Below are 114,813 nucleotides of genomic sequence, written 5' to 3' on the forward strand. Positions count from 1 at the left end.
CCATGCCGACCATCTGACGGCGCAGCAGGCTGGGTCGTTCGTAGCCGAGCACGTCGACCGAGGTCAGCACCGCCTCGCGCGTCCCGCGCGCGACGCCGGGCTTGTCGTTGAGCACGCGGCTCACCGTCGCCTCGCTCACGCCGGCGTGCTTGGCGACCTCGGACAGGCGTATGGCCATCACGGCACCTCTCTCGACCAGACCCAGACCCCGACACCGGCTCGGTCACTGCTCAGCGTGACGTCGCCGTCGACCTGGAGGGCAGCGCCCCCGACGACAACCCGGCGCTCGTCGACACCGGGCAGGTCGCGTGCGGGCACCCCCAGTCTGTACGCCGCCCGCGACACCGCGACCATCGCCACCTGCTCGGCGGTCTCGCGCAGGAACACGAGCACGTCGTCGTCGGTGTGCACCCAGCGCATGCCACCCCGCCGGAGCGGCTCGAGGTCGCGGCGCGCGCGGATCAGCTCCTGGTAGGCCGCGAAAATCCTGTTGTCCCAACGGGACTCGTCCCACGGCATCGGGCGCCGGCCGTCCTCGCCGAAGCTGCCGAGCATCCCGATCTCGTCGCCGTAGGTGATCATCGGGACTCCCGGCAGGGTCAGCAGCAGCCCCGCCGCAGCGATCACCTCGTCGGGGCTCTCGACCAGGGTGCGGATGCGCGTCGTGTCGTGCGAGCCGACGAGCGTGAAGCTGTGCGCGCGGCTGCGCCAGGGCACCAGCGCGGTGAACTCGTCCATCGTGTCGGCCACGGCGGCGCCGCCGAGCCGCGGCACCATCAGCGGCGAGCCGAGGAAGCTCGGGGCCGTGCCGGGGTGGCGCAGCCAGGTCCACAACGGGCGGGTGAACCCGCTGTAGTTCATCACCCCGTGCCACCCGTCGCCGTCGACGTCGCGGGAGTGGTCGTGACAGTGCTCGGCGATGAGCAGACCGTCGGCGCGAGTCTCCTGCACCGCGCGGCGCATCCGGCGCGCGACCTCGTGGTTGACGTCCTGGGCGCCCCACCGGCCGGTCATGTTCGCGACGTCGACGCGCCAGCCGTCGAGCCCGTCGGGCCCGGCCAGCCACCGGCGTACGGTCGCGTCGGGGGCGTCGAAGAGCCGCTCGGCGACGCTCGTGCTCTCGTGGTCGATCTTGGGCAGCGAGGGCACCCCGAGCCAGGAGACGTAGTCGCCGGTCTCGTCGTAGAGGTAGCGGTCGCGCTCGGGCGCGGCCGGGTCGGTCTGCGCGGCGACGAACCACTCGTGCCGGTCGCCGGTGTGGTTGGTCGTGAGGTCGCCCAGCACCCGCAGGCCGCGCTCGTGCGCCGCGCGCACCAGGCGGCGCAGCGCCTCGTCCCCGCCGAGCACCGGGTCGACCGCGTCGAACGTGGCGGCGTCGTAGCGGTGGCTCGAGCCGGCCGGGAAGAACGGCGTGAGGTAGAGCGTGGTCACCCCGAGTCGCTCGAGGTGGTCGAGGTGCTCGGCGATGCCGTCGAGGTCGCCGCCGAACAGCTGCCGCCCGGCGAGGTGCGGCTCGGCGGTGACCGGGTCGTCCCAGCCGGCCGGGATCGCCCAGTCGGGAGCGACCTGCGTCACGGGCGGGGCGGCGGCGGAGCGGGCGAAGCGGTCGGGATAGACCTGGTAGACCACGGCGTCCAGCGCCCAGTCGGGCGGCGGGTCGTGGGTCACGAGCCGGAAGTCGGCGGCGTCGGGCACGTCGCGGTCGTGCACGCCGGTGCCGTTGAGCCACTGGTAGCCGCTGGTCTCGCCGCTCAGCACGAACCGGTAGCCGGTGACCGGGTTGTGGCAGACGACCTCGGCCTCCCACCAGCTCTCCAGGTCGTCGCTCGCGACGCGGGTGGCCGGCCGGAACTCCGGCTCGCCGTCGGTCACCTGGCGCAGGTGCACCTCGGTCACGCCGGACGCGTGCGGCACCCGCACCCGCACGCGCACCCGCTGCCCCGGCCGCGGCGCGGGGTCGGCGACGTAGAGCGCCGACCCGTCGTGGTGCGGGCGCCGCAGCGGGGCCGGGTCGGTCACTTGACCGAGCCCGCGGTGGCGCCGCCGATCAGCTGCTTCTGGAAGGCGAGGTAGAGCAGCACCGTCGGGAGCGAGCCGAGCAGCGACCCGGCGGCGAACTGCCCGAACAGCCGGTTCGCCTCGTTGCCCTTGCTCATCGACCACAGCCCGACCGCGAGGGTCTGCTTGTCGGCGTCGAGCAGGAAGATGCTCGCCAGCATGAACTCGCCGAACAGGCTCACGAAGCTGACCATGAAGACGGTCACCAGGATCGGCATGACCAGCCGCAGGGTCATCGTGAAGAAGATGCGCGCGTGCGAGGCGCCGTCGACCCGCGCGGCCTCGTCGAGCTCGCGGGGCACGGTGTCGAAGTAGCCCTTGAGCAGCCAGATGTTGGCGCCCATCGCCCCGCCGAGGTAGGCCAGGATCAGGCCCCAGGTGGTGTTCAGCCCGACGCCCGGCAGCACGTCGCCGATCGCGTTGAAGGTCAGGTAGAGCGCGACCACTGCGAGCAGCCCGGGGAAGAGCTGCAGGAGCAGCAGGGCCATCAGGCCCGGGCGGCGACCCTGGAAGCGGAGCCGGGAGAAGGCGTACGCCGCGCAGGCCCCGATGAAGACCGTCGCCAGCGAGCCGACGAGGGAGATGATCAGCGAGTTGCGGTACCAGCTCGTGTAGGGCCGGGCCGGGTCGTTGAACAGCTGGGAGAAGTTGTTCAGCGAGAACGACTGCGGCAGAAGGGAGCTCGTCGACAGGGAGCCGGTGCGGTTGAGCGCGGCCGACAGCAGGAAGACGATCGGGAAGAGCGCCCAGACCAGGGCGAGGATCCCGAGCGCGTGGCGCCACCAGGTGGATCCGTGCCCGCGCGGCGGCTGCCGGTCGGCGACCGCGACCGACTCGTCGAGCTCGTCGCCGACGGCGGGGGTGATCGGGTTGGGCTGCGCGACGGCCGACATCAGTGGACCTCCTCCAGGGCGCGGGTGCGCCGGAACGCGGGGATGCTGATCAACGCCACGAAGGCGAAGATGAAGATCGAGACCGCTGACGCCAGACCGAAGTTCGGCGACGAGCTGGTGAACGCGAGACGGAACGCGTACGTGATGAGCAGGTCGGTGGACCCGATGCTCGCGTCGCCCTCGGTGAACGGGCCGCCGGCCGTGATCAGCCAGATGAGCCCGAAGTTGTTGAAGTTGAAGGCGAACGAGGCGATCAGCAGCGGCCCGACCGCCACCATCAGCAGCGGCATCGTGATCGAACGCAGCGTCCGCCAGGCCGACGCGCCGTCGACCCGGGCGGCCTCCATGACGTCCTGCGGGATCGACTGCAGCGCACCGGTGCAGATGATGAAGAAGTAGGGGAAGCCCAGCCACAGGTTGGCCAGCAGCAGCGCCACCTTGGCCGCCCACGGGTTGCCGAGCCAGTCGACGTTGAGCCCCGTGAGGGTGTTGATCAGGCCGAACTCCTGGTTGTACATCGAGGCCCAGACCAGCGCCGTCACGAAGGCGGGGATGGCGTACGGCAGGATCAGCAGGCTGCGGTAGATCCCGCGGCCGCGCATCCGGCGGTCGTTGAACAGCAGCGCGATGAACATGCCGAGCACGAACGTCGTGCCCACCGACAGCAGGGCGAACGCGACGTTCCAGGCGAAGATCTTGGCGAAGCCGGTGCGGATCGTGGAGTTGGTCAGCACCGTGCCGAAGTTGGCCAGGCCGACGTTCTCCTTCCACCCCACCGGGAGCGCCTCGCCGGTGCCGTCGCGCGGCACCCAGCTCGCGTCGCGCGGGACGTAGACCTCGCGGCTCTGGGTGTCGGTGAGGGTGTCGGCGTCCTTGTCCCAGACGAGCGTCGGACGGCCCTCGAACGCCTCGGACAGCCCGACCGCCTTGATGCCGCTGCCGCCGTCGGTGGGCACCGCGAACTCGCGAACATCGCTGCGGGAGTTGACTTCTCGCGCGTTGAGCACGGTGAAGCCGGGTGCCGAGAGTACCTTGCCGGTGGTCGGTGCCTGCTCGACCCCCTCGGAGGCCAGCGGCTCCAGGCCGGAGTCCGTGCCGTCGTACAGCTTCTTGTCGGGGCTGACGAGCAGGAAGTGCAGGTCGCCGGTCGCCTTCGGCTGCCCCTCGGGGACGGCCACGGTGAGGGCATAGCGGGGCGAGCCGGGGACCTCGCGCACGCTGTAGGTGAGGTTCTGCTGGGTCGCCTCCTCCTTGCTGGAGGTGTGCCCGTCGCCGTAGTTGGTGAAGCTGGTCAGCACGGTGTAACCGATCGGCCAGACCTGGAAGGCGAGGCAGAGCAGCATGCCCGGCAGGAGGTACTTCAGCGGGACCGCGCGGCCCGTGGCGTAGATGCCGAGCACGGCGACGCCGACCGTCCCGGCGACGACCGCGAACATCCAGTGGCCCGTCTGGGCGAGCCTGGTGGCGACGTACAGGGCCAGCCCGGCGGCGGCCACGATGGCCAGCCACTTGACCACGACCGCCCACACGGGGGTCTTGGTCGGGCCCAGCCTGAACTCGCCGTCGACCTCGGACTGCGTTGTGCGATAAGACATTCCGGCTCCGTGGGAGAAGGGCGACCGGTGGGGCGGCGAGCGCCGCCCCACCGGTCAGGGGCGTCAGCCCTGCTTGATGTTCGCGACGATCTCGGTCTGCGCCTTGCCCAGGCGGCCCTTCGGGTCCTGCCCGCTGATGATGTCGGCGAGCGCCTGGCCCAGCGGCTCCCAGACCGAGTTCATGGCCGGGATGTTGGGCATCGGCTTGCCCTCCTTGCCCGCCTCGAACCACGCCTTCACGTCGGGGTTCTTGGCGGCGACCTTGTCGTAGGCCGAGGTGAGGGCCGGCGGACGGTTGCCCGCGGTGAACAGCGCCATCTGCACGTCCTCGCGCGGGACGTACTTGGTCACGAACTCCTGGGCGAACGTGGCGTTCTTGGCCTTGGCGGAGACGTAGAACATCTGCACGCCGAGGAACGGCTTCATCGCGCCGCCGCCGTCGACCGTCGGGAGCGGGGAGACCTCGTAGTTGATGCCGGCCTTCTTGATGCCGTCGATCGCCCACGGGCCGCTGATCATGTAGGGCACCTTCTTGCCCTCGAACAGCGCCGCGACGTTCTTGTCGTCGACGTTGGTCGACAGGACCTTGTCCTTGCCGAGCTGGCCCAGCAGCTGACCGCCCTTCACCGAGCCGGCGCTGTTCACGATGACCTTGGCCGGGTCGTAGTCGCCGTTGGGCTTGGTGCCGAAGATGCCGCCGCCCTCGAACGCCGACAGGTAGGGGTAGCCGAAGTAGGCGTCGCCCTTCTTGCCGACCTGCTGGGCCAGCACGTTGGTGGCCTTCTTGGACGACACCAGGCCCTTGCCCGTGGTCAGCAGCTCGTTCATCGTCTTGGGCGCGTTCGGCGCGAGCGCGGTGTTGCGGATCAGGCCGATGTTCTCGATGGCGTAGGGCACGCCGTAGACCTGGCCGTTGTACTTCGTCGCCGCGATCGAGCTCGGGGCGAACTTGCCCTGGTCGGCGGCCGAGAGGTTCACCGGGGCGACCGCGCTGTTCTGCACCAGCTCGCCCAGCCAGTCGTGCGCGCCGACGACGACGTCGGGGCCCTTGCCGACCTTCGTGGCGTCCTTGAACTGCTGGCGGGTGTCTGGCGCGATCTGCACCGCGACGCTGATGCCGTTCTCCTTGCCGAACTGGTCGGCGTACTTCTGCACGACCGGCGCCCGGTCGGCGTCGGACCAGATGACCAGGTCGGCGGCCGCGCGGGCCGGGTCCTTGGTGGACAGCGTGGTGGGCGCGGCGGCCGCGCCGCCGGCGTCGGCGGAGCCGCCGGAGGCCGCGGGGGTGGAGCTGCTGGCTGACGAGCCGCCGCCCCCACCGCCGCACGCGGAGAGCAGCAGGGCGGCCGATCCGGCCATGGCGACGGCGATCTTGCGGTGGGACACGGGAGAACTCCTCTGAGCGGGGGCCAGGTGCGGCAGGCGCCGGCACGACGTGACGCACGTCATAGTGCCGGACGCTTTCAGAGTTCTGCAAGATTTTGCAGGAAGTTTGCAGATCTGCGACATCGTCGCGTCAAGCCGCCGCAGGAGCTGCCGGCCGCCTCGGCAGGCGCACGTGCGCGCGCAGCCGGGTGAGACGTACTGACCGGTCCGCTTGAGGGCAGCACCCCCGGTAGTGCAAGATCACTGCACCTGCGTCGCAGGTGAGTTCCATCACAACGGATCGTCCGGCACGTTCCTGCCGGTGACGGAAAGTAGGCATCGCCATGGCCACAGTCACGTTCGACCAAGCAACTCGCGTCTACCCCGGGGGCGACAAGCCCGCGGTCGACTCGCTCGACATCGACATCTCAGACGGCGAGTTCCTCGTCCTGGTCGGCCCGTCGGGTTCGGGGAAGTCCACCGCGCTGCGCATGCTCGCCGGCCTCGAGGAGGTGAACGGCGGCGCCATCCGCATCGGCGAGCGCGACGTCACGAACCTGTCCCCCAAGGACCGCGACGTGGCCATGGTCTTCCAGAACTACGCGCTCTACCCGCACATGTCGGTCGCCGACAACATGGGCTTCGCGCTGAAGATCGCGGGCACCCCGAAGGCCGAGATCCGTTCTCGCGTCGAGGAAGCCGCGAAGATCCTCGACCTCGAGCCGTTCCTGGACCGCAAGCCCAAGGCGCTCTCCGGTGGTCAGCGTCAGCGCGTCGCGATGGGTCGGGCGATCGTGCGCTCGCCGCAGGTCTTCCTGATGGACGAGCCGCTGTCGAACCTCGACGCCAAGCTGCGCGTGCAGACCCGCACCCAGATCGCGTCGCTGCAGCGCCGGCTCGGCGTCACCACGGTCTACGTCACGCACGACCAGACCGAGGCGATGACCATGGGCGACCGGGTCGCGGTGCTCAAGGACGGCCTCCTGCAGCAGATCGACACCCCACGGCGGATGTACGACCACCCCAACAACGTCTTCGTCGCCGGCTTCATCGGCTCCCCCGCCATGAACCTGCTGACCCGACCGGTGGTCGACGGCGGCGTGAGCGTGGGCAACTACGTGCACCCCATCGAGCGCGGCGCGCTCAACGAGGCGGGGCAGACCGTGACGGTCGGCGTGCGCCCCGAGGACCTGGTGCTCAACACCGAGGGCACCGGCATCCCGGTCGAGGTCGACGTGGTCGAGGAGCTCGGCGCCGACGCCTACGTCTACGGCCGCACCAACCTCGGCGACGGCGAGCAGCAGATCATCGCCCGCGTCGACGGCCGCACGCCGCCGGAGAAGGGGCAGCAGGTCTTCTTCACGCTGAAGGAAGGCCACGTGCACCTGTTCGACGCCGACAGCGGCGAGCGGCTCGGGGACTGACCCCGGACGTACGTCGGGCTGGAGCCGCCGTCCCCGCGAAGGGGCGGCGGCTCCGCCGTTGTCCCGGGGCTCAGTCGGGTCGGGCGCGCACCGGGATCGCCTCGGTGTCGGCGCCGACGATCGCCTTCTCGTCGGGCTTCTCGGGCAGCACGTTCTTGACGTAGTCGGCGATCGCGGTCTCGATGGGGACGTCCTTGCCGGCCTTCTCCGACATGTACCACCGGTGCTCGAGCACCTCGTGGAACAGCTCCGCCGGCTCCAGCTTCGCGCGCAGGTCGCGCGGCACCGCCCGGGTGATCGGCTCGTAGATCTGCGTCAGCCAGTCGTGCGCGACGAGGTCTTCGTCCTCGTTCTGCCGGTCGGTGGCCGCGCGGTAGGAGTCGAGGTCGTTGAGCAGCCGGCGCGCCTGGTTCTCCTCGACGTCGAGGCCGGTGAGGCGCAGCAGCCGGCGGCAGTGGTGGCCGGCGTCGACGACCTTGGGCTGGATGTGGATCTGGGTGCCGCCGATGTCGGTCGTGATGTCGAGCTCGCCCACGTCGAAGCCGAGCTCGTTGAGCCGCCGGATGCGCTCGTCGACCCGCCACCGCTCGCCGGTCTCGAACGACTCGGCCTCGGTCAGCTCGGCCCACAGCGTGCGATACCTCGTCATGATCAGCTCGCTGACGTCGACCGGGTCGAGCTCCGGCGAGACGAGGCCGCCGGCCTGCAGGTCCATCAGCTCGCCCGCGATGTTGACCCGGGCGATGTCCAGGTCGTGCTCGCGCTGACCGTCGCTCAGGCTGTTGCGCAGCTCACCGGTCTCCGCGTCGACCAGGTAGGCCGCGAACTCCCCCGCGTTGCGCTTGAACAGGGTGTTGGACAGCGAGACGTCACCCCACCAGAACCCGGCCAGGTGCAGACGTACGAGCAGCACGGCGAGCGCGTCGATCAGCCGCTGGACCGTGTCCGGCCGCAACGTCTGGCTCAGCATGGCGCGGTAGGGCAGCGAGAACTGCAGGTGCCGGGTCAGCAGGCACGCATCCAGCGGCTCGCCGTCGTCGTCGACACGACCGCTGACCACACCGACCGGCTCGACCGACGGCTGGCCGAGCCGGCGCAGCATCCGGAGCATGGCGTACTCCCGGCGGGCGATGTCGTCCTTGATCTCCTTGACGGCGATGACGCGGCCGTCGACGCGCACGAACCGCACGATGTGCCGCGAGATGCCGCGGGGCAGCGCCGCGAGGATCTCCTCCGGCCACTCCTCCAGCGGCAGCTGCCACGGCAGGTCGAGCAGGGCGGGGTACGGCCGTGCCGCCGTGAGTTCCAGGGCCACCACCCCAGCCTGCCACCCCTGCGCGGATCCGGGTACGACCTCGGACTCAGACGCGACCCTGTACAGGGCATGAAACCGGGTTACGTGCGTTTGACCTCAATCCATCAGGGTCATATGCACGTAACCCGGTTTCATGCCCGGGTGGCGGGGCTCGATCCGGGTTTCATGCACAGGCCGTGCGGCGGGCCGTACGCCCTCCACAGGCTCGAGCTGACGCCTTCCGTCCCGTGGTGGCCGGTCGGGACCGTGGCGTCATGACGAAGACAACGCCGGAGAAGAGAACGCTCGACCCGTCGCTCTGCCTGCTGGCCGGTGAACGGGCGGGGCTGTTCACGACGCAAGAGGCCTCGGCGCACGGGATGACGCCCACGCAGCTTCGGCTGGCGGTGAAGCTGACCCTGTGTCGGCCCGTGGTTCGCGGCGTCTACAGCATCGGCCCGCCGCCCGGCTCGAGGGAAGGGCGGCTGGCGGAGCTGACGATGGCGATGCTGTTGATCTGCCCCACGGCCGCCGCGACAGGGAGGTCCGCTCTGGCGCTGCGCGGCATCCCGCTGTTCGGAGTGAATCACGAACGGGCGCAAGGTGTTTGGACCAACAGGAGCAGCCAGCACGCTACCGCGCACATGGTGGTCAGGCGCCCGCTGGTCGCGCCGGAGGTCGAGGAGCACGACGGGTGGTTGCTGACGTCTCTTGCCTGGAACCTCGTCGACCTCGCCAGGGACGCTGGGGTCGAGGCCGGAGTCGTATCGATGGACGCCGCCCTGCATCAGGGCCTCGTGCAGACGGACGACGTCCTGGACATCGTCGACCGCCTCGGGACCTCCCACCGGTTGGCGAGCGTGCAGCGCATGGTCGAGCTGAGCGACCCCAGGTCCGAGTCGGCCGGTGAGTCGAGGCTGCGCCTGGACCTGCTCGAAGGGGGCATCGAGGTCGAGCCGCAGTTCGAGATCCGCCTCGCCTCGGGGCAGCTCTTCCGCTCCGACTTCCGGGTCAAGGGCACCAAGGTGCTCATCGAGTTCGACGGGCTGGTGAAGTACGCCGGCGCGGACGGCCGCGATGTCCTCGCCCGGGAGAAGGCGCGCGAGGACGCGCTACGCGCGGAAGGCTGGGTGATCGTACGCGTCACCTGGGCGGATCTGGTCCACCCGCGCCAGCTCGTGGCGCGCATCAAGGCTGCGGTCGCCGCGACCCTGCAGGTCGCCGGGTGACCACCCCCCACCCCCTTCCGCGCATGAAACCGGGTTACGTGCATCTGACCTCAATTCATCAGGGTCATATGCACGTAACCCGGTTTCATGCGTTGGAAGCGGGTCAGCCGGGGTAACCGTGCAGCTGGTTGTAGCGCACCGCGCCGGTGTAGCCGTCGACCATGCCCCAGACCCAGAAGCCGATCGCGAACGGGACTCCGATGAGGAAGAAGCTGAACAGCACGCCGACCAGGTAGCCCACGAGGATCCCGACACCCTTGCCCACCTCGCCGTTGATCATCGTCCCCACGCCGGGGAGGAAGAACGACACGATCAGGCTGAGCACCGGCTCCTTGCGCGGCATCATCGGCTGGCCGTACGCCGGCGGCACGTAGCCACCGGTCGGCTGGGCCGGGTAGCCGTACCCGCCCTGCGGCGGCACCTGGTAGCCGGCGTACCCGCCCTGCGGCGGTCCCGGGTAGGCACCGCCCTGAGGCTGCGGGCCCGGAGCCTGCTCCGGCGGCGGGTACGCCATCCCACCCTGCTGCTCGTACGGCACCGGGGACCCCTGGTCCGGGCCGTGCTCCGGCGGTCCTGCAGTCGACATGGCGTCCCCCTGGTCAGCGAGCGAGGCCGCGCTGGCGCGCGATCTCGTACAGCGTGACAGACGCGGCCACCCCGGCGTTGAGCGACTCGATGGCCGAGCTCATCGGGACGGACACGATCTGGTCGCAGGTCTCGGCGACCAGGCGCGACAGGCCCTTGCCCTCCGAGCCGACGACGATGACCAGCGGTTGGTCGGCGAGCGCGACCTCCGGCAGCAGCACGTCGCCGTCCATGTCGAGCCCCAGCACGAAGAAGCCGGCCTTGCGGAAGTCCTGCAGCGCGCGGGTCAGGTTGGTGGCCATGGCGACCGGGACGCGCGCGGCCGCGCCGGCCGAGGTCTTCCACGCCCCCGCCGTCATCCCGGCCGAGCGCCGCTCGGGCACCACGACCCCGTGACCGCCGAACGCGGCGACCGACCGCACGATGGCGCCGAGGTTGCGCGGGTCGGTGATGCCGTCGAGCGCGACGACGAGCGGGGTGCCCGGCGCCTCGGGGTCGACGAGGTCGGCGGGGTGGGCGTACTCGTACGGCGGCACCTGCAGCGCGATGCCCTGGTGCACGGCGCCGTCGCTGAGCCGGTCGAGCTCGGTGCGCTGCGCCTCGAGGATCGGGATGGCGCGGTCGGCCGCCGTCTTCAGCGCCTCGCGCACCCGGTCGTCGGAGTCGATGCGGCCGGCGACGTAGAGAGCCGAGGCGGGCACGGACGACCGCAGCGCCTCCACGACCGAGTTGCGTCCGGCGATGACCTCGGTCGAGGCCGCCTTGCCCCCGGCGCGCTTGCTCTCGCGCGCGGGCGCCGCCTTGCGCGGCTCGGCGGTCGACTCGGCCCGGCGGGCGGACTTGTAGGCCTTGTGGTTGGGGCGGTCGCCCGCCTTGGGCGTGGGGCCCTTGCCCTCGAGCCCACGGCGACGCTGGCCGCCGCTGCCGACGACCGCGCCCTTCTTGGACCCGGTCTTGCGCACAGCGCCGCGGCGCCGCGAGTTGCCAGCCATGTCAGGCCTTTCCGGCTTCGGGGTCGGTCTTCGTCAGGCTCCAACGCGCCCCGTCGGCGGTGTCTTCCAGGGCGACGCCGGCCGCGGCGAGCTGGTCGCGGATGCGGTCGGCGGTGGCGAAGTCCTTGTCGGCGCGCGCCTGCTGACGCTGCTCGATCAGGCCCTCGACCAGCGCCCCGACCGTCTGGGCGGCCTGGTCCTCGCTCGTCGAGCGCCACTGCGGGTCGAGCGGGTCGATGCCCAGCACGCCGGTCATCCGCACGACCCGGGCGGCGGCGTCGCGCGCCCGGTCGAGGTCGCCGGCGTCGAGCGCGGTGTTGCCCTCGCGCACCGTCTCGAAGACCACGGCGAGCGCGCCGGACACGTTGAGGTCGTCGTCCATCGCGGCGCGGAACGCCTCGGGGAACTCGGCCGCCGGCTCGACCTCACCGACGCGACCCAGGAAGCTCTCGATGCGCTCGACCGCCGCGGCGGCCTCGTCGAGCGAGCCCTGGCCGTACTCGATGGTCGAGCGGTAGTGCACGGCGCCGAGGTAGTAGCGCAGCACGAGCGGGCGGACGCGCTTGGTGAGCTCGGTGACGGTGAGGGTGTTTCCGAGCGACTTGCTCATCTTCTCGCCGCCTAGGGTGACCCACCCGTTGTGCATCCAGTAGCGCGCGAATCCCAGTCCGGCTGCACGCGACTGGGCCTGCTCGTTCTCGTGGTGGGGGAAGCGCAGGTCGATGCCGCCGCCGTGGATGTCGAAGGTGTCGCCGAGCCACCGCCGCGCCATCGCGGAGCACTCGAGGTGCCATCCCGGCCGGCCCCGGCCGTACGGCGTGGGCCAGCTGGCCGACTCGGGCTCGCCGGCCTTGTGCCCCTTCCACAGCGCGAAGTCGCGCGGGTCCTTCTTGCCCCGCGGGTCGGCGTCGCCGGCCGGCTCCATGTCGTCGATGGACTGCCGGGTGAGCGAGCCGTAGTCGGGCCAGGACTTCACGTCGAAGTAGACGTCGCCGCTGTCGTCGTCGGCGGAGTAGGCGTGCCCCTTCTCGACGAGGGTGTCCATCAGCTCGACCATGTCGGTGATGTGCCCGGTCGCGCGCGGTTCGTACGTCGCCGGCAGCACCCCCAGCAGGTCCAGCGCCGCACGGGTCTCGCGCTCGAAGCGGTACGACCACGCGGCCCAGTCCTGGCCGGCCTCGGCGGACTTGGCAAGGATCTTGTCGTCGATGTCGGTCACGTTGCGCACCAGGCGCACGTCGTAGCCGTGGCCCTCGGTGAGCCAGCGGCGCAGGATGTCGAACGCGACAGTGAAGCGCACGTGGCCGATGTGCGGCGCGCCCTGGGTGGTGAGGCCGCAGATGTAGATGCCGACCTTGCCCTCATGCTGCGGCACGAAGTCGCGCAGCCTCCGGGTGGCGGTGTCGTAGATCTGCAGAGTCACGCTCGGTGAGTCTACTGATCCTGCGGGGGTGCCTGTGCCACGCCGGGGACACCGCCGAGCGGCCCGTTCAGCCGGCGGCCGGCATCGGGTGCCGGTGCCGCAGCCCGGCCCGCTCGGCCAGCGCCGACGCCACCGCGGTCAGCAGGTAGATCCCACCGGCGAGGGGCATGACCAGCACCCCCACCAGCGACCCGAACGAGAGGTACGGCAGCAGCCGCTGGGTGCGCGCCATCGCCTCGGCCATCTCGGGCGAGGTGCCGTCAGGCAGAGCGGGCGCCACCGCGTGCGCCCGGGCGAACCGATAGCTCAGCCAGCACACCAGGAGCATCAACGCGGCCAGCACGGCGAACACCGGCACGACGGTGAGACCGCCCTCGAGCAGGTGCACCCCGAGCGGCGCCCCGAGCAGCGAGTGCTGCAGCAGGGCGTTGGTCTGCCCGGCGACCACCGGCGAGGTGAAGATCCGGTAGATCGCGAGCAGGAACGGCAGCTGCACGAGCACGGGCAGGCACCCGGGCCGGCGCTCGATCGCTGCGAGGTGAGCATGGCGTACGAGCGGGTGCAGCAGGAGCCGCAGCAGCAGGGTCATCGCGACGATGGCCGGGGCCGCGCCGAGCGGACCGGTGAGCGCGACGAGCGCGGCGTGCAGGGGCAGGACGAACGGGTCGAGCAGGGCAAGCACAGGAGCCTCCAGGCGAGTTCGGGAGAAGGAGTCGCGGAGGCGTGCGCGATATCGCGCAGAAGCGTTGTCAGTGCAGCAGATTCACGCGCACGCCGGGAGGCGTCCCGGGGCGCGGGAGCGGGGCCGACCGGGCAGGTCGGGCCGTCGCAGGGGAACGTCGAGCACCTGCCAGTGCCGACGCCGCTGCTGGGTGAGCAGTCGTGGGCGCGTCTGCAGCGCGGGCACCACGAGGGCGATCCGCACGACCAGCGCCGACCCCAGCAGCGCGGTGGCCACGGGCAGCAGGAGCAGCAGCGTCGCGACGACGTGCTGATCGGCCCAGGTGCTCACGGGACCAGGTTAGCGAGCCGGGCTCAGTGGCCCCGGTCGATCCACTCCTGCCGGTGCGGCTTCTCGTCGCCGATGGTCGTGGAGTCGCCGTGGCCGGTGAGGACGGTGGTCTCCTCGGGCAGGGTCAGCAGCTTCTCGCTGATCGACACGATGATCGTGCCGAAGTCGCTGAACGAGCGGCCGGTGGCGCCGGGGCCGCCCTGGAAGAGCGTGTCGCCGGTCAGCACCACGCCGAGGTCGGGCAGCAGGAAGCAGCACGAGCCGGGGCTGTGGCCGGGCGTGTGCAGCACCTCGATCGGTGTGCCCGCCACGTCGAGCCGCTGCCCGTCGGCGAGCTCCTGGTCGGGCGCCGCGGGCAGCACCCGGTCCCACAGCATCCGGTCGTCGGGGTGCAGGTAGGTCGGCGCCCCGGTGGCCTCGACGATCTCGGCCGCTGCGCCGATGTGGTCGTCGTGGGCGTGGGTGCACAGCACGGCCACGACCCGGCGGTCGCCCACGGCCTCGAGGATCGGGGCCGCGTCGTGCGCCGGGTCGACGATCACGCACTCGGCGTCGTCGCCGACGACCCACACGTTGTTGTCGACGTCCCAGGTGCCGCCGTCGAGGCTGAACGTGCCGGAGGTGACCACCGGCTCGATGCGCACCGCGGGCGTCTCGTCGCTGTCGGACATCACTGCTCTCCCTCGATCATGACGACGGAGCGCAGCACGTCTCCGCCGTGCATCTTCTCGAACGCCGCCTCGACGTCGCCCAGCCCGATCCGCTCGGTGACGAACGCGTCGAGGTCGAACCTCCCCTGACGATAGAGGTCGACCAGCATCGGGAAGTCGCGGCTGGGCAGGCAGTCGCCGTACCAGCTCGACTTCAGCGCGCCGCCCCGCCCGAACACCTCGATGAGCGGCAGCTCGGGCACCTTCATCTCCGGGGTGGGCACGCCCACCAGGACCACCGTGCCGGCGAGATCCCTTGCGAAGAAAGCCTGTTCGTACGTCTCCGGCCGGCCGACCGCGTCGATCACCACGTCCGCGCCGAAGCCACCGGTGAGCTCGCGGATCTTCTCCACGGCGTCGTCCTGGGCGCTGTTGACGGTGTGCGTGGCGCCGAGCTCGCGGGCCTTCTCGAGCTTCCGGTCGTCGACGTCGACGGCGATGATCGTCGTGGCGCCCGCGATGCGTGCCCCGGCGATCGCCGCGTCGCCGACCCCGCCGCAGCCGATGACCGCGACCGAGTCGCCCCGGTCGACCTGGCCGGTGTTGACCGCCGCGCCGAACCCGGCCATCACGCCGCACCCGAGCAGCCCGACGGCGGCCGCCTCGGCGTCGGGGTCGACCTTGGTGCACTGCCCCGCCGCGACCAGCGTCTTCTCCGCGAAGGCGCCGATGCCCAGCGCGGGGCTGAGCTCGGTGCCGTCGGTGAGGGTCATCTTCTGGTCGGCGTTGTGCGTGTCGAAGCAGTACCACGGCTTGCCCTTGGCGCACGCGCGGCACTGACCGCACACCGCGCGCCAGTTGAGGATCACGAAGTCGCCGGGCGCGACCTCGGTGACGCCCTCGCCGACCGCCTCGACCGTGCCGGCGGCCTCGTGGCCGAGCAGGAACGGGAAGTCGTCGCTGATGCCGCCCTCGCGGTAGTGCAGGTCGGTGTGGCACACCCCGCACGCCTCGACCGTCACCACCGCCTCGCCCGGTCCCGGGTCGGGCACCACGATGTCGACCAGCTCGACGGGCGCCCCCTTCTCGCGGGCGACGACTCCCTTGACGGTCTGCGGCACGGTGGCTCCTCGAGGTCTCGCGAACAGGTGACAGGACCAGCCAACCCGAGGCCGGCGTACGTCGGCAACCGGGTGCGTGATTCGGCCACCCGGCCCCGCCGTACGCCGGTGGCCGGCCGCGCGATCCGGTCACCGCCCGCGCCGAGACGCGGGATCAGCGGCCGGCGCGGGATCAGGCCCCGGCGGGATCCGTCGCCACGACCAGCGCCGTCGCGATCGCGGCGATGCCCTCGCCACGGCCGGTGAGTCCGAGCCCGTCCGTGGTGGTGGCGGCGACCGAGACCGGCACCCCGCCGAGCGCCTCGGACAGCGCCTCCTGAGCCTCGACCCGGCGGGGGCCGAGCTTGGGCCGGTTGCCGATCACCTGCACCGCCACGTTGCCGATCGCAAAACCGTTGTCGGACAAGATTTTTCGAGCCTCGGCGAGCAGCCGCACGCCCCGTGCCCCGGCCAGCTCGGGGCGGCCGGTGCCGAAGTGCTGACCCAGGTCGCCGAGCCCGGCGGCGGAGAAGATCGCGTCGCAGATCGCGTGGGCCGCGACGTCGCCGTCGGAGTGCCCCTCGATGCCGCGCTCCCCCGGCCACTCCAGCCCCGCCAGGTGCAGCAGGCGGTCGTCGGCGGCGAACGGGTGCACGTCGACGCCGATCCCGGTGCGCGGCAAGCTCATCCGGCTAGTCAACCAGGGTCTGCGCGTGCGCCAGGTCGGCCTGGGTGGTGACCTTGACGGCCAGCGGGTCGCCGGGCACGACCAGGCAGCGGCCGCCCCACCGCTCGACCAGGGCGGCGTCGTCGGTCGCCTGCTCGCCGAGGCCGTGGGCGGCCTCCAGCGCGGCCCGCCGGAACGCCTGCGGCGTCTGCACGGCGCGCAGCCCGGCGCGGTCGGGCGTGGCGGTCACGACGCCGTCGGCGTCGACCTGCTTGATGGTGTCGGCGACGGGCAGGCCGGGCACGACCGCGTCGAACCCGTCGCGCACCCCGGCCGCGACCCGCTCGAACAGCGCGGTCGGCGCGAGCGCGCGGGCCGCGTCGTGCACCAGGACCACGTCGACCTCCGGGCGCAGCGCGGCGAGCCCGCACCCCACCGAGTCGGTGCGCTCGGCCCCGCCATCGACCAGCTGGACGTCCGGCAGCAGCGCGGCGAACTCCTCCCGGGCGGCTGCGGGCACCACCACGACGACCTGGGCGACGTCGGCGGCTGCCGACGCCCGGCGTACGGCGTGCACGACGAGCGCGTGACCGCCCACCTCGACGAGGGCCTTGGGACGCCCGGCGCCCAGCCGGGTGCCGGACCCGGCCGCGACGACGACGACGCCCGTGACGGATGCGTCACGGGCGTCGCTGCGGGCGGTGGGCTCGCTCAGGAGGCGAGCACCTCGTCGAGCGTGGCCTCGGCCTTGTCCTCGTTGGTGTGCTCGGCGAGCGCGAGCTCGGACACCAGGATCTGGCGGGCCTTGGCCAGCATGCGCTTCTCACCGGCGGACAGGCCGCGGTCCTGGTCACGGCGCCACAGGTCGCGCACGACCTCGGCCACCTTGATGACGTCGCCGGAGGCCAGCTTCTCGAGGTTGGCCTTGTAGCGGCGGGACCAGTTGGTCGGCTCCTCGGTGTAGTCGGCGCGCAGCACCTCGAACACCTTGTCGAGGCCCTCCTTGCCGACGACGTCGCGCACACCGACGAGGTCGCAGTTCTCGGCAGGGACCTCGATCGTCAGGTCGCCCTGGGCCACCTTGAGGACGAGGTACTTCTTGTCTTCCCCCTTGATCTTGCGGACCTTGATCTCTTCGATGAGTGCGGCGCCGTGGTGCGGATACACGACGGTCTCGCCGACCTTGAATGTCATAGGTGATAAGCCCCTTTCGCGGGGTCCAGGATACCACGCGTGGCGGGGGCCACACACACGTTCTTGCAGGTCAGCGGCCTGCACGCACCCCGAGAGGCACTTGACAACCGGCTCCGATCCGTGCATCTCGCAGCCCTCCGCAGACCCGGTGGCCGACGCCCCACGAGCCGCTCCCCCGCGGCCGGTAGGCTGACGCGCGTGACGCGTCGACCTGTTCTCACCAGCCGCCCGGGCCGGGCGTTCGCCGGCACCGCCACGGTCGCCTCCGCCCTGATCCTCAGCGGCTGCGCCGGACTGTCGCAGCAGGCCACCTTCCTGGAGTACGACGCCGCCGACGGCGTCTCCGCGCAGGTCGGCTCGGTGCAGCTCACCGACGTGCTGCTCGTCAGCAGCGGACAGGGCGGCGCGGCCCGCCTGCTGGGCACGGCCTACAACCCCGGCAGCACGCCGGTGCAGATCGCGGTCGCGCCGGCCGGCGCCGGCTCGCCCTCGAACATCAACGTGACCGTCCCGCCGGGCAACACCGTGCGCTTCGACGGCCAGCCCTCGGGCAACAACACCGCGACGGCCGCCCCGGTCTCGCTCCCGAGCATCACCGCCGCCCCGGGTCGGACCACCCCGGTCACGTTCACCAGCGGCAGCGCCGGCACGGTCTCGGTGTCGGTCCCGGTGCTGCTGAACCAGTACCCCTACGGCACCGCGAGCGTCACCCACGCCCCGGCCGCCACCCCCACCGCCGAGGGCGCAGAGGGCGGCGAGGGCTAGGCCGCCTCGGCGACGATGCCGGCAGACCGGAGCGCGCGACGGGCTGCCGGAGGAGGAGCTGAGGCAGGCGGGATCAGGCGGCCTCGAACTTGTAGCCGAGTCCGCGCACGGTGACGATGAACTGCGGGTTGCCCGGGTCGGGCTCGATCTTGGCGCGCAGCCGCTTCACGTGCACGTCGAGCGTCTTGGTGTCGCCGACGTAGTCGCTGCCCCACACGCGGTCGATCAGCTGCATCCGGGTCATCACCCGGCCGGCGTTGCGCAGCAGCATCTCGAGCAGCTCGAACTCCTTCAGCGGCAGCGCCACGGACTCGCCGTTGACGGCGACGGTGTGCCGCTCGACGTCCATCCGCACCGGGCCGCTCTCGAGCGTCGCGGGCAGCAGCTCCTCGTTGTCCTGGCCGCGGCGCAGCACCGCCTTGATGCGCGCCAGCAGCTCGCGGCTGGAGTAGGGCTTGGTGACGTAGTCGTCGGCGCCCAGCTCGAGCCCGACCACCTTGTCGACCTCGGTGTCCTTCGCGGTGAGCATGATGACCGGCACGTTGGAGCGCTGCCGCAGGTTGCGGCACACGTCGACGCCGGACATCCCGGGCAGCATCAGGTCGAGCAGCACCAGGTCGGCGCCCTGCCGGTCGAAGTCGGACAACGCGTCGGGGCCGGTCTCGGCGACCAGGACGTCGTACCCCTCCTTGCGCAGCAGATAGGACAGAGGGTCGGAGTAGGACTCCTCGTCCTCGACGACCAGGATGCGGGTCATGTGCGGTCCTTCCGGGTGCTGGGGCTGGCAGTCATCAGGTCCTCAGGGCGTACGTCCTCGCCCGGCTCGGCCGGCGCCTCGCGCTCGGGCACCGCGAGGGGGAGGCGGATGGTGAAGGTGGAGCCGGAGCCTTCCTCGCTCCACACCGACACCTCACCGCCGTGGTTGACGCACACGTGCTTGACGATCGCGAGGCCGAGGCCGGTGCCTCCGGTGGCCCGCGAGCGCGCGGTGTCGACGCGGTAGAACCGCTCGAAGATGCGGCCCTGCTCCTCCTGCGGGATGCCGCGGCCCTGGTCGGAGACGGCGATCTCGACGACCTCCTCGAGCGTGCGCACGGTGGCCACCACGCGGGTGCCGGCGTCGGAGTAGTTGACGGCGTTGGCGACCAGGTTGCGCACGGCCGTGGTGATCAGCTCGGGGTCGCCGTAGACCTGGGGCGGCACCGGCGGCAGCGCGTGCACGAGGGCGATGTCACGGTCGTCGGCGACCAGCTGCACGTGGTCGAAGGCCTCGACGACGCAGGATCCGACGTCGACCAGCACCGGCTCGTGCAGGGTGTCGGCGACCTGCAGCCGGGACAGCTCGACGATCTCGCGCACCAGCCGCCCGAGCCGCTCGGTCTCGATCTGCATGCGGCCGGCGAACCGGGCGACGGCCTCGGGGTCGTCCTTGGCGTCCTCGACCGCCTCGGCGAGCAGCGACAGCCCGCCGACCGGCGTCTTCAGCTCGTGGCTGACGTTGACGACGAAGTCGCGCCGGGTCTCCTCGACGCGGCGGGAGTGGGTGCGGTCCTCGATGAGCAGCAGCACCAGGTCGCCGTGCAGCGCGACGGCGCGCACACCGAGGGTGATGCGGCCGGTGCCGAGCGGGCCGCGCGGCAGCTCCAGCTCGACCTCGCGCACGACCCGGTCGCGGCGCACCTCGCGCACGAGGAAGCGCAGCTCGTCGTGCACCAGGCTCTGCCCGCGCACCAGGCCGAGCGCGGGCGCCGACGGCGACGAGCGCAGCACCGCGTCGGAGGAGTCGAGCACGATCGTGATGGAGCGCAGCGCGGTGATGACGTCGAGCGCGCCCGGGCGCAGCCCTTCCTCGCCGGCCGCAGCCTGGGGTGCGGCGCCGGCGCGAGCCGGCTCGGGCGTACGGCCGCGGCGGGTCAGCAGCACGGTCGCCGCAGCGCCGAGCGCGAGCCCCACGAGCACGCACAGCAGCGGCACGACCAGATCGGACACGACCTCCAATGTACGGCCGTCGCGGAGCGCCTCCGACCACTCCCTGCCCCGTGCGGCCGGGGATGCCGACTGTTCACCTTTCGTCTTGCGGTCGTTCACGACTTGCTGAGAGGGTCACCGCGACGGTGCCCCGACAGGGCACCCACCCGTGTGTGCCCGCGACCTGCGCGGGCTTGCTGGGCCGCAGGCCCGAGGAGGATGTCCCCCCATGCGCGACGCGTTCCACGAGGATCTCGACCGCATCTCCGACGAGCTCGTGCAGATGACCGGCATGGTGCAGCAGGCCATGTCCCGCGCCACCACCGCGCTGCTGCAGGCCGACCTGAGCGTCGCCGAGAGCGTGATCGCCGGCGACGACGACATCGACGAGCTGCGCCGCAGCGTCGACGACAGCGCCGTCGACCTGCTCGCCCGCCAGCAGCCGGTCGCCACCGACCTGCGCATGGTCGTCACCGCGATGCACATGGCGTCCGACATCGAGCGGATGGGCGACCTGGCCCGGCACATCGCCAAGGCCGCGCGCCGCCGCTACCCCGAGAACGCCGTCCCCGAGCAGCTGCGCCCGGTGCTGTCGGAGATGGAGCGGGTCGCCGAGTCGCTGGTCGTCAAGACCGGCCAGGCGATCGCCAACAAGGACGTCCTGGCCGCCGCCGACCTGCAGCGCGAGGACGACAAGATGGACGAGCTGCACCGCCGGGTGTTCGCCATCCTGCTCGACCCCAGCTGGCAGGGCGGCACCGCCGGCGCGGTCGACGCGACGCTGCTGAGCCGCTACTTCGAGCGCTTCGGCGACCACGCGGTCGCCGTCGCCAACCGCATCGTCTACCTCGTGACCGGCAGCTACGGCTCGGTCGACGAGGGCGTGGTCACCGACCCGCAGGCGGTCTGAGCGACCGCTCCCCGCACGTCGAGCGCCCCCGGTCCGATGCGGACCGGGGGCGCTGCCGTCGTACGTCCGCCGGCTCGCGCGGGTCAGCGGCCCTGCTTGGCCACGGCCTCGGCGGCCGCCTTCGCGGCCTCGGGGTCGAGGTACTCCCCGCCCTTGACGGTCGGCTGCAGCTGCTCGTCGAGGCGGTAGACCAGCGGCATGCCGGTGGGGATGTTGAGGCCGACGATGTCGTCGTCGGAGATGCCGTCGAGGTGCTTGACCAGGGCGCGCAGCGAGTTGCCGTGCGCCGCGACCAGCACGGTCTTGCCGTCGCGCAGGTCGGGGACGATCGCCGACTCCCAGTAGGGCAGGAAGCGCTCGATGACGTCCTTGAGGCACTCGGTGCGCGGCATCTCGTCGCCGAGGTCGGCGTAGCGCGGGTCGCCGGCCTCGCTGAACTCGCTGCCGGGCTCGATGGGCGGCGGCGGCACGTCGAACGAGCGGCGCCAGGTCATGAACTGCTCCTCGCCGAACTCCTCGAGCGTCTCCTTCTTGTTCTTGCCCTGCAGCGCGCCGTAGTGCCGCTCGTTGAGCCGCCAGTCGCGGCGCACCGGGATCCAGTGCCGGTCGCAGGTGTCGAGCGCGATGTTCGCGGTGGTGATCGCGCGGCGCAGCAGGCTGGTGTGCAGCACGTCGGGCTGCAGGTCGGCCTCGCGGATCAGCTCACCGCCGCGGCGGGCCTCCTCGCGACCCTTCTCGGTCAGGCCGACGTCGACCCACCCGGTGAACAGGTTCTTGGCGTTCCACTCGGACTCACCGTGGCGCAGCAGGACAAGCGTGTAGGTCATGCGCCCATCCTAGGAAGAGGCGTCGTCCCCGTCTCGGGCGAGCACCTGCCGGAACGCCTCGAGGTTGCGGGTGGACTCGCCGCGCGAGATGCGCCAGTCCCACTCCTTCTGCATCGACGTGCGGAAGCCGATGAGCAGCAGGTCGTTGAACGGCTCGTCGCAGGCCGCGAGCAGCACCCCGAACAGCTGGTCCAGATAGGCCTCGGTCACCGCCTCGAGCGGCACCTCGCCGACGACGAACACGTCGCCGAGCTTGTCGATGGCGTACGCCAGGCCGGGCAGGCGCAGGTTGCGCAGCAGCAGGTGGCGGTAGAACGCGTCGTGGTTCTCGTCGGGGGCGCGGATCACGAACGCCGACACCGACATCCCGCGCTCGCGCAGGATCAGCGAGACGACCGTCTTGAGCTTCTTCTCGCCGGGGAGCGTGACGGCGTACTCGCCGTCTGCGACGCCCGGCTCCCACTCGATCTCGGCGTCGGCGAGCGCCGACTCCAGCACCCGGGTGGCTTCGTCGAGGGTCATGGGATCACCGCCGTGGGTACGCCCGCGAGGGGCTGGTCGTGGGGCGCCTGCTCGCCCTGGCGGCAGGCCGTGCGATACAGCTCCAGCAGCTGGTCGGCCGTGCGGTCCCAGCCGAAGTCCTGCGCGTGGCGCAGAGCCCGCTCGCCCAGCTCGCGGCGCGCCTCGGGGTCGTCCAGCAGCGCCCCGAGCGTCTCGGCCCAGACCCTCGGGTCGTGGCCGTCGACCAGCACGCCGCCGTCGCCGACCGCCGTGGGCAGCCCGCCGACCCGGGCCGCGACCGTGGGGGTGGCGCAGCCGGCCGCCTCGACCGCGACCAGCCCGAACGACTCGCTGAACGAAGGCACCGCGAGCAGGTCGGCCGCGCGGTACCACTGGGCCAGGGTGGGCCGGTCGACCGGCGGGAGCAGGCGTACGACCTCGTCGAGACCGAGCTCGCTCACCAGGTCGGAGAGCCAGGTCGGATGGCGCAGGCCCGAGCCGCTGGGCGCGCCCAGCACGGCGACCACCAGGCGGCGGTCGGGGCGCGCGGCGCGCAGCCGGGCGGCCGCCCGCACGAGCACGTCGGGGCCCTTCAGCGGCTGGATGCGACCGACGAACAGCAGCACGTCCTCGTCGTCGCCGAGCCCGAGCTCGGCGCGAGCCGCGGCGCGGTCGCCGGGGGTGAACGTGGCCAGGTCGACCCCGGGGCTGACGACGTGGACGCGGTCGGGGTCGGCGGCGTACAGCTCGATCAGCTCGCGCCGCTCGCTCGCGGTGTTGGCGACCAGCCAGCTGGCCGCGCGCACGACCTGCTCCTCGCCGATCTCGCGGCCGGGCGGCTCGGGCGAGTCGTCGGCGGCGAGCTGGGCGTTCTTGACCCGGGCCATCGTGTGCATGGAGTGCACGATCGGGAGCCGCCACCGGTCGGCGACCAGCCAGGCCACCTGCCCGGAGAGCCAGTAGTGGGAGTGCACCAGGTCGAAGTAGCCCTCGGGCAGACCGGCCAGCACCCGCATCACCCCGGCGGTGAAGGCGCACAGCTGACCGGGCAGGTCGTCCTTGCCGAGACCCTCGTAGGGGCCGGCGTCGACGAAGCGCACCCGCACGCCGGGCGCGGCCTCGACGAGGTCGGGCTGGGCGGCGGTGGTGCGGCGGGTGAAGATCTCGACCTCGATGCCGCGGCGGCCGAGCTCGCGGGCGGACTCCAGGACGTAGACGTTCATGCCGCCCGCGTCGCCCTGGCCGGGCTGCTCCAGGGGCGAGGTGTGCACGCTGATCATCGCGACCCGCTGCACGGGGCAGCCCCCGGTGGGGTCCGGCCGCGTCCCGCGGTCGTCCGCAGCGTCGGTGGAGCTCACGACTTCGAGTCTCGCACGGGCCGCGGATAGCCTCGCGCGGTGACCAGCAGGCGGCCCGTCGGTGTCATCACGCGAGGGACCACCAACCCCAACCGGCTGCGCCGCTGCGACCGCTGGCTCGTCGCGACCCAGGCGCACCGGCTGCGCGGGGCGGCCCGGCCACCGGTGGTGGTCGACCTGGGTTACGGCGCCTCTCCCGTCACCGTGCTGGAGCTCGCCCGGCGCCTGCAGCCGGTGCGCCCCGACGTCGAGGTGGTCGGCATCGAGATCTCCCCCGAACGGGTCGCCGCGGGAGAACCGTTGGCGCGCAAGGGAGTTGGCTTCCGGCTCGGCGGGTTCGAGGTGCCGCTCGACGGACGTGACGCGCAGCTGATCCGGGCGTTCAACGTGCTCCGGCAGTACGACGAGGGCGAGGTCGCCGCCGCGTGGGAGCGGTTGCGCGGCCGGCTGGCACCCGGCGGGCTGCTGGTCGACGGCACCTGCGACGAGCTCGGCCGGATCGCCTCGTGGGTCGCGCTCGAGCGCTCCGGGCCGGTGTCGCTCACGGTGTCGCTGCACCTGGGCTCGCTCGCCGACCCTGCGGTCGTGGCCGAGCGGCTGCCGAAGGCACTCATCCACCGCAACGTCCCGGGCGAGCGGGTGCACGACCTGGTCTCCGACCTCTCCGGTGCGTGGCGACGCGCGAGCCCGTTGATGGCGTACGGCCCGCGGCAGCGCTTCCTCGCGACGGTCGAGGCGCTGCGCGAGCAGGGCTGGCCGGTGCTGCACGGCCCCCGCCGCTGGCGGCTCGGCGAGGTCACCGTGGCCTGGGAGGCCGTGGCCCCGGCGCCCTACCCGGCATGAAACCGGGTTACGGCCGTTTGACCCTGATGCATTGGGGTCGAACGACCGTAACCCGGTTTCATGCGGGGCTGGGTGGGGTCGTACGCCCGGGCGGGCGTGGCCGGTCAGGCGGACCCGGGCGGGCGTGGCCGGTCAGGCGTCGCCGGGGGCGGCCAGGAAGACGCGGGGGCGGGCGGCGTCGGAGGCCGAGCCCGCCTCGGCGGGGGCGGCCGCTCGCACGTGCGCCCGGTCGCCCGCCTCCAGGAAGCATCCCTGGCCGGGGGCGACGCGCACGGTGGCCTGCGGCCCGACGACCTCGACGGGGGCGTCGAGCGCGAACAGGATGCGCGGCCGTCCGTCGGCCGGGACCGGCAGCGGGTCGGCCGCCACGGGGGCGGTGCGCAGCATGAAGTACGGCGTGCTCGCGGGGAAGCAGGTCCAGCCCTCGTCGAGCACCCCACGCTCGGGCTCGATCTGCCGGTCGAGGTCGGCGATGCGCAGCAGCTCGTCGACGTCGATGTGCTTGGGGGTCAGGCCGGCCCGCACGACGTTGTCGGAGTTGGCGAGGATCTCGACCACCACCCCACGCACGCCGGCGTGCAGCACGCCCGCGTCGACGAAGGCGTAGTCGCCCGGCCGCAGCACGACGTGCCGCATGACCAGCAGCACCACGAGCCCGATGTCGCGCGGGTGCTGCTCGGCGATCCGCACGACGGCGTCGAGCGCCGGCTCGGCGGGCGCCAGCGGGCGGCACGCCTCGACCACCGCGTCGGCCAGCTCGGCCTGCTCGTCGGACGACAGGTGCAGCAGGGTGGCGAGCAGCGCGCGCGCCGGCTCGGGAGCCTCGGTGGCCGCCGCGACGTGGCCGGTGAGCGCCTCGACGTCGAGCAGCTCGGCGAGCGCTCGGGTGTCGTCGAACCGTCGCAGACCGGCGAAGACCTCGAAGTCGGTGAGGGCGTACCACGCCTCGGGCTTGGCCCAGCCGTCGCCGTAGGTGCCGGCGGGGGCGCTGGCCGCCTCCTCGACGCTGGGGTGGGCCTGGATCGACAGCGCCTGCACGGGCGCGAGGACCTTGAGCAGGAACGGCAGCCGCCCCCCGAAGCGCGCGGCGAGGTCGCCGAGCACCCGCTGCGGGTCGGCCGCGACGAGCCCGTCGAGGTGGCCCTGCGCCCCGTCGCCGAGGAGCCGGCTCGGCGCCGCCTCGTGCGCGCCGAGCCACAGCTCGGCCTCCGGCTCAGGGGTCGGCGCGGCACGCCCGGTCATCCGGGCGATCACCTCGTGGGACCCCCAGGCGTAGTGCTGGATGTGCCCCTCCAGGAGCTGCACGTCGTCTCTCCCCCGCTGCCCTCAGCCCAGAAACTCGCCGACCAGCGACCGTACGCGATCGCGGTGCTGCCACATGATGCCGCCCGGGGGCAGCACCTCGAGCCGGCAGTCCGGGATCAGGTCGGCGATCTGCTCGGCCACCGGGACCGGGTGGGCGGGATCGCGCTCCTGCGCGAGCACGAGCACCGGCGCGGTCACCGCGCGCAGCGCGGCCCGGTCGGTCATGGCGGTCTCCTGCGGGATCGTCCGCAGCGCCCGGCGTACGTCCGTGGCCACCACGACCTCGGCCTGTCGCCGGCACCACGCGCGCACGTCGGTGCGGGCCCGCACCTGCGCCGGCTGCTCCTCGAGCAGCAGCTGCATGACCCCTTCGACGTCGCGCTCCTCGGCGAGCTCGGCCATGCGCAGCAGCCGCTCGCGCGCCTCGTCGCGGCGCGGGGTGTCGAGCACGGCCGGGATCACCAGCACGATGCGCTCGAAGCGGGACGGGTCGTCCTGCAGCAGCCGGCAGATCGCGCCGGCGCCCATGCTCACGCCGAGCGCGCGGGTGGCCCCGGTGCGGCGGGCGACGGCGTCGAGCTCGCCGGCGAGCGCCGCGTAGGTCCACGGCGTCTCGGGCGAGGAGGAGGCCCCGTGGCCGCGGAAGTGGAAGAAGACCTTGCTGCCCGGCACTCCCCCGCCGAACGGCCGGGTCGTGTCGATGGTCCCGCTCAGCCCGTGCGCGAAAACCGTGACCGGAGAACCGGATCCGGTGATGGCGTACTCGATCGCGCCGTCTGCCGTCGGCAGCATCGACGTGATGCGGGAAGCGGTGGGCAGCGGCATGCTCACCAGGGGCCGTAGGGCCCGTTGTTGCGGCCGCCCCCGACCATGCGCTGCACGGCCGGCCGCACGTCGGCGAGGTAGACCGAGGCGCCGACGACGGCGAGCAGGCTGAAGATGTTGAGCGGGTTGGTCACGGTGATGAAGCCGATGGCGGCGCTGGCGCCGGTGATGCCGCACCAGGCGGGCTTGTTGAGCTTGCCGGCCGCGGTGTAGGCGTCGGCGCGGTGGCGCAGGGAGTCGACGAAGGCGAAGACCTCGAGGGCCAGCACCGCCACTCCGAGCAGGAGGGCGATCGCGTTCTGCACCTGGAACACCGAATCCATACCGAGGAGCCTAGACGTCGACCAGCACGGTGAACGGGCCGTCTCCCACGAGCTCGACCTGCATCATCGCGCCGAACCGGCCGGTGGCCACCTCGAGGCCGCGGCCGCGCAGCGCCTCGACCACCGCGTCGACGAGCGGTTCGGCGACCGGGCCGGGCGCCGCGGCCGACCACGAGGGCCGCCGCCCCTTGCGGGTGGCGCCGTAGAGCGTGAACTGGGAGACCACCAGCACGGGGGCGCCGGCGTCGAGCAGCGACTCCTCGTCGCGCAGGATGCGCAGCTCGGCGATCTTGCGGGCCATCGCCTCGACCTGCTCGGGTCCGTCGTCGTGGGTCGCGGCCACCAGGGCGACCAGGCCCGGGCGGTCGATGCGGCCGACGACCTCCTCCTCGACCGTGACCGCCGCGCGGGTGACGCGCTGCAGGACCGCCCGCATCAGATCCCTCGCACGACGACCCGGCCGACCGGCTCCCCGTGGCCGAGCACCGGCACGTCCCCGACGCGGTCGAGCACCGGCTGGTCGACACCGGCCGTGCGCAGCAGCCGCGCCATGATCGGCGCGCGGGCGCGCTGCCCGCCGTCGACCACCTTGACCGCGAAGCCGCGGCCGTCGGCGAGCCCGACGGCGTAGACCGCCTCGGCGCCGTCCTTGGCGACGAGGCCGCCCACCCCGGCGATCAGCTCGGTGACGTCGCGCCCGTCTCCGCCGAGCATGCGCGGGTGGGCACCGATCGCGTCGCGGACCCGCGCCTCGGGGGTGCCGGGCGCGGCGGCGGCGATGCGTCCGAAGCAGCGCGCGAGCCCGGCCACGCTGATCGCCATGACCGGGGCGCCGCAGCCGTCGACGCCGACCGCGCCGACACCTTCGCCGGCGAGGTCGGCGAGCGCGGCGGCGATCGCCTGCTGCAGCGGGTGCTCGGCCTCGCGGTAGGTCGCGGTGTCCCAGCCGGCCGCGACGCAGGTGGCGAGCATGGCCGCGTGCTTGCCCGAGCAGTTCTGGGTGATCGACTCCTTGTCGTGGCCGGAGCGGATCCAGGCCAGCCGCGCCTGCTCGCCGTACGGCAGGTCGGGCGTGTTCTGCAGGGTCGCCACGGGCAGGCCCGCACCGGCGAGGATGCGCTGCACCCCGTCGAGGTGGATCTGCTCGCCGGAGTGGCTGGCGCAGGCCAGCGCCAGCAGGTCCGGCGGCAGGTCGAGCCCGGAGCGCAGCATCCCGATCGCCTGCATCGGCTTGTTGGACGAGCGCGGGAAGTGCGGGGCGTCGACGTCGCCGAAGCGGCGGGTCACGGCGCCGTCGGCCGCCACCTCGACGGCGATCGCCCGGTGCAAGGACTCGACGAATCCGGACCGCTCGACGTGGGCCAGCACGGGCGCCTCGGACAGCGCGGAGATGGGGTCGCTCACGCGGATCAGGCTAGCCAGACGCGCCGGAGCCCCCGGCCAGCGGCTGGTCGGGGGCTTCGGGTGCGGGCGAGCGGTCAGCGGTCGTTGCGACCGTCCTTCTCGCCGGTGATGGCGTCCTTCACCTTGTCGAAGAAGCCCTTGCGCTCACCGTCGTTCGCGTCGCCGCGGCCGGGGTCGCCGACGGTGCCGTCACCCGGGGTCCGCTCGACGCGACCGGCGTCGCGGTCGGTGCCGAGGCCAGCCGACTCGTCCAGCGGCGAACCGCTGCTCGGGCTGCCGTACGTCCCCGCACCCGGCGCGCCGGACGCGTCCGCGGTGCTGCGCTCACCCGGGCGGTCGAACGTGTCGCCGGCGCCGGTGCCCGCAGCGCCGGTGCCCGCGGCGCCGGTCGTGCCGGGACGGTCGAACGTGTCACCGCCCGTGGTGCCCGGCCGGTCGTAGGAGCCGGTCCCGGGGGCGCCGGCCGAGCCGACGTCGCCCGGGCGGTCGTACGAACCCGCGCCGGGCGAGCTCGGCGCACCCGGGTCGCCCGGGCGGTCGAACGTCGACGGCTGGGTGGGCGGCACGCCGGGAGCACCCGGGTGGCCGGTCGTCGGCTGCACGTCGGGCTCCGGCGCGTCGGGACGACCCGGAGCCGGCGGCACCTCGGGCGTGCCCGGCTCGGGCGGGACGCCCGGCTGGCCGGGCTGACCCGGCACCGGAGGTACGTCGGGCGTGCCGGGGGTGCCCGGCGTGCCCGGCTGCGTCTCGGGCAGACCCGGCTCGGACTGGGTGCCGGTGCGCGGCGTCGTCTCGCGACCGAAGCCGGAGTCACGGTCGGTGCCGAACGCGCCGGTCTGGTCGCTGTGCTGGCGGTCGCCGAAGCCTGCGTCACGGTCGCCGCCGAGGCCACGGTCGCGGTCGCGGTCGCCGAAGCCTGCGTCACGGTCGCCACCCAGGCCACGGTCACGGTCACCGCCGAGGCCGCTGTCCTGGTCGCGGACCGGGTCGAGGCCGGTCGCGGTGTCGCCGCGGCCGGTGCCGGCAGCGGTGGTGAAGCCGGTGTCGCCCTCACGGCCACCGGTCAGGCCGGTGTCGCGGTCGCCGCCGAGGCCGGTGACACCGCCACCGACACCCGCGTCACGGTCGCGGTCGAAGCCGCCGGCGCGGTCACCGGTCAGGCCGGCGTCCCGGTCGCGCTCGGCGCTCAGGCCACCGTCACGGTCCCGGTCGCCGAAGCCACCGTCGCGGTCCCGGTCGCGGTCGCCGAAGCCACCGTCACGGTCGTTGTCCCGGCCCAGGCCGGTGCCGGCGGCACCGGCAGCGCCGGCCACACCCGTACCGGCTGCCCCGGCCACACCGGCGTCGCGCGCGTTGTCGTCGCGCACGCCGTCGCCGCGCAGACCGGCGTCGCGGCCGGTGCCGTCGCCGAGCTGCCCGTCGCCGCGCTGCCCGTCGCCACGCTGGCCGACGCCACCCGCGGCGGGCGGCTGCAGGCCGTAGTGGGAGTAGAGCTGCTGCTCCTGCTCGACGTCGAGGTGCTGGTCGGCGTCGACACGCGGCGCGTCCTTGACCTGATCTTTGGTGAACGACAGCTGCACGTCCGTGCCGGAGAGCTCGGCGCCCTGCAGCGGCACGAACGACTCGGACGTGCCGAACAGGCCGGTGTTGACGGTGATCCAGGCGGGCTGCCCGGTCTGGTCGTCGAGGTAGACCTCGCCGATGGTGCCGATCCGGTCGCCGTTGCGGTCGACAGCGGTGCCGCCGCGGATGGCTTGGACGTTCTCGTTCGTGATCACGGTGTAGTCCCTTCGATCGTCGGAGTCACGGTCGGGAGGAAGACCTCCGTCCTGCTTTCCACCCGACCATCGCGGCCTTGCTGGCCTGTTCACCCTAAGGCATATGAATCCGCGAAATCTGGGGACGCGAACGATGACGGCGCGCCCCCTTCGCGGGGACGCGCCGTCATCGGGGTGAAGCGGGTCAGGCCTTCTTGGCCGTGCTCGCCGTGGTCTTGCTGGTCGAGCTCTTGCGCGCGGGGGCCTTCTTGGCGGTGCGCTTGGCGGGCGACTTCTTCGCGGTGCGCTTGGCCGGAGCCTTCTTGGCGGGCTTGGCGGGCTTGGCGTCGACGGCGCCGTAGCGAGCGGCGGAGGAGCGCACCTCGGTGCGGGCCTCGTCGCCGAGCTTGCCGGCCTCGGCGCCGAACTTGCCGGCCGCGGACTGCGCGGAGTCGGCGACGGCCTCGACCTGCTTGGCGGCCTCCTTGCGACCGGCCAGCACGGCCTTGGTCGCGAGGTCCTGACCGTCCTCGGCGGCCTTGCGGACGCCGGCGACGGTGGCCTTGCCCTGGCCGACGACCTGCTGGGTCTGCTCCTGGTTCCACAGCGCGGCCACGACGTCGGCGCCGCGCTTGCTGAGGCCGACGTAGGACTCCTCGGCCTGGGCGACGGTCGCCTTGCGCTGGGTCTCCAGCTGCTTCGGCAGCGCCTGGACCTGCTCGACGGTCTCGTTGGCAGCCTGCTGGGCCTTGCCGGCCAGCGCCTGCGGCTTGAGCTGGGCGCGCAGCTCGGCGGCGCGCTTGCCGGCCTCGTCGGAGGCGGCGACGACGCGGGCGACGGCCAGGTCGGCCGCGCCGACGGCGGCATAGAACGGGGTCGGGTCGGTCAGGGACTTCTTGAGGTTCTGCAGGGCGTTCATCGCCTGTTCCTTTCGGTGGTGAACCAAGGGTCGTGGACTTCGGTTACTCGCCGACGAACGACGCGTACACGTCGAGCAACGCCTTGCGCTGCTGTGCCGTCAGGCGGGGGTCTGCGTGGATGGCCGCGCGCACGTCGAGGGTGGACCCCTTGTCGTGGTCGGGCTCGAGGATGCCGGCGTGGACGTACAGCTGCTCGGCGGAGATCTGCAGGCCCTTGGCGATGGACTGCAGGATCTCGGCGCTGGGCTTCTTCAGGCCACGCTCGATCTGCGACAGGTACGGGTTGCTGATCCCGGTGCGCTCGGCCAGCTGCCGCAGGGACAGCTCGGCGGCCTGACGCTGCTCGCGCAGGTAGCCGCCCAGGTCGGGCAGCTCCGGCACGGGGAGTCGCGAACTCATGCCCCCATTGTGCTTGCTGCAGTTAGCACTTTGCAAGCCGGAGGCAGCGTGAGCCGGGTCACACGACCCGGCGAAGGCGTACGTCGGGGTCGGGTCAGGGCTCGACGATCACCGTCTGCGCGGCGGCCACGTCGCCCACCTGCAGGTCGACGTCGGCCGGGGTGCTGCGCTTGACGAGGGCCAGGGCGATCGGGCCGTCCTCGTGGTGGCGGGCGACCGAGGTGAGCTGACCGACCGGGCGCGGGTTGCCCGGCGCCATGACGTCGGTGCCGGGCTCGGGCAGCACGTGCCCCGAGCCGTCCAGGTGCAGGAAGACCAGGCGGCGCGGCGGGCGGCCGAGGTTGTGCACCCGCGCGACCGTCTCCTGCCCGCGGTAGCAGCCCTTGTGCAGGTGCACCGCCGTGCGCAGCAGGTCGAGCTCGTGCGGGATGGTGCGGTGGTCGGTGTCGACGCCCTGCCGGGGCCGCCACGCGGCGACCCGCTCGGCCTCGGCGGCCCAGGTGCCGGCGAGCCCCCGCTCCCCGACGTACGCCTGCAGCGCCTCGCGCGGCACGATCACCTCGCGCCAACGCCGGCCCTGCGCCGGGTGCGGGCCCTCGCCGCTGTAGGAGGCGGTGTCGTCGCCGAGCTCGGGCCAGCGGTCGACCCAGACCGCGACGGCGGGCGCGTCAGCCTCGGTCCACTCGCGGTCGTCGACCTCGCCGACCACGGCGAACTCGGCGGTCACGTCACGGACCTCGACGCGCAGCATGAACCGCATCGAGTCCAGCCACGCGGCCGCCGCCTCAGCGGTGCCGGGCTCGACGGTGATCCACACGGTCTCGCCGTCGTCGACCAGGTGCAGGTCGTGCTCGACGTGCCCCTTGGGGCTGAGGATCAGCGTCTCGGCCGAGCGCCGCGGCGGCAGGTCGGTGAGCCGGGCGGTGGTCAGCGAGTGCAGCCAGCTCAGCCGGTCGGGGCCGCTGACCTGCAGCACCCCGCGGTGCGACAGGTCGACCACGGCCTCACCCGCGACCAGCCGGCGCTGCTCGCGCATCGGGTCGCCGTAGTGCGCCGCGACCGCCGCTTCGAGCCCCTCCCCCGCGACCGCGCCGGGGCGGTCGAGCAGAGGCGAGCGAAGGTCGGGCACCGCTGGGGAAGTCACGACTCCAGCGTACGTCCGGCGGCGAAGACACGTTGCCGCCGCAGGTTCAACAGGGTCACCGCCGATCCGTGTCGTCGCGAACCCCCGACAACGCGGTGGGCACATCCGACTTCACAATCGCGAAACAGCGGCTCGAGGGGCTCGACCGGCGTGATGGCGCGGCCTCATCGACGGGCTCGGCGGCGGCCGACGCCTGGTCACCGCTCCCGGGTCCCGCGCAGGCTGCGCACCTACACTGACCGCTATGCCCGATGACGACGCCGATGACCGCAGGCTGCGGCTGACCGACGACGCCGACGAGCCGACCGACGGGCGTGACGACGCCGAGGCGGACGAGCAAGGAGAGGGGTCGCGCCGCTCGCGCCGGCGACGCGAGGGCAAGCGCCGCAACCCGCTGGTCGTCGCGCTGCTGGTGCTGTTCACGATGGCGCTCATCGTGGCCGTCGCGCTGGGCGGGTTCGCGCTCTACCTGACCAACAAGTTCGACAACAACGTCACCCGCAGCAGCCTGCTGCCCGACGGCGACCGCGCCACCCGCGCCGCGAGCGCCGGCAACGCGCAGAACATCCTGCTGCTCGGCTCCGACAGCCGCACCCAGGAGCTGCGCTCGGGCGCCCGCGCCGACGTCATCCAGCTGGTGCACGTGCCCAACGACCGCAAGTCGCTGCAGGTCATCCACTTCCCGCGCGACCTCTACGTCGACATCCCCGGCCGCGGGAAGAACAAGATCAACGCGGCGTACGCCTTCGGCGGCGCCCCCCTGCTCGTCCAGACCCTCGAGCAGCTCCTCGGCGTGCGCATCGACAACGTCGCGGCCATCGGCTTCGACGGCTTCAAGGAGCTGACCAACACGGTCGGCGGCGTGCAGGTCAACGTCGACCAGCCCTCGACCAGCCAGGGCTACACCTTCACGCCCGGCACCATGCAGATGAACGGTGACCAGGCGCTGGCGTTCGTGCGCGAGCGCAAGCAGCTGGCCGGCGGCGACATCGACCGCGGCAAGCGGCAGCAGGCGTGGATGAAGGGTCTGATGAGCAAAACCCTCAACACCGGCACGCTCACCAACCCGGTGAAGCTGTCCGGGATGGTCGACGACGTGTCGCAGAACCTCGTGGTCGACGAGAGCTTCAGCACCGGCGACATGCGCAGCCTGGCGTTCAGCATGCGCGGGGTGCGGCAGGCCGACATCACGTTCATGACCGCGCCCTACTCCGGCTTCAGCTCGGTGCGCGGCATCGGCTCGATCGACGTCGTGGACGAGCCGCGCATGAAGCAGCTGGGTCAGGCGCTGCAGGAGGACACGATGACGACCCTGCCGGGCCAGATCACGAACCCGGGCTGACCGGCTCGGCCACGTCGACCACCAGCGGATCGAGCGCGGCGACCAGGTCGTCGCGCTCGACGGTGATGCCGACGCCGTGCGCGCCGCCGCCGAGCGAGATCGGCCCGCTCACCGACGCGTCGAGCACGACCGGCAGCGGGGTGCGGGTGCCGAACGGCGTGATCGTGCCGCGCACGAAGCCGGTCACCTCGCGCGCCTCGTCGGCCGACGGCATGGTCAGCCGGTTCACGCCGAGCGCGGATCGCAAGCGGGGCCAAGCGATCTCGCGGTCGCCCGGCACCAGCACCAGCCGGTGGTCGTCGGCCGACAGGCGCACCACCATCGTCTTCAGCAGCTGCCGCGGCTCGACCCCGCGCGCGGCGGCGGCCTCCTCCAGCGAGCGCACCCGCCCGTGCCGGGTGACGGTGAACGGCAGCCCCGCCCGACGCGCTCCGGCGAACGCGCGCAGCTGCGCGTAGTCGCCCGCCCCCTCGGCGGCCAGCTGCTCCAGCGCCGCGGCGGTGTCGGGCACGAACGGACCGGTCTCGACGAGCGGGCCCAGCTCCTCGGGGAGCACCCAGCGCCCGTCGACGACCTCCTCGTCGGGCCAACGGATCTCGCCGTCCCAGACCACCTCGAAGAGGTGCTCGAACAGGCGGGTGGTGCCGTCGGCGTACGCGTGCGTCCCCAGCCCACGCAGCTCGGCTCCGGCGATGCCGAGCTCCTCCTCGAGCTCGCGTCGGGCGTTGTCGGCCGGATCCTCGCCGGCGCGCAGCACGCCGCCCGCGGCGGCGTCCCAGTGGCCGGGCGCCCAGTCCTTGGTGCGTGCGCGCTGGTGGACGTAGATCGCGCCGTCCGGCCGGCGGACGAACACCCCGGTGCCCGCGTGCGGCAGGTTGTCGGCGCGCATCACCGACCGGGGCGCGCTGCCCGCCGGTTCTCCCGCCTCGTCGACCAGCTGGACGGACTCCTCGGCGCTCATGGCGACCAGCCTACGAAGCAGCGGCGCCCGCCCCGCCCGTGGATACCATCGGGTCGTGCCGTTCGAACTGGACCCAGACCTGCCCCCCGCACTCGCCCCGCTCGCCTGGCTCGTCGGGCGGTGGGAGGGCCGAGGCGTGCTCGGCTATCCCGGCGTCGACTCGGTGAACTTCGTGCAGGAGATCGAGTGCCGGCACGACAAGCAGCCGTTCCTGTCGTGGAGCGCGCGCATGTGGGAGGTCGGCGACGACGGCGAGCGGGGCAAGCCGCTCGCGACCGAGCTGGGCTTCTGGCGGCCGCTGCCCGACAACGAGGTCGAGCTGCTGCTCGCGCACCCGACCGGCGTGGTCGAGATGTACGTCGGCACCACCGAGCCGGCGAAGGCCCAGCTGCAGACCGACGCCGTCGTGCGCAGCCCGCAGGCCGAGGAGTACACCGCCGCCACCCGGCTCTACGGCTACGTGCACTCCAACCTGATGTGGGCGATGGACATGGCGGCCAAGGGCCAGCCGCTGCAGACGTACGCCTCCGCGGAGCTGCAGCGCGCCCAGTGAGCCGAGCACATGCTGGTCGAGTAGGCGCGAGGCGCCATGCTGGTCGAGTAGGCGCGAGGCGCCATGCTGGTCGAGTAGGCGCGAGGCGCCATGCTGGTCGAGTAGGCGCGAGGCGCTAGCCGAGCGGCGTATCGAGACCGGAGCCCCGCACCGCTCGACTCGACCGGCTTCGCTCAGCGCTGCAGGGCCCAGGCCGCGACGTAGGGCAGGGCGCCGAGCAGCAGCAGCGCGGCGGCACCGACCGACACCTGGGCGCTGGCCCAGCGGGCGCTGGAGAGCATCGTCAGCACCCGGCGTACGGCGTGCGAGACACCCGCCGACGCGACACCGAGCGCGAAGGCCGGCACGGCGTCGACGCTCCCCTGCGCCACCCCGACGACCGCGCCGCCGGCGGCGCCCAGCGCCATCGACAGCGGCAGCGCCCACTCGGCGTGCTGGGTGCGGTGCATCAGCAGGTCGACGAGGCCGGAGAGCACGGCGGCCAGCACGGTGATCGCCACCAGGACCGGACCGTCAGGGGCGTCGGCCACACCGACGTAGCACGCACCAGCTGCCAGCACCCCCGCGCCGAGCGCGGTGCCGCCGAGGGTCGCGACCAGGCGCGCGCGGCCGTCGCGGCGCAGCAGCTGGTGCAGGAAGCTGCCGACGAGGGTGACCGCGAGCGCGACCGGCAGCCAGCGCAGGTCGGGGCCGGGCTCGGCGAGCGCGGCCAGCACGCACGCGGCCGCGGCGGCGGTCAGCACCGCCCGCACGCCCTTGGGGCTCGGGAGCCCGAGCAGCGTCGGCCAGCCGAACGCGACCAGCACCCCGGTCAGCAGGACGGTCGCGGCGGTGGGGCCGCGCCCGGCATACGTCGAGAGCACGAGCAACGTCCCCAGCACGAGCGTCGTCGCCGGGGAGGCCAGGGTCAGGACCCGTCGCTCGTGGTCAGGCACGCCCGGAATCCTGCCAGAGAAGACGGGGTCGCCGTAGGACGGTCCGCGACCCGTCAGCCCCCGGCGAACGGGGGCAGCACCTCGACGGTGACCCCCTCGGAGAGCGGCTCGTCGCCGCGCACCGCACGCCCGTCGAGCAGCAGCGAGGCGACCTCGAGCACCGGCTCGAGCGCCGGGTGCGCGGTCGCGAGGGTCGAGCGCAGCTCGCGCGTGTCGGACGCCCGCACGGTCTCCTGCTCGAGCCCGGCAGCGGCACGCGCGCCGGCCCAGTAACGGACGGTCACGTCGACGGGGGTGCTCACGGGGAACCGGTCTCCTGCGGGGGTGCGGGGCGTGTGGCTCTGGCCACGGTACGTCCGAGGGACGGTCACCGAGAGGGGGGTCCACCTATTCTTCGGTGGATGGCCCGGCTGCTGCTGCTCACCGACTCGCCCGGTGCGAGCGTCGATGTGCTGCCCGCGCTGGGTCTGCTCGCGCACCGGGTGCGCATCCTGCCGCCGGAGGCGCAGGCGCTGGTCGACCCGCCCGACTGCGAGGTGGTGCTGCTGGACTGCACGCGCGACCTGGCCGGGGCCAAGGGGCTCTCGCGGATGCTGCGCTCGACGGGTCTGTCCGTGCCGCTCATCGCGATCTTCGCCGAGGGCGGGCTGGTCGCGCTCAACGGCGAGTGGCAGGTCGACGACGTCGTGCTCACCACCGCGGGCCCGGCCGAGGTGCAGGCGCGCATCACCCTGGCCGCCCACCGCGGCGGTCAGACCGAGGACGACGACGAGCCCAGCAAGATCACCGCGGGCGGCCTCGTGATCGACGAGGGGGCCTACGCCGCCAAGCTGCACGGCAGCGCGCTCGACCTGACCTACAAGGAGTTCGAGCTGCTGAAGTACCTCGCGCAGCACCCGGGCCGGGTCTTCACCCGCGCCCAGCTGCTGCAGGAGGTCTGGGGGTACGACTACTTCGGCGGCACCCGCACCGTCGACGTGCACGTGCGTCGGCTGCGGGCCAAGCTCGGGCCCGAGCACGAGTCGCTCATCGGCACGGTGCGCAACGTGGGCTACCGGTTCGTCGGCACGCCGCAGCGGCCGGCCGAGGACGCCGATGCCGCCGAGGCCCGCGACCCGGCCGCGCAGGACTGAGCCGGACCCGACGCCTCCCGCCGGGTGCGAAACACTGGGCGGCATGAGCGATCCCGTGCAGCAGGTCGAGGAGCTGGCCGCGGCGGCCACCGAGGTCGACGGGGTGGCGCCGTTCTCCGAGCAGCCCCTGCTCGACCTGCGCAGCCACGCCGGCTCGTCCGAGGTGCCGGCGAGCCTGCGGCCGGTGGTCGTGGAGGGCCGGCTGGTCGCCGCCGCGCTGCACCCCGACGACGACCCGGACAGCGTCGAGGTCGTCGTGCACCCCGACCACCGGCGCCGCGGCCTCGGCGGCGAGCTGGTGCGGGCGGTGCTCGCCGACCGGCCCGCGGCCCGCTTCTGGGCGCACGGCAACCTCCCGGCCGCCCGCGCCGCCGCCCGCGCGACCGGGCTGGAGCTGGTGCGCGAGCTGCTGCGGATGGAGCGGGAGCTGGGCCCGACCAGCGTGGGGGGCGTTCTGCCCGAAGGGTTCTCGGCGCGGGCGTTCGAGCCGGGGCGTGACGAGGAGGCCTGGCTCGCGGTCAACGCGGCGGCGTTCGCGCACCACCCCGAGCAGGGTCGGATGACCCGCACCGACCTCGACCGGCGGACGGCCGAGCCGTGGTTCGACCCGGCCGGGCTGATCCTCGTCCACGACGACACCACGGGTGCGCTCGCCGGCTCGCACTGGACCAAGGTGCCGACCGACCAGGCCGAGGGCGAGCCGCGCCGCGGCGAGGTCTACGTCGTGGCGGTGGCACCGGCGTACCAGGGTCGTGGGCTGGCCCGACCCGTCACCGAGCTCGGGCTCGCGCACCTCGCGAGCGTGGGTATCGACGTCGTCGAGCTCTACGTGGAGGGTGACAACACCCCGGCCCTGAGGACGTACGAGCGCCAGGGCTTCACCCGTGCGGCTACCGATGCGATGTATGCGCGCGCCGTTCATGGGGCAGTGCCAAAATAGGGTCATGAGCGCCCCCTCGGACGTGCGACCGCAGGTGCCACCGCAGCCCAGCGACGAGGAGGTCGAGGCTGCCATCCAGACGGTCGCCGAGGGCGGCTCGGTCGTCAAGCTCAAGGCGCGTCAGCCGCGACCCCGCGGCGCCAACGGCCGCTTCATCCGCGTCACCCCCGACACCCCGCCGCCGGCGGCCCCGCCCGGCGAGCTGCCGGCCGACCGGTTCCTCGACCGCGAGATGTCGTGGCTGCAGTTCAACGAGCGCGTGCTGCAGCTGGCCTCCGACGACAACATCCCGCTGCTCGAGCGGGCCCGCTTCCTCGCGATCTTCGCCAGCAACCTCGACGAGTTCTTCATGGTGCGCGTCGCCGGCCTCAAGCGGCGCATCGCCGCCGGCATCGCCGTGCGGTCCGCGTCGGGGCTCGAGCCGCGCGAGGTGCTCGACGAGATCTCCCAGGGCGCGCACGAGCTGATGAGCGTGCACGCCCGGGTCTTCCAGAACCACATCCGCCCGCAGCTGGAGGAGGAGGGCGTCACCATCGTGCGGGCGAGCGAGCTCACCGACGACGACCGCGAGCACCTCGGCCGGCTGTTCCGCGAGTCGATCTATCCCGTGCTCACGCCGCTCGCCGTCGACCCGGCCCACCCCTTCCCGTACATCTCCGGGCTCTCGCTCAACCTCGCGGTGCTGCTGGTCAACCCCAAGACCGGCCGCGAGCACTTCGCCCGGGTCAAGGTGCCGCCGTCGCTGCCGCGGCTGGTGCGCCTGCCCGACCACCCCGACGCCGACGAGCTCTACGACGCCCGCTTCGTCGCGCTCGAAGACGTCATCGCCGAGCACCTGGAGTTCCTCTTCCCCGGCATGGACGTGCGCGAGCACTTCACCTTCCGGGTCACCCGCAACGAGGACCTCGAGGTCGAGGAGGACGACGCCGAGAACCTGCTGACCGCGCTCGAGAAGGAGCTGACCCGGCGCCGGTTCGGCCCCCCGGTGCGGCTCGAGGTCGCCGAGGACATGGACGAGCACGTGCTCGACATGCTGATGCGCGAGCTGCGGGTGCGCCGCGACGAGGTCTACCCGCTGCCCGAGCCGCTCGACCTGCGCGCGCTCAACATCGTGGCCGACCTGGACCGCTCCGAGCTGCGCTGGCCACCGCACACCTCGCTCACCCACCCCGACCTGGCCCCGGTCGAGCGGGCCGCGGCGCCCGACGTGATGGGCGCGATGCGCGAGCACGACATCCTGCTGCACCACCCGTACGACTCGTTCTCCACCTCGTTCGTGTCGTTCATCGAGCAGGCCGCCGACGACCCCAACGTGCTGGCGATCAAGCAGACGCTCTATCGCACCAGCGGTGACTCGCCGATCATCGACGCCCTCATCGAGGCCGCCGAGGCCGGCAAGCAGGTGCTGGCCGTCGTCGAGATCAAGGCCCGGTTCGACGAGGAGAACAACATCACCTGGGCGCGCAAGCTCGAGCGCGCCGGCGTGCACGTCGTCTACGGCATGGTCGGCCTGAAGACGCACGCCAAGCTGTGCCTCGTCGTGCGCGAGGAGGACGGCAAGATGCGCCGCTACTGCCACGTCGGCACCGGCAACTACAACCCCAAGACCGCGCGGCTCTACGAGGACTTCGGCCTGCTCACCACCGACCCGGCCGTCGGGGAAGACCTGACCCGGCTGTTCAACCAGCTGTCCGGCATGGCGCCGCGCTCGAAGTTCAAGCGGCTGCTCGTCGCGCCGCGCACCGTGCGCACCGGGCTGCTGGAGCAGATCGAACGGTGCGCCGAGGCCGCTGCCGACGGCAAGAAGGCCCGCATCGGCATCAAGGTCAACTCCCTGGTCGACGAGGCCTCGATCGACGCGCTCTACCGCGCCTCGCAGGCGGGGGTCCAGGTCGACGTGTGGGTGCGCGGCATCTGCGCGCTGCGCCCGGGCGTGCCGGGCCTGTCGGAGAACATCCGGGTGCGCTCGATCCTCGGCCGATACCTGGAGCACTCGCGGGTGTTCCTGTTCGAGATCGAGGGCCAGGATCCGGTCTGCTACATCGGCAGCGCCGACCTGATGCACCGCAACCTCGACCGCCGGGTCGAGGCGCTGGTGCGGCTGAAGGACCCCCGCCACGTGCAGACCATGCACGACCTGATGAAGCTCGGGATGAGCGAGGGCACCTCGTCGTGGCACCTGCAGTCCGACGGCAGCTGGGTGCGCCACCACCTCGACGACGAGGGCGAGCCGCTCACCGACGTGCAGTCCGAGCTCATCGAGAGCTACGCCCGCCGACGGCGCAAGGCACGCCGGCGGTGATCGACCCTCGTCCACGTGCCGTCGCCGCCGCCGGCACGCTGCTGTGGCGACGCCGTCGGGGGCGCCTCGAGGTAGCGCTGGTGCACCGCCCGCGCTACGACGACTGGTCGTGGCCCAAGGGCAAGCTCGACCCCGGCGAGATGTGGGCCGTCGCCGCGGGCCGCGAGACCGAGGAGGAGACCGGTCTGGTCGCCCGGCTCGGCATCCCGCTCCCGCGCGCGCTCTACGTCACGCCCCGCGACGAGCTCAAGGAGGTCCGCTACTGGGCGGCCACCCCCACCGGGGGCCACGGCGAGCTGCTCAACGAGATCGACCGCGTCGAGTGGCTCGCGCCCGACCCGGCCCGGCTGCGGCTGAGCTACGCGCGCGACGTGCTGCAGCTGCGCGCCCTGCTCGAGGCCGAGCGGGCCGGCCACCTCGACACCTGGCCGCTGCTGGTCGTGCGGCACGCGCAGAGCATGCCGCGCTCGCAGTGGAGCGGCGAGGACGGGCTGCGTCCGCTCGACCCCGACGGGCTCGCCCGGGCGCGCGCGCTGGTCCCGCTGCTGCAGACGTACGGCCTGGACCGGCTGGTCAGCTCGCCGTCGGTGCGCTGCGTCGACACCGTCAGCCCGTTCGCCGAGTCGGCCCAGGTGCGGGTGCGCACGAAGAAGGGACTCTCCGAGGAGGGCTACGAGGCGCGGCCCGAAAAGGCTGTGCGGCATACGGATTCGGCGTTGCAGCGCGGGGTCGCCGCGGCGCTGTGCACCCACCGCCCGCTGCTGCCCGACGTGCTCGGGCACCTGGCCGAGCGAGCGGTCGCGGGGTCGGCCGCGCGGCGGACGCTCTCGGCGCTGGCCACGGCCGGCATCGACAAGGGCGAGGTGCTGGTCTGCCAGGTCAGCGGCGCCGGCGACGAGGCGGTCGTGGTGACCGTCGAGCGGCACCGGCCCTGACGCTCACTTCTTCGTGTCGGTGGTGGCGATGCGCGGCTTGTGCCGGCCCGAGCACAGCTCGGCGTGCTCGAGGGCGTCGCGGCGGGCCTTCTCGCGGGCGCGCCGCCCGCTGCCCTGCCAGTCGCACGACTTGCAGTAGCCGTACGCGAACGAACCCTTCTCGCGGGTGTCGCCCGGGCGCTGCTCCTCGCGCGGAACCTGCGCCTTGAGCTCCTTGCGGCTCATCTCCGCGAGGCGCTCTCGCACCCGTCTGCGCTTGCCCACGACTGACATTCTGCGCCCGAAACCTGTGCTCGGTGCCCGATTCGGGCGTGAGATGTACCACCCTTTCGGGTGCACGGGCTCAGGGCAGCAGGATCTCGTCGAGCTCGGCGTCGGTGAGCGGGCGGGCGAGCATCGCGACCGCCGCGACCAGTCTGGCCACCAGCTCCAGCTCTCCGTCGACCGTCGCGTCGTGCACCGCGGCGGCACCGCCGACCGCGCCGCGGGGCGGCTCGGGCGCGACCGGGAGGTTGCTCATGGTCGCGAGCGTAGGGCCGGGGCCGGGCGCGCGGGGCGCTGCCGACCGATCAGCCGAACCGGCCCGAGATGTAGTCCTCGGTCGCCTTCTCGGTGGGGTTGTTGAAGATCTTCTGCGTGTCGTCCATCTCGATCAGCCGGCCGGGCTTGCCGGTCGCCGCGAGGTTGAAGAACGCGGTGCGGTCGGAGACGCGGGCCGCCTGCTGCATGTTGTGCGTCACGATGACGATCGTGTAGCGGTCCTTCAGCTCGGTAATCAGGTCCTCGATCGCGAGCGTCGAGATCGGGTCGAGCGCCGAGCACGGCTCGTCCATGAGCAGCACCTGCGGCTCGACGGCGATCGCGCGGGCGATGCACAGCCTCTGCTGCTGGCCGCCGGAGAGGCCGGCGCCGGGCTTGTCGAGGCGGTCCTTGACCTCGTTCCACAGGTTGGCGCCCTTGAGCGAGCGCTCGACGACCTCATCGAGCTTGCCCTTGTTCTTGACGCCGTTGAGCTTCAGGCCGGCCACGACGTTGTCGCGCACGGTCATCGTCGGGAACGGGTTGGGCCGCTGGAAGACCATGCCGACGGTGCGGCGCACGCCGACCGGGTCGACGCCGGGGGCGTACAGGTCCTGGTCGTCGAGCATGACCTGACCCTCGACGCGACCGCCGGGGATGACCTCGTGCATCCGGTTCAGGGTGCGCAGGAAGGTCGACTTGCCGCAGCCCGACGGGCCGATGAACGCCGTCACCGACCGGGGCTCGACGGTCATCGACACGCCCTCGACCGCCTTGAAGTCGCCGTAGTAGACGTTCAGGTCGCTGACGTCGATCCGCTTAGCCATGGGGTTTCGTTTCCTCAGTCTCAGAAAGGGTTGTCGAGTCGGTGGGTCAGCTCTTGACCTTGCTGAACCGACTGATCAGGCGACCGGCGATGTTGAGCACCAGGATGATCAGGATCAGCGTGCAGGCCGCGCCCCAGACGCGGGCCTCGGTCTGCGGCAGGCCCATGTTGTCGCGGCCGCTGTACATCATCGTCGGCAGCGTGCCCATCAGCCCGGAGAACAGGTTGCTGGAGATGCCGAAGAAGTACGGCCCGAGGATGATCAGCGGCGCCGTCTCGCCCATGACCCGGGCCAGGCCGAGCAGGATGCCGGTGACGATGCCGGAGAAGGCGGTCGGCAGGACGACCTTCATGATCGTCTTCCACTTGGGCACGCCCAGGGCGTAGGACGCCTCGCGCAACTCGTTAGGCACGAGCTTGAGCATCTCCTCGGTGGAGCGCACGACGACCGGGACCATCAGAAGTACCAGCGCGAGACACACGGCGAAGGGCACGCGCTGGAAGCCGAACGTGGTGACCCAGACGGCGTAGATGAACAGCGCGGCGACGATCGAGGGGACGCCGGTGAGGATGTCGACCATGAAGCTCACCGCACGGGCGAGCTTGCCGCGGCCGTACTCGACGAGGTATATCGCGGTCAGCACACCGATCGGCACCGCGATCACTGAGGTCACGGCGCCCTGGATCAGGGTGCCCTGGATCGCGTGGGTCGCGCCGCCGCCCACGTTGCGGGCGGTGATGCCCAGCTGGGAGTTGGTCCACCACTGCGCCTCGAGCAGCATCGCGCCGCCCTTGACGACGACGGTGCCGAGGATCCAGATCAGCGGCACGAGAGCGACCAGGAACGCGCCCCACATGACGATCTGGGCGATCCGGTCCTTGATCGCGCGCCCGGAGGACTTGGGGCCGAGCCCGGAGCTGACGTTGCCCCGCTCGGCGGTCGCAGTCACGTCTCCGGCGGGATAGGTCGAGTCGAGGGTGCTCATTCGGTGAAGGCCTTCCGACGCTCGATGACGACACGGGCGATGGCGTTGACGACGAAGGTCAGCAGGAACAGCACCAGACCAGCGGCGATGTACGCGCCCGTCTTGGTCGGGCTGTCGAACTCGCCGTAGTTGTTGGCGATCTTGGAGGCGAAGGTCTCACCGCCGTTGAAGATCGACCACGACCAGGGGGCGCCCTCGGGCAGCGAGGACACGATGATCATCACCGCGACGGTCTCACCGAGCGCGCGGCCGAGGCCGAGCATCGAGGCCGAGATGACGCCGGGCTTGCCGAACGGCAGCACCGCGGTGCGGATCATCTCCCACTTGGTCGCGCCGAGCGCGAGCGCGGCCTCCTTGTGCGTGCCGGGCGTCTGCGCGAAGACCTCGCGCGACAGCGCCGTGATGATCGGCAGGATCATCACGGCCAGGACGATCGAGACGAACGCGATCGTGCTCGCGGCGCTGGCGCCCTCGTCGGCGAACAGCGGGATCCAGCCGAAGACGCTCGTGACGAAGTCCTGGATCGGCCGGAAGTACTGGCCGACGACGTACGCACCCCACAGGCCGTAGACGATCGAGGGGACCGCGGCGAGCAGGTCGATGAGCGAGGCGGCCGGACGGGCCAGCCAGGTCGGGGCGTACTGCGTGATGAACAGGGCGATGCACACCCCCAGCGGGACCGCGAGGATCAGCGCGAGCAACGAGGAGATCACTGTCACCCAGAGCAGGCGCGCGATCCCGAACGACATGCTGTCGGGGTTGGCGACGTTCCACTCCGTCGAGGTGAGGAAGTTCGCGTTGTTGCGGCTCAGCGCGGGGATCGCCTGCGCGATGAGGAAGACACCGATCAGGGTGACCAGCGCCACCACGAGGATGCCGGAGCCCTTGGCGAGGCCGCCGAAGATCTTGTCCCCGAGGCGGCCGCTGTCGGCCTGGTCGGACTCGAGCGGAGCTCGACCGTCGGGGTCAGGGGACTGGTCGGAGACCGAGACCCCGGTGATGGAGGACATGCGCTACCTGTTCTGCCGAGGGAGACGTACGTCGTGCGGTGGGGCCGGGCGTGACGCCACGACCCCACCGCACGAGTGAATCACTGGATGGCGTTGACGGCCGTCTCGACCTTGCCCTGGATCTCGGACGGCAGCGGTGCGTAGCCGACCTCCTCCAGGCTCTTCTGGGTCTCGCTGCTGCCGAAGTGGTTCAGGAACGCCTTGACGCCCTTGCCGATCTCCGGGTCGGAGTACTTCGAGCAGACGATCTCGTAGGTCACCAGGATGATCGGGTAGGCCCCGGCCTCCTTGGTGGCGTAGTCGAGCTTGAGCTTGAGGTTGTTGCCCGAGCCGTCCTGGGTGGCGGCGGCGACGGCCTTGCCGGCGCTCTCACCGGTCAGGGCGACGGGGCCCGCGCCGTTGTCGACCTGGGCCATGCCGAGCTGGTTGTCCTTCGCCGAGGACCACTCGGCGTAGGTGATGCCGCCCGGGGTGGACTTGACGGCGTTGGTGACGCCGGCGGTCTTGGCCTTGCCCTCACCCTTGCCCGACCACTTCTTGGCCGGCTCGGCGGTCCAGTTCTCCTTGGCCGAGGCCGCGAGGTACTTGGTGAAGTTCTCGGTGGTGCCCGACTCGTCGGAGCGGAAGAAGACCTTGATGTCGACGTTGGGGAGCGTGGTGCCCTTGTTGACCGCGGCGATCTTCGGGTCGTTCCACTTGGTGATCTTGCCGTTGAAGATGTCGGCGATCAGCGCCGGCGTGAGCACCAGCTTGTCGACGCCCTCGAGGTTGTAGGCCACGGCGATCGGGCCGGTCACCATCGGGAGGTTCCACGCGGGCGAGCCGCAGGCCTTGTCGGCGTCGGCCTGCTCCGTCTTGCCGTCGCTGCTCTTCAGCGCGGAGTCGGACCCGGCGAAGTTGACCTGCTTGGCGGTAAACTGGTTGATGCCGTTGCCGGAGCCGGTGCCGTTGTAGCTCACCGACTGCTCGGGGCAGACCGACTGGAAGCTGGCGATCGCTTCCTGGATGGCGTTGTCCTGGGCGGTGGATCCCTCGGCCTTGATGGCCTTGGTGCCACAGTCGACGTTGCCGGCGCCGGCCTGGTCGCCGCCGGACTTGGCGGCCGACGACGAGCCGTCGCCGCTGCCGCCGGAGCCAGTGTTGTTGTCCGAACCGCACGCCGAGAGCGCGAGCGCTCCGACCAGGGCGATGCTGGAGACACGGCCGATGCGCGTGATCTTCACGTCAGGGACCTCTCGAGGTTGGGGAGTTCGTGGGCGGCACGGGAACACCGCCTCCGTGAAGGTAGGGAGCGCGGGTGACGCGAGGTCCTTGGGTGGGTGAACTCGGGGTGAACGCGGATCGAGAGTGTGTAAAGCGTGTGGCGGCGGTCACGTGAGCACCAGGTGAACGAGCCTGTCGGAGCGCCCGGGGCGAGGGGCGTGGCCCGGGTGAGCCGGACGTACGTCCTCGGGCGGCGCGCGCAGACCGGCGCGGCTCGCGCCCGAGGGAAGTGGGTCGCGTCGGGCCGGGAAGCGCCTCACGGCGCATGGCCGCTCGTAGCGGCAAATATTGGGACCCGGGGCTACCGCGGCCCGACGCGCACCCAGCCTAACTACCGATCGGGCCGGGATGTTCCACGGGCGCCGTCAGGTCAGTCGTGAGTCACGCCACAGGGCGGCCGCGCGCTCGAGGTCGTGCGCCGTGGTGACCAGCGAGCCGGCGGTGCGCGTGGCGCGGGCGGCGCCCTCCTCGTCGAGCCCGTCGCGATCGTCGGCGCGGTGCGCGCGGCCGACGGCGATGACCCGGCAGAACGCGGCGGCCCGGTCGAGCGCCACGGCCAGGTCACCCTCGTAGACCCCGCGCACGATCGCGTCGCCGAGGTCGCGCACCTCGTCCGGGCCGGGCGGCTCGGCGGCGCCTGCGACCACGTGGGCGACGTCGGCGTGCTTCATGCCCTCGGTGTAGTCGGCGGAGGCCCCTGCGGGGTCGCGCTGCACCCACTCGCGCAGCATGTAGAGGCGCCACAGCGCCCCGGGGAGGCTGACGGCGGGCCGCTGCGCCCACAGCTCGGCGACGGTGGCGACCCCCAGCTCGTCGACCAGGTGCACCAGCCGCTCGCGCAGCGCGGGGTCCTGCGAGGCGCGCCCCTGACCGACGAGCGCCGCGGCGGTCTCGTGCGCGACCTCGCTCACCTCGGCGGGGTCCAGGGCCTCTCCCCCGGCCGCCTCGAGCTCGGCGGGCGTGCGGAACTCGGGCCGGCGCGGTCGTCTCTGGTCAGCCACGGCTGGCCTCCTCCGTCGTGCCGGTCGAGGTGACCGGCCCCAGCAGCAGGGTGGCGTCGGGGCCGAGGCGGGCGGCGCCGGGGTGCAGCAGGTCGGCTTGCCACGCCGCGAGCACCTCGTGCTCGCCGCCGGTGGGCAGGTCGAGCGTCTCGTCACCGAGGTTGACCAGGAGCAGGTGCTCGCCGCGGCGCACCCGCAGCACCCCGCCCTCCCGACGTACGTCCTCGCGGCCGAGCGCAGGGTCGCGCAGCTCGGGCCGTTCGCGCCGCAGCCGGATCAGCGTGGCGTACCACTCCAGCAGCCGGGCGTGCTCGGGCTCGCGCAGCTCCTCCCAGCGCAGCGTCGAGGCGTCGGCGGTGCCGCGCGCCTGCGGGTCGGGCACCTGGTCGGCCCAGCCGTGCTCGGCGAACTCGGCGCGCCGGCCCTGCGAGACCGCTCGGGCGAGCTCGGGATCCTCGTGGTCGGTGAAGTACTGCCACGGCGTGCTGGCGCCCCACTCCTCCCCCATGAACAGCATCGGCGTGTAGGGCGAGGTCAGCAGCAGCGCCGCCCCCGCGGCGAGCCGGCCCGGCGGGACGAGCTGGGAGAGCCGGTCACCGGTCGCGCGGTTGCCGACCTGGTCGTGGGTCTGCAGCGAGGCGACGAAGCGCCAGCCCGGCGTCTCGTCCGGGTCGACGGGCCGGCCGTGCCGGCGACCGCGGAAGGTGGACGTCGTGCCGTCGTGGAAGAAGGGCGTACGTCCGAGCACCTTCGCGGGCGCGTCGGCTGCCGCGAAGTCGGCGTAGTAGCCCTGCGTCTCGCCGGTGAGCAGCACGTGCAGCGCGTGGTGCACGTCGTCGGCCCACTGCGCGTGCAGGCCGAGCCCGCCCGAGCCGCCGTCGCGACGCGGCGTGACGGTCGCCGGGTCGTTGCGGTCGGACTCGGCGATCAACCAGAGCGGATGCCCCAGTTCCCTTGAGAGAGAGTCGGTCTCGGCCGCAAGCTCCTCGAGGAAGTGCACGGCGCGGTCGTCGATGAGCGCGTGCACAGCGTCGAGGCGCAGGGCGTCGACGTGCACGTCGCGGAACCAGAAGCGGGCGTTGTCGAGCAGGAAGCGGCGCACCTCGTCGCTGTCCGGACCGTCGAGGTTGACCGCCCAGCCCCACGGCGTGTGGTGGGCGTCGGTGAAGTAGGGGCCGAACGTCGCGAGGTAGTTGCCGCTGGGGCCGAGGTGGTTGTAGACGACGTCGAGGCAGACGCCGAGCCCGCGCTGGTGGCACGCGTCGACGAACCGCTGGAACGCCTCGACCCCGCCGTAGGCCTCGTGCACCGCGAACAGGTCGACCCCGTCGTAGCCCCAGCCGCGGCGGCCGGGGAACGCCGCGACCGGCATGACCTCGACGATCGTGACGCCGAGGTCGGCCAGGTGGTCGAGGTGCTCGACGGCGGCGTCGAAGGTGCCTTCGGGCGTGAAGGTGCCGATGTGCAGCTCGTAGACGATCGCGCCCTCCAGCGGAGCGCCCGCCCAGTCACCGTCGCCCCACTCGTGCGCCGTCAGGTCGACGACCTCGCTGGGCTCGTGCGGCCCGTCGGGCTGGGAGAGCGAGCGCGGGTCCGGGCGGGGGTCGCCGCCGTCGACGGAGAAGGCGTAGCGCTCGCCCGGCCGCGGTGCGCGGTCGGTCTGCCACCAGCCGTCGTCGCCGCGCTCGAGGGCGACCCGCTCGTCACCGAGCACGAGATCGACCCCCTGCTCGGCCGCGGGGGCCCACACGCGATATCCGGTCACGAGTCCCTCCTCTCCAGCAGCGCCACCGGGCGGTCCGCGAAGAGGTCGCGCGCCCGGATCTGCCCGTCACTGTTGATGATTCGCCCGTCGAGGGCGTCTCGCCAATCACCCTCGGGGAGGGTGAGCAGCCGCTCGCCCCAGCCGCCGTCGCGCTCCAGCCGGGCCGGGGCCCGGGTGACCGCGACGAGCACGTCCGGCTCGGGCACGCGTCCGAGGGCGCCGGCGAGCCGGCCCGCGGCCGGTCCGCGCAGGAACCCGGCGGCGTGCTCGTCGCCCGACTCCCACGGGAGGTACGTCCCGCCCGGCCCGAGCGACTCGGCGCGGCTCTGCCGCAGCTGCAGCACGGTGCTCGTGAGGTGCAGCTTCTCGTCCCCCAGGCCACCCAAGCCGGTCGAGGATGCCGAGCCGCCCACGCTGGTCGAATCGCCCGAGCCGCCCACGCTGGTCGAATCGCCCGAGCCGCCCACGCTGGTCGAGTCGCCCGAGCCGCCCACGCTGGTCGAGTAGGCCGAGCCGCTGGGCGAGGCCGTATCGAGACCACCCTGACCATGGCCCCGGTCCAGAGCCGTCGACAGCGCGGCGTAGTCGACAGGTCGCCGGTTGTCGGGGTCGACCAGCGACAGGCTCACCGTCTCGCACCCCTGGTAGGTGTCGGGCACCCCCGGCAGGGTCAGCTGCAGCAGCTTGGCCGCGAGGGTGGTCGCGCGAATCGCGTTGGCATTGCTCGCGATCAGCTCCTCGACCGCGTCGTGCAGCGGGCCCTCGGTCGAGGCGGCGACGGCGAAGTCGATGACGCGGCGCTCGTAGTCCTCGTCGCCGTCGACCCATGCCGTGTGCTGCTTGCCCTCGCGCAGCGCCTTCTGCAGGTAGTCGCGCAGCCGCTCCTCGCCGATCTCGCCGACGCCGAGGAGCGTCTGCCAGACGAGGTGGCCGGTGGGCAGGTCGACCCCGGACCGCTCGGCCTCCGCGCTCGCGACGGCGGAGACCTGCTGCCAGCCCTGGGTGTCACCCGCGACGGCGAGCAGCCGGGCGCGCACGTCCTCGCTGCGCTTGGTGTCGTGGGTCGTGAGCGTGGTCATGGTGCGCGGCCAGTGCTCGACCTGCGCCTGCGCCCAGTCGTGCATGAGGTCGGGCGAGGCCGACGCGACGACAGTGGGGTCGCTGCCGACCTCGTTGAGCGCGATCAGCCGGTGCCAGCGATAGAAGCTGGTGTCCTCGATGCCCTTGGCCATGACGGGGCCCCAGGTCTGCTGCAGCCGGACGCCGAAATCTGTTGCGGCGTCGCTGTCCTCGGCCATCACGGTGACGGGCAGGAGCGCGTCGAGCTCGGGCTGCAGGTCGGGCCGCGCGGTGAGCGCGGCGCTGAACGCGTCGGTGAGCCGGCGCCGCGCGACCTGACCGATCTGGTGCTCGGGCCGGACGTACGCCCGATAGACCTCTCCCGCGACGAGCAGCTCGACGACCGCCTCGCGCAGCCGCTCGGGGTCGAGCTCGGGCAGCGCCTCGCGCGCGCGCCGGGTCAGCCGCTCGACCTCGGGGGCCAGCGACTGCTCGACGACCTGCCGCTTGGCCTGCTCGACGACCACGTCGAAGTCGGGCTCGCCGCCGGTGGCGCGCCAGGTCGCGTCGAGCGTGTCGGCGGCCTCGGGGTCGGTGAGCGCGGCCTGCACGACCCGCAGCGCGTCGTACCCGGTCGTCCCGGCGGTCTGCCAGCGTCGGGGCAGCCGCTCCTCGCCCTCGAGGATCTTCTCGACCCACACCGGGGTGTCCGGGCGGCAGGCCGCGGCCAGCCGCTCGAGGTAGTCGGTCGGGTCGGCCAGGCCGTCGGGGTGGTCGATGCGGAAGCCGTCGATCAGCCCCTCGTGGTGCAGCTCGAGCAGCAGCCGGTGGGTGGCGTCGAAGACCTCGGGCAGCTCGACCCGCACGGCGATGAGCCCGTCGACCTCGAAGAACCGGCGGTAGTTGAGCACGTCGTCCTTGTCGCGCCACGAGGCGAGCCGGTAGTGCTGGCGCTCCAGGATCTCGGCGACGTCGCCGGAGGTCTCGGTGCCGAGCGCGACGGGGTAGACGTGGTCGTAGTAGCGCAGCACCGGGGCGGGCTGGCCGGTGCCGGGGTCGGCGTCGATCTCGTCGAGGGTGAGCCGGCCGGCCGCGAGCACGTCGGCCAGCGGCTCGCCGAGCACCGGGAGCCCGATGCGCCCGCCGCCGGCCTTCCAGTCGATGTCGAACCAGTCGGCGGTGGCGGCGTCGCGCCCGTCGCGCAGCACCTCCCAGACCTCGCGGTTCAGCGACTCGGGCGCGACGAACGCCATGTGGTTGGGCACCACGTCGACCACGACGCCGAGGTCGTGCTCGTGCGCGGCCGCGACCAGCCGGCGGAAGCCGTCCTCCCCGCCCAGCTCGTCGCTGACCCGGCTGTGGTCGACCACGTCGTAGCCGTGCTGCGAGCCGGGCACGGCCTGCAGGATCGGCGACAGGTACAGGTGCGTGACGCCGAGGTCGGCGAGGTAGGGCACCTGCCGGGCGGCGTCGTCGAAGGTGAACTCGCCGTGCAGCTGCAGACGGTAGGTGCTGGAGAACGCGGCGCTCATGCCTTCACCCCACCACGTCGAGTCTGTTCAGGCCCAGCACGACGATCACCGGCGCCCCGGCCTCGTCGGAGGCGGCCAGCGGGATCTGCGCGTCGATGCCCCAGTCGCCGTCGTCCTCGGGGTCCTCGATCACCTGACGCACCTCCCACATGTCGGACTTCTGCGTGATCCGCAGGTACGCCGGCCCCCGCGCGCTCGCGCCCGCCCCCATCTCGTCGTGGTCGGCGAAGTAGGCGGCCAGGTCGTCGTGCCAGGCGCCCTCGTCCATGACGATCTCGGTGGGCGGGTCGGTCGACTCGGCGGCGGCCCGGTCGAGCGCGGCCAGCGCGACGACGTCACGCCGCGCCGCGAGCTGCACGCGGCGGAACATCGCGTTGCGCACCGAGACCCGAAAAGCCCTGGGGTTGCTGGTGATCGGCCTGGGCGCGACGGTGGTCGCGGAGGGCGCGCCGCCCTCGAGGGCCGCCTCCTCCGGGTGACTCAGCGCCTCCCACTCGTCCAGCAGGCTGGAGTCGGTCTGCCGGACGGTCTCCCCCAGCCACTCGACCAGGTCGTCAAGCTCCTCGTCGCGGTAGCGGTCGGGCACCGTCTGGCGCAGGGTGCGATAGGCGTCGGTCAGGTAGCGCAGGACGATCCCCTCGGAGCGGGAGAGGTCGTACTGCTTGACGAGATCGCCGAAGCTCCAGGCGTTCTCGTACATCTCGCGCACGACGGTCTTGGGCGACAACGCGCTCTCGGCGACCCACGGCTGGCCGCTGCGATAGGTCTCGAACGTCGCGTCGAGCAGCTCGGCGAGCGGCTGGGGCCAGCTGATGTCCTCGAGCAGCTCCATGCGCTCGTCGTACTCGATGCCGTCGGCCTTCATCTCGGCGATGGCCTCGCCGCGCACCTTGCGCCGCTGGGCGAGCAGCACCGGGCGTGGGTCCTCCAGGATCGCCTCGATGACCGAGACGACGTCTCGGGCGTACGTCTCGGACTCGGGGTCGAGCACGTCGAGCACCGCGAGCGCGAACGGCGCGAGCGGCTGGTTGAGGGCGAAGTTGTCCTGCAGGTCGACGGTCAGACGCACCTGTCGACCGTCGGCCTCGGGCACCGACAGCTTCTCCACGACCCCGGCGGCGAGCAGCTCGCGGTAGAGCGTGATCGCCCCCTTCGCGAGGCGCGCCTGCCGGCGCGGGTCCTCGTGGTTCTCACGCACGAGCGAGCGCATCGCGGGGAACGGATCCCCTTCTCGCGCAATGACGTTCAGCAGCATCGAGTGGGTGACGCGCATGCGTGACTGGAGCGCCTCGGGCTGGGCGGCAACGAGCTTGTCGAAGGTCTCCTCCGACCAGCTCACGAAGCCCTCGGGCGGCTTCTTGCGCTGCACCTTGCGCTGCTTCTTGGGGTCGTCGCCCGCCTTGGCGAGCGCGCGGGCGTTCTCGATCGCGTGCTCGGGCGCCTGCACCACGACCGAGCCGCTGGTGTCGTACCCCGCACGCCCGGCCCGCCCCGCGATCTGGTGGAACTCGCGCGCCTTGAGCAGCCGGTTGCGTGACCCGTCGAACTTGGTGAGCCCGGTGAACACGACGGTGCGGATCGGCACGTTGATGCCGACGCCGAGGGTGTCGGTGCCGCAGATGACCTTGAGCAGGCCGGCCTGCGCGAGAGTCTCGACCAGCCGGCGGTACTTCGGGAGCATCCCGGCGTGGTGCACGCCGATCCCGTGGCGCACCAACCGGTTCAGCGTCTTGCCGAAGCCGGCGGAGAAGCGAAAACCGCCGATCAGCTCGGCGATCCGGGCGCGCTCCTCCTTGCTCGCGACCGACAGGCTCATCAGCGCCTGGGCCCGCTCGAGCGCGGCGGCCTGGGTGAAGTGCACGACGTAGACCGGCGCCTGGTGCGTGGTCAGCAGCTCCTCGAGCGTCTCGTGGAGCGGGGTCATGGCGTACGAGAAGCTCAGCGGCACCGGCCGCTCGGCGGTCGCGACCGTGGCGGTGGGGCGGCCGGTGCGACGGGTGAGGTCCTCCTCGAACCGAGCGACGTCGCCGAGGGTGGCCGACATGAGCAGGAACTGCGCCTGCGGGAGCTCCAGCAGCGGCACCTGCCAGGCCCAGCCGCGGTCGGGCTCGGAGTAGAAGTGGAACTCGTCCATGATGACCATGCCGACATCGGCGCTGCGCCCCTCGCGCAGCGCGATGTTGGCGAGCACCTCGGCGGTGCAGCAGATGATCGGGGCGTCGGCGTTGACCGCCGCGTCGCCGGTGAGCATCCCGACGTTGTCGGCGCCGAACTGCTCGATGAGCGCGAAGAACTTCTCCGAGACCAGCGCCTTGATGGGTGCGGTGTAGAACGAGACCTTGTCCTGCGCGAGCGCGGTGAAGTGCGCCGCGGTCGCGACGAGCGACTTCCCGGAGCCGGTGGGGGTGGCGAGGATGACGTTGGCGCCGCCGACCAGCTCGATGATCGCCTCGTCCTGGTGCGGGTAGAGGTCGATCCCCCGGTCGCCGGCCCAGCCCTGGAACGCTTCGTAGATCGCATCGGGCTCGGCGGGTGACGGGGTGCGGTCGGTGAGACGAGGAGTCATGGCGTGCCCATTCTCTCCAAGCCGGTCGAGCAGCCGCGCGAGGGACGAGCCCGGCGCACCGAGACCCCGCCCGAGCTGGTCGAGCAGCCGCGCGAGGGACGAGCGCGGCGCACCGAGACCCCGCCCAAGCCGGTCGAGTAGCCGCGCGAGGGACGAGCGCGGCGTATCGAAACCCGCCCGCCCCACTACAGTTGCCCCGGCGGCGTCGCCGCCCCGGGCCTCTAGCTCAATCGGTTAGAGCTGCGGACTTTTAATCCGTAGGTTGTGGGTTCGAGTCCCACGGGGCCCACCGTTGCCCCCGTCCCGGACAGTTCGACAGGACGAACCGAGCGGCTCCCCCGGCCTTCCGCGGTTCTGGGTCGCCCCCGCCGCCTTCTTCCTGTCCAGATGTACGCCGTCGCCTCAGCAGACCCCCGCGGCCCGCGCCTCACCCGCGGCCTCGACCCGTCCGGTGTGGAGGCGCAGCGTGACGGCTCGGCGCCCCTCCGCGCCATCGATTTTCGCCGCCCCCGACCCCGGCGTACGCCCTCGAGGTCCACCGCCGAACCGTGCGCCCAGGCACACCCACCTGCGGGCCACCGCCCAACCGTGCGCCCGGGCGCACCCACAAGCGGACCACCGCCCAACCGTGATCGCCGCTGCTCGTGCAGATGGACAGGAGGAACGCGGGCCGGCCCCTGGAATGCCGCGGCTCTCGGCGGTACCGGGGGCCTTTGTCCTGTCCAGATGTCCGCGCGCACCCCATCACCGACCACCACCTCGCGGTCCACCGCCCAACCGTGCGCCCGGGCGCACCCGTCGGCGGACCACCGCCAGAGCGTGATCGGGCCGGGGCGCACCCCATCACCGACCACCACCTCGCGGACCACCGCCCAACCGTGCGCCCGGGCGCACCCGTCGGCGGACCACCGCCAGAGCGTGACCGGGCCGGGGCGCACCCCGGCGCGGACCTCCGCTAGAGCGGGAAGGCGCGCACCGGGCCGAGCACGCGGACCGAAACCCGCTCGCCCCGGGTGAGCGAGGCGCCGGAGCCGAGCACCCGGGCGCGCACGCGGACGAGGATCTGGGTGCGCGGGTCGAGGTGGTCCAGCTCGACGAGGGCGTCGTGGCCGAAGTAGACGACCCGACCGACCTCGGCGTCGAACATCCCCGCGCCGGCCGGCCCGACCGCGAGCTGCTCGGGGCGGAAGAGCACCTGGCAGCCCCCGGCGCGCACCTCCTCGGCGAGCGGGAACTCGCCCAGCGGGCTGTTCACCGAGCGGCCCGAGGACTCCCCAGGCAGCAGCACCGCGTCGCCGAGCGACCCGGCGACGTGGGCGTCGGCCGGCGACTCGTAGGCGACCCGCGGCGCCGCGACCTGCCGGAACCGGCCGTCGCGCAGGATCGCCACCTCGTCGGCGAACGACAGCGCCTCCTGCTGGTCGTGCGTCACCAGCAGCGCGGTCGCCCGCGCGGCACGCAGGGCCTTGCCGGTGGCCTCGCGGGTCGCCTCGCGCAGGGCGGTGTCGAGCGCCGAGAACGGCTCGTCGAGCAGCACCACCGACGGCTCCAGCGCGAGCGCCCGGGCCAGCGCGACCCGCTGCTGCTGCCCGCCCGAGAGCTGGTCGGGCGTGCGGTCGGCCATCTCGGCCGGCAGCCCGACGAGGTCGAGCAGCTCGAGCACCTTCGGCCGGTGCCGGCGGCGCGGGAAGGGCAGACCGAAGGCGACGTTGCCCGCGACGGTCAGGTGCGGGAACAGGCCGCCGTCCTGGCGGACGTACCCCACCCCGCGCCGCTCGGGCGCGACGTGCACGCCGGGGCCGACGACCGTGCGCCCGCCGATCGCCACCGACCCACCGATCGGAGCGACGAAACCGGCAATCACCTTGAGCAGCGTGGATTTTCCCGACCCGGAGTCGCCGAGCACGGCGGTCGTCGTGCCCGTCGGCACGCGCAGGTCGATCTCGTGCAGCACGGGTTGCCGGCCGTAGCCCGCGGTCACGCCGCTGACCTCGACGTCGCTCATCTCACGCCCTCCCGGATGTGCGGATCTGCTGGCGCAGCACCAGGGTGAGCGGGGCCGACAGCACGATCATCATCGCCGCGTAGGGAGCCGCCGCGGCGTAGTCGAGCTCGTCGCTCGACGCCCAGAACGCCAGCGCGAGCGTGTCGGTGCCGGTCGGGGCGAGCAGCAGGGTAGCCGTGAGCTCGGTGACGATCGCGAGCGCCACCAGCACGAAGCCGGTGAGGAACGACGGCAGCGCGAGCGGCAGCACCACGCGCCAGAAGGTCGCCGCGCCACCCTGCCCGAGCGAGCGCGAGGCCTCCGACAGCTCCGGCGGTGCCGCCGCCAGCCCCGCCCGCAGCGAGACCATCGCGCGCGGCAGGAACAGGATGACGTACGCCAGCAGCAGCAGCCCGACGGTCTGGTACGTCGGCCGCGCCCACCGGATCGACAGCGTGATCAGCGCCAGGGCCACCACGACCCCCGGCAGCGCCGAGGCGATGAACGTGACGCGCTCGAGCACCATCGGCGCGGCGCCGCGGCGCCGGCTCAGCAGCCAGGCGCCGGGCAGCGCGGCCAGCACCGCGGCGAGACCGCCGGCGGCGGCGAGCCCGAGGCTGCTCAGGGTCACCCGCGCGAGCCGGCCCGCGTCGACCACCGAGTCGTCGATGCCGGCCCACACCCACCGAGCGACCAGCGCGACCGGCACGACCAGGGCCAGCGCCACCACCGCAGCGAGGGCGAGCAGGGCGGGGACGGTCCAGCGCCCGAGGGGTACGCGCGCGGGGGCCTGGGCGGTCCCGCTCCCCACGCGCGCGACCCGGCGCCGGCCGCGCGCCAGCACCTCGAGCAGCAGCACGCCCACGCACAGCACGGCCAGCACGAGCGCGAGCAGGCTGCCCTGGGCGTCGCTGTAGCCGACGGCGTACTGCTGCAGGATCGCGGTGGTGAAGGTCTGGAAGCGCATCATCTCCAGCACGCCGAACTCGGCCAGCAGGTGCAGCGCCACGAGCAGCGCGCCGCCGCAGATCGCCGGCCGCAGCCGCGGCAGCACGGTGCGCACCACCGCCCGCCCGCGGCTCAGGCCGAGCGAGCGGGCGACGTCCTCGTCGGCGCCGTCGAGCGCGCGCAGCATGGCGGCGACGGGCAGGAAGACGAAGGGGTAGTACGCCAGCGTCGTCACCAGCGCGGCAGCCCACAGCCCGGTGAAGCCGGGCCGCACGGAGATCCAGGCGTAGGCGCTGACGAACGCCGGCACCGCGAGCGGCGCGAGCAGCAGCATCCGCCACACGCCCGCGAACGGCAGCGAGGTGCGCTCGACCAGCCACGCGGCGGTGACGCCCACGACCAGCGCGGCCGGCACGGTGATCGCGACCAGGGCGCCCGTGTTGCCGAGCAGCTCCAGAACCCTTGGGCGCACGAGGTATTCGGCGGCGGCGCCGAACCCGATCGACAGCCCACGGACGCCGACCACCACGATCGGCAGGATCGTGACGAGCGCGACCAGCGCCGCCGCGGGGACGGCGACGCCGGTGCGCGAGGCGGGTGAGTGGGTCCTAGAGGATGCCGGCATCGGTCATCAGCTTGCTCACCCGGTCGGAGTTGAGCGTGAACGGGTCGACCGGCGGAGCCTGCAGCGTGCCGAGCGCCGGCAGCGCCGGCGCCGACGTGGCGCCCTTGCCGACGGCGTACTCCATCGACCCGGAGTCGACGAGCACCTTCTGGCCCTCGGGGCTGAGGACGTACTGCAGGAACTGCTGGGCCTGCTTGGCCTTCTTCGAGCTCTTCAGCACCCCGCCCGCCGACAGGCTGACGAACGCGCCGGGGTCCTGGTTCTTGAAGTAGTGCAGCTTGGTGTTCTTGGTGCCGGCCTTGTCGCCGGCCTGGTCGCGGTACCAGTAGTAGTGAAAGATCACGCCGGCCGGGACCTCGCCCGCGTTGACGGCCTTCATCGTCGCGATGTTGTTCTGGTACGTCTTGGAGTTGGTCTTCAGGCCCTTCAGCCAGGCGGCGGTCGCCGGCTCGCCCTTCTGCGCGAGCATCCCGGCCACGATCGCCTGGAAGTCGGCGCCGCCGGACGCCGCGCCCCACCGGTCCTTCCACGCCGGCTGCTGCAGGTCCATCAGCGACTTCGGCAGCTGGCCGGCCGGCAGCTTGCTGGGGTTGTAGACCAGCACGGTGGAGCGGGCCGCGATGGCGGTCCAGTCCTTGCTCGTCGGGACCAGCTTGGGGTCGATGCTGCTCAGCGTGCCGGCCTCGACCGGGGCGAGCAGCTTCGCGCGCTCGACGACGGTCATGGCCGGGGAGTTCTCGGTGAGGAACACGTCGGCGGGCGAGGCCGCGCCCTCCTCGACGATCTGCTGCCCCATCGAGGAGTCCTGGCCGCGGCGGATCTGGGTCTTGATCCCGGTCTTGGCGCTGAACGCCTTGGCCCAGCTCTCGGTGACCTCCTTGTGCTGGGAGGAATAGATGATCAGCGCGTTGGGGTCGGCCGCGAACTCCTCCTCACCTCCGCAGGCTGCCAGCAGGGGGAAGGTGACGCCCACGGCCAGCAGGCCGGACAGGAGAGTGCGACGACGCACGGTGGTTCCTTTCGACGGGAAGGGGGATCAGCTGTTGGAGGCGGCGGACGAGCGGGTCCGCCAGGCGCCAGACGAGGCAGCCGACGACGAGCGCGGCGGCGACCCGCAGCGCCGCGGACGGCAACCGACCGCCCACGTCGGGCACCAGGTCGAACACCTGGAACTGCACGAGGTAGAGGTACAGCGAGGCCGCGCCCACGGTGCCGGCGGCGGACGCGAGGCGGCGCGGCAGGCGTACGGCGGGGACGAGGGCGAGCAGCACGATGCCGGCGAGCACGGTGGCGTTGCGGATCGGGTCGTCGAAGAAGGTGACGATCCCGATCGTGGCCAGCGCCAACGTGATTCGGCGTCGGCGGGCCGTGCCGGCGTGCGCCAGCGCGACCCCGGTCGCGAACAGCCAGAAGACGGTCGGAGCGATGCCGCGGATGGTGCCGTCGGCGACCGCGAGGATGACGAACCGCGGCACCAGGGCGATCGCCGCGACGGCGACGCTGACCCGCCACGGGTCGCGGGCGTACGCCCGGGAGACCGGCGGCAGGCTCAGCGCGGCGACCATGATCGCGACCGACGCGAGCAGCGCGTCGACGAACCAGAGCTCGTTGCGGCTGCCGTACGTCACGTCGCCGGCGATCCAGTTGACCGCGCCGACGTTGGCCCAGCCGTAGCGGCCGGTGGTCACCAGGCCGACCAGCGCGACGACCGCGGCGGGCACCAGGATGCCGAGGCCGGTGCGGGCCGAGGCGAGCGCACGGCGCACCGGGTCGACGCCGGAGAGGCTGAACCGGCCGGCGTTGTAACCGGCGACGACGAGCAGCACGTGCGCCCCGCCGACGATCCAGAACAGGTCGGCGTGGGTGCCGAGGATGATCAGCGCGGCCACCGCACGCAGCACGACGGAGGTCTCCAGCGGCGTGCGGCCCTGCTCGCCGCCGCCCGCGGCGAGGTCGCGCAGCGACCGGTGGTGCCAGTCGCGGGGCAGCTCGCCGAGCAGCTCGGCCAGGCGCGTCGCGGCCTGCACGTGGCTGAGCGAGTCGCCGCCCAGCTCGACGAAAGACCTTGCGGTGTCGACGGACTCGGGGTCGAGACCCAGCACGCGGGCGACCGTGCCGGCCACCTGCACCTCGAGCGGGGGCCCGTCGCCGGGGCGCTCCGGCGCGGGGTCGGCGCCCTCGGTCTCGAGCGCGGCTCGCACCAGCGCGTCGCAGCCGGGCCGGTCGACCTTGCCGTTGTCGCGACGGGCCAGCGGAGCGACGGCCACCGCGACCGCGGCGGGGCCGAGCCCGGTGAGCTCCGCGACGAGCGCCCGGAGCCGGCGGGCGGTGGCGGCCGCGTCGTGGCGACCACGTGCGGCGCTCGACCGGTCGCCGCCGACGGTCGGCGGCTCGACTAGCACCCGCAGCTGCGCGTCGCCGCCGGTCACGCAGGTCTCGAATCCCGTTGCCTGCAGGGCGTTCTCGACCTGGGCGACGTCGATGCGGTGGCCCATGACCTTCACGAACCCGCTGCGCCGGCCGACCATGCGCACCAGCCCGTCGGCATCGACGGTCGCGAGGTCGCCGGTGCGCAGCTCGTGCTGCATGCGGCCGACGGCGAGGTCGTCGGGGTGCTCGGCATAGCCGAGCATCACGCCCGGCCCGGTGACGACCAGCTCGCCCACGTCACCGGTGGCCTGCGGGACCGACCGGTCCAGGCGTACGCCCGTGCCCGGCACCGCGCGCCCGACGGCATCGGGGGCGGCGGCCACCTCCGCCGGCGGGAGCACGGCGATGCGGGCGGTGGCCTCGGTCTGGCCGTACATCACCGCGAGGTCCCAGCCGCGGCGCGTGCCGAGGTCGGCCAGGTCGAGCACCGCCCCAGGCTCGAGGCGGCCACCGGCCTGGGTCACCAGGCGCAGCGACGGGTGCGGGTCGGCCAGGCCACCCGCGAGCGCGAGCCGCGCAGAGTGCGGGACGACGGCGAGCGTGGTCACGCCATGCCGGTCGACGGCCTCCCAGAAGCCGGGCTCGTGCACCGAGCCGCGGTGCAGCACCACCGAGGCGCCGGCGCGCAGGTGGGAGTGCAGCACCGACAGGCCGTAGCAGTAGGTCAGCGGCAGCGACGTGATCGCCCGGTCGGCCGCGGTGAGCGACAGCGCCTGGGCGATGGCGTCGGCGTTGGCGCGCAGGTTGTCGTGCGAGAGGCGCACCAGCTTGGGCGAGCCGGTGCTGCCGGAGGTGCTGAGCAGCAGGGCCAGGTCGGGGTGCAGCAGGTGGCGCGGACCCGTCCACGGCTCCTCGCCCAGCACCTCGACCGTGTCGCCGAGGAAGGCGAGGTCGGGGCGGTATCGGGTCAGGATCGGCGCGGCCGCAGGCCCGGGCGCGGCGACCAGCGCGACGTGGCCCGCGTGCAGCGTCGCGAGATAGGCGACGAGCGCGTCGAGGTCGGGGCGCGGAAAGACCTGCACCAGGCAGCGCCCGTCGGCGGCGTCGGGCAGGCGCGCCGCCGCCCGGTCGACCAGCTCGCGCAGCTGCGCATGGGTCACCGCACGGTCGCCGACCACCAGCGCGGGGGCGTCACCGACGGCCGTCGCCCCCGCGAGCACCGACGTCGCCGCGGCGCGCGGCGACGGCAGTAGGGTCCCTGTCATGAAGGTGAGGCTAACTTAAGTGCCGGCTGTGACTCTGCGCGGTTCCGAAGTCTGGTGGGCGCGGCTCGCCCTGGCCGACATCGCGCTGGTCCGCACGCTCAGCCCGGTCGAGCGCGCGCGCCTGGACGCCCTCGCCCGCCCCGCCGACCGCGCCCGCTCGTTGCTCGCCGCCGCGCTGGTGCGCGCGGTCGCCGGTCGGCTGCTCGACCTCCCGCCCGGCGACGTGCCGGTCGAGCGCACCTGCCCCGACTGCGGCCGACCGCACGGCCGCCCGCGGCTCGACCTCCCCGGAGCGCCCCAGCTGTCGGTGTCGCACTCCGGGCTGCTCGTGGTGGTCGCCGCGCACGACGGCCCCGTCGGCGTCGACGTGCAGCGGATCGCGGACGTGCCGGCCGGGACCGACGCCGGCGCCTGGGTGCGCGACGAGGCCGTGGTCAAGGCGGGGCTGGTCGCCGGCGCCGCGCAGGTGCTCGGGCTCTCTCCGCCGCTGCCCGGTTACGCGTCCGCGCTCGCGCTGCCGAGGGCGTACGCCGGGGGGCGGGTGGCGCAGCACGACGCCGCCGCGCTGCTCACCCCCTGATCCCGGCGCCGACGGTCAGGTGCCGTCGACCGTCTTGGCCGAGGTGACGAAGCCACCGATCGGGGTGCCCTTGCCCGCCACCTTCGTGCTCTTCAGGTTGGCCAGATCGAAGCGCACCAGGTCGCCGTCGCCGCACTGACCGCCCCAGCTCGTGAGGTAGGCCGTGTCGCCGTACGCCCCCGCCACCTGGCGGGTGTCGCTTTCGTCGACCTTGAGCGGCTCGTAGCTCGCGCCGCGGGAGATCCAGGCGGATCCACAGACACCCGGCACCTCGTAGACCAACCCCGGGTTGACCCGACGCGCCTGCGACGCCTGGTCCCCGTGGTCGACCAGCCGCTGCGGAGCGGCCGTCCCGTAGAACTGCGCCATGTACGCGGTGGAGCCGCTCGGGTCCGCGTCTCCCGGTGCGGAGCAGTCCATGGTGAAGTCCTCGTACGACAGCTGCGGACCGGGCGAGCAGGACGCACGTCCAGACGGCACCTCGATCTGCCGCAGCTCGGTGCCCGACCTGAGGTCGAACAGGCGAATCCGACCTCCGTCGTCGGCGATCCAGAACCGCTTTCCGTCGGCGGAAGCGACGACCTCGGCTGACGGCGAGAAGCTCCCTTCGTACGTGCGGACCGGCTTGCCGGAGCGGTCGAACAGCTGCGGCGACTGCTTCGGGCGGGCGACGAGCAACCCGTCCTGCACGAGCACGGCGTCGCCGCCGTCCTTGACCCGGACGTACGTCGGCTTGCCGGTCGCGGTGTCCCAGATCGTGTAGCGCGACTCCCCGCCGCCCTTGGCCCGGATCGCGGTCACGACCGTGCGGGCGTTGCTGCTGATGTCGGCGACCTCGGCGCCGTCGGACACCTCGCCGACGGTGGCGTGCCGGCCGTCGGGCGCGCGCAGCACGAGCGTGCCCTTGCCGTCCTGGGGTCCGGTCTCGTGCCGGACGATCGCGGTGAATCCGAGGGCGGTCTTGGAGCCGGCCGCCGGGACGATGCTGCCCGCGCCGCGCCCGGACCCGTTCCCCGAGCCACCCTCGGACCCGCTCCCCTGGCTCGGCGACGAGGTCGCCGCCCCGCCGGGTGCCGTCGCGCCCTGGTTGGTGGTCTGGCAGCCGAGGCTGCCGATGGACCCCAGGCCCAGCAGCGCCAGCGTGGCGCCGGTCGTGAGCGTGTGCCGAATTCCCTTGCGTGCCATGACTTCCCCTCGAGTCGAGTACGGATCGTGCCCCCTGGCACGAGATCCTTCACCGGGTGCGACCGGTCAGCGGCGTGTGCCGATGCTCCGACTGCCAGCCTGGCGATGCCGTTCCCCCGATCGGCACCAGACTTGGACCGATCTTTCGCCGACCCTGGTCCTAGGACCTCAGACGAGAGCGCCGATCCACCACCCGAGCCCCGCCGCCGCGGTGGCGCCCACGACGACGCCCAGCCCGGTCAGCAGCCCGGCCGCCCACCGGCGCTCCTGCAGCAGCCGCACCGTCTCGAGGCTCGCGGTCGAGAAGGTGGTGTAGCCGCCCAGGAAGCCGGTGCCCGCCACCAGCTGCCACTCGGCCGGCAGCGCCCGGGCGGCGACCAGGCCGGTGAGCAGCCCGAGGAGGAACGAGCCGCTGAGGTTGATCGCGATCGTGCCCCACGGCAGCGCGCCGGAGGTGCGCTCGCGCACGAACCCGTCGATCACGAAGCGCGCGGCGGCGCCGAGTCCGCCTGCGACACAGAGCAACCCGAAGACCACGGGCGTGACGTCACCCACCGCGCGCCTCCCGCGATCGGTGCGTGACGGCGGCGAGCGCGATGCCGGCGAAGGTCGCGGCGGCGCCGACGACCACGGTGAGGAGGGCGTACGTCAGGCCGGCGGTGGTGCGCCCGTCACCGAGCAGCCGGGCCGCGTCGGTCGCGAGCGTGCTGTAGGTCGTGAAGCCGCCGAGCAGCCCGGTGCCGAGCAGCAGCCGCACCGGGCGGCGGCGGCCACCGTCGGGGCCGCGCCGGGCGAGCCCGTCGAGCAGCCAGCCGAGCAGGAAGGCGCCGACGACGTTGATCACGAGGACCGCGACCGGGATGCCGTCGACGGGCGGGAACGCGAGGCTGATCCCTTCGCGCGCACCGGTGCCCAGCGCGCCGCCGACCAGCACCAGCAGCAGGTACGCCGGGCGCAGGTGCGGCGGTCGATGCCTGGCCTCCGGTGTCACGCAGGACAGCATGGCGAGGCCGGGCGCGCGAGTCGAGCAGCAGCGACCTCGTGCTGGTCAGCGGTATCCCGCCGCCTGCAGCGCGTAGAGGTCGGCATAGCGACCGCCCGCCGCCATCAGGTCGGCGTGCGTGCCGACCTCGGCGACGCCGCCGTCGGCGAGCACGATCACCAGGTCGGCCGCCGCGACGGTGGAGAAGCGGTGGGTGATGAGCAGCGTGACGCCGCCACGCCCGCCGGTCGCACGAGCCGCCTCGGCGTAGCGGTCGAAGAGCGCGTGCTCGGTCGCGGGGTCCAGCGCCGACGTCGGCTCGTCGAGCACCAGCAGCAACGGGTCGAGCCGCACCATCGCGCGGGCGACCGCGAGCCGCTGCCACTGCCCGCCGGAGATGTCGACCCCGCCCGGCCAGGCGGCGCCGAGCTGGGTGTCCAGCCCGTCGGGGAGCGCCCGCAGCACGTCGCTCGCCGAGGAGTCCTCGAGCGCGCGCAGCACCCGCGAGTCGATCTCTGCCCGCCCTGCGTCGAGGACCTCCACCGACCCGGCGCCGACCGCCTCGCGGGCGGTGAGCTCGAGCCGGGCGTGGTCCTGGAAGGCGCCGGAGCACCGGGCGCGCCAGGCCGGCAGGTCGAGCGCGCGCAGGTCGACGCCGTCGACGAGGATGCGGCCGGAGGACAGGTCGTGCATGCCGGTGAGCAGCTTGACCAGCGTCGACTTGCCGGCGCCGTTCTCGCCCACGACCGCGACCACCGCGCCGGCCGGCAGGTGCAGGTCGATGTCGCTCAGCGACTCCCGGTCGGCACCCGGATAGCGAAAACCCACGCCCTGCAACCGGATTCCGTCGGTCAGCCGCGCGGGCGGGGCGGCCGTCCCGGCGTGCTCCTCGTCGACCGTCCGCGCGTAGTCCTCCAGCCACCGATAGCGACTGACCGCGCGCAGCGCGCCCGACAGCCCGCTGATCACCCACTGCAGATCGGTGACCGACTCGCGCAGCTGACCGACGACCAGGACGCCCGTGACGAGCCGCCCCGGGTCGATCCGGCCATCCAGCGCGTCACGCACCATCCAGGCCAGGATCGCCGCGGCCGCGCCGAGGTAGCCCACCGCGAGCACGATCGACCACCCGGCGGTGCGCACCTCGGCGGTGCGGTGCGGGTGACGCCACCGGGCGGCCTCGCGCGACAGCAGGTCCAGCGCCCACCGGCGAGCGCCGAGCACGCGCAGCTCGGACGAGGCGACCGGTGCCGTCGCCGCGCCCAGCAGGTGCGCGCTGCGGCGACCGGCCTCCGCGCCCGCCTTCTCGGCCTCCGCCTCCCACTGGATCGACCGGCGCCCGAGCCAGGTGGCCGGCAGCGCGACCGCGAGCAGCAGGAGCAGCCGCCAGTCGGCGGTGGCCGCGACGACGATCGTGATGACCGGTCCGGCCAGGTTGTTGAGCACGTTGACCAGCAGGTTGTACGCCATCCCCACCCTCCCCAGCCGCTCGGCCAGCGCCTGGGCCTGGTCCTGGTGGGCCGGGTCCTCGAGGTGGTCGAGCGTGGCCGCCTCGCCGGACAGCTGTCCCACGCGCAGGTCGATGGCGTGACCGACCCGCTCCATCAGCACCAGCCGCGACTCCACCCCGACGATCACCAGGAGGAAGTTGAGCGCCCGGGAGAGCACGAGCCCTCCAGCGCCGAGCAGCACGAGCGTCAGGTCGCGGGCCGCCAGGCCGCCCACGACGAGTCCGGCGAAGAGCGGGAAGAGCGCCGTCAGCACCCGGGAGACGACCTCGAGCAGCGCGGCCACCGCGTGCCCGCGGCCCTGCTCCCACGCGATGCGCGTGACGAGGCGCAGCGAGGTCCACCAGCCGCCGTTCATGCCTGCACCCGCCCACCGGCCGAGGCGAACCGCGCCGCCTGCAGGCGGAACATCCGGGCGTAGTCGCCGTCGCGGGCGAGCAGCTCCTCGTGCGAACCGTCCTCGACGATGCCGTCGGGGCCGAGCACGACGATGCGCTCGGCGTGCCGCACGCTGGACAGCCGGTGGCTGACCAGGACCGTCGTGACGCCGCGGGTGACCTGCAGGAACCGGTCGAAGATCTGCGCCTCGGCCCGCACGTCGAGGGCCGCGGTCGGCTCGTCGAGCACCAGCACCCCGGCGCCGCGGCGCACGGCGAGCAGCGCCCGCGCGAGGGCGACCCGTTGCCACTGACCGCCGGAAAGGTCTGTGCCACCGGCATATCCGGGGTCGAGCACGGTGTCCCAGTCGCCGCCGACGCGCCCCAGCACGTCCTCGCCCGCGGCGTCGGCGAGCGCCTCCTCGAACGCGCCGGGCTCGCGGCCTTCGGACATCGTCACGTTGTCGCGCAGCGACAGGTGGTAGCGCACGAACTCCTGGAAGATCACCGCCACCCGACGGCGTACGTCGTCGGCGGCGGCCGGGTCGAGCCCGTCGATGCGCACGGTCCCCGCGTCGGGTGGGTAGAGCCCGCACAGGAGCTTGATCAGCGTCGACTTGCCGACGCCGTTGACGCCGACGATCGCGACTGACTGCCCCGCCGGGACGTGCAGGTCGAGCCCGCGCAGGGTGGGCTCGGTGCGCGAGGGGTAGGTGAACGTCACGTCGTCGAGGTCGACGCGCGCGGCACCGCGTCCGGCGGCGCTCGCCGCGGTCGTGAGGGCCGGCAGGCCGGCTGCGCCCCCGACGAGCTCTGCCAGCCGCAGCTCGGTCTCGCGGGCCCGCCCGCTGCGCACGCTCTGGTCGCCCAGGGCGCCGAAGGAGGCCAGCCCGTCGATGCCCTGGACGATCGTCACCACCGCTCCGACGCCGACGGCCCCGACCCAGGCGTCGCGCACCAGCCACGCCAGCGCGGCAGCGATGCCCGCCGAGAGCAGCACGGCCCCCGCGAGGGACCGCCGCATCGCACCGCGTCGGGCGCGAATGCTGTTGTCGTTCACCGCTTCCCAGGTGCGTGCGTACTCCCCCAGCAGCCACGGGGTGAGCCCGAACAGGCGCACCTCCTTGGCCGCGTCACGGACCGTCAACCGCTGGAACAGATAGCGGGCGCGGCGTCGCTCGACCGAGCTCTCGGTGAGCAGCTCTCGGTTGACGACGTCGATGTAGCTGGTGAACAGGTGCCCCTGCACCAGCTGCGCCAGCAGCACCCCGAGGGCGATCCACCACGACCACGAGGCGACGACCACCAGGGCGGCCACGCCCGTCGCGCGGATGGCGAGCACCCGCCAGACCGAGCCGATCTCCTGCAGCCCCACCGCGGAGCGCACGTGCTCGGTGAGCGCGGCCACCCGGCCGGCCTGCTGCGGGTCCTCCAGGTGGCCGATGCCGTGCGGCGCCAGCGCGGCCTCGGCGATCATCCGGTGCCGCTGCTCGGTGAGCCGCACCTGGTGCACCGCCCCGACCGCGTCGAGCGCGGCCATCGCGACGGGCTGGGTGATCATCCCGGCGACGACCAGCGCGAGCCAGGTCCAGACCGGGTCGCCGTCGACCACCGCGGTGACCAGCCGACCGGTCGCGACCATCGTGGCGAACGACGCCACCGCCGCGAGCACGACCAGCCCCGGGCCCACCACCGTGCCGAGCGGGTACGCCCGCCGCGCGTGCCGCCAGAACGTCACCTCGCGCTGCCACCGCTGAGTCGTCTGCGTCATCTGCCTCCCCCTTCGTCGCCGTCGCGGCGACGCTAGAAGTCGACCTACTTCGACGACAAGACAATATGCTGAGTAGGTGACGACGCACCCCGAACCGCCCGACGAGCAGGTCATCACCGACCCCGAGGTCGCCCGCCTGCTGTCCCGCCGACAGGCCGCGCTGCACGTGAGCTCCTTTCTGGATCAAGACCGGTCGATCGCCGAGTCGGCCGCGCGGCTCGAGCGGCCCATCGGCCAGGTGCACCACTGGGTGCACCGGCTGGTCGCGGCCGGCGTCCTGCGCGTCGTCGAGGTGGTGCCCCGGGCCGGGCGTCCGATCAAGCGCTACCGCGCGGTCGCCCGCTCGTTCCGGCTCCCGGCCGCGCTGGTGCCGCCCGAGCACTACGAGCAGCAGATGGCCTTGATCAACCGTGAGGTCGTCGATGCCGTCGCATCGGTCGCCGACATGCCCAACCAGGACCTCACGATCCGCCTTGGCGAGAGCGGACAGGTGTCGTTCAACCGTCTCTCCGACCGCGGGGTGGCGTCGTCGCTGCACTCGCTGCAGACCTCGATGGGCGGCCTGTTCCTCACCGAGGAGCAGGCCGACGAGCTGTGGTCCGAGCTCGACGCGCTGCGGCAGAGGTGGGCCGAGGCCGGCCACGACCGCGGCACGCCCGGCACGGTCCCCTACCTGGTCCAGCTCACGATGGTCCCGCGCCCCGAGCGCTGAGCCTCAGCCGGCGAGCCCGTAGACCAGCACCGAGTAGGGCGCGATGCTGACCCGCACCCGCGTCTGGCCGTTCTCCTCGAACGCGTCGGCGTCGCTGCCGAGGTCGCCGTAGTCGTCGCTGTAGATCTTCGCGTCGCTGTTGACGAGCAGCCGCCAGCGTCCGCCGGCGGGCACCGGCACGACGACGTCGCGCCGCTCCTGGGCCGAGGCGTTGACCACCACGAGCACGTCGTCGCCGGGTCCGCCCTGCGCGCGCCGGACGTACGCCATCAGCTTGGCCTGGTCGTCGAGCAGCGTCACTGCGGTCTGCTGGCCGCGCAGACCCGCGCTGGCGCCGGATGCGTTGCGGCGCAACCGGATCAGGTCGGCGTAGAGCCGCTCGATGCCGTGGTAGGTCTCCTTGAGCGACCATTCCAGCGGCACGTCGTCGCGGAACCACTCGTCCTCGAGGAACTCCTGTCCCTGGAAGAGCATCGGCACGCCCGGGCTGGTGAGGGCGAGCGCGGCGCCGAGGGTCGAGCGCTTGCGGGCGTGCCAGGCCCGCGGGTCGTTCCCGTCGATCTCCTCGGGGAGGCGCGCCTTGCCGTTGGCCACCTCGTCGTGCGACTCGGTGTAGACGACCCGCTGGAACGCGTCGTCGTTGTAGCGGGTGGTGACCGCCTCGGCCAGCGAGCCCATCGAGCGGCTGCCGTCGTCGAGCGCCTTCATCGCCGACCGCACCGGGTGCACGAACGCGCCGTCCCACTGGGTGTGGAACCCGGCGCCGTCGCCGCGGGTGATCTCGGGCTTGCGCTGCATGTCCTCGGCGATGAACACCACGTCCGAGAACTGTTGCTGCAGAGCGGAGTTCACGTCGTGCATGAGCGACCAGCCCTCGGGCAGGTCGCGCCCGCCGCCGTCGACGCTGCGGATGTAGGGCGTCATGTCCCAGCGCAGCCCGTCGACGTGGAAGTCGCGCAGCCACGACTGGGCGTTGTCGAAGATGAACTGCCGCACCTCGGCGCGGCCGTAGTCGGGGCGGGTGTCGCCCCACGGCGTGCTGGACCGGTCGTCGTTGAAGAAGTAGATCCCGCCCTTGCCGTTCTCGCTCCACCCGTCGAACTGCCACAGGTCGAGGTCGCTCGGGCCGAGGTGGTTGTAGACGACGTCGAGGATCACCGCGATGCCGCGTCGGTGCGCTTCTCGCACAAAGGTTTTCAGCGCGTCCGGCCCGCCGTAGACCGACTCGACCGCGAAGATGTGCGCGGGGTTGTAGCCCCACGACCGGTCGCCGGCGAACTCCATGATCGGCATGACGTGCACCGCGCTCACGCCCAGCGCGACGAGGTGGTCGAACTTGCTGAAGGCCAGCGCGAACGTGCCGGGCCGGTTCGGGTCCTCGGTGAAGAACGAGCCGATGTGCAGCTCGTAGATCACCAGGTCGTCCATCGGCGGAGCCGCGAAATCGTCGCCCTGCCAGTCGAACTCGGCGTGGTCGTAGACGACTCCGTTGCCGACGGAGGAGGTGACGCGGCGGGCGTACGGGTCGATCTTGCTGAGCTGCTGGCCGCCCGCGCCGGTCAGCCGGAACTTGTACTCCGCGCCGCTCGTGACGCCCGGCACGTCGACCGACCACCGCCCGCCGTCCTCGCGCTGCAGCGGCACCGGCCGCTCGTCCCAGCCGGTGAAGTCGCCGACGACCGAGACGTCCTGCGCGAACGGTGCCCAGACCCGGAAGGTCGTGCCCCCGTCGTACGTCGTCGCGCCCATCCCGGGACGCGTGCTCGCAGCGCTGGTCTCACCGGGGTTCTGGCTCATGGTCGGCCACGCTAGTGGCGCTCAGGCCAGGTAGGACGCCCAGCCCTCGCTCGGCGCGCTGCCGAGCTTGCGCAGCTTCTTCAGCACCTCCGGGTCCTGCAGGTCGAGCCAGTCGCACAGCTGCCGGAAGGACACCAGCCGGGTGTCGGGCTCGGCGGCCATCTGGCCCATGACCTCCTCGACGGCCTCCATGTAGATGCCGCCGTTCCAGTTCTCGAAGTGGTTGCCGATGACCAGCGGCGACCGGTTGCCGTCGTAGGAGCGGCGGAACCCGGCCATGAACGAGTCGACCGTCTGCTTCTTCCACTTCGGGCGCTGCGCCTTGTCGCCGTTGACGTCGCCCGACTGGTTGGCGAGGAAGTTGTAGTCCATCGCGATCACCTCGCGGTCGGACCCCGGCATGGGCACGGCCTGCAGCGACAGGTCCCAGATGCCCTCGACCTTCTTCGGCCAGGTGGGGTAGCGCGCGCCGCTGGAGTCGTAGCGCCAGCCCAGCTCGGCCGCGGCCTTGCGCAGGTTGTCGACGCCCTCGAGGCAGGGCGCGCGCCCGCCGACGAGCTCCTTCTCGTAGTCGAACGGCAGCGCCGGCAGGTCGGTGATCCCGGTGTTCGTGCGCCAGGTCTTGACGAACTTCTTGGCCTGCTCGATCTCGGACTTCCAGTCCTCGACCGACCAGCTCGCCACGCCCTTCTCGCCGCAGAAGTGGCCGTTGAAGTGGGTGCCGATCTCGTGGCCCGCGAGCCAGGCCTTGCCGATCTGCTCGATCGTGCTGCGCACGAACCGGTCGGGGAAGTAGCCGATGTCGGACGCGCCCTGCTTCTTGCGCGGCGGGGAGTAGAGCATCTTCTTGCCGCCGGGGAGGAAGTAGATCCCGGTGAGGAAGTACGTCATCGACGCGCCGTGCCGCTTGGCCACCTGCTGGAAGTGGCTGTTGAGCTTCAGGGAGGTCTCGCCGCCGCCGTCCCAGGAGATCACGACGAACTGCGGCGGCTTCTCGCCCGGCTTCAGCCGGGTCCAGCGCGGCTGGTGCGGCTGCGGGCCCGTGTCGGACGTCGACCCGTCGCCGATCGGCTTGCCCGCCGGCCGGGTCGTCGTGGTGGTGCTCGGCGGCTTGCGGCCGCCGCCGGTCTCTCCGGCCGAGACCGGCTCCTCCTTCTCCGAGCTGCAGCCGGCCAGCAGCGCCGCGCCGGCCAGCCCGCCTCCGATCACGGTGCGACGTCGAACGTCGGTCATGGTGCTCTCCCCCGTTGTCCCTGCGTCCCCATCGGTGCCGGGGACGCACTCCAGGGTCACCCAGACCACCCGCGGCAGGGGTTAACCGTGTCGGCATGTCGGATGACGAGTCGGCAACGGGACCCGGCCGAGGACGTACGCCAGGGTCGGGTGGGAGCCGATCGGCGCCTTCGCGCGTCGCACGAGCAGCGGCGACCCCCGGTCCCGACGCCGCCACCCGTGAAAGACTCCCGGCGACGGGTGCCCGTGACGCCACGTCACGGGGGGACGCGAGCGAGGAGGGCCCTATGGGGCGAGCACAACAGATCCGCGAGGCCGCGCAACAGATCGCGCAGGGCGGCGGGGTGCAGCAGGCCGTGCAGCAGGCGGTGCAGGGGGTGACGCAGCAGGCAGCCGAGCGGCTGCCCGGGGGGCTCGACCCCTCCGACTTCGCCACCGCGCGCACCCAGGGGTTCTCGACCGGCACGCGCATCGTGCAGCAGACGACCTCGCTGGAGAACGCCAGCGAGACGCTGAACCAGTCGAGCTACCAGCCTGGCCCGAACGGCGTGCTGCACGTCATCACGCCGATGGTCATCCCCAAGGGCCGCCGGTTCGTCGGGATGCTCCCGGTGCTGGTGCTCGCGATCGTCGGCATCTTCGGCTTCGTGGCGCTGATCCCCACCGACGGGCTCAACGTCGCGCTGTTCGGCCCGCACTACTGGGTCATCCTGCTGCTGCTCGCCGCGTTCCTGTGGTGGCGCCTCGGCATGGTGATGGTCCCCGAGGGGTGCCAGGCCCTGATCAGCCGCTTCGGCAAGGTCGAGAACCAGGTGGGCCCCGGTCTGGTGACGCTGTTCAACCCGTGGAAGCGGGTGTCGTACATCGTCAACACGACGCGGGAGTACCCCTACAACGCGCCGATCCACCAGGCGCCGACCAAGAGCGGCGTGCAGGCGAGCGTCGACCTGTTCCTGCAGTTCCGGATCGTCGACCCGCGGCAGTTCATCTTCTCCCTCGGCGCGGTCCAGGGCTTCCAGGACAAGCTCAACAACGCGATCTCGGAGACCACCCGCTCGCTGATCTACGAGCAGGAGGCCGCGGGCATCTACGACCTCGTCGGCGAGAGCACCCAGCGGCTGCTGGAACAGCTCAACACCCAGTTCGCGCCGGCCGTGGAGTTCACCCACGCCAACATCACGCACGCGGAGCCCTCCAGCCAGGAGTACCGGATGGACCTCGCCGCGCCCGAGATGGTGCGGGTGGCCAAGGAGGCCTACACCTACGAGTACGAGCTGCAGCTGAAGAAGGAGCAGAACGAGGGTGACCTCAACCGCGACCTCGCCTCGCTCAACGAGACGCTGAGCTCGATCCAGGCCGACATCGCGAAGTACCAGGCGCAGATGGACACCGCGCTCGAGCGCGAGACCAACCGCGCGACGGCGATGGCGCGCCAGCGGTTCGTCGAGGCCGAGTCCGAGGCCAACGCCAACGCGGCGCTGCTCGAGGCGCAGGCGCTGGACATCCGCGCGATGAGCGCGGCCGAGGCGCCCGAGATCCTCGACTACCGGTACCAGCAGGACCTGCTCGCCCGCCTCGAGCAGGTGCGCGACAGCCTCCCGCAGATGGTGCAGATCGGTGGTCAGGACGAGAGCGTCGACTACCTCAAGATCGCCCAGGGCCTCGTCGGTGGCGGCAGCGCCAACCTGTTCAGCGCCGAGGAGCTGGACCAGATCCGGCAGCGCCGCGACGAGATCTCCGCGCGCATCAGCTCGCGGGAGAGCTCGATCACCGAGCTGCTCAAGCCGCCAGAGACCCCGGAGATGGAGGAGCTGGCCGAACCCAGCAGCGACGAGGAGCTGCCGGGGGCCGAGCGGATGGAGGAGATCCGCCGCTCGGTGTCGGTCGACGAGCCGACCGGGGCCGGTACGCCCGAGCCGGCCGCCCAGCGTCCGGCACCTCGTGGACCGGGTGGCGCGAGCCCCGCACCGGCCGGGCCGGCGCCGGGCGGACCCCGCCCGGGTGCGGACGGCGTACGGCAGGCTCCGGCCACCGACCCGACCGCGGTGCCGATGGCCCAGGCCGGGGACCCGAACGCCACGCAGGGGCTGCGGCTCGGCGAGACTCCCCCGCCCCCGCCCCCGCCGCCGACCAACGACCGACACCGGCTTCCCGGCCAGGGTGAGGAGGGCCAGCGATGAGCGCCCCGATGCAGGAGGAGATGGCCTCGCGTCCGCGCGGAATGTCATCGATCAAGGAGGCCCTGGGCAGCTGGGGTGACATCCGCCAGCTGCTGCGCGGCGGCGACCAGGGTGCGATCGTGCCGGTCGTCATCCCCAAGGACGGCCGCGGCCTGCGCTGGCTGACGCTGGTCTGGATCGCGCTGTGGGCGTTCCTCAGCGCGGGCATCGCGACCACGACCGACGCCGACTGGGCAATGGTCCCACTGCTGCTGCTGGGTGTGCTGTCGCTCGCGGGCGCGGCGCTGTGGTGGTGGCGCTCCTCGATCATCGAGATCGAGGAGGGCACCGTCGGCGTGCTCACCAAGTTCGGCGCGATCTCGGGCCCGGGCCTCACGCCCGGTCGTCACTACCTGTGGCACCCGTGGGCGCGGGTGGCGTACGTCGTCGACGTCACCACCGAGATCCCTTACAACGCACCGGTGCTCGCGTGCCCGACGCACGAGAACGTCCCGCTGAAGTCGATCGAGTTCTTCCTGAAGTTCCGGATCGTCGACGCGCTGCAGTTCGTGCAGCGCATCGGTGCCGGCAACTTCGACCTGGTGCTGTCGAACTCGGTGCAGGACGCCATCCGGCAGCGCTCGCGGCAGGTGCGCACCGAGCAGGCCTACGACCTGCGCGGCTCCGACGTGCAGGACATGCAGGACCTGCTCAACCGGCAGCTGGCCCGCTACGGCGTGCAGATCATGGGGTGCAACATCCCCGACGTGCAGCTGCCGACGCAGTACCGCCAGCACATCTCCACGCGCGAGCGGGTGGCCAAGGAGCTGCAGGCCTACGAGAAGGAGTGGGACCTCACGCGCAAGCGCCGGGTCGACACCCTGCTCATGGACATCGAGCGCTCCAAGAAGGTCCGCGACGCCAAGGTCGTCGAGGTCAACGCCTCGCTGAACCAGGCCCGCAAGGACGTCGCCCAGATGCTCGAGGAGCAGGAGACCGAGGCGCAGAAGGTCAAGTACGAGATCGAGACCCGCGGCCGCACCAACCTGGTGGCCGCCCAGGGTGAGGCGCGGGCGCAGGAGCAGCTGGCGACGGCGTACCGCGACAACCGGGCCGTCCTCGGCTACGAGCTGGCCCGGCGTCGCCTCGACGTGGGCGCCCAGCTCGCGCAGCACGCGCCGCAGCCGGTCATCGTGCAGACCGACGGCGGCGGCTCGGACAGCTCGGCGCTGTCCACCCTGCTGCTGGCGCAGATGCTGCCGCGGCTCGGCGAGCAGCAGTCCTCGACCCGGCCGAAGCCCCGGCAGGTCTCCTCCGAGACCGTCGACACCGCGCAGCAGGCGCTGACCGACGCGGCCAAGCAGATGATCGGCAACCGGTCGGGCGGCAAGCAGGGCTGACCGCCGTACGTCCACGGCAACGACCCCCGTCCCTCACCGTGAGGGACGGGGGTCGTTCGCCGTTGCCCGGCGAAGGGCCGGGCGAGCAGTGCCGGGTCAGCCGCGCGGGACGTACGGCTGGGACTGCGGGTTGAACTCGTCCATCTTCACGCCGGCGGCGGGAGCGACGTCCTTGCCGGTGACGCGCAGCACGTCGAGCCCCTTGCCGAGGTCGGAGGAGTAGATGTGCCCGTTGTAGTAGTACGACGACCAGGTGCCGCCGCCGTCGTCGCCGGCGGCCGGGCCGCGCTCGAAGTAGGCGATCTCGCGCGGGTTGGCCGAGTCGGTGAAGTCCCACACGCTCGTGCCGCCCATGTACCACGACTGCACCATCAGGTCCTTGCCCTTGACCGGGATGAGCGAGCCGTTGTGCGCCACGCAGTTCTCGGAGTCGAACTGGTCGCGCGAGATCTTGAAGTAGGACTTGAACGACAGCCGGTTGTCCGAGCCCAGGTCGTAGATCGCGTCGGCGCCGCGGGTCGGGCCCACGGCGTCGTTGCAGGTCGCCGCGCCGCCGCCGCCGAGCTCGTCGGTGAAGACGACCTTGGTGCCGGAGTTGTTGAACGTCGCGGAGTGCCAGAACGCGAAGTTGGGGTCGGTGACCCGCTCGACGACCCTGGGGTTCACCGGGTCGCTGATGTCCATGATGATCCCGTCGCCCATGCACGCGCCCGCGGCGAGCTTGCGCGCCGGGTAGGCCGTGATGTCGTGGCAGCCGGAGGTGTTGGCGAGGCCGCCGTCGGGGAACAGGTTCGGCGTGCTGACCACCTTGGCCGCCGTCGGGTTCGCCTTGGGCACCTCGACGATCGAGATCGAGTCGTGCGGCGGCGCGCAGTCGGGGTAGGCCGCGTTGGGGGCGTAGCTCGAGACGTAGAGGTAGTCGGTGCCGGCGTCACCCGGGACCAGCGTCTGGGTGTGCGAGCCGCAGCTGGTCTCGACCGCCTTGAGGTAGCGGGGGTTGGTGGGGTCGCTGATGTCGAAGATCTTGATGCCCTCCCAGCTGTCCTTCTGGGTAGCCGGCTGCGAGGTCGAGGCGCACGAGTCGTCCGAGCGCGAGGAGTCGGTGCCGAGGTAGAGCAGGTTGCCCGAGACGCTCACGTCGTTCTGCGCGCCGGGGCACACCACCTGGGAGAGCATGCGCGGGTTCGCCGGCTTGGAGACGTCGTAGATCGTGAAGCCGTCGTAGTTGCCGACGTAGGCGCGGTTGCCCTCGAACGCGATGTCGGTGCCGGTGCTGTCGGCCAGCGGCCCGGCCGGGTTCACGTTCTTCAGCAGCTCCATGTTGGCGCTGCGACCGATCTGGTCGGGCGCCAGCTGGGTGCCGGACAGGCCGATGCCCGCCGGCTTGCCCGTGCCGGCCTTGGACGAGGTGCTGGTCCGGACGCGGTCGTCGCCGTCCGGGCCGGAGCCGTCGCCGGGGTCGGCGCTGGCGGCGGAGATGCCCAGCCCGAACGTCCCTGCGAGCAGGGCGGCGGCGAGCGTGGACAGTCGGCGGTGCGGTCGCCGAGATCTCATGAGCGCTCCCATCTGAGAGTGACCGGCGCCTGCGCGCGCGGTCGGGGATTCGCTCAGCATCGCCTGGGGTCGCGTGCCCCGGGCCGGTCCGCACGTTCAAGAGATGGTCAAGAAATGCCAGCGGTCCCCCGCTCCGGTCCCGCCGCGGGTGAGGATCGGCGCATGCCTCTCGCCCCCGGCCTGCGCGTCGCCGCCGCCGTCGCCGTCTGCTGCGCGGTGCTCACCGGCTGCAGCGAGGACGCCGCGCCCCGGTCGAGCGCCACCTCCCCCGACGCCCCGGTGCTGCAACCCGGGCGGCCCGGGCAGGACAACCAGACGCTCACCGGCACCCGCGCCGTGCCGAGCCCGAGCGCCAAGGCCAGCCCCGCCGACGTGCGCTTCGTGCAGAACATGATCGTCCACCACGCGCAGGCGCTCACCATGGTGGACATCGCGTTCGGCGGGCTCACCGACGGCCAGGTGCGCTCGCTCGCGTCACGCATCCGGGCCGAGCAGGGGCCGGAGATCGGCTACATGAAGCGCTGGTTGGAGAAGCAGGGCCAGCGGGTGCCGCCGCAGGCGACCAACACCCGGATGGCCGGCGGCCACGACCCGTCGATGCCCGGGATGGCCTCCAAGCAGCAGCTGCTCACCCTGCAGAACGCCTCGGGCCCGGCCAAGGACCGCACGTTCCTCAACCTGATGATCACCCACCACCAGGGCGCGATCTCGATGGCGCTGCTGCGCGACAAGTCGGGCGGCACCGACGCCGACATCGAGAAGCTCGGCGGCGACATCCGCTCCAGCCAGGGCAGCCAGATCACCCGCATGGAGAAGCTGCGCGCGGGCCTGCCCGCCGCCTGACCCGCGCTCCCGGGCAGCGGACGCGGGTTCATGGAGGGATGCTTCGACCAACCGGACGTGGATCGCCAGCTACAAGTACGAATATTGGCAGCCAGTGAACTACGCCCTTTGCTCGGGCGGGGGCTTTTCCGCACGTGCAAGGTGGTCTCGCGCACCGCCCTCAAGACGAGCATTGACCTTTGGGTAATGGCACCTCGTTGGCGTCGTAACGTCGTCTTGTGAGGGGTATTATGGACCGCGCCCAGACTGGGTCAAGAACGCCGTGAACATCTAAGAAGGGGCCCGCCTGTGAACGCAGCAGGGCTGGATCCGCGTGCCCGCTTCATGGCTGACACGCTTACGGCAGCGGCCGACCTGGAACGTCGCCTCGATGGCCCCGCGGTACACGCCGTGGAGTTCCGAAACGACGTAGCAGTCATCCACTGGGTGCGCGGCAGTGCGATCTGGGATCCCTCGCGGGGAGTCAGTGCCTGCGCAGCCGAGCTGGAAAGGGATTTCCCCGGCGACGTCAGGCCACAAGGCTCGACGGCCTTCGATCCCGAACAGCCATGGGCGGAACTGCTATACGACCTCGGAGCCAACATCGATCTTCTCGGCAGGCAAGGACTGTGCTTGCGTTACACCCGGGTAGCGCACACCCCTTCACCGTCAGAGACGGATGCGGCAGATGTTCGGCTCTCCGACGGTCGCTCCACGTTCCACTTTGTCGTGCCGTTGAATGACATCCATGTCGGCCTGCCAGACGCACTGCAGAGCCAGATCGCCCGCTCACCAGATGGATTCGCCGCACCGATGTATATGTAAAGGGACTGCTGAAGGTTCGGTTGACACCTGACCTGTGGGGAACCGAGGGGTTTCCCAGGTCAGGCCACGACTGGCGTAGATCCGGACGAGTTCCGGGCGGCGTGGAGGTCGTACACTCGGACACCGAACAGGGCTCCGCGTGGCTGTGAGGTGGGACAGCACGCACCGCCTCGTCCTCCCCGGAGAGCCCGTGTCGCAATATCGCTCCTTGTTCGGCCTGACCGGCCTGACGTACGTCGTCGTCGCCTTCCTCGGTCGCATCCCCCTGGCCATGAGCCAGCTCGGCGTCATGCTGCTGGTCGCCGACGACACCGGCAGCTACGGCGCAGGGGGCGCGTGCGCGGGTGCCCTCGCCGTCGCCAACGCGGTCGCGGCCCCGTGGTGGGGCAACCGGGCCGACCGGTTCGGGCAGCGCCCGGTCGTGCTGATCCAGTCGCTCGCCGCGGCGACCGGTCTGCTCGTGGTGCTGGCGCTGGTGCCGACCGACCTGGCCTGGGGCTGGGTCGCGGTGGCGGCGACGGTCGCCGGGTTCTTCCTGCCGCAGGTCGGTCCGCTCGCGCGGGTGCGCTGGCGCCCGGTCGCCGAGCGGGCCGGCGCCCCGAGCAAGCTCGTCGACACGGCGTTCTCCTACGAGGGTGCTGCCGACGAGGCGGCCTTCGTGCTCGGCCCGGCCCTGGTCGGGGTGCTCGCGCTGCTCGGGCCGTCGGTCGCGCTGTTCGTCGCGGCCGCGATGCTGGCGGTGTTCGGCACCTGGTTCGCGCTGCACGAGACGGCGCGCATCACCTTCCAGGCGCCCGAGGACGAGGGCACCAGCACCGCACGGCTGCTGACGCCCGCCCTGCAGGTGCTGTGCCTGGCGCAGCTGGCGATCGGCAGCGTCTTCGGCTCGGTGCAGAACGGCACGAGCGTGCTCGCCACCGCCGCCGGCCAGCCGGGGCTGACCGGCCTGTTCCACGCGCTGCTCGGCATCGGCAGCGTGATCGCCGGACTGTCGCTGACCGTGCTCCCGGCCCGCTGGAGCCTGCCGGCGCGGCTGCGCTGGTTCGCGCTGGCGTTCGTGCTGCTCGCCCTGCCGCTGCTGCTCGTCGACTCGCTCGCCCAGCTGGCCCCGGTGCTGCTCGTGCTGGGCCTCAGCGTCGCGCCGTACATGATCACCACGTTCACCCTCGGCGAGCGGGTGACGGCCCCGAGCCGCACCGGCGCGGCCATGACGCTGCTCGCGGGCGCCACCGGTCTCGGGTACGCCGTCGGCGCCGCCGTCGCCGGCCGTCTCGCCGACCACGGCGGCCACACCCCCGCCTTCGCCGTCACGATCTGCGCCGGCGCGCTGATGCTGCTGACCGCGTGGCTCGGCGGCCCGGTCCTGCAGCGCGGCCAGCGCCCCCGCGCCCTCGTCGACGCGGACTGAACGAGACCGACGGAGCACGAGCCGAGACCAATACAGTGGCGATATGACTGCGCGCAGCTTCCTTCGCTCCCCCGCCGGCAAGAACCTCACCTCGGCCGCGATCGCCGGGGTCGTGACCTATCTGCGGCCGGCGCGGGTGCCAACCTGGGCGCGGCGCAGCCTGCTGGCGACCAACACCGCGGGCACGGGCACGGCGATGCTGCTCGGCACCGACGCCAAGGCAGGTTCGGCCGCGCCGCTCGCCGGGAAGCTCGGCTCCAAGGCCGGCCCGGTCGAGGGCGTCGCGGGCGCGCTCACCGCGGTGACCGCGGGCGTCGGGCTGCTCACGTCCAAGCCGGGCCTGAAGCTCGACGCGAAGGTCGAGCAGATGCTGCTGAACCGCGGCGTCCGCCGCCCGCGCCTGCTCATGGCCGTCGGCGCCGTGGGAGTGGTGTACGTCATCGGCGTGGTCACCGAGCGCGCCGCCCAGGCGGCCGAGAAGAAGGCGGCCGAGATGCAGAACGACGAGCGCGCCCAGCTGCCGCGCACCTCCTGAGGCTCAGCCCCGCCAGACCAGCAGGAACGCCGCGACCAGGCCGAGCGCGAACGAGACGTAGGCGTACGGCTTGCTCGTGCGCACCACCACGTCGGCGACCTCGCCGCTGGCGCCCACGTCGGTGAGGCGCTGCTGGACGCTGCGGCGCACCTGCACCCGCCGCTGCCGGCCGGCCGACGCGTCGCGTCCGCTGGCGATGCTGCCGAGCGGCACGATCAGCGCGATCACGAGCAGCAGCAACGGGATCCGCACGGCGTCCAGACCCCACTGCGCCTGCGCGAGCGCCGCGGCGGCGATCAGCAGCACCCCGGTCAGCGCCACCGCCGTCTGCCAGGTCAGGGTCACGACCCGCGCCCGACGCGGGCTGCCCTTGGCGGCGACGACCAGGCGCTGGAGGTACTTCGCGCGCAGCGTGCGGCGCATCCACCAGACCCACAGGCCGGCGAGCACGAGCACGACGGGCACGAGCCAGGTCCGCATGCGGGGACCCTATCGAGACCGCTCTAGGCTCACGGGATGGAGCCGTTGGACGCCCTGCGCCGGATCGCCTTCCTGCTGGAGCGCTCCCGGGCCGGGACCTATCGCGTCAAGGCGTTCCGCACCGCTGCCGACACGGTCGTCAAGACACCGCGCGAGGAGCTCGAGTCTCGTTCTGCCGCAGGCACGCTCAGCGACCTGCCGGGCATCGGCAAGGCGACCGAGAAGGTCATCCGCGAGGCGCTCGCGGGCCAGACGCCGACGTACCTCGTCGAGCTCGAGGAGGCCGCGCCCGAGCACCTCACCGAGGGCGGTCTGGCCTATCGCGAGGCGCTGCGCGGCGACTGCCACTGCCACTCCGACTGGAGCGACGGCGGATCCCCGATCCAGGAGATGGTGGCGACCGCGATGGAGCTGGGCCACGAGTACCTCGTGCTCACCGACCACTCCCCCCGGCTGCGCATCGCCAACGGCCTGTCCAAGGAGCGCCTCGGCAAGCAGCTGCAGGTGATCGACACGATCAACGCCCACGTCGACGGGTTCACCCTGCTCAAGGGCATCGAGGTCGACATCCTCGACGACGGCGCGCTCGACCAGACCGAGGCGATGCTGCAGCGGCTCGACCTGCGGGTCGCGTCGGTGCACTCCAAGCTCAAGATGGGCCCGCAGGCGATGACCCGCCGGATGGTGACGGCCGTGAGCAACCCGCTGGTCAACGTGCTCGGTCACTGCACCGGGCGGCTGATCGAGGGCGACCGCGGCAAGCGTCCGCAGTCGCAGTTCGACGCGCGGGCGGTCTTCGAGGCGTGCGCCGAGCACGGCACCGCCGTCGAGATCAACAGCCGGCCGGAGCGTACGGACCCGCCGGACGACCTGCTCACGCTCGCCCTGGAGATCGGTTGCCTGTTCTCGATCGACAGCGACGCGCACGCCCCCGGGCAGCTGGACTTCGTGCAGTACGGCTGCGAGCGGGCCGAGCGTCTGGGGGTCCCGATCGAGCGCATCGTCGACACCTGGGAGCGCGACAAGCTGCTGTCCTGGGCTGCCGGAGAGTGAGCCGCGCACCTCGTTTTGGTGGTTGCGCCGGGCACCCCCTATGCTTGCCGAGTCCTCGACGGATCCGAGCTTCGCTTGGCGGGTTGGGACCTTTCGAACAGGACAGGTCCCCATCGTCTAGCGGCCTAGGACCCCGCCCTTTCACGGCGGTAGCACGGGTTCGAATCCCGTTGGGGATACACGCAAGAAGGCCTTGCAACCAAGGCCCCGTAGCGCAGTTGGTTAGCGCGCCGCCCTGTCACGGCGGAGGTCGCGGGTTCGAGTCCCGTCGGGGTCGCCAGCACTACCTGGCCAGGTAGCTCAGTTGGTAGAGCGAGCGACTGAAAATCGCTAGGTCGGCGGTTCGACCCCGTCCCTGGCCACCACCCACGACGGGCCGCGACCACTCCGGTCGCGGCCCGTCGTCGCTCCCGCCCCCCGGCCAGGGGGCACACAGGTTCACGCCCCACAATGACGCGCGTGAAAACAGCGGCACGCCCCCTCACAGTCTTCTTCGTCCTCCTCGGCCTGCTCGGTCTCGGGGTCGCGAACGCGCCCAGCGCGTCGGCCCACGACCGGTTGCTGCGGTCGACCCCCGCGGACGGTGCGACGGTCAGCGCCCCGGACACGGTCGGGCTGACGTTCAACGCCGAGATCGTCCCCGCGGGCTCGCGCATCCAGGTCACCGGCCCCGACGGGCAGCAGGTCACCTCCGGCGACGTCAGCATCGACGGCGTCTCGGCGAGCCAGGCGGTCGACATCAGCGCCCCCGGCCGCTACGCCGTGACCTGGCGGGTGACCTCCAGCGACGGGCACCCGATCTCGGGCAACTTCGCGTTCACCGTCGAGGGCGGCGCGTCGCAGACCGGCTCCGAGACCGGCACCGCGCCGGCGACGGGCGACTCGGGCACCGAGACCGGGACCGCCACCGAGGCCCCGACCAACGAGACGGCCGAGAGCCAGCCCGGCTTCGAGGCGAGCAGCAGCACCCCGCCCGCCACGCCGAGCGAGCAGGTCGACACCAACGCCACGAACAACCAGCCCTGGCTCATCGTCGGGCTCGGTGTGCTGGCGCTGCTCGTCATCCTCGGCGGCGGCTGGTACGCCCGCGGCCGGGTCCGCGACGACGCCTGAGCAAACACCCCTTCCCACCAGGGATGGCGCGGACTCCGCGCCATCCCTGGTGCCGTCTCCGGCACCGTTTCCGGCACGGTCGGCGGGGCGGCTCGCGGCATCCGGACCGATGCCCGAGCACGGCTCCGACTGAGGTACCGTTTGTCCCACGACAGAACTGAGGATCCCCGAGAGCCGTGGGTGACGACGACGCAGCACTTGCGCCGCCGTTGCTTGCCGTTCTGGGCAAACACAGAGGGGGTCACGCCATGGGGCGCGGCCGGGCGAAGGCAAAGCAGACCAAGGTGGCCCGGGAGCTGAAGTACTTCTCTCCCGACACCGACCTGAGCGCACTCGAGCGCGAGCTGCGCTCAGGCAACTCGTCGCACCAAGCCGACGAGCCGCGAGGCGGCGATCAGGGTGAGCCTGACGACGACTACGCCGACTACGAGAAGTGGGCCTCGGGCGACCGCTGAGCGGACTCCCCGGCCCGGCAGTCAGTCGGCGAGCGGGTGCTCACCCACCAGCTGACATCCGCCGCCGACGCTGCCCTTGGCACCGCTGACCACCTCGACGCCAGGCTCAGCCGCCGCCGGGTCGATCACCTCGCCGAGCACCCACGCCGGCAGACCGAGACCAGCACAGACCTCCAGGGCCGTGCCCGCCTGCTCCGCGGGCAGCACGGCGCAGAAGCCCACGCCCATGTTGAGCGTGCGCTCCAGGTCGGTCACGGGCACCGACCCCACCTGGCGGATCACCTCGAAGATCGCCGGTGGTGTCCAGCTGGCGCGGTCGACCCGCGCGAGCGTCCCGGCCGGGAGCACCCGCGCGAGGTTGGCGGCGAGCCCGCCGCCGGTGACGTGCGACAGCGCGTGCACGTCGATGCCCTCGGTGCGGATCAGCTGCAGCAGGTCGGCGGTGTAGACGCGCGTCGGCGTGAGCAGCGCCTCGCCCAGCGTGCTGCCCAGCTCGGGCACGTCGCGGTCCAGCGCCCACCCGGCGCGGTCGAACACCGCACGGGCCAGCGAGTATCCGTTGGAGTGCAGGCCCGAGGCCGCGAGCCCCAGCACCACGTCACCGACCTGCACCCGCTCGGGCAGCAGCAGGTCCGCACGCTCGACGACGCCCGTGGCGGCGCCCGCGACGTCGTACTCGTCCTCGGCGAGCAGCCCCGGGTGCTCGGCCGTCTCGCCGCCGATCAGCGCGACGCCGGCCTGCTCGCAGGCGGCGGCGATGCCGGAGACGATCGCGGCGACCCGCTCGGGCACGACCTTGCCGGTGGCGATGTAGTCGGTCATGAACAGCGGCTCGGCGCCGCAGCAGACGATGTCGTCGACGACCATGCCGACCAGGTCGAAACCGATCGTGTCGTGCCGGTCCATCGCCTGGGCGATGGCGACCTTGGTGCCGACGCCGTCGGTCGAGGTGGCCAGCACCGGGCTGCGCATCCCGGCCAGCAGCGAGGCGTCGAACAGCCCGGCGAACCCGCCGAGCCCGCCCATGACCTCGGGGCGCTGCGCCCGGCGGACGGACGCCTTCATCAGCTCGACGGCCTTGTCGCCGGCTTCGACGTCGACGCCCGCGGCGGAGTACGTCATCGGGGAGTCGCTCATCGGGCCTCGCTGTTCGGGGGTGGTCACGGGCGCAGGAGGGCGTTCTCGGCGCCGCCGGCGACGCCCAGCGACACGCCCTCGGCGTCGGGGCGGCGCGGGACCTCGTCCTCGGGACGGTGCCGGATCGAACGGTCGTGGCCGGTGCGGACCTCGACGGGCAGGGTCTCCAGCACGTGCTTGCCGAGGGAGTCCTCGTCGGGCAGACCGATCGGGTAGACGCCGTCGAAGCAGGCCGTGCACAGCTGGCTGGGCGGCTGCTCGGTCGCGGCGACCATCCCCTCCTGGGAGATGTAGCCCAACGAGTCGGCCCCGATCGACGCCCGAATGCCTTCGGTGTCAAGGCCGTTCGCGATCAGCTCGGCGCGGGTGGCGAAGTCGATGCCGTAGAAGCAGGGCCAGGTCACCGGCGGCGCCGAGATGCGCACGTGGACCTCCTTGGCGCCGGCCTCGCGCAGCATGCGCACCTGGGCGCGCTGGGTGTTGCCGCGCACGATCGTGTCGTCGACGACCACGAGCCGCTTGCCGCGGATGGTGTGCTCGAGCGGGTTCAGCTTGAGCCGGATGCCCAGCTGGCGCAAGGTCTGGCTGGGCTGGATGAAGGTGCGCCCGACGTAGGCGTTCTTGACGAAGCCCTGGCCGAACGGGATGCCGCTCTCCTGGGCGTAACCGGTGGCGGCCGGCACGCCCGACTCGGGCACGCCGATCACCAGGTCGGCGTCGACCGGGTGCTCGCGCGCCAGCCGGCGACCCATGTCGACCCGGGCCTCCTGGACCACCCGGCCACGGATCACGGCGTCGGGCCGGGCGAGGTAGACGTACTCGAACACGCAGCCCTTGGGCCGCGGCTCGGCGAAGCGGTGGCTGCGCAGGCCGTCCTGGTCGATGGCGATGAGCTCGCCGGGCTCGACCTCGCGCACGACGCTCGCGCCGATGGTCTGCAGCGCGGCCGTCTCGGACGCGACGACCCAGCCGTTCTCGAGCCGGCCCAGCGCCAGCGGGCGCACGCCCTGGGGGTCGCGGGCGGCGTACAGCGTGTGCTCGTCCATGAACACGAAGCAGAAGGCGCCCTTGAGCAGCGGCAGCACCTCGCGCGCGGCGTTCTCGAGGCTGCGGTCGGGGTCGGCGGCGAGCAGCGCGGTGACCAGGGCGGTGTCGCTGGTGCTGCCGCGGCCGAGCTCGCCGGAGTAGCGGCCGTTGGTGCGCTGGTCGACGAGGTCGCGCAGCTCGACGGTGTTGACCAGGTTGCCGTTGTGCGCCAGCGCGACCGTGCCGCCGTCGTGGCCACCGAGCGTCGGCTGGGCGTTCTCCCAGGTGCTGCCGCCGGTGGTCGAGTAGCGCGTGTGCCCGATCGCGAGGTGCCCGCGCAGCGAGCCCAGGCTCGACTCGTCGAACACCTGGCTGACCAGCCCCATGTCCTTGTAGACCAGGATGCTGCGCCCGTCGCTGGTCGCGATGCCAGCGGATTCTTGACCCCGGTGCTGCAGGGCGTAGAGCCCGAAGTAGGTGAGCTTCGCCACCTCTTCACCGGGGGCCCAGACCCCGAAGACCCCGCAGGCGTCCTGCGGGGACTTCTCGCCGGGCATGAGGTCGTGCGAGAGACGTCCGTCACCAGCCACGGGTCCAGTGTCCCACGTCGGGAGGGATGGTCGAGCCCAGGTGGTGGGGCAGTGCGGGGGGGCGGCTGGGGCACGGGCCGCTGGGGCACGGGCCGCTGGGGCACGGGCCGCTGAAACGCGGTTAGAGCGCTTTGACCGGGTTGCAGCAGAGTCAGGGCGCTATAACCGCGTTTCAGCGCGTACGTCAGCGGCGGCGGGAGCGCTTGTCGAGCGCGAGCGCGATCGCCGTGGCGATCATGACGCCGATGGCCCCGAACAGCACGGCGAACAGACCCATGGCGGTGGCGTCGGAGTAGCTGCCGGACTCGCCGCGCTGGCCGACGTACAGCCCGAGCAGCACGCCGATCAGCCCGCCGATGATCATGAACTGCGGGAAGTTGGGCGCGCGCCGCACCGGTCGACGGTTCGTCGGCGGCGGCTGCTCACGGTCTGACACGACGACAACGGTAAGTGGTGCCCGGTATCGCGCCACGCCTAGGGTTCGAGGCATGAAATGGCTCGTTCTGCTGCTGGTCCTGCTGGTGCTGTTCGGTGTGGCGTGGTGGTACGTCCGCGACCCGCGCAAGGGTGCCGGAGGCACGGTAGGGATCCAGGGTGTCGACCGGAAGGGTCGCGTCGAGGCTGCCGCTCCGGAGTCGGAGGCGCCGGCCGGTGAGGTCGAGGCCGGGGAGCCGGCTGCCGCGGGCACCGCTCAGAAGGGCACGTCCGCGGCGGCCGACGAGGCGAAGACGACCGAGACGGTCGAGTCGAAGCCGGCCGACCAGACCGCGGGTGCGAAGGCTGCCGAGGCGAAGGCCGACGCGGCGAAGACCGACGCGGCTGAGCCGGCCGAGGGGCCGTCGGGCGGCAAGGCGGCGGCTGCCGCGGCTGGTGCCGGTGCGGCCGGTGCAGGTGCGGCTGCGGTCGCGGGCGCCTCGGAGGGTGAGCCCACGCCGGCGAAGACCGACGAGCCGCAGGAGGCTGCGGCCGGCACCGCTGACGACTGGGACGCAGCGCCGCCCGCCCTCGACGACAACAAGACCGCCGAGGCCAAGAGCGAGCCCAAGGGCGAACCCGCCCCCGCCGCTGGCGGCGACGACTGGGACGCCGCGCCGCCAGCGCTGGACGACAACAAGGCCGGCGAGACCAAGACCGAGCCGGCCACCGAGGCACGTCCGACTGAGACGGACACGACGGAAGCCCCGGCCGCAGCACCAGCCGCTGGCGGGGACGACTGGGACGCTCCCCCGCCCGCCCTCGACGACAACAAGACCGCCGACAACAAGACCGCCGAGCCCAAGGGCGAGCCCGCCCCCGCGGCTGGCGGCGACGACTGGGACGCCGCGCCGCCCGCGCTGGACGACAACAAGGCCGGCGAGACCAAGAGCGAGCCGGCCACCGAGGCACGTCCGACTGAGACGGACAGCACCGAGGCCGGGGCCGACACGGGCACCGAGACCGCGCGTCCGACTGAGACGGACACGGCGGCTCCCGCCGCGGCACCGGCAGCGTCCGGGGGCGACGACTGGGGCACCCCGCCCCCACCGCTGGACGACAGCACCCCCGCCAGCACCACGACCGAGCCGGCCGCCGAGGCGCGTCCGAATCAGACGGACACGACCGACGCTGGCGCAGCTCCGGCAGAGCAGACCGAGCGTCCGACTGGTTCGGACACCGGCGACGCTGAGGCCACCAGCACCAAGGCCGACACCGCGGCCGAGCGTCCGACTCAGACGGACACGGCGGCGGCTCCCGCCGCGGCACCGGCAGCGTCCGGGGGCGACGACTGGGGCACCCCGCCCCCGCCGCTGGACGACAGCACCCCCGCCGGCACCACGACCGAGGCGCGTCCGACTGAGACGGACACCTCCGCCGAGGCGGGTGCTGCCACCGAGCCCGCGCGTCCGACTGAGTCGGACAGCAGCGTCGGGGCGGCCACGGCAGGTGCCGAGGGCGCGCGTCCGGCTGAGACGGACACCGGCGCCGAGGCGGCTGCTGGCACCGAGACCCCGCGTCCGACGGATTCGGACAGGACGGCCGAGGCCACCGAGCCCACCGGGGTCGCGCGGGACGAGGCACCCGCAGCGCCCGCGGCCCCGGCGGCGAAGGGCGGCGACGACTGGTCCACGCCGCCGCTCCCGCTGGACGAGGCCGACGCGCAGCCCGCAGCTGGGTCGTCGCCCGCGGCTGAGTCCGACGCAGCTCCGACGACGGACCGGCAGAACACCGCCGGGACGGCCGAATCGGGCGCCTCCGAGACCGTTGTGCCGGTCGGCCGTCAGGACGACGCCACGCCGGAGTCCGCCTCGGCGCCGGCCGCCGCGCCCGCCGCCGCACCCGCCGCCGCGCCGGAGGGCTTCACCGAGGGCCCGTTCGACGGGTCGGTGCTGCCTGCCGACGACGGCTCGGGACCCGAGGGCTGGATCAAGGGCAACGCCGACTCGATGGTGTTCCACGGCCCCGACTCCCCGGGTTACGAGGCCACCGAGGCCGAGGTCTGGTTCGCCAGCGAGGACGCGGCCAGGGGCGCGGGCTTCCAGCACTGGGACGCCGGCCGCCGCTGACCACCCCGCGCGGCCGACTGACCGGCCGCAGCAGCCACAGCCAGCAGGCCCCCTGACCCACCCGGGTCAGGGGGTCTGCGGCGTCCCGCTCAGTTGGGCCGACGCGCGGGTGACCTGCCCAGACCCGCTCAGCGCACCCCGAGGCGCACCCGGCAGAACCTGCCGCGACGCTCAGCGCCAGCGGGGCAGCACCTCGGAGGCCACGCGCTCGAGCACGCCCTCGTCACCGGCGTACGGCTCGCTCGGCCGCGGCCAGTGCGCCACGAGGTCGGTGAAGCCGAGCTCGGCCGCGCGCCCGACGTGGTCCTCGAAGCGGTCGACGCTGCCGAGGGCGTACGAAGCGATGTCGAGGTTGAGGTAGCGGCCGAAGCCGGCGGGGTCGCGCCCGGCGGCGGCGAGCGCTGCGTCCATCCGCTGGCCGAGGTCGCGCAGGCTCGCCCACCACTCGTCCTCGGTGTCGCCCTTGCGGCCGTACGTCATCCAGCCCTCGCCCTTGCTCGCCGCGAGGCGCAGGCCGCGAGGCCCGTTGGCGGCGACGACGAGCGGCACCCGCTCGCCGACCGGCCCGGGCAGGGTGCGCGCGTCGACGGCCGAGAAGTAGTCGCCGCCGGCGAAGACGTGGTCCTCGCGGCGCATCCGGTCGAACAGGTCGACCCACTCGACGAAGCGGTCCATCCGCTCGCGCATCGTGAGGTCGGGGCCGCCGAGCAGCCGCGCATCGAGGTCGCCGCCGGAGCCGACCCCGCAGACGAACCGGCCGCCGGAGACGTCGTCGAGCGACAGCACGTCCCGCATGAAGGTGACCGGGTGGCGGAAGTTCGGCGAGGTCACGAACGTACCGAGTCCGATGCGCGAGGTGATCAGCGCCGCGGCGGTCAGCGTCGGGGTGGTGCCGAACCACGGCGAGTCGGGCAGCCCCGCCCACACGAGGTGGTCGTAGGTCCAGGCGTGGTCGAAGCCCAGCTCCTCGGCCCGGCGCCACAGCGGCGCGGCCTCGGCCCAGGGCATCTCGGGCAGGATCGCGATGCCGAAACGCATGCTGGCGACCCTAGGCCGAGCCGTCGGCGAGCGGCACCAGCGGCAGGTGGCGGCTGAGGTCGGCCCGTTGCCCGGAAGCACGCACGGCGCCGCTGTCCTCGGCGTCGACCCAGCGCGTCGCGCCCGTGGCGAGGCGCAGCCAGACCTGGGCGTCCATCTCGACGACGTTGGTCGGGGTGCCGCGGGTGTGGCGCGGTCCCTCGATCACCTGGACGGCGGCGTACGGCGGGACGCGCACCTCGACCGAGCGCCCCGGCGCGAGCAGCGACAGCTCCTCCAGCGTGTAGCGCACCGCGGTCGCGACCGTGCTCCGGTCGGCGGCGTCGGGATCGGCGTGCCAGGCCACGACGGCCTCGCGTCCGGCGACGGGATCGATGCGGCGGCGCGGTGGCATGCCGCCATCATCGCTCCCGCGCGGTCCGGGCGCAGCGGCGACCGGGCGCGGCCAGGGTCGGTCGCGGCGAAGGCTGCGCCGTGCGGCGCGCTACCGTCGCGGCGTGCCGGACTCCACCAACCTCGAGGTGCGCTGGGACGAGCGCGGCGGGGCGACCGTGGTGCGCGACGGGCATCCGCAGTCGTACGTCGCGCCGGACGACCCGGAGCTGCTGGTCTTCGAGTACGTGCAGCACCTTGCGATCGGGCTGGATCTGTTGCCAGCGGGGCGGATCGGCGTCACCCACGTCGGCGGCGCGGGGCTGACCCTGGCGCGCTACGTCCAGCACGTGCGGCCGGGCTCGGCCCAGATCGTGCTGGAGCCGGACGAAGCCCTGACCGAGCTCGTACGCCGGGAGCTGCCTCTCCCGCGCGGTCACCGGATCCGGGTGCGGCCCGTCGACGGCGCGACCGGGCTGGGCGCGCTGAAGGACGCGAGCGCCGACGCCGTGGTCGTGGACGCCTACGACCGGGGCCGGGTGCCCGCCGACCTCACCCACTCCGGCACCGCGGCGGCCTACGCGCGGGTGCTGCGGCCGGCCGGGCTGCTCCTGCTGAATCTCGCCGACGAGCCGGGCCTGCGCTACGTGCGTCGGGTGATCGCCACGCTGCCGGAGGTGCTGCCGCACATGGCGCTGGTCGCGACGCACGAGGTTCTCAAGGGAAAGCGGTTCGGGAATCTCGTTGTGCTGGCGTCGGATTCGCCGTTGGACGAAAACTCTTTGCGACGTCGCGCTGCTGCCGCCGACTTCCCGACCGGGGTGCGCGGGCTGGCCGAGACGCGGCGGCTCGCACAGGGCGCCACGCCGCTGACGGCACCCGGCGAGGAGTCACCCCAGCCACCGGACGCGGGTCGCTGGCGGCTGCGCTGACCCGGGGTCGACGGCGAGACGCAGCAGGGTCGGAAGCCCAGCCCGGCCCAGAAGGCACCCGGGTCGTCGAGCAGCCCGACGCTCGTCAGCCACACGGTCAGCGCCATGCCGTGGGTGCCGAGCACGAGCACGCCGTCCGGCCCGGCCGCCGCGAGCCCGTCGTCCACGGCGGCCTGCAGGCGCGCGGCGACCGCGGCGCGCGGCTCCCATCCCGGGTGGTCCGCGCCGTCGACGTACGCCCGACGCCGCTCCCGGAACCCCCGGCCGAACGGCTCGTCCCGGTCGACCTCGCGCAGCCGCGCGTCGCGGGCGCAGGTGCGGCCGGCGTACGTCTCGAGGGTCTGCCAGGCCTTCGGCTCGGGGCTCGCGAGCAGCGTCGCGCCGGGCGGCGGCAGGGGGCGCAGTGCCGCGGCGGCGGCCAGGCCGTCGGCGGAGAGGGGCCAGTCGCTCGACGGCACGTCGGGGTCGACCGAGGGCATCGCGTGCCGGAGCCACCAGATCTCCACGCGCCGATCCTGTCGCAGCAGGCGGATCGGCGGGTCAGGATGGGGGCATGAGCTCCGACCCGCTCCGCGACCTGCTCGCCGACCGGCACCTCGCCGTGCTCGCGACGATCCGCCGTGACGGGCGACCGCAGCTGTCGACGGTCGTCTACGTCTACGACCGCGACCGTGACCTCGTGCAGGTCTCGATCACGGACGACCGCGCCAAGACCAAGAACCTGCGGCGCGACCCGCGCGCGACGCTGCACGTGAGCGGCGCCGACGGCTGGACGTACGTCGTCGCCGAGTGCCGCGCCGAGGTCGGCCCGGTCGCGACCGAGCCCGACGACGAGGCCGTCGAGGAGCTGGTGGACATCTATCGCCGGGCAAGCGGCGAGCATCCGGACTGGGCGGACTACCGCCGCGCGATGGTGGCCGAGCGGCGCGTGCCGCTGCGGCTGTTCGTCGAGCGGCTGCTGGGCACCGCCGGCTAGGCCCGGCTGCCGGAGGACACGCGTCGATGAAGCTGACCAGCGCCGTCATCACCTCACCCCCTTGAGCGGAAGGCTAGGAGCGAGCACCGACAGCGGCTCGGTAACCTGGAGGCTCACCGCCGCCCGCCCCGTGGAGACCCCAGAGATGGCATCGCCGCACGACCTCGTGCTGACCACGTTCGAGGGCGGCGCCGCGCTCTCCGACTTCCGCGCCGCGGGCCTGCTGGCCCGCATCACCGCCGTCGCCCCGCAGGTGACCGGCCTGAGCGCGCGGTACGTCCACCTCGTCGCGACCGAGCAGCCGCTCGACGACGACGCGCGCGGACGGGTGGAGCAGCTGCTGACGTACGGGCCGCCGGCGGTCGAGTCCGGGGGCGCGGGTCTCGACTCGGCGGGCTCCGCGGCCGACGCGGTCGAGGTGGTCGTCGTGGGGCCGCGGCTGGGCACGGTCTCGCCGTGGGCGTCCAAGGCCACCGACATCCTGCGCAACTGCGGGGTCGAGCTGCGCCGGGTCGAGCGGGTCGTCGAGCATGCCCTCACGCACCCGGCCGGGCAGCCGCTCAGCCCCGATCAGCACGCCGCGGTCGTGTCGCTGCTGCACGACCGGATGACCGAGTCGGTGCTGGCCTCGCGCGACGACGCGCGCCACCTGTTCGACGAGCGCGACCCCGAGCCGATGGAGCACGTCGATGTGCTCGCGCGCGGCCGGGCTGCGCTCGAACAGGCCGACCGCGCATACGGATTGGCGCTCTCGGACGACGAGATCGACTACCTCGTCCAGGCGTTCACCGGGCTCGGCCGCAACCCGACCGACGTCGAGCTGATGATGTTCGCCCAGGCGAACTCCGAGCACTGCCGGCACAAGATCTTCAACGCCGACTTCGTGCTCGACGGCGAGCCGCAGACGGCGAGCCTGTTCGGGATGATCCAGCACACCGAGAAGGTCGCCGGTCAGGGCACGGTCGTCGCCTACAAGGACAACGCCTCGATCATGGAGGGCGGCACGATCACCCGGTTCGCGCCCGAATCGCCTGACGGGCCAACGCGATACGCCCCGCGCGAGACTCCGGCGCACGTGCTGATGAAGGTCGAGACGCACAACCACCCGACCGCGATCAGCCCCTTCCCCGGCGCCGCGACGGGCGCCGGCGGCGAGATCCGCGACGAGGGCGCGACCGGTCGTGGCTCGCAGCCCAAGGCCGGACTCACCGGCTTCGCCGTGTCCAACCTGCACCTGCCCGGCACCGACGAGCCGTGGGAGCGGGAGACGTACGGCCGGCCCGACCACATCGCCGCCCCGCTCGACATCATGGTCGAGGGGCCGATCGGCGCCGCCGCGTTCAACAACGAGTTCGGCCGCCCGGGCCTCGGCGGGTTCTTCCGCGTCTACGAGCAGACCGTCGACGGCGTGCGCCGCGGCTTCCACAAGCCGATCATGAGCGCCGGCGGGCTCGGCTCGATCGACGCCGACCAGACCGAGAAGGTCCGGTTCCCCGACGGCACGCTGCTCGTCCAGCTCGGCGGCCCGGGCATGCGCATCGGCATGGGTGGCGGCGCCGCCTCGTCGATGGCCTCCGGCGCCAACGCGGCCGACCTCGACTTCGACTCGGTGCAGCGCGGCAACCCCGAGATCGAGCGGCGCGCGCAGGAGGTCATCAACCACTGCTGGGGCCTCGGCGCCGACAACCCCATCCTCGCGATCCACGACGTCGGCGCGGGCGGCCTGTCCAACGCCTTCCCCGAGCTGGTCGACGACGCCGGCCTCGGCGCGCGTTTCGACCTGTCGGCGGTGCCGCTGGAGGAGACCGGGCTCGCGCCGAAGGAGATCTGGTGCAACGAGAGCCAGGAGCGTTACGTCCTGGCGATCGCGCCGGAGTCGCTCGACCGGTTCGCCGCGCTCGCCCGGCGCGAGCGCTGCCCCTACGCCGTCGTCGGCGTCGCGCGCGGCGACGGGCGGCTGCTGCTCGACGAGGCGGGTCTCGACTCGCCCTCCGCCGGCGCTCCGGCCTCCTCGACCAGCGTGGACGCCGCGGTCGACATGCCGATGGAGGTGCTGCTCGGCAAGCCGCCGCGGATGACGCGCGACGACCAGCACGTACGCCGGTCGACCCCCGATCTCGACACGTCGGCTCTCGACGTGCGGGCTGCCGCCCTGGACGTGCTGCGCCACCCGACCGTGGCGTCGAAGCGATTCCTGGTCACCATCGCCGACCGCACGGTCGGCGGCCTGACCCACCGCGACCAGATGGTCGGGCCGTGGCAGGTGCCGGTGGCCGACGTCGCGGTCACCCTCTCCGACCTGCACGGACTCGCCGGGCAGGCGATGGCGACCGGCGAGCGGATGCCGCTGGCGGCGGTCGACGCCCCCGCCTCGGGCCGGATGGCGGTCGCCGAGGCGATCACCAACCTGCTGGCCGCGCCGATCGACCTGCCGCGCGTGAAGCTGTCGTGCAACTGGATGGCCGCGGCCGGGGAGCCGGGTGAGGACGCCGCGCTCTACGACACGGTGCAGGCGGTCGCGATGGAGCTGTGCCCGGCGCTCGGCGTGAGCGTGCCCGTCGGCAAGGACTCGCTGTCGATGCGCACCCGCTGGGGCTCGGGCGACCAGCAGCGACAGGTGATCTCGCCGGTCTCGCTCGTGGTCACGGCGTTCGCGTCGCTGCCCGACGTGACCGGCACGCTCACGCCGCAGCTGCGCGGCGACAGCGCCCTGGTGCTGGTCGACCTCGGCGCCGGGGCCGACCGGCTGGGCGGCTCGGTGCTCGCCCAGACGCGGGAGGAGTTCGGCGGGGCCGTGCCCGACCTCGCCGACCCCGCGCGCCTCGTCGCCCTGGTCGACGCCGTCAACACCCTGCGCGACCAGGGCCTGGTCACCGCCTTCCACGACCGCTCCGACGGTGGGCTGTGGGCCGCGGCGTGCGAGATGGCGTTCGCCGGCGGCGCCGGCCTCGATCTCGAGACGCCCACTCCCGCAAGCCTTTTCGCCGAGGAGCTGGGGGTGCTGCTCGAGGTCCCGCGAGAGCGTCTCGACGCCGCGACGGCAGTCCTCGCCGACGCCGGGCTCGGCGACCTCACGCGCGTGGTCGGCAGTCCCAACGAGGACCGTCGCATCCGGGTCTCGGTCGACGGCGAGCAGGTGGTCGACGAGGCGCTGCCCGACCTCATGCAGGTCTGGGACGAGGTGTCGTGGCGGATCAGCCGGCTGCGCGACAACCCCGCGACCGCCGACGAGGAGCACGCCTCGGTGGGCGCCGAGGCGCCGGCCCTGGTCGTCTCCCCCACGTTCGACCCCACCGACGACGTCGCCGCTCCGTTCCTCAACCTCGGCGCCCGCCCGCGGGTCGCCGTGCTGCGCGAGCAGGGCGTCAACTCCCACGTCGAGACGGCGTACGCCTTCCACCGGGCCGGTTTCGACGCGTTCGACGTGCACATGACCGACCTGCAGTCGGGGCGCACCCGGCTCGACGACTTCGCCGGGCTCGTCGCGGCCGGCGGCTTCTCCTACGGCGACACCCTGGGCGCCGGCGAGGGCTGGGCCCGGTCGGTGCTGTTCGACGACCGACTCACCGACCAGTTCGCCGAGTTCTTCGCTCGCCCAGGCACGTTCGGGCTCGGCATCTGCAACGGCTGCCAGATGTTCGCGGCGCTGGCCGACCTCATCCCGGGGGCCGACGCGTGGCCGCGGTTCACCCGCAACACCTCGGAGCAGTACGAAGCTCGCCTGTCCCTCGTCGAGGTGCTGGACAGCCCGTCGCTGTTCACCAGCGGCATGGCCGACAGCCTGCTGCCGATCGCGGTCGCGCACGGCGAGGGGTTCGCCGACTTCTCGCGGCGGGGCGACCTCGCGACGGTGCAGCGCGTCGCGCGGTTCGTCACGCCCGACGGCCAGGTCGCGACCACCTACCCCGCCAACCCCAACGGCTCCCCCGAAGGGCTCACCGCCGTCACGACCCCCGACGGCCGGTTCACCGCGATGATGCCGCACCCCGAGCGGGTGCAGCGCAACGCGCAGCTGTCGTGGACCGACGCGCCGATCGGCGACGAGAGCCCGTGGCTGCGGATGTTCCGCAACGCGCGCGCCTTCGTCGGCTGACCGGGGCGCCCCGGAGTGGGGCCTGAGCGTCAGGCCTGTGGGTGGTGCCCGACATCGGCGCGGCGCGCGATCGTGGCCTGCGCGCGGTGCACCGCGCCGACCGGCACCGTCGGGACGATGTCCTCCAGGAAGCCGTAGCGGCGGCGGACGGCCAGGTCGTACGACGTGCGCCCCTCTCCGTCGCGCACCCGGTGCCACCAGTCGGCGATGTCGCCCCAGCCGGGCGCCGCGAGCGACCCGCCGAACTGTTGCACCGCGAGCCCGGCGCACAGCGCGGCGAACGCGACCCGGTCGGGCAGCCGCCACCCGGCGAGCGTCCCGGTCGCGAGCGCCGCCCCGAACACGTCGCCGCTGCCGGTGGCGTCGAGCGCCGACACCCGCAGCGACGGCACGCTGACCTCCTCGCCCGTGGCGGAGTCGATCGCGAGCGCACCGTGCGGACCGTTGGTGACGACGGCGAGCGGCACCCGGTCGGCGAGGGCGTACAGCGCGTCCTGCGGGGTGTCGGTCCTGGTGTACGCCATCGCCTCGTCGGCGTTGGGCAGGAACGCGTAGCACAGCTCGAGCGGCTCGATCATCTCGCGCGACCACGCGCCGGTGGAGTCCCAGCCGAGGTCGGCGAAGATGAGCGACCCCTCGTCGCGCGCGCCGCGCAGCCACTCGAGGCCGGCCGGGTCGCGCACCTCGGGGCTGCCGAGGTCGGCGATCACCGCGCGGGCCGCGGGCGGCGGCGGCACCGGGTCGTCGGCGTAGCCCGGCGGGCGGTGGGCGTGGGTGACCATGCTGCGGTCGCCGGAGTAGGCGTACGACACGGTGAGCGGTGAGTGCCACTGGCCGTAGCGGCGCGAGCTGGCCAGCCGCACCCCCTCCTCGCCGAGGGTCTCCCAGCAGAAGTCGCCGTAGTAGTCCTCGGCGAACGCGGCGCTCAGCGCGGTGCGCAGGCCGAGTCGGCTGGTCGCGACCGCGAGGTTGGCGATGCCGCCGGGGCAGGAGCCCATGCCGCTGGCCATGACCTCGGTGCCGTCGGTCGGCCGGGAGTCGAGCCCGGTGAAGATGATGTCGAGGAAGACGGTGCCCCACAGGGCGACGTCGACCCGCTCGTCGCCCGGGTCGCGGATCCCGCGCAGCGGGTCGTAGGCCGGCTCCTCCACCTGACGCTCCTTCGCTCGATGTTCCCCCATCCTCGCCTGCGAGACTGCAGAGGCAAAGTGGACACATCGCGAGCGAGGGACCCATGCGGCTGACGATCCTCGGGGGCGGCGGATTCCGCACTCCCCTGGTCTATTCGGCGCTCCTGGACGACCAGCACGAGCAGCGCGTCACCGAGGTGGTGCTGCACGACACCTCCGCCGCGCGGCTGTCGGCGATCGAGGCCGTGCTGCGCCAGCAGCGTTCTGCCGCAGGCGGTTTCGGCCCGGCCGTACGCACGTCGACCGTCCTCGAAGAGGCGCTCGCCGGGGCGGACTTCGTGTTCTGCGCGATGCGGGTGGGCGGGCTGCAGGGGCGCGTCGCCGACGAGCGGGTCGCGCTGGACCGGGGCCTGCTCGGCCAGGAGACGATCGGGGCGGGCGGCATCTCCTACGGCCTGCGCACGGTTCCGGTGGCCGTCGACGTGGCCGAGGCGGTGGCGCGGGTCGCGCCCGGCGCGTGGGTCATCAACTTCACGAACCCGGCCGGCCTGGTCACCGAGGCGATGCAGGGCGTGCTCGGCGAGCGCGTCGTGGGCATCTGCGACTCCCCGCTCGGGCTGGCCCGCCGCGTCGCGCGTGCGCTGGACGTGCCGCTCGACGTGGGCACCCTCGACTACGCCGGGCTGAACCATCTCGGCTGGCTGCGCGGACCCGGGGCCGAGCAGCTGCTCGCCGACCCCGCGAGGCTCGAGTCCTTCGAGGAGGGAAGGCTTTTCGGCGCCGACTGGCTGCAGCAGCTGGGGGCGATCCCGAACGAGTACCTGCACTACTTCTACTTCACCCGCGACGCGGTGGCGGGCATCCTCGCGGAGCCACGGACGCGAGGCGAGTTCCTCGTCGGTCAGCAGGACGACTTCTACGCCGACGTGGCCCGCGAGCCCGCCGCGGCCCTGACCACATGGCGGGCGGTGCGGGCGGCGCGCGACGCGACGTACATGAAGGAGTCGCGGGCCGATGGCGAGGAGCGCGACGAGCAGGACGTCGCCGGCGGTGGCTACGAGGGGGTCGCCCTGGCGCTGATGGCCGCGATCGCCCGCGGCGAGCAGACCGCGCTGATCCTCAACGTCCGCAACGGATCCACCCTGCCCGGCCTGCCCGCAGAGGCCGTGGTCGAGGTGCCGTGCCGGGTCGACGGCCGCGGCCCCGCGCCGCTGCCGGTGTCACCGCTGACCGGTCACGCGGCCGGCCTCGTGCAGCAGGTCAAGGAGGTCGAGCAGCGCACCATCCGGGCGGCGCTCGAGGGCGACCCCGACCTCGCCCGCAGCGCGTTCGCGCTGCACCCGCTCGTCGACTCGGTGACGGTCGCGGGAGAGCTGCTGCAGGCGTACCGCGGGCGGATTCCTAGCCTGGAAAGGGTTTTTCGTCGCTGACGATCGCTGCCAACGTCCACACTTCACTGGCCAGGTAGCGACGGCCCCGTCCCGTCGGAGGACCACGGCGCCCACAACCCCAGCCACGCCAGACCCAGCGCAAGGCCCACCAGAGGCACGGCCCAGCGAGCAGTCCTGTGGCTGCGCAGCACGGTGAACGAGAAGACCAGGCCGAGCACCCGCCGAACGGAATCAGGAACCCTGCCACGACAACGGCCAGCGTGCACGCCAGCACGAGCCAGCGCGCACCTGCGGACCGGCGAGGGCGGGATGCTGCTTGCACCATCGCGTCGTCCCCCTTGTCGGTGCTTCGGAAGAACTACTTACTCCCCCACCTGCGTGAGGGACCGGGGTCAGCCGAAGCGCTGGCCGGTGAGGCGCTCGTAGACCTCGACGTACTTCGCGCGGGTGCGCTCGATGACCTCGTCGGGCAGGGCGGGGGGCTCCTCGCCGGAGTCCTTGCTCCAGCCGCTCGCGGGCGAGGTGAGCCAGTCGCGCACGAACTGCTTGTCGTAGGACGGCTGGGCGCGACCCGGCTCCCACTCGTCGGCCGGCCAGAAGCGGGACGAGTCGGGGGTCAGCACCTCGTCGGCCAGCACCAGCTCGCCGTCGGGGCGCACGCCGAACTCGACCTTGGTGTCGGCGATGATCACGCCGCGGTCGACGGCGATCTCGTTGCCACGGGCCAGGATTCGCCGGGTGAGATCGTCGAGCTGAGCGGCGCGCTCGGCGCCCACCATGTCGACCACCGTCGAGAACGGGATCGGCTCGTCGTGCTCGCCCATCGGGGCCTTGGTGGAGGGGGTGAAGACGGGGTCCGCGAGACGTGAGCCGTCGACCAGTCCGTCCGGCAGACGTACGCCCGAGACCTCGCCCGTGCGCCGGTAGTCGGCCAGTCCGCTACCGGTGAGGTAGGCGCGGGCGACGCACTCGACCGGCACCATGTCGAGCCGCTCGACCAGCACCGCGCGGCCCGCGACCTGCGGCGGGACGTCGGTCGAGACCACGTGGTGCGGCAGCAGGTCGGCCAGTCGCTCGAACCACCACAGGGACAGCTGCGTCAGCACCGCACCCTTGTCGGGGATCTCGCTGCGCAGCACGAAGTCGAACGCCGAGATGCGGTCGCTCGCGACGAGCAGCAGCTGGTCGTCGCGCGGCTGGCCCGCCGCGTCGAGCGGGGCGTAGAGGTCGCGCACCTTGCCGGAGTAGGCGTGCGCGAACCCGGGCAGCTCGGGGGCAGCGGTGGTGGGGTCGTTGCTCATCGGGAACCTTCCGGGGACGGCACGGCGACAGCGCCCCGCTCGGCGGCGAGACCGATGTCGGTGCGGTGGTGCGAGCCGGGCAGATCGACGAGATCGACTGCGGCGTAAGCCTTTTCGCGTGCCTCGGCCAGGTCGGAGCCGAGCGCGACGACCGACAGCACCCGGCCCCCGGCCGACTGCAGCGTGCCGTCGTCGCCGATCGCGGTGCCCGCGTGCAGCACGTAGGCGGCGTCGTCGTCGATCTGGTCGAGCCCGCTGATCGGGTCGCCGGTGCGCGGCTGCGCGGGATAGCCGTCGGAGGCGATCACCACGGTCACCGCCGTCTCGGGCCGCCACGCGAGAGGCTCCAGCTGGTCGAGGCGCTCGCGGGCCGCGGCCTGCAGCAGGGCGCCGAGCGGGGTGCGCAGGCGCGCCAGCACCACCTGGGTCTCGGGGTCGCCGAAGCGGGCGTTGAACTCCACGACCCGGGGGCCGCGCGAGGTCAGGGCGAGGCCGACGTACAGGACGCCGGAGAAGGGGGTGCCGCGGCGGCGCATGACGTCGACGGTCGGCTGCGCGATGCGCTCGACGACCTCGTTGGTGAGCGACTCGGGAGCCCAAGTGAGCGGCGAATACGCCCCCATGCCACCGGTGTTGGGTCCCTGGTCGTCGTCGCCGACGCGCTTGAAGTCCTGCGCCTGGGCGAGCGGGAGCACGGTGGTGCCGTCGGTGACGCAGAAGATCGAGACCTCGGGGCCGTCGAGGAACTCCTCGACCACCACGGGCGAACCGCCGTCGATGCACGCGCGCCCGTGGGCCAGCGCGGCGTCGAGGTCGTCGGTCACGACGACGCCCTTGCCGGCGGCGAGCCCGTCCTCCTTGACGACGTACGGCGCCCCGGTCGCGTCGAGCGCGTCGCGCAGCTGGGTCTCGTCGTCGCAGACGTACGCCCGCGCGGTCGGCACGTCGGCCTCGGCCATGACCTCCTTGGCGAAGGCCTTGGAGCCCTCGAGCCGGGCGGCGTCGGCGGACGGCCCGAAGCAGTCGATGCCGCGAGCGCGCACGGCGTCGGCCACGCCCGCGACCAGCGGAACTTCGGGCCCGATGACGACCAGGTCGGCGCCGAGCTCCTCGGCCAGGTCGGCCACGCCGTCGCCGTCGGTCAGCCCGCCGGGCAGCGGACGGCAGTCGGCGACGAGCTCGATGCCCGGGTTGCCGGGGGCGGCGAAGACCGCCTCGACGTCGGGGTCGGCGAGCAGGGCGCGGACGAGGGCGTGCTCACGCGCGCCGGATCCCACGACGAGAGGCTTCACGCCCGTCAGGGTAGTGGCCGCCTCCCCACCCCGCCGCCACGGTCCACCGCCGAACCGTGCGCCCCACCGCACCCTCCGGCGGACCACCGCGACAGCGGGAGCGGGGGGCGGGCGGACAACGGCGAGCCACGCGTACGCGGACCACCGCCGAACCGTGCGCCCCACCGCACCCTCCGGCGGACCACCGCGACAGCGAGAGCGGTGAACAAGACCGCAAGCAACCGCCGGCGACGACCGGGCACCGAAGGCGGGGACTACGGCCGCCGTGCCGACGATGCCGGCGGGCCGGAGCTTGCGACGGGCCGGCGGAGGAGGAGACGCGGCCAAAAAGAAAAAGGCCGCGGGCCCTCCCGAGAGTCAGGGGGGAGGGTCTCCCGGGAGGGCCCGCAGCGTGAGCATTGGGGTCAGCCACTAGGGGGGGGTCGGCGACTCGTCCAAGTGCTCGCATCAGCCCGTGGGCTGACAGGTTCAATATTGCACCATCTCCCCTCGGGTGCCGCATTGTTCAATGTCGGAATAGGGTCAATGTCGGGACTCCGCCAAAGGAGGTCCTAGGACGAAGGGGAACCACACCATGAGCGCGACCGGGCAGGACCGCGAGCGAGCCGCGATGCAAGCGATCGGGAGGGGCGGTCTGGAGTCGCTGCTGGACCTGCTGAACCAGGACGTCATGACGACGGTCTACGTGCAGATGGTGCAGAACCCGCGGTTCCGGCCGGAGCAGCTCGACACCCACGGCGCCTCGCCGGAGGAGGTCGAGCTGTGCCTGCGCATCTTCGAGTCGCGCGGGCTGCTGCACCGGGTCGACGACGGCAGCTGGGTGACCAACGCCCCGGAGAACGCGCTGGCCGACCACGCCTCGCGGCTGGAGGAGCGGGCGCGCACCCTGCGGGCGGCGACCCCTGGCCTGTCGCGCATCTACTACGACGCGATGGCGCGCAGCCCGCGCAGCCTCGAGGCCGTGGGCGTCGAGCTGCTGGAGAGCCTGGAAGACGTCAACGCCGCGATGAGCGAGCTGTTCGCCGCGACCCGGCGCCAGGTCGTGTCGATGCGCACCCGCTCGCCGCGCGTGCTGATGATCATGAACCGCACTCCCGAGCGGATCGCCGAGCCGGTCTTCAACAGCCACGGCGAGACACTGCGGCTGCGGGTCAGCTTCGACTCGGGGCTGCTGGAGGAGCCGGCGATGCCCGCCGCGGTGGCGGCGCGCACCCAGGCCGGCGACGAGATCCGGTTCGCCAACGCCATCCCGTTCACCGCGACGACCTCCGACAACGGGGTCACGGTCATGGACATCGACGACCCCAGCGGCACCTCGGTCGGGATGCGCATCACCCACCCCGGCGTGAGCGCGGCGATCAAGCGGGTCATCGACGACACGTGGGTGCGCGGGGTGCGCTGGACCGGCCGCGGCACCGTGACGCGGGCCGACGCCGAACCCCTCGACGACCGCGACCGCGACATCCTGGCGCTCATGCTGGGCGGCGTCGCCGACGCCACGATCGCCCGCCAGCTGGGCGTCTCCCAGCGCACCGTCGAGCGCCGCGTCCGCCGGCTGCTGGAGCTGCTCGGGGCCGCCACCCGCTTCCAGGCCGGGGCGCAGGCGGTGAAGCGGGGGTGGATCTGAGCGGGCCAGGAGGTGTCCGGGAGACGTCCGGCCGGGGGCCGGCAGGTGGCTGCCCGGGCCCACCCCCGCCAGGGGGCGGACCCCCGCAGCGGCGCGGACGTACGTCAGTAGACTGGTCGACTTGCAGCCGCTCGGCACCGCACCGCTCCAGCACGCCTCGTGGGGGGACCTGACCACGTGACCGCACCCAACGCCAGCGCCACCGCGCCCGCCCCTGAGGTGGCCGAGGAGATCGAGCGCGAGCAGGCCCATGTCACCCGTGTGCACGAGGAGCTGGTCAAGGCCGGCGAGCGGGTCGCGCTGGTCGAGGCCGAGGGCCTCGCGCGGGGTCGCACCGACCGCACGGGCGAGGCCCGCGACGAGGAGCTGTCGGGTCTGTTCGAGCGCGACGCGCTGATGTTCAGCGCCGGTCGCCGGCGGGTGTCCCTGGAGCAGCAGTACGAAGGGCTCGTCTTCGGCCGGCTCGACCTCGACCACTCCGGCGAGGAGGGCAACGGGCCGCAGGAGCAGCACGAGGTGCGCTACATCGGCCGCATCGGGGTGCGCGACGACGACTACGAGCCGCTGGTCATCGACTGGCGCGCGCCGGCCGCCTCCCCGTTCTACCGCGCGACCCCGGTCGAGCCGATGAACGTCGTGCGCCGCCGGGTGCTGCGAAGCCGCGACGCGCTGGTGCTCGGCATCGAGGACGACCTGATGGTCGCCGAGGCGCCCGAGGGGATGGTCGTCGTCGGTGACGGCGCGCTGATGGCGGCGCTCACCCGCAGCCGCGGCGCGCAGATGCGCGACATCGTGGCCACCATCCAGCGCCACCAGGACGAGGCGATCCGCGCCGACTCGCGCGGCATCACCGAGATCACCGGCGGCCCCGGCACCGGCAAGACGGTGGTGGCGCTGCACCGCGCGGCGTACCTGCTCTACAGCGACCGGCGGCGCTACGAGAGCGGCGGTATCCTCGTCGTCGGCCCCTCGTCGGCGTACACGGCCTACATCGAGCGCGTGCTGCCCTCGCTGGGCGAGGACACGGTCACGCTCCGCTCGCTCGGCGACGTCGTCGACGGCGTGACCGGTGACCGGCTCGACTCGCCCGCGGCGGCCGCGATCAAGGGCTCGCTGCGCATCCGGCAGGTGCTCGCGCGAGCCGCTCGCGACACGCCCCCCGAGGCTCCGACGCGGCTGCGGGTCATGGTCGCCGGGCACGCGGTCAACCTGGATTCCGCTGCGCTGCAAGCGATTCGGCGACGCGTGCTGCGCAACCACAACCACAACTCGGCGGTCGAGTCGGCCACCGACGCGCTCGCCGAGGCGGCCTGGCAGCAGGTGCGCAGCCACGTCGGCAGCATGGAGAAGCCCGAGTTCCTCGACCGGTTCCGCGACCATCTCGACGTCGAGACGTTCGTACGTCAGTGGTGGCGTCCGCTCGACCCGCGCGAGGTGCTGCTGTGGCTGGCCGACGAGGAGCGAGCCCGGGCGTACACCGCCGGCGTGCTGCCGCCCGAGGACGCCGCCGAGCTCCGGGCCTCAATGGACGAGGCGCTGCGCACCGGCACCTGGAGCGTGGCCGACGCGGCGCTCGTCGACGACCTGTCGGCACGGCTGGGCCTGGTGCCCGAGCAGGTCAAGGAGAGCAGCTTCTACGACGTCGAGGAGCTGGACAACCTCAGCGACTACGGCGTGACCGAGGTCGAGGTCACCGGATCGCGCCGGCAGCCCGGCGAGGTCACCGCCGAGCGCAGCCCCACCGAAGCGCGCGAGCGGCTGCTCGCCGGGCGCATCGAGAAGCGCGCGGAGTTCTCCCACGTGCTCGTCGACGAGGCGCAGGACCTGTCGCCGATGCAGTGGCGGATGGTCGGCCGGCGCGGGCGCTACGCGTCGTGGACGGTCGTCGGCGACGCCGCCCAGTCGTCGTGGCCCGACGCCGAGGAGTCGCTGGCCGCGCGCGACGAGGCGTTCGGCAGCAAGCAGCGCCAGCGCTTCCACATGCAGACCAACTACCGCAACGCGCGCGAGATCTTCGACTACGCCGCCGAGGTCGTCCGTCGCGAGGTGCCCGACGCCGACATCCCCGACGCCGTGCGCGAGACCGGCCACACCCCGAGCGTGCGTCGGGTGACGCGCGAGTCGATGGTCGACGCCGCTCTCGACGCCACCAAGGCGCTGCTCGACGAGGTCGAGGGGTCCGTCGCGATCGTCGCGCCGGCCGCGTGGGCCGGTGAGCTCGCGCACCTCGGCGACCTCGCGCCGGGCCGCACCCTGGTCGTCGACCCGATGTCGACCAAGGGCCTGGAGTACGACGCGACCGTCATCGTCGACCCCGCCGAGATCGTGCGCGAGTCGCCCGGCGGCGTCCGCGTGCTCTACGTCGCGCTCACCCGGGCCGCCCACCGGATGACCGTCCTGGAGATGGCATGAGCGAGGACCTGCACGCCAGCCCCGAGTCCGGGGCGAGCGGCGTCGACCCGCGGCTGACGGCGTACCGCCAGTCGATCGACAACATCGACGCCGCGCTGATCCACCTGCTCGCCGAGCGGTTCAAGATCACCCAGGCGGTGGGCGAGTACAAGGCCGCCCACGACCTGCCGCCCGCGGACCCCTCGCGCGAGGACCGGCAGATCGCGCGGCTGCGGGCGCTCGCGACGGCCGCTCAGCTCGACCCGGAGTTCAGCGAGAAGTTCCTGCGGTTCGTGATCGACGAGGTCATCCACCACCACGAGCAGATTCGTGACGACGCCTGACTAGTTAGCCAGCGGTCCCTGAATCGGTCCACTCTACCTCAATCTCACCCGCCGCAACGCCTGCCAAAAGTTCAGAAAGGCCGAACAGCGTAAGGTCAGATGTGGAATCCATCTCGTCATCACTGAATGCAAAATAGGAAACGAGGAAGTCGATCAGGTCGCCAAGATCCCCCAGGGAACTCGTGTCCGGGTCAAGATCCTCCACAAGGAGATGCGTAAACACGCGCCCTTGTTCCGACCGATAATAGCTCCCCTGGACGGCGGAGAACGAGTGGATACCTTGTTCTCGCCACCGGGCAAAGACGCGCATGAACATCGATTCCAACTCGTCGAGCGTGACCGTATATCTCCCACCCGCGCTGCCTGACTCTGTGATCAAAGGTCCCATCCCACTTACGCATGGCATTCCTGCGGTGCAGATTCGTTTGGTTGCGGAGATTCTGCAGCCGAGTCACATAAACCTGTCTAGCGCGCCTCGCTCCCCGCCCGGATAGCCAGGGCTAAACGCCCCGCCGAAACCCCATCGTAACCGAACCGCCGCAAATCCTCAAAGGCGAGTGAGGATGAGAACGAAGATAGTCAAAAGCGAACATTTGCGATCCCGCGAATACATTCGCTAGTGCCGCGTTGTAGACAGCGGCGACCAAGAAACTGACTACTAGCACCCATCCGCCCGTCTTAGGCGCATGTGCGGCACTCGTAATCAGTGCGCCATGAGCTGAGAGCGGCCCGCACGCGCCGATGGGCCATTCGATGCTCACTCACGAATGCTCCACGGGTCGGGGAATCCGCTGGCATCGATCCCCCGCTCCTCGGCCACCTCGCTCATCAGGTCGGCCAGGCCGCCGGCGATCCCGACTTCCTCCTCGTCCTCGATGGCCGCGACGTGCCGTCGGAACGCTTCGACATCACCGGACTCGGCCACCTGCGGCGCGAGCAGCGCGGTGTGAGCACGAAGGTCCAGGAACACGTCCCCCGACAGCCAGTCCCACCCCGGCACGCTCACCGCAGCATCCCAATGCGCCTGAGTACCAAGGTTCGACACCAACGCGCTCCAGCCCGCCATCACCGGCTTCGCCTTGGCCTTCGGTAACCGCTGGACCGTCGCGACGACACACTCCACGCGATCGTCCACGTCACCCCCCGCCTTGTCGGCGCACTCCCGCAGCACGCTCAGGACGGGATCCAGCTTCACCGGGCGCGGCTTGGGAACCTGCAACCGGCCAACCCACTCCGGCGTCTCCGGCTCACCATGCTCCGCGACCCAGGCCTGCTCGGCCCTCGTGCGCGGCAGCGGCCCCGGCGCCGACCAGCCACGCCACTCACAGTACGCGGCCACCGCCGACTCGTACATCAACAGAACCCGTAGCGCCTGCTCAACATTGTCGCCTCGCTCGAAAGGATACGGAGAATCCTTAGGCGTTTGGATGCGGATGACATTTAGGGTGACCGGAATGTCGACAGTAGGTCTGATGATCTGCAGTTTTGTCTTCCCTATCTTCGAGTTTCCGGACAGAACTTCGAGCTGCACAGATATCCGACTTGCTGGACCCGACTCTCGCCCCCTCCAGGATAATTCGCTATCGGCGTCGAGGCCAGCTTTTTGAATGCGCTGCTTTGCATTCCCACCAATCAGCGGCGAGCTCAATGGGGGTACTAAGGTGAAATCACTCTCATCAATTTCCCGGTACCACCCTTCAACCATTGCGTCAAACCTCCCTACTTACATGGATAGCGTTGCCCCGGCGGACACTGCCCGTGCCACCGCTTGTAGGCCATGATTCTTCCATACTCCCACTGGCGGGGCTCGATAGTAGGAATAGCCGACGACCTTGATCGAGTACCTGCAGGTGCGGCCGTGGCCGAAATAGTTCTGACATCCGGGCAGCTGTGCGCGAGCCCGCGAGCTTTCCCACGCGGGTTATTCCAAACTTGTACACACTGCGGCCGGCATAGATGGTGTACCCGTAGTATTTTTTTGAACTTGGTCGTTCGCTTCGTCTTCTGCGGTCGTGGGACTCTCCGGGTTTGTCCTTGCCGGGTCTCGTAGCGCTCGTAGTAACTGTTCTTGCGAGCCCGCGGGCCGGGCGTTGCAGGCGCCGCACGAGCGGCGCGAGAGCCACCGCCGGAGGAGCTGCCACGTACTGCGGCGCCACCTCCGGCGATCCGGCGCCGACCGTCGCCTCGCCAGTGTCGGTGATCATCGCCCCCAGCTCCGCAGAGACACCCTCCACGGACCGGGTGACCTGAGTTCCCTGACCGGGTTTGGTCTCCTCCACCCACGACGGGTTGTCCGACTCGTCGGTGTAGTGCCGCACCACCGCCCTGGTGACCGAGGTCGCGTCCGTCTTCCCGACCTCCTCGGTCCCGGTCCCGCCCGGCTCCGGGTCGGGGCCGCGACGTGACTATCTGAGCAGACCCCAAATCGACGTCCATCGTTGGGGTTTCGGTCCCAGAGGATCTCGCCTCGGGTCCCAACTCTCACCATCAACTATCCACTCGGCGCCGACCAGCGCCTCTCCAAGACAACGGAGAGCGCGCCATCTCGCCCTCGAGTTGGGCAACAAGAGGTCTACTGAGTAGGAGGTTCCAGAGTCCGTTTGGATGCTGAACTCGCAGCCCCGATCCGAACTCGGGGAAATATTGTAAAACCATCTTGTGCCCCATATCCATTCCACCCTCTCGATCGTCTCGATCGGTACGACGTCGAACCGTACGTAAGGACACTTGCCGGCAGAGATGGAGATGGAGCCGCGACCAACCTGAACCCAATTGAACCGGACCGTGGCGCTATCCGTCACAATGCGGAATGCGCAAAGTACGCTAGCAATACCCAGACCCCAGATTCCTTCCCCATCACCCCATGCTGGCCAATATAACACGACGATCAGCAAGAACATCAGGAAGCCGGGCCAAGCCGGAAAAACGACCGATAGCCAAGACTCAGAAGGGAATCTCTTACCCACGTCACCACCACCCCAAGGACCAGACTGAACCGACGAACCCCCTAGCGCGCTCCCGTGCGCATTTCCGCTGACGAAGCCGACGCCACGCTCGAACCGCTTTGGGTGCCGCCAGAAATTGCGGAAAAACTGGCGAGGCCGCGTGACCTTCCGAACAAGGCGTTGCCGTGGAGCCCTAGTTGCCTTCAGACCCGAATTCATCAGTTTCCGGGCGTAGTTACCCCCAAAACTGCTTGTCAGCGTCGAGAGTCCCCACTTCGCGGCTTCCCGCCTGTTCCTTCCAGCGTATGCGGCAGTGTAGAAACCGCCACAAGCCGTACCAGCCACGCTAGGCATCCACGAGCAGCCGGTTCGGAATCTCTTCGCCCATTTGCTGTTCCCTGTTGCCGCCCTCGTGAGCCGATTCCACCCCTTGCGGATTCCTCGCCATCCCCACTTTCCGTCGAGGTCGAAACTGTTGATGGGGTCTTGGGGGTAGGTGTAGGCGGTGTCGTTGCCGCCGTACACGGGGTCGGGGGTGGTGAAGGCGCCGGTGGCGGGGTTGTACAACCGTACGCCCATCAGCGTCAGGCCGGCGGTGTCGGTGGTGTTGGAGCGTTGCTGGGCCCCGAGCCAGCCGTACCCGATGGGCCCGACCACGGCGGGGTCGTTCACCGGGGTGAATCCGTAGGGTTGGCCGAACTCGGTGTAGTCAGACCACCCGCCCATCGACGTGCACGGGACATCGGTGGCCTGGTCGGCCGCCACGGTCACCGAGGACACGTTGTCCCCGTGCGGGTTCGACAGGTTCACCGTCGCCTCGCCGGTGTCGGTGATCATCGCCCCCAGCTCCGAGGAAACACCTTCCACGAACCGTGTCGTCGTGGTGCCCTGGCCGGGTTTGGTCTCTTCCACCCAGGACGGGTTGTCCGACTCGTCGGTGTAGTGCCGCACCACGGTCTTGGTGACCGAGGTCGCGTCCGTGGTGGTCTGGTTCGCCCGGCGACCCGCCGAGTCCAGGGTCAGCTCGGTCGAGGTGGCCCCCTGGGTGACGGTCCGCGCCAGATCCGTATCGAAATACCCGATGGTGATGTCCCCGGCGTCCCGGTTCGGGGCGTCACTGGCCGGGACCGTGGTCTGCCGCCCGAACGCGTCATAGGTGTACGCACCGGGCGCGGCCGCGCCCTCGACCGCCTTCCCCGAGACCGGCCGGTCCGCCGCGTCATAGCTGTAGGTCGCGGTCGCCTTGTAGGCCGGGGCCGGGTTCGCACAATCACCATCAGTGCTGATCGCGAACGACTCCCCGGTGCGGGACCCGTTCAAACCCGCCGGGCCATCGAACGCGTACGTCCGCACGTAGCACGGCGCGGCCGGTGTGGCCGGGGTGTCCGGGCCCAACCCGGCCGGGGCACCCTGACCGTGCCCGACCCGGTCCGCGACCCGCACCAGGCGCCCCGCACCGTCATAGCTGTACGCCCGGTCATACGGCACCGCCTTCCCGACCTCGCTCGTGCCGGTCCCGCCCGGCTCCGGGCCCAGCAGGTTCCGCTGCGAGGTGGCGGTGATCCCGCCCGGCAGGTCTTGACGCACCAGCGACCCGGTCGCGTCATACGCACCGGTGAAGGTCAACGACCCGCCCGTGCCCGGCCGGGACACGCTCACCTTCGTGACCAGGCCGCGCCGGTCACGCCACCAGCCATCGGCCAGGCCCCTCACACTCGCCCACCCCAAACGGTGAGAATGCCCGTATTACTAGCGCACCACAGAACCCACAAAGGCAAAACACAGCACGACACGCCGACCAAGACCTCGAAATAGCCGCTCGGGGCAGCCCGGTCGATACCGCCGCTCGTCCCCTCGCGGCCTGCTCGACCAGCTTGGGTGGCCGCCTCTCGATGCGGCCCGGGCGGGCGTACGCCATCGCGGTCAACCGCCGAACCGTGCGGCCCAGCCCACTCCTTGCCGGAGGACCGCCGGGGCGGAAGCGGGCGTCAGCGGGTGCGGGCGGGCGTCACGTCACCGAGCGGGTGTCGTCGGGGTGGCGCACCGTGCGGCCATGGCGGTCGAGCAGGGCCAGCAGCGGCAGGGCTACGCGGCGGCTGGTGCCGAGGTGGGCCCGGGCCTCGCTGGTGGTGAACGGCTGCGGCAGCTCGGCGAGCCGCTGCGCCGCCTGGTCGTCGGCCCCGGCGAGCAGCACGACCCCCGGCTCGAGCACGAGGAGGAGACCGGCCTTGTCCGCCGCTGCGGTCGTACGTCGGTCGAGCCCGAGCTCGGGCAGTCGCCCGGCCGCGGGGGCGGCGAACGGGGCGTCGGCCAGCTCCGCCCGCAGCGCCTCGACCGCGCGCAGCACGGCCGGCGGCACCCCGGCGTCCGCGCGGACGATGCGCCCGTCGCGCACCTGCCACGGGTCGCGCACCAGCGGCGGGACCAGCTGCGCCGACGGCAGGCCGAGCGCCCGGGCAGCGCCCTCGAGCGTCAGCCCCGGCTCGACCGGACGGTCCCGCTCGTGCGCCTCGCACAGCCCGGTGAGCCGCGCGGCCTGAGCCGCGGCCCATTCGCGAGGAACCCACCAATCCCCTTGCTGCGCAACGGTTTCGCGACCTTCGGGGAGCGCCAGCCCCAGGCGCAGCAGGTCCCCCGCGCGCATCGGGCCGTGCCACGCCAGCAGGTCCGAGGCCGTCGGCACCCCCACCCCGCTCAGCTGCTTGCCGCGCTGCGCGGCCGCCCCGCGACGTCGCAGCGGCGAGGGCGCCGGGTCGAGCACCTGCGCGCCCCACACCTCGCGACGTCCGGGGTCGCGCAGCAGCACCCGGTCGCCCACGTGCCACGGCAGCGGGTGCGGCAGCCGGAGCCGCGCGTGCCGCTCCCCCAGCGGCCGCGCGTGCACCTCGAGGTGGGTCGCGCCGACGTGCAGCACCGGCCGTTCGGGCATCCGGTCGCCGGGACTGCTGAGTGCCACGTCGACCTCGGTCGAGAAGGTGAACGAGCCCGGGGTGACGAGCACGTCGCCCCGGCGCAGACGTACGTCCCCGCCGGCGCGCACCGCCACGCGGGCTGTGCCAGCCACCTCGGTGCGGTCGGTCTCGAGCGACTGGAGACCGCGCACGCGGACGCGCCGCTCGCCCACCGCCAGCTCGTCGCCGACCCGGACCGTGCCGGCGGGCAGGGTGCCGGTGACGACGGTGCCGGCGCCGCGGAGGCTGAACACGCGGTCGCACCAGAGCCGGGCGGGCGCGTCGGGGTCGGGCTCCGGCAGCTCCGCGCACATCGCGGCCAGCGCCTGCTGCAGCGCCGGAATGCCTTCTCGCGTCTGCGAGCTCACGGGCATGACCGCGGCGGACAGCCCGCGCGCGCCGAGCCGTCGATGCACCTCTTCGACCATCGGCGCGGGGTCGGCCAGGTCGCTGCGCGTGACGGCCACGACCCAGTGCCGCACGCCGAGCGCGTCGAGCGCCGCCACGTGCTCCTCGGCCTGCGGCATCCACGGGTCGTCGGCAGCCACCACCAGCAGCACCGCAGGCACCGGGCCGACGCCGGCCAGCATCGTGGTGACGAACCGCTGGTGCCCCGGCACGTCGACGAAGGCGACCTCGCCCACCCCCGGCAGCGTCGTCCAGGCGTAGCCGAGCTCGATGGTCAGGCCCCGCTCGCGCTCCTCGTCGAGCCGATCGGGGTCCTGGCCGGTCAGCACCTCGACCAGGCTCGACTTGCCGTGGTCGACGTGCCCCGCGGTGGCGACGACGTGCACTAGACCGCACCTGTGCGAGACGTTTTGCCCTCGAGAACCGTTGCAGCAGAGACGATCTCGTGGATCGACGCCACGAGCTGGTCGTCGTCATCGGGCGCGACCGCGAGCAGGTCGACGAGCGTCTGACCGTCGACCACCCGCGCCACCACGGGCACCGACGCAGCCCTCAGCGCCTCGGCGAACCCTGCCGGCAGCGCGAGCGCCACGCTCGGCACCGTCACCTCGGGCGCGCCGCCGCCACCCACCGCACCGGTCGTCTCCACGACCCGAACCGTGCCCGGACCGCCCGCACCCGCATCACCGGCGTCACCGGCGCCCGCGCCCAACCGGCCGGCCAGCGCCACCGCCCGCGACCGCAGCTGTTCCCGCGGGGTCGCGAGCGCCGCCAGCACCGGCGGCTCGGGGCCGCGCAGCGTGGCCTCGAGCGCGGCGAGGGTGAGCTTGTCGACGCGCATCGCGCGGGCCAGTGGAAAGCGACGCACCCGCTCGACCAGGTCCGCCCGGCCGAGCAGCAGACCCGCCTGCGGGCCGCCCAGCAGCTTGTCGCCGGAGGCGGTGACCAGCCCCGCGCCTTCCCGGAGCGTGCTCGCCGCGTCGGGCTCGTCGGGCAGCCGCGGGTGCGGCGCGAGCAGCCCCGACCCGATGTCGGCGACCACCGGCACGGCCGCACCGTCGTGGCGCAGGCCGGCGAGCTCGCGCACGGGCACCGAGGAGGTGAAGCCGCGCACCACGAAGTTGGACGGGTGCACCTTCAGCACGAACGCGGTGCGCTCGCTCACCGCGGCGGTGTAGTCGGCGAGCCTCACCCGGTTGGTCGTCCCGACCTCGCGCAGCCGCGCGCCCGTCGACTCCAGCAGCTCGGGGATGCGGAAACCGTCACCGATCTCGACGAGCTCGCCGCGGGCGACGAGGATCTCGCGGCCGTCGCCCGCGAGGCAGGCGGCGGCCAGCGCGAGCGCCGCAGCGCCGTTGTTGACCACGTGCACGGCCTCGGCGTCGGGCACCCGCTCGGCGAGCGCCGCGAGCGCACCCGCGCCGCGCCGGCCTCGCCGGCCGGTCGCCAGGTCAAGCTCGACGTCGGTGGTGCCGGCGGCGTCGACGACCGCCTCGCGCGCGAGCGCCGACAGCGGCGCGCGCCCGAGGTTGGTGTGCACCACGACGCCGGTGGCGTTGATGACCGGACGCAACGACGAGGCGTACGTCGGCAGCGCCTCGAGCGCGGCCGGCACCACCTCGTCGGGCGACACCTCGCCCGCGCGGCACCGGTCGAGCACGTCGCGCACCACAGTCCGCACCCGGTCGCGGCCGAGCCGTGCGGCGGCCGGCGCGAGGGCCGGGTCGGCCAGCACGGTGTCGGTGCGCGGGGTCGCGCGGCGGGGGTCGGTCACGGCGCTCCTGTCAGTGCGCTCCTGCGGTCGAGGTCGCCGCACCAGCGGCCCGGTGCGGGTGGCGGAGGCGGACGGGAATCGAACCCGCCTGACCGAGATGCTCGATCACCACGGTGTTGAAGACCGGGCCCGTCACCAGACGAGGAACGCCTCCACGCCGAACTCTACGACCCCGCGCGGCGCCCCGGCCGATCCATCCCCACGGGTGCCCGGGGAACCGTCGTGGGCGCCCGCTCAGCGCACCTCGACCAGGGCGTCGGCCCGCGGCACCAGCTCGCCGACCACCGGATAGCCCGGCACCTCGCCGACCACGAGCAGTCCGCCCGAGGTCTGGGCGTCGGCGAGCAGCACGAGCTCGTCCTCGCCCACGGCGGAGGTGAGGTGCGGGCGCACCCAGTCGAGGTTGCGGCGCGACCCGCCGGGGACGAACCCCTCGGCGAGCGCCTCGCGCGCGCCGCCGACGTACGGCACCGCGGACGCGTCGACGACCGCGCTCACCCCCGAGGCGCGCACCAGCTTCAGCAGATGTCCGAGAAGCCCGAATCCCGTGATGTCCGTAGCGGTCTCGGCCCCCGCCGCGAGCGCTGCCCGCGACGCCGCCTGGTTGAGGGTGGTCATCACCTCGACCGCCTCGGGGAACACCTCGCCGGTGGCCTTGTGCCGGTTGTTGAGCACGCCGAGCCCGAGCGGCTTGGTGAGCGTGAGCGGCAGGCCGGCGCGCCCGGTGTCGTTGCGCAGCAGCCGCTGCGGGTCGGCGAGGCCGGTGACCGCGACGCCGTACTTCGGCTCGGGGTCGTCGATCGAGTGCCCGCCGGCCAGGTGCGCCCCGGCCTCCTCGAACGCGGCGGCTCCCCCGCGCAGCACCTCGGCCGCGAGCTCGAACGGCACCCGATCGCGCGGCCAGGCAAGCAGATTCACGCCGACCAGCGGCTCGCCGCCCATCGCCCAGACGTCGGACATCGCGTTGGTCGCGGCGATCCGGCCGAACGTGAAGGGGTCGTCGACGACCGGCGTGAAGAAGTCGGCCGTCGCGATGACCGCCCGGCCGCCCTC

Annotated in this window: 101 protein-coding genes, 5 tRNA genes and 1 pseudogene (2 of these 107 only partly in view); 35 read left to right on the forward strand and 72 right to left on the reverse strand. The window is 72.5% G+C overall.

Translation table 11 applies throughout. The annotated features are described in order from the left end of the window. The 5 genes from FB554_RS12740 to FB554_RS12760 all read right to left on the reverse strand — a co-directional run. Positions 1 to 178, reverse strand: the 5' end (the start) of a protein-coding gene (locus FB554_RS12740; RefSeq protein ID WP_142006634.1) for a LacI family DNA-binding transcriptional regulator. It extends 836 nt beyond the left edge of the window; only the first 178 of its 1,014 coding nucleotides appear in the window; its start codon is at positions 176 to 178; its stop codon lies beyond the left edge, outside the window. Then, on the reverse strand, positions 178 to 2,019 hold the full coding sequence (locus FB554_RS12745; RefSeq protein ID WP_211344600.1) for a glycoside hydrolase family 13 protein: 1,842 nt from the start codon (positions 2,017 to 2,019) through the stop codon (positions 178 to 180). Before FB554_RS12745 ends, FB554_RS12740 begins: the two co-directional genes overlap by 1 nt. After that, complete coding sequence (locus FB554_RS12750) at positions 2,016 to 2,951, reverse strand: sugar ABC transporter permease (RefSeq protein WP_142006636.1); 936 nt, start codon at positions 2,949 to 2,951, stop codon at positions 2,016 to 2,018. The genes FB554_RS12745 and FB554_RS12750 overlap by 4 nt, the downstream gene beginning before the upstream one ends. Then, positions 2,951 to 4,546, reverse strand: a complete 1,596-nt coding sequence (locus FB554_RS12755) for an ABC transporter permease subunit (protein WP_142006639.1) — start codon at positions 4,544 to 4,546, stop codon at positions 2,951 to 2,953. The genes FB554_RS12750 and FB554_RS12755 overlap by 1 nt, the downstream gene beginning before the upstream one ends. A gap of 63 nt (positions 4,547 to 4,609) precedes the next feature. Further along, a complete protein-coding gene (locus tag FB554_RS12760) occupies positions 4,610 to 5,932 on the reverse strand; it encodes a sugar ABC transporter substrate-binding protein (protein WP_236022392.1) in 1,323 nt (440 codons plus the stop codon). A 323-nt stretch (positions 5,933 to 6,255) separates the two neighbouring features. Between FB554_RS12760 and FB554_RS12765 the strand changes: the two genes are divergently transcribed. Beyond that, positions 6,256 to 7,335, forward strand: a complete 1,080-nt coding sequence (locus FB554_RS12765) for an ABC transporter ATP-binding protein (protein WP_142006643.1) — start codon at positions 6,256 to 6,258, stop codon at positions 7,333 to 7,335. A 70-nt stretch (positions 7,336 to 7,405) separates the two neighbouring features. On the opposite strand, the gene FB554_RS12770 is transcribed toward FB554_RS12765, so the two are convergent. Further along, positions 7,406 to 8,650 (reverse strand): DUF4032 domain-containing protein, encoded by a 1,245-nt coding sequence (locus FB554_RS12770; RefSeq protein ID WP_142006645.1) that lies wholly within the window; start codon positions 8,648 to 8,650, stop codon positions 7,406 to 7,408. Between the two features lie 254 nt (positions 8,651 to 8,904). Here FB554_RS12770 and FB554_RS12775 point away from each other — a divergent pair, with 254 nt between their 5' ends. Further along, on the forward strand, positions 8,905 to 9,858 hold the full coding sequence (locus FB554_RS12775; RefSeq protein ID WP_142006647.1) for a hypothetical protein: 954 nt from the start codon (positions 8,905 to 8,907) through the stop codon (positions 9,856 to 9,858). Between the two features lie 103 nt (positions 9,859 to 9,961). Here FB554_RS12775 and FB554_RS12780 read toward each other — a convergent pair whose 3' ends face one another. From FB554_RS12780 to FB554_RS12825, 10 genes are all read right to left on the reverse strand, one after another. Beyond that, entirely contained in the window at positions 9,962 to 10,444 is a 483-nt protein-coding gene (locus tag FB554_RS12780; protein ID WP_142006649.1) for a hypothetical protein, read from the reverse strand. Between the two features lie 13 nt (positions 10,445 to 10,457). Next, entirely contained in the window at positions 10,458 to 11,435 is a 978-nt protein-coding gene (gene rlmB / locus FB554_RS12785; RefSeq protein ID WP_142006652.1) for a 23S rRNA (guanosine(2251)-2'-O)-methyltransferase RlmB, read from the reverse strand. A 1-nt stretch (position 11,436) separates the two neighbouring features. Next, the gene (cysS, locus tag FB554_RS12790; RefSeq protein WP_142006654.1) at positions 11,437 to 12,858 is read right to left on the reverse strand and encodes a cysteine--tRNA ligase; all 1,422 of its coding nucleotides are present in this window, start codon (positions 12,856 to 12,858) and stop codon (positions 11,437 to 11,439) included. Between the two features lie 67 nt (positions 12,859 to 12,925). Further along, a complete protein-coding gene (locus tag FB554_RS12795; RefSeq protein WP_142006656.1) occupies positions 12,926 to 13,540 on the reverse strand; it encodes a hypothetical protein in 615 nt (204 codons plus the stop codon). A gap of 81 nt (positions 13,541 to 13,621) precedes the next feature. Then, positions 13,622 to 13,870, reverse strand: coding sequence for a DUF6412 domain-containing protein (locus FB554_RS12800; RefSeq protein ID WP_142006658.1), 249 nt, complete (start codon positions 13,868 to 13,870; stop codon positions 13,622 to 13,624). Between the two features lie 23 nt (positions 13,871 to 13,893). Beyond that, on the reverse strand, positions 13,894 to 14,541 hold the full coding sequence (locus FB554_RS12805) for an MBL fold metallo-hydrolase (protein WP_142006660.1): 648 nt from the start codon (positions 14,539 to 14,541) through the stop codon (positions 13,894 to 13,896). After that, positions 14,541 to 15,641 (reverse strand): S-(hydroxymethyl)mycothiol dehydrogenase, encoded by a 1,101-nt coding sequence (locus tag FB554_RS12810; RefSeq protein ID WP_142006662.1) that lies wholly within the window; start codon positions 15,639 to 15,641, stop codon positions 14,541 to 14,543. The genes FB554_RS12805 and FB554_RS12810 overlap by 1 nt, the downstream gene beginning before the upstream one ends. A 172-nt stretch (positions 15,642 to 15,813) precedes the next feature. Beyond that, on the reverse strand, positions 15,814 to 16,308 hold the full coding sequence (ispF, locus tag FB554_RS12815) for a 2-C-methyl-D-erythritol 2,4-cyclodiphosphate synthase (RefSeq protein WP_142006664.1): 495 nt from the start codon (positions 16,306 to 16,308) through the stop codon (positions 15,814 to 15,816). Between the two features lie 4 nt (positions 16,309 to 16,312). Continuing rightward, a complete protein-coding gene (gene ispD, locus FB554_RS12820; protein WP_142006666.1) occupies positions 16,313 to 17,002 on the reverse strand; it encodes a 2-C-methyl-D-erythritol 4-phosphate cytidylyltransferase in 690 nt (229 codons plus the stop codon). After that, on the reverse strand, positions 16,999 to 17,481 hold the full coding sequence (locus FB554_RS12825) for a CarD family transcriptional regulator (RefSeq protein ID WP_142006668.1): 483 nt from the start codon (positions 17,479 to 17,481) through the stop codon (positions 16,999 to 17,001). Before FB554_RS12825 ends, ispD begins: the two co-directional genes overlap by 4 nt. Positions 17,482 to 17,679: 198 nt before the next feature. Between FB554_RS12825 and FB554_RS12830 the strand changes: the two genes are divergently transcribed. Next, the gene (locus FB554_RS12830; protein WP_142006670.1) at positions 17,680 to 18,246 is read left to right on the forward strand and encodes a hypothetical protein; all 567 of its coding nucleotides are present in this window, start codon (positions 17,680 to 17,682) and stop codon (positions 18,244 to 18,246) included. 73 nt (positions 18,247 to 18,319) lie between these two features. Here the strand turns inward: FB554_RS12830 and FB554_RS12835 are convergent, their stop codons facing one another. Next, complete coding sequence (locus FB554_RS12835) at positions 18,320 to 19,003, reverse strand: response regulator transcription factor (RefSeq protein WP_142006672.1); 684 nt, start codon at positions 19,001 to 19,003, stop codon at positions 18,320 to 18,322. After that, positions 19,000 to 20,235 (reverse strand): sensor histidine kinase, encoded by a 1,236-nt coding sequence (locus tag FB554_RS12840; protein WP_142006674.1) that lies wholly within the window; start codon positions 20,233 to 20,235, stop codon positions 19,000 to 19,002. The genes FB554_RS12835 and FB554_RS12840 overlap by 4 nt, the downstream gene beginning before the upstream one ends. Before the next feature lie 208 nt (positions 20,236 to 20,443). Between FB554_RS12840 and phoU the strand changes: the two genes are divergently transcribed. Continuing rightward, a complete protein-coding gene (gene phoU / locus FB554_RS12845) occupies positions 20,444 to 21,124 on the forward strand; it encodes a phosphate signaling complex protein PhoU (RefSeq protein ID WP_142006676.1) in 681 nt (226 codons plus the stop codon). Between the two features lie 83 nt (positions 21,125 to 21,207). Here phoU and FB554_RS12850 read toward each other — a convergent pair whose 3' ends face one another. From FB554_RS12850 to mshA, 3 genes are read right to left on the reverse strand one after another with little or no spacing between them, the layout of a single operon-like run. Further along, a complete protein-coding gene (locus FB554_RS12850) occupies positions 21,208 to 21,951 on the reverse strand; it encodes a phosphoglyceromutase (protein ID WP_142006678.1) in 744 nt (247 codons plus the stop codon). Between the two features lie 9 nt (positions 21,952 to 21,960). Further along, positions 21,961 to 22,473 carry a YbjN domain-containing protein gene (locus FB554_RS12855; RefSeq protein WP_142006681.1) on the reverse strand — a complete coding sequence of 171 codons (513 nt, stop codon included), beginning with the start codon at positions 22,471 to 22,473 and terminating at the stop codon, positions 21,961 to 21,963. Then, positions 22,470 to 23,732: a D-inositol-3-phosphate glycosyltransferase gene (gene mshA, locus FB554_RS12860; RefSeq protein ID WP_142007600.1), complete on the reverse strand. Its 1,263-nt coding sequence runs from the start codon at positions 23,730 to 23,732 to the stop codon at positions 22,470 to 22,472. Before mshA ends, FB554_RS12855 begins: the two co-directional genes overlap by 4 nt. Positions 23,733 to 23,849: 117 nt before the next feature. Here mshA and FB554_RS12865 point away from each other — a divergent pair, with 117 nt between their 5' ends. Beyond that, positions 23,850 to 24,653 (forward strand): class I SAM-dependent methyltransferase, encoded by an 804-nt coding sequence (locus tag FB554_RS12865; protein ID WP_142006682.1) that lies wholly within the window; start codon positions 23,850 to 23,852, stop codon positions 24,651 to 24,653. A gap of 132 nt (positions 24,654 to 24,785) precedes the next feature. Here the strand turns inward: FB554_RS12865 and manA are convergent, their stop codons facing one another. The 9 genes from manA to ygfZ all read right to left on the reverse strand — a co-directional run bounded on the left by manA (position 24,786) and on the right by ygfZ (position 32,730). Next, on the reverse strand, positions 24,786 to 25,958 hold the full coding sequence (manA, locus tag FB554_RS12870) for a mannose-6-phosphate isomerase, class I (RefSeq protein ID WP_142006685.1): 1,173 nt from the start codon (positions 25,956 to 25,958) through the stop codon (positions 24,786 to 24,788). Between the two features lie 21 nt (positions 25,959 to 25,979). After that, entirely contained in the window at positions 25,980 to 26,783 is an 804-nt protein-coding gene (locus tag FB554_RS12875) for an alpha/beta fold hydrolase (protein ID WP_142006687.1), read from the reverse strand. A 2-nt stretch (positions 26,784 to 26,785) separates the two neighbouring features. Further along, positions 26,786 to 27,106 carry a DUF2516 family protein gene (locus FB554_RS12880; protein ID WP_142006690.1) on the reverse strand — a complete coding sequence of 107 codons (321 nt, stop codon included), beginning with the start codon at positions 27,104 to 27,106 and terminating at the stop codon, positions 26,786 to 26,788. Positions 27,107 to 27,116: 10 nt separating this feature from the next. Beyond that, positions 27,117 to 27,542, reverse strand: coding sequence for a D-aminoacyl-tRNA deacylase (gene dtd, locus FB554_RS12885; protein WP_142006692.1), 426 nt, complete (start codon positions 27,540 to 27,542; stop codon positions 27,117 to 27,119). Beyond that, positions 27,542 to 28,510 carry an asparaginase gene (locus FB554_RS12890; RefSeq protein ID WP_142006694.1) on the reverse strand — a complete coding sequence of 323 codons (969 nt, stop codon included), beginning with the start codon at positions 28,508 to 28,510 and terminating at the stop codon, positions 27,542 to 27,544. Before FB554_RS12890 ends, dtd begins: the two co-directional genes overlap by 1 nt. 74 nt (positions 28,511 to 28,584) lie before the next feature. Beyond that, positions 28,585 to 30,288, reverse strand: a complete 1,704-nt coding sequence (locus FB554_RS17405; protein ID WP_211344601.1) for a PRC-barrel domain-containing protein — start codon at positions 30,286 to 30,288, stop codon at positions 28,585 to 28,587. 184 nt (positions 30,289 to 30,472) lie between these two features. Then, positions 30,473 to 31,186 (reverse strand): hypothetical protein, encoded by a 714-nt coding sequence (locus tag FB554_RS17195; RefSeq protein WP_170206878.1) that lies wholly within the window; start codon positions 31,184 to 31,186, stop codon positions 30,473 to 30,475. A 43-nt stretch (positions 31,187 to 31,229) separates the two neighbouring features. Then, positions 31,230 to 31,586, reverse strand: a complete 357-nt coding sequence (locus tag FB554_RS12900; protein WP_142006696.1) for a helix-turn-helix domain-containing protein — start codon at positions 31,584 to 31,586, stop codon at positions 31,230 to 31,232. Positions 31,587 to 31,680: 94 nt separating this feature from the next. Then, on the reverse strand, positions 31,681 to 32,730 hold the full coding sequence (ygfZ, locus tag FB554_RS12905; RefSeq protein WP_236022393.1) for a CAF17-like 4Fe-4S cluster assembly/insertion protein YgfZ: 1,050 nt from the start codon (positions 32,728 to 32,730) through the stop codon (positions 31,681 to 31,683). Positions 32,731 to 32,974: 244 nt separating this feature from the next. Here ygfZ and FB554_RS12910 point away from each other — a divergent pair, with 244 nt between their 5' ends. Next, positions 32,975 to 34,072 (forward strand): LCP family protein, encoded by a 1,098-nt coding sequence (locus FB554_RS12910; RefSeq protein WP_236022394.1) that lies wholly within the window; start codon positions 32,975 to 32,977, stop codon positions 34,070 to 34,072. Here the strand turns inward: FB554_RS12910 and FB554_RS17880 are convergent. Beyond that, positions 34,056 to 35,033: a YbaK/EbsC family protein gene (locus FB554_RS17880; protein ID WP_338070568.1), complete on the reverse strand. Its 978-nt coding sequence runs from the start codon at positions 35,031 to 35,033 to the stop codon at positions 34,056 to 34,058. The two genes, FB554_RS12910 and FB554_RS17880, sit on opposite strands and share 17 nt — an antisense overlap. 55 nt (positions 35,034 to 35,088) lie before the next feature. Here FB554_RS17880 and FB554_RS12925 point away from each other — a divergent pair, with 55 nt between their 5' ends. Next, positions 35,089 to 35,586, forward strand: coding sequence for a heme-binding beta-barrel domain-containing protein (locus tag FB554_RS12925; RefSeq protein ID WP_142006700.1), 498 nt, complete (start codon positions 35,089 to 35,091; stop codon positions 35,584 to 35,586). 173 nt (positions 35,587 to 35,759) lie between these two features. Here FB554_RS12925 and FB554_RS12930 read toward each other — a convergent pair whose 3' ends face one another. Both FB554_RS12930 and FB554_RS12935 read right to left on the reverse strand, forming a co-directional pair. After that, positions 35,760 to 36,521: a hypothetical protein gene (locus FB554_RS12930; protein WP_142006702.1), complete on the reverse strand. Its 762-nt coding sequence runs from the start codon at positions 36,519 to 36,521 to the stop codon at positions 35,760 to 35,762. Positions 36,522 to 36,574: 53 nt separating this feature from the next. Further along, positions 36,575 to 36,823 (reverse strand): MoaD/ThiS family protein, encoded by a 249-nt coding sequence (locus FB554_RS12935; protein ID WP_236022395.1) that lies wholly within the window; start codon positions 36,821 to 36,823, stop codon positions 36,575 to 36,577. 99 nt (positions 36,824 to 36,922) lie between these two features. On the opposite strand from FB554_RS12935, the gene FB554_RS12940 reads away from it, so the two are divergent. Genes FB554_RS12940 through FB554_RS12955 form a run of 4 tightly spaced genes read left to right on the forward strand, consistent with a single transcriptional unit; the run spans position 36,923 to position 41,831 of the window. Further along, positions 36,923 to 37,654, forward strand: coding sequence for a response regulator transcription factor (locus FB554_RS12940; RefSeq protein WP_142006704.1), 732 nt, complete (start codon positions 36,923 to 36,925; stop codon positions 37,652 to 37,654). A 43-nt stretch (positions 37,655 to 37,697) separates the two neighbouring features. Further along, complete coding sequence (gene mshD / locus FB554_RS12945) at positions 37,698 to 38,594, forward strand: mycothiol synthase (protein ID WP_142006706.1); 897 nt, start codon at positions 37,698 to 37,700, stop codon at positions 38,592 to 38,594. A gap of 4 nt (positions 38,595 to 38,598) precedes the next feature. Continuing rightward, the gene (locus tag FB554_RS12950; RefSeq protein WP_142006709.1) at positions 38,599 to 40,896 is read left to right on the forward strand and encodes an RNA degradosome polyphosphate kinase; all 2,298 of its coding nucleotides are present in this window, start codon (positions 38,599 to 38,601) and stop codon (positions 40,894 to 40,896) included. Continuing rightward, entirely contained in the window at positions 40,893 to 41,831 is a 939-nt protein-coding gene (locus FB554_RS12955) for an NUDIX hydrolase (RefSeq protein ID WP_236022396.1), read from the forward strand. The genes FB554_RS12950 and FB554_RS12955 overlap by 4 nt, the downstream gene beginning before the upstream one ends. 3 nt (positions 41,832 to 41,834) lie before the next feature. On the opposite strand, the gene FB554_RS12960 is transcribed toward FB554_RS12955, so the two are convergent. From FB554_RS12960 to FB554_RS13000, 10 genes are all read right to left on the reverse strand, one after another. Beyond that, positions 41,835 to 42,095: a hypothetical protein gene (locus FB554_RS12960; RefSeq protein WP_211344602.1), complete on the reverse strand. Its 261-nt coding sequence runs from the start codon at positions 42,093 to 42,095 to the stop codon at positions 41,835 to 41,837. Positions 42,096 to 42,174: 79 nt separating this feature from the next. Next, entirely contained in the window at positions 42,175 to 42,351 is a 177-nt protein-coding gene (locus FB554_RS17200; protein WP_170206879.1) for a hypothetical protein, read from the reverse strand. A 49-nt stretch (positions 42,352 to 42,400) separates the two neighbouring features. Beyond that, positions 42,401 to 43,177, reverse strand: a complete 777-nt coding sequence (gene pstB, locus FB554_RS12965) for a phosphate ABC transporter ATP-binding protein PstB (protein ID WP_142006711.1) — start codon at positions 43,175 to 43,177, stop codon at positions 42,401 to 42,403. Between the two features lie 46 nt (positions 43,178 to 43,223). Continuing rightward, on the reverse strand, positions 43,224 to 44,162 hold the full coding sequence (gene pstA, locus FB554_RS12970; protein ID WP_142006713.1) for a phosphate ABC transporter permease PstA: 939 nt from the start codon (positions 44,160 to 44,162) through the stop codon (positions 43,224 to 43,226). Beyond that, on the reverse strand, positions 44,159 to 45,172 hold the full coding sequence (gene pstC / locus FB554_RS12975) for a phosphate ABC transporter permease subunit PstC (protein WP_142006715.1): 1,014 nt from the start codon (positions 45,170 to 45,172) through the stop codon (positions 44,159 to 44,161). Before pstC ends, pstA begins: the two co-directional genes overlap by 4 nt. A gap of 80 nt (positions 45,173 to 45,252) precedes the next feature. Then, positions 45,253 to 46,395: a phosphate ABC transporter substrate-binding protein PstS gene (pstS, locus tag FB554_RS12980; RefSeq protein ID WP_142006717.1), complete on the reverse strand. Its 1,143-nt coding sequence runs from the start codon at positions 46,393 to 46,395 to the stop codon at positions 45,253 to 45,255. Positions 46,396 to 46,800: 405 nt separating this feature from the next. After that, positions 46,801 to 47,436, reverse strand: a complete 636-nt coding sequence (locus FB554_RS12985; protein WP_142006719.1) for a hypothetical protein — start codon at positions 47,434 to 47,436, stop codon at positions 46,801 to 46,803. After that, positions 47,429 to 49,201, reverse strand: coding sequence for a malto-oligosyltrehalose trehalohydrolase (gene treZ, locus FB554_RS12990; protein WP_142006721.1), 1,773 nt, complete (start codon positions 49,199 to 49,201; stop codon positions 47,429 to 47,431). The genes FB554_RS12985 and treZ overlap by 8 nt, the downstream gene beginning before the upstream one ends. After that, the gene (treY, locus tag FB554_RS12995) at positions 49,198 to 51,792 is read right to left on the reverse strand and encodes a malto-oligosyltrehalose synthase (RefSeq protein WP_211344603.1); all 2,595 of its coding nucleotides are present in this window, start codon (positions 51,790 to 51,792) and stop codon (positions 49,198 to 49,200) included. The genes treZ and treY overlap by 4 nt, the downstream gene beginning before the upstream one ends. A 4-nt stretch (positions 51,793 to 51,796) precedes the next feature. After that, positions 51,797 to 54,358 (reverse strand): DEAD/DEAH box helicase, encoded by a 2,562-nt coding sequence (locus FB554_RS13000; RefSeq protein WP_142006723.1) that lies wholly within the window; start codon positions 54,356 to 54,358, stop codon positions 51,797 to 51,799. Positions 54,359 to 54,361: 3 nt separating this feature from the next. Between FB554_RS13000 and FB554_RS17205 the strand changes: the two genes are divergently transcribed. Further along, on the forward strand, positions 54,362 to 54,499 hold the full coding sequence (locus tag FB554_RS17205; protein ID WP_170206880.1) for a hypothetical protein: 138 nt from the start codon (positions 54,362 to 54,364) through the stop codon (positions 54,497 to 54,499). Positions 54,500 to 54,573: 74 nt separating this feature from the next. Beyond that, positions 54,574 to 54,647 (forward strand) — tRNA-Lys (locus FB554_RS13005). Positions 54,648 to 55,313: 666 nt separating this feature from the next. On the opposite strand, the gene FB554_RS13010 is transcribed toward FB554_RS13005, so the two are convergent. From FB554_RS13010 to FB554_RS13025, 4 genes are read right to left on the reverse strand one after another with little or no spacing between them, the layout of a single operon-like run. After that, positions 55,314 to 56,363: an ABC transporter ATP-binding protein gene (locus tag FB554_RS13010; RefSeq protein ID WP_142006725.1), complete on the reverse strand. Its 1,050-nt coding sequence runs from the start codon at positions 56,361 to 56,363 to the stop codon at positions 55,314 to 55,316. 1 nt (position 56,364) lies between these two features. Continuing rightward, on the reverse strand, positions 56,365 to 57,915 hold the full coding sequence (locus tag FB554_RS13015) for an ABC transporter permease (RefSeq protein WP_142006727.1): 1,551 nt from the start codon (positions 57,913 to 57,915) through the stop codon (positions 56,365 to 56,367). Then, on the reverse strand, positions 57,899 to 58,924 hold the full coding sequence (locus tag FB554_RS13020; RefSeq protein WP_142006729.1) for an extracellular solute-binding protein: 1,026 nt from the start codon (positions 58,922 to 58,924) through the stop codon (positions 57,899 to 57,901). The genes FB554_RS13015 and FB554_RS13020 overlap by 17 nt, the downstream gene beginning before the upstream one ends. Next, positions 58,848 to 61,550, reverse strand: a complete 2,703-nt coding sequence (locus FB554_RS13025) for an AMP-binding protein (RefSeq protein WP_142006731.1) — start codon at positions 61,548 to 61,550, stop codon at positions 58,848 to 58,850. Before FB554_RS13025 ends, FB554_RS13020 begins: the two co-directional genes overlap by 77 nt. 28 nt (positions 61,551 to 61,578) lie before the next feature. Between FB554_RS13025 and FB554_RS13030 the strand changes: the two genes are divergently transcribed. After that, positions 61,579 to 62,130: a 4'-phosphopantetheinyl transferase family protein gene (locus tag FB554_RS13030; protein WP_142006733.1), complete on the forward strand. Its 552-nt coding sequence runs from the start codon at positions 61,579 to 61,581 to the stop codon at positions 62,128 to 62,130. A gap of 15 nt (positions 62,131 to 62,145) precedes the next feature. Here FB554_RS13030 and FB554_RS13035 read toward each other — a convergent pair whose 3' ends face one another. The 5 genes from FB554_RS13035 to FB554_RS13055 all read right to left on the reverse strand — a co-directional run bounded on the left by FB554_RS13035 (position 62,146) and on the right by FB554_RS13055 (position 67,953). Then, positions 62,146 to 63,315, reverse strand: a complete 1,170-nt coding sequence (locus tag FB554_RS13035) for a WD40 repeat domain-containing protein (protein ID WP_142006735.1) — start codon at positions 63,313 to 63,315, stop codon at positions 62,146 to 62,148. Between the two features lie 168 nt (positions 63,316 to 63,483). Then, complete coding sequence (gene crcB, locus FB554_RS13040) at positions 63,484 to 63,870, reverse strand: fluoride efflux transporter CrcB (protein WP_142006737.1); 387 nt, start codon at positions 63,868 to 63,870, stop codon at positions 63,484 to 63,486. Then, a complete protein-coding gene (locus FB554_RS13045) occupies positions 63,863 to 64,306 on the reverse strand; it encodes a fluoride efflux transporter FluC (protein WP_236022397.1) in 444 nt (147 codons plus the stop codon). Before FB554_RS13045 ends, crcB begins: the two co-directional genes overlap by 8 nt. Positions 64,307 to 64,363: 57 nt before the next feature. Next, positions 64,364 to 66,163: an ABC transporter ATP-binding protein gene (locus tag FB554_RS13050; RefSeq protein WP_142006741.1), complete on the reverse strand. Its 1,800-nt coding sequence runs from the start codon at positions 66,161 to 66,163 to the stop codon at positions 64,364 to 64,366. Then, positions 66,160 to 67,953, reverse strand: a complete 1,794-nt coding sequence (locus FB554_RS13055) for an ABC transporter ATP-binding protein (protein WP_142006743.1) — start codon at positions 67,951 to 67,953, stop codon at positions 66,160 to 66,162. Before FB554_RS13055 ends, FB554_RS13050 begins: the two co-directional genes overlap by 4 nt. 76 nt (positions 67,954 to 68,029) lie before the next feature. Between FB554_RS13055 and FB554_RS13060 the strand changes: the two genes are divergently transcribed. Further along, a complete protein-coding gene (locus tag FB554_RS13060; RefSeq protein ID WP_142006745.1) occupies positions 68,030 to 68,665 on the forward strand; it encodes a hypothetical protein in 636 nt (211 codons plus the stop codon). Between the two features lie 3 nt (positions 68,666 to 68,668). Here FB554_RS13060 and FB554_RS13065 read toward each other — a convergent pair whose 3' ends face one another. Further along, positions 68,669 to 70,462 carry an alpha-amylase family glycosyl hydrolase gene (locus tag FB554_RS13065; protein WP_236022398.1) on the reverse strand — a complete coding sequence of 598 codons (1,794 nt, stop codon included), beginning with the start codon at positions 70,460 to 70,462 and terminating at the stop codon, positions 68,669 to 68,671. Positions 70,463 to 70,483: 21 nt separating this feature from the next. Further along, entirely contained in the window at positions 70,484 to 71,695 is a 1,212-nt protein-coding gene (locus tag FB554_RS13070; protein ID WP_142006747.1) for a polysaccharide deacetylase family protein, read from the reverse strand. Between the two features lie 287 nt (positions 71,696 to 71,982). On the opposite strand from FB554_RS13070, the gene FB554_RS13075 reads away from it, so the two are divergent. Continuing rightward, positions 71,983 to 73,875 carry an SPFH domain-containing protein gene (locus tag FB554_RS13075; RefSeq protein WP_142006749.1) on the forward strand — a complete coding sequence of 631 codons (1,893 nt, stop codon included), beginning with the start codon at positions 71,983 to 71,985 and terminating at the stop codon, positions 73,873 to 73,875. Then, entirely contained in the window at positions 73,872 to 75,254 is a 1,383-nt protein-coding gene (locus FB554_RS13080; protein WP_211344604.1) for an SPFH domain-containing protein, read from the forward strand. The genes FB554_RS13075 and FB554_RS13080 overlap by 4 nt, the downstream gene beginning before the upstream one ends. A 96-nt stretch (positions 75,255 to 75,350) precedes the next feature. Here the strand turns inward: FB554_RS13080 and FB554_RS13085 are convergent, their stop codons facing one another. Continuing rightward, positions 75,351 to 76,808, reverse strand: a complete 1,458-nt coding sequence (locus FB554_RS13085) for an LVIVD repeat-containing protein (RefSeq protein WP_211344605.1) — start codon at positions 76,806 to 76,808, stop codon at positions 75,351 to 75,353. 162 nt (positions 76,809 to 76,970) lie between these two features. Between FB554_RS13085 and FB554_RS13090 the strand changes: the two genes are divergently transcribed. The 4 genes from FB554_RS13090 to FB554_RS13105 all read left to right on the forward strand — a co-directional run bounded on the left by FB554_RS13090 (position 76,971) and on the right by FB554_RS13105 (position 80,398). Next, on the forward strand, positions 76,971 to 77,651 hold the full coding sequence (locus FB554_RS13090; RefSeq protein WP_142006753.1) for a DUF305 domain-containing protein: 681 nt from the start codon (positions 76,971 to 76,973) through the stop codon (positions 77,649 to 77,651). Between the two features lie 288 nt (positions 77,652 to 77,939). After that, positions 77,940 to 78,455 carry a hypothetical protein gene (locus FB554_RS13095; RefSeq protein ID WP_142006756.1) on the forward strand — a complete coding sequence of 172 codons (516 nt, stop codon included), beginning with the start codon at positions 77,940 to 77,942 and terminating at the stop codon, positions 78,453 to 78,455. Between the two features lie 190 nt (positions 78,456 to 78,645). Continuing rightward, positions 78,646 to 79,863: an MFS transporter gene (locus FB554_RS13100; protein WP_236022399.1), complete on the forward strand. Its 1,218-nt coding sequence runs from the start codon at positions 78,646 to 78,648 to the stop codon at positions 79,861 to 79,863. A gap of 43 nt (positions 79,864 to 79,906) precedes the next feature. Next, entirely contained in the window at positions 79,907 to 80,398 is a 492-nt protein-coding gene (locus FB554_RS13105; RefSeq protein WP_142006758.1) for a hypothetical protein, read from the forward strand. Positions 80,399 to 80,401: 3 nt separating this feature from the next. Here the strand turns inward: FB554_RS13105 and FB554_RS13110 are convergent, their stop codons facing one another. Next, on the reverse strand, positions 80,402 to 80,878 hold the full coding sequence (locus FB554_RS13110) for a hypothetical protein (RefSeq protein ID WP_142006759.1): 477 nt from the start codon (positions 80,876 to 80,878) through the stop codon (positions 80,402 to 80,404). Between the two features lie 36 nt (positions 80,879 to 80,914). On the opposite strand from FB554_RS13110, the gene FB554_RS13115 reads away from it, so the two are divergent. The 6 genes from FB554_RS13115 (at position 80,915) to FB554_RS13140 (ending at position 83,499) form a co-directional block, all read left to right on the forward strand. After that, entirely contained in the window at positions 80,915 to 81,931 is a 1,017-nt protein-coding gene (locus tag FB554_RS13115) for a PHP domain-containing protein (RefSeq protein ID WP_142006760.1), read from the forward strand. Between the two features lie 106 nt (positions 81,932 to 82,037). Then, positions 82,038 to 82,110, forward strand: a tRNA-Glu gene (locus FB554_RS13120). Between the two features lie 24 nt (positions 82,111 to 82,134). After that, positions 82,135 to 82,211, forward strand: a tRNA-Asp gene (locus FB554_RS13125). Between the two features lie 9 nt (positions 82,212 to 82,220). Next, positions 82,221 to 82,296: transfer RNA gene (locus FB554_RS13130), tRNA-Phe, on the forward strand. Positions 82,297 to 82,390: 94 nt separating this feature from the next. Further along, positions 82,391 to 83,044, forward strand: a complete 654-nt coding sequence (locus FB554_RS13135) for a copper resistance CopC family protein (protein ID WP_170206881.1) — start codon at positions 82,391 to 82,393, stop codon at positions 83,042 to 83,044. A gap of 248 nt (positions 83,045 to 83,292) precedes the next feature. After that, positions 83,293 to 83,499: a DUF3073 domain-containing protein gene (locus FB554_RS13140; protein WP_142007609.1), complete on the forward strand. Its 207-nt coding sequence runs from the start codon at positions 83,293 to 83,295 to the stop codon at positions 83,497 to 83,499. A 21-nt stretch (positions 83,500 to 83,520) separates the two neighbouring features. Here FB554_RS13140 and purM read toward each other — a convergent pair whose 3' ends face one another. The 3 genes from purM to FB554_RS13155 all read right to left on the reverse strand — a co-directional run bounded on the left by purM (position 83,521) and on the right by FB554_RS13155 (position 86,688). Further along, on the reverse strand, positions 83,521 to 84,636 hold the full coding sequence (purM, locus tag FB554_RS13145; protein WP_142006762.1) for a phosphoribosylformylglycinamidine cyclo-ligase: 1,116 nt from the start codon (positions 84,634 to 84,636) through the stop codon (positions 83,521 to 83,523). Between the two features lie 23 nt (positions 84,637 to 84,659). Continuing rightward, on the reverse strand, positions 84,660 to 86,219 hold the full coding sequence (gene purF / locus FB554_RS13150) for an amidophosphoribosyltransferase (RefSeq protein ID WP_217925258.1): 1,560 nt from the start codon (positions 86,217 to 86,219) through the stop codon (positions 84,660 to 84,662). Between the two features lie 217 nt (positions 86,220 to 86,436). Continuing rightward, entirely contained in the window at positions 86,437 to 86,688 is a 252-nt protein-coding gene (locus FB554_RS13155) for a hypothetical protein (RefSeq protein ID WP_142006764.1), read from the reverse strand. A 52-nt stretch (positions 86,689 to 86,740) separates the two neighbouring features. On the opposite strand from FB554_RS13155, the gene FB554_RS13160 reads away from it, so the two are divergent. Next, a complete protein-coding gene (locus FB554_RS13160; RefSeq protein WP_142006765.1) occupies positions 86,741 to 88,795 on the forward strand; it encodes a sunset domain-containing protein in 2,055 nt (684 codons plus the stop codon). A gap of 171 nt (positions 88,796 to 88,966) precedes the next feature. Here the strand turns inward: FB554_RS13160 and FB554_RS13165 are convergent, their stop codons facing one another. After that, positions 88,967 to 89,833, reverse strand: coding sequence for an LLM class flavin-dependent oxidoreductase (locus FB554_RS13165; RefSeq protein WP_142006766.1), 867 nt, complete (start codon positions 89,831 to 89,833; stop codon positions 88,967 to 88,969). Positions 89,834 to 89,843: 10 nt separating this feature from the next. Then, positions 89,844 to 90,227 carry a sterol carrier family protein gene (locus FB554_RS13170; RefSeq protein ID WP_142006767.1) on the reverse strand — a complete coding sequence of 128 codons (384 nt, stop codon included), beginning with the start codon at positions 90,225 to 90,227 and terminating at the stop codon, positions 89,844 to 89,846. A gap of 103 nt (positions 90,228 to 90,330) precedes the next feature. Between FB554_RS13170 and FB554_RS13175 the strand changes: the two genes are divergently transcribed. After that, on the forward strand, positions 90,331 to 91,137 hold the full coding sequence (locus tag FB554_RS13175) for a spermidine synthase (protein ID WP_236022400.1): 807 nt from the start codon (positions 90,331 to 90,333) through the stop codon (positions 91,135 to 91,137). 26 nt (positions 91,138 to 91,163) lie between these two features. Here the strand turns inward: FB554_RS13175 and FB554_RS17940 are convergent. Next, positions 91,164 to 91,616 (reverse strand): annotated as a pseudogene (locus tag FB554_RS17940) (histidine phosphatase family protein); the annotation flags it as partial. 74 nt (positions 91,617 to 91,690) lie between these two features. Here FB554_RS17940 and FB554_RS13185 point away from each other — a divergent pair. Together FB554_RS13185 and purL are read left to right on the forward strand one after the other, a co-directional pair. Then, entirely contained in the window at positions 91,691 to 92,113 is a 423-nt protein-coding gene (locus tag FB554_RS13185) for a PPOX class F420-dependent oxidoreductase (protein ID WP_142006768.1), read from the forward strand. A 145-nt stretch (positions 92,114 to 92,258) separates the two neighbouring features. Next, a complete protein-coding gene (gene purL, locus FB554_RS13190; protein ID WP_142006769.1) occupies positions 92,259 to 96,206 on the forward strand; it encodes a phosphoribosylformylglycinamidine synthase in 3,948 nt (1,315 codons plus the stop codon). A 29-nt stretch (positions 96,207 to 96,235) separates the two neighbouring features. On the opposite strand, the gene FB554_RS13195 is transcribed toward purL, so the two are convergent. Further along, complete coding sequence (locus FB554_RS13195; protein WP_236022401.1) at positions 96,236 to 97,357, reverse strand: carbohydrate kinase family protein; 1,122 nt, start codon at positions 97,355 to 97,357, stop codon at positions 96,236 to 96,238. 83 nt (positions 97,358 to 97,440) lie between these two features. Here FB554_RS13195 and FB554_RS13200 point away from each other — a divergent pair, with 83 nt between their 5' ends. After that, complete coding sequence (locus FB554_RS13200) at positions 97,441 to 98,766, forward strand: family 4 glycosyl hydrolase (protein WP_142006771.1); 1,326 nt, start codon at positions 97,441 to 97,443, stop codon at positions 98,764 to 98,766. Between the two features lie 353 nt (positions 98,767 to 99,119). Here the strand turns inward: FB554_RS13200 and FB554_RS13205 are convergent, their stop codons facing one another. Together FB554_RS13205 and purD are read right to left on the reverse strand one after the other, a co-directional pair. After that, positions 99,120 to 100,028: a phosphoribosylaminoimidazolesuccinocarboxamide synthase gene (locus tag FB554_RS13205; protein WP_142006772.1), complete on the reverse strand. Its 909-nt coding sequence runs from the start codon at positions 100,026 to 100,028 to the stop codon at positions 99,120 to 99,122. Continuing rightward, entirely contained in the window at positions 100,025 to 101,320 is a 1,296-nt protein-coding gene (purD, locus tag FB554_RS13210; RefSeq protein WP_142006773.1) for a phosphoribosylamine--glycine ligase, read from the reverse strand. The genes FB554_RS13205 and purD overlap by 4 nt, the downstream gene beginning before the upstream one ends. 574 nt (positions 101,321 to 101,894) lie before the next feature. Between purD and FB554_RS13215 the strand changes: the two genes are divergently transcribed. The 3 genes from FB554_RS13215 (at position 101,895) to FB554_RS13225 (ending at position 105,682) form a co-directional block, all read left to right on the forward strand. After that, positions 101,895 to 102,947, forward strand: a complete 1,053-nt coding sequence (locus tag FB554_RS13215; RefSeq protein WP_142006774.1) for a helix-turn-helix transcriptional regulator — start codon at positions 101,895 to 101,897, stop codon at positions 102,945 to 102,947. 177 nt (positions 102,948 to 103,124) lie between these two features. Continuing rightward, entirely contained in the window at positions 103,125 to 105,359 is a 2,235-nt protein-coding gene (locus FB554_RS13220; protein ID WP_142006775.1) for a HelD family protein, read from the forward strand. After that, on the forward strand, positions 105,356 to 105,682 hold the full coding sequence (locus FB554_RS13225; RefSeq protein WP_142006776.1) for a chorismate mutase: 327 nt from the start codon (positions 105,356 to 105,358) through the stop codon (positions 105,680 to 105,682). The genes FB554_RS13220 and FB554_RS13225 overlap by 4 nt, the downstream gene beginning before the upstream one ends. A 4-nt stretch (positions 105,683 to 105,686) precedes the next feature. Here FB554_RS13225 and FB554_RS13230 read toward each other — a convergent pair whose 3' ends face one another. From FB554_RS13230 to selD, 7 genes are all read right to left on the reverse strand, one after another. After that, positions 105,687 to 106,007, reverse strand: coding sequence for a hypothetical protein (locus FB554_RS13230; RefSeq protein WP_142006777.1), 321 nt, complete (start codon positions 106,005 to 106,007; stop codon positions 105,687 to 105,689). A 432-nt stretch (positions 106,008 to 106,439) separates the two neighbouring features. Continuing rightward, positions 106,440 to 107,213, reverse strand: a complete 774-nt coding sequence (locus FB554_RS13235; RefSeq protein WP_142006779.1) for a hypothetical protein — start codon at positions 107,211 to 107,213, stop codon at positions 106,440 to 106,442. A gap of 874 nt (positions 107,214 to 108,087) precedes the next feature. Continuing rightward, positions 108,088 to 110,340, reverse strand: a complete 2,253-nt coding sequence (locus tag FB554_RS13240; protein ID WP_142006781.1) for a hypothetical protein — start codon at positions 110,338 to 110,340, stop codon at positions 108,088 to 108,090. Positions 110,341 to 110,635: 295 nt separating this feature from the next. Next, positions 110,636 to 112,372 (reverse strand): selenocysteine-specific translation elongation factor, encoded by a 1,737-nt coding sequence (locus FB554_RS13245; RefSeq protein ID WP_142006784.1) that lies wholly within the window; start codon positions 112,370 to 112,372, stop codon positions 110,636 to 110,638. Beyond that, positions 112,372 to 113,760: an L-seryl-tRNA(Sec) selenium transferase gene (gene selA / locus FB554_RS13250; RefSeq protein ID WP_142006786.1), complete on the reverse strand. Its 1,389-nt coding sequence runs from the start codon at positions 113,758 to 113,760 to the stop codon at positions 112,372 to 112,374. The genes FB554_RS13245 and selA overlap by 1 nt, the downstream gene beginning before the upstream one ends. Before the next feature lie 59 nt (positions 113,761 to 113,819). Then, positions 113,820 to 113,914 (reverse strand) — tRNA-Sec (locus FB554_RS13255). A gap of 80 nt (positions 113,915 to 113,994) precedes the next feature. Beyond that, positions 113,995 to 114,813: the 3' portion of a selenide, water dikinase SelD gene (selD, locus tag FB554_RS13260; protein ID WP_142006788.1), read on the reverse strand. It continues 174 nt past the right edge of the window; only the last 819 of its 993 coding nucleotides appear in the window; the start codon falls outside the window, past its right edge; it ends in the stop codon at positions 113,995 to 113,997.

Source organism: Barrientosiimonas humi, from assembly GCF_006716095.1.
Lineage (GTDB): Bacteria > Actinomycetota > Actinomycetes > Actinomycetales > Dermatophilaceae > Barrientosiimonas > Barrientosiimonas humi.

Coding starts and splice junctions, on each gene's coding strand:
- FB554_RS13015 (WP_142006727.1), bottom strand. CDS start 57,915: ATGCCGGCATCCTCTAGGACCCACTCACCCGCCTCGCGCACCGGCGTC.
- FB554_RS13225 (WP_142006776.1), top strand. CDS start 105,356: ATGAGCGAGGACCTGCACGCCAGCCCCGAGTCCGGGGCGAGCGGCGTC.
- FB554_RS13050 (WP_142006741.1), bottom strand. CDS start 66,163: ATGAACGGCGGCTGGTGGACCTCGCTGCGCCTCGTCACGCGCATCGCG.
- FB554_RS13205 (WP_142006772.1), bottom strand. CDS start 100,028: ATGAGCAACGACCCCACCACCGCTGCCCCCGAGCTGCCCGGGTTCGCG.
- FB554_RS13080 (WP_211344604.1), top strand. CDS start 73,872: ATGAGCGCCCCGATGCAGGAGGAGATGGCCTCGCGTCCGCGCGGAATG.
- FB554_RS12850 (WP_142006678.1), bottom strand. CDS start 21,951: ATGACCTACACGCTTGTCCTGCTGCGCCACGGTGAGTCCGAGTGGAAC.
- FB554_RS17200 (WP_170206879.1), bottom strand. CDS start 42,351: ATGAGCAACCTCCCGGTCGCGCCCGAGCCGCCCCGCGGCGCGGTCGGC.
- FB554_RS13065 (WP_236022398.1), bottom strand. CDS start 70,462: ATGAGCCAGAACCCCGGTGAGACCAGCGCTGCGAGCACGCGTCCCGGG.
- FB554_RS12835 (WP_142006672.1), bottom strand. CDS start 19,003: ATGACCCGCATCCTGGTCGTCGAGGACGAGGAGTCCTACTCCGACCCT.
- FB554_RS13000 (WP_142006723.1), bottom strand. CDS start 54,358: ATGACTCCTCGTCTCACCGACCGCACCCCGTCACCCGCCGAGCCCGAT.
- FB554_RS13140 (WP_142007609.1), top strand. CDS start 83,293: ATGGGGCGCGGCCGGGCGAAGGCAAAGCAGACCAAGGTGGCCCGGGAG.
- dtd (WP_142006692.1), bottom strand. CDS start 27,542: ATGCGGGCGGTCCTGCAGCGCGTCACCCGCGCGGCGGTCACGGTCGAG.
- mshA (WP_142007600.1), bottom strand. CDS start 23,732: ATGATCAGCGTGCACACCTCGCCCCTGGAGCAGCCCGGCCAGGGCGAC.
- FB554_RS13160 (WP_142006765.1), top strand. CDS start 86,741: ATGAAATGGCTCGTTCTGCTGCTGGTCCTGCTGGTGCTGTTCGGTGTG.
- phoU (WP_142006676.1), top strand. CDS start 20,444: ATGCGCGACGCGTTCCACGAGGATCTCGACCGCATCTCCGACGAGCTC.
- purM (WP_142006762.1), bottom strand. CDS start 84,636: ATGAGCGACTCCCCGATGACGTACTCCGCCGCGGGCGTCGACGTCGAA.
- FB554_RS17880 (WP_338070568.1), bottom strand. CDS start 35,033: ATGAGCGCCGAGGAGTCCGTCCAGCTGGTCGACGAGGCGGGAGAACCG.
- FB554_RS12805 (WP_142006660.1), bottom strand. CDS start 14,541: ATGTCCGACAGCGACGAGACGCCCGCGGTGCGCATCGAGCCGGTGGTC.
- pstA (WP_142006713.1), bottom strand. CDS start 44,162: ATGAGCACCCTCGACTCGACCTATCCCGCCGGAGACGTGACTGCGACC.
- FB554_RS13185 (WP_142006768.1), top strand. CDS start 91,691: ATGAGCTCCGACCCGCTCCGCGACCTGCTCGCCGACCGGCACCTCGCC.
- ispF (WP_142006664.1), bottom strand. CDS start 16,308: ATGAGCTTGCCGCGCACCGGGATCGGCGTCGACGTGCACCCGTTCGCC.
- FB554_RS13075 (WP_142006749.1), top strand. CDS start 71,983: ATGGGGCGAGCACAACAGATCCGCGAGGCCGCGCAACAGATCGCGCAG.
- FB554_RS13090 (WP_142006753.1), top strand. CDS start 76,971: ATGCCTCTCGCCCCCGGCCTGCGCGTCGCCGCCGCCGTCGCCGTCTGC.
- FB554_RS12765 (WP_142006643.1), top strand. CDS start 6,256: ATGGCCACAGTCACGTTCGACCAAGCAACTCGCGTCTACCCCGGGGGC.
- treY (WP_211344603.1), bottom strand. CDS start 51,792: ATGAGCGCCGCGTTCTCCAGCACCTACCGTCTGCAGCTGCACGGCGAG.
- FB554_RS13055 (WP_142006743.1), bottom strand. CDS start 67,953: ATGACGCAGACGACTCAGCGGTGGCAGCGCGAGGTGACGTTCTGGCGG.
- FB554_RS13035 (WP_142006735.1), bottom strand. CDS start 63,315: ATGGCACGCAAGGGAATTCGGCACACGCTCACGACCGGCGCCACGCTG.
- FB554_RS13115 (WP_142006760.1), top strand. CDS start 80,915: ATGGAGCCGTTGGACGCCCTGCGCCGGATCGCCTTCCTGCTGGAGCGC.
- FB554_RS12910 (WP_236022394.1), top strand. CDS start 32,975: ATGCCCGATGACGACGCCGATGACCGCAGGCTGCGGCTGACCGACGAC.
- pstB (WP_142006711.1), bottom strand. CDS start 43,177: ATGGCTAAGCGGATCGACGTCAGCGACCTGAACGTCTACTACGGCGAC.
- FB554_RS12855 (WP_142006681.1), bottom strand. CDS start 22,473: ATGACCCTCGACGAAGCCACCCGGGTGCTGGAGTCGGCGCTCGCCGAC.
- FB554_RS13110 (WP_142006759.1), bottom strand. CDS start 80,878: ATGCGGACCTGGCTCGTGCCCGTCGTGCTCGTGCTCGCCGGCCTGTGG.
- FB554_RS13165 (WP_142006766.1), bottom strand. CDS start 89,833: ATGCGTTTCGGCATCGCGATCCTGCCCGAGATGCCCTGGGCCGAGGCC.
- purL (WP_142006769.1), top strand. CDS start 92,259: ATGGCATCGCCGCACGACCTCGTGCTGACCACGTTCGAGGGCGGCGCC.
- rlmB (WP_142006652.1), bottom strand. CDS start 11,435: ATGGCTGGCAACTCGCGGCGCCGCGGCGCTGTGCGCAAGACCGGGTCC.
- pstC (WP_142006715.1), bottom strand. CDS start 45,172: ATGTCCTCCATCACCGGGGTCTCGGTCTCCGACCAGTCCCCTGACCCC.
- purF (WP_217925258.1), bottom strand. CDS start 86,219: ATGCCCGGCGAGAAGTCCCCGCAGGACGCCTGCGGGGTCTTCGGGGTC.
- FB554_RS12775 (WP_142006647.1), top strand. CDS start 8,905: ATGACGAAGACAACGCCGGAGAAGAGAACGCTCGACCCGTCGCTCTGC.
- FB554_RS13170 (WP_142006767.1), bottom strand. CDS start 90,227: ATGCCACCGCGCCGCCGCATCGATCCCGTCGCCGGACGCGAGGCCGTC.
- FB554_RS12825 (WP_142006668.1), bottom strand. CDS start 17,481: ATGACATTCAAGGTCGGCGAGACCGTCGTGTATCCGCACCACGGCGCC.
- mshD (WP_142006706.1), top strand. CDS start 37,698: ATGAGCGATCCCGTGCAGCAGGTCGAGGAGCTGGCCGCGGCGGCCACC.
- FB554_RS12875 (WP_142006687.1), bottom strand. CDS start 26,783: ATGCCGCTGCCCACCGCTTCCCGCATCACGTCGATGCTGCCGACGGCA.
- FB554_RS12900 (WP_142006696.1), bottom strand. CDS start 31,586: ATGAGTTCGCGACTCCCCGTGCCGGAGCTGCCCGACCTGGGCGGCTAC.
- FB554_RS13025 (WP_142006731.1), bottom strand. CDS start 61,550: ATGACAGGGACCCTACTGCCGTCGCCGCGCGCCGCGGCGACGTCGGTG.
- FB554_RS13105 (WP_142006758.1), top strand. CDS start 79,907: ATGACTGCGCGCAGCTTCCTTCGCTCCCCCGCCGGCAAGAACCTCACC.
- FB554_RS13200 (WP_142006771.1), top strand. CDS start 97,441: ATGCGGCTGACGATCCTCGGGGGCGGCGGATTCCGCACTCCCCTGGTC.
- FB554_RS12950 (WP_142006709.1), top strand. CDS start 38,599: ATGAGCGCCCCCTCGGACGTGCGACCGCAGGTGCCACCGCAGCCCAGC.
- FB554_RS12780 (WP_142006649.1), bottom strand. CDS start 10,444: ATGTCGACTGCAGGACCGCCGGAGCACGGCCCGGACCAGGGGTCCCCG.
- FB554_RS12940 (WP_142006704.1), top strand. CDS start 36,923: ATGGCCCGGCTGCTGCTGCTCACCGACTCGCCCGGTGCGAGCGTCGAT.
- FB554_RS13070 (WP_142006747.1), bottom strand. CDS start 71,695: ATGACCGACGTTCGACGTCGCACCGTGATCGGAGGCGGGCTGGCCGGC.
- FB554_RS13010 (WP_142006725.1), bottom strand. CDS start 56,363: ATGAGCGACGTCGAGGTCAGCGGCGTGACCGCGGGCTACGGCCGGCAA.
- FB554_RS12755 (WP_142006639.1), bottom strand. CDS start 4,546: ATGTCTTATCGCACAACGCAGTCCGAGGTCGACGGCGAGTTCAGGCTG.
- FB554_RS13215 (WP_142006774.1), top strand. CDS start 101,895: ATGAGCGCGACCGGGCAGGACCGCGAGCGAGCCGCGATGCAAGCGATC.
- FB554_RS12750 (WP_142006636.1), bottom strand. CDS start 2,951: ATGTCGGCCGTCGCGCAGCCCAACCCGATCACCCCCGCCGTCGGCGAC.
- FB554_RS17195 (WP_170206878.1), bottom strand. CDS start 31,186: ATGAACGCCCTGCAGAACCTCAAGAAGTCCCTGACCGACCCGACCCCG.
- FB554_RS13085 (WP_211344605.1), bottom strand. CDS start 76,808: ATGAGATCTCGGCGACCGCACCGCCGACTGTCCACGCTCGCCGCCGCC.
- FB554_RS12880 (WP_142006690.1), bottom strand. CDS start 27,106: ATGGATTCGGTGTTCCAGGTGCAGAACGCGATCGCCCTCCTGCTCGGA.